The organism is Methylobacterium sp. Leaf102 (assembly GCF_001422425.1).
Taxonomy (GTDB): Bacteria; Pseudomonadota; Alphaproteobacteria; order Rhizobiales; family Beijerinckiaceae; genus Methylobacterium.
Genome location: NZ_LMMX01000041.1, coordinates 1 through 115,343 on the forward strand (window position 1 = coordinate 1; position 115,343 = coordinate 115,343).

The 115,343-nt window shown below is 66.3% G+C and carries 78 protein-coding genes, 1 tRNA gene and 7 pseudogenes (1 of these 86 running past the window's edge); 52 read left to right on the top strand and 34 right to left on the bottom strand.

From position 1 onward, the window contains the following. Window positions 1–107: 107 nt before the first annotated feature. Window positions 108–317, bottom strand: a pseudogene (locus tag ASF27_RS23325) (IS5/IS1182 family transposase); the annotation flags it as partial. Window positions 318–406: 89 nt separating this feature from the next. Between ASF27_RS23325 and ASF27_RS20735 the strand changes: the two are divergent. Then, window positions 407–568, top strand: a pseudogene (locus ASF27_RS20735) (IS110 family transposase); the annotation flags it as partial. A 219-nt stretch (window positions 569–787) separates the two neighbouring features. Here the strand turns inward: ASF27_RS20735 and ASF27_RS20740 are convergent. Continuing rightward, window positions 788–1,120 (bottom strand): annotated as a pseudogene (locus tag ASF27_RS20740) (transposase); the annotation flags it as partial. A 48-nt stretch (window positions 1,121–1,168) separates the two neighbouring features. Further along, a complete protein-coding gene (locus ASF27_RS20745) occupies window positions 1,169–2,035 on the bottom strand; it encodes an NAD(P)-dependent oxidoreductase (protein WP_056363174.1) in 867 nt (288 codons plus the stop codon). Between the two features lie 374 nt (window positions 2,036–2,409). On the opposite strand from ASF27_RS20745, the gene ASF27_RS20750 reads away from it, so the two are divergent. From ASF27_RS20750 to ASF27_RS20760, 3 genes are read left to right on the top strand one after another with little or no spacing between them, the layout of a single operon-like run. Beyond that, a complete protein-coding gene (locus ASF27_RS20750) occupies window positions 2,410–3,186 on the top strand; it encodes a hypothetical protein (protein WP_056363178.1) in 777 nt (258 codons plus the stop codon). Further along, entirely contained in the window at window positions 3,101–4,612 is a 1,512-nt protein-coding gene (locus ASF27_RS20755; RefSeq protein ID WP_200918896.1) for a DNA polymerase Y family protein, read from the top strand. The genes ASF27_RS20750 and ASF27_RS20755 overlap by 86 nt, the downstream gene beginning before the upstream one ends. A gap of 37 nt (window positions 4,613–4,649) precedes the next feature. Continuing rightward, window positions 4,650–7,931, top strand: a complete 3,282-nt coding sequence (locus ASF27_RS20760) for an error-prone DNA polymerase (protein ID WP_056363183.1) — start codon at window positions 4,650–4,652, stop codon at window positions 7,929–7,931. 185 nt (window positions 7,932–8,116) lie between these two features. Here ASF27_RS20760 and ASF27_RS20765 read toward each other — a convergent pair whose 3' ends face one another. Further along, on the bottom strand, window positions 8,117–9,451 hold the full coding sequence (locus ASF27_RS20765; protein ID WP_056363186.1) for a hypothetical protein: 1,335 nt from the start codon (window positions 9,449–9,451) through the stop codon (window positions 8,117–8,119). A gap of 469 nt (window positions 9,452–9,920) precedes the next feature. Here ASF27_RS20765 and ASF27_RS20770 point away from each other — a divergent pair, with 469 nt between their 5' ends. The 6 genes from ASF27_RS20770 to ASF27_RS20800 all read left to right on the top strand — a co-directional run bounded on the left by ASF27_RS20770 (window position 9,921) and on the right by ASF27_RS20800 (window position 20,184). Next, window positions 9,921–11,882 (top strand): hypothetical protein, encoded by a 1,962-nt coding sequence (locus ASF27_RS20770; RefSeq protein ID WP_056363189.1) that lies wholly within the window; start codon window positions 9,921–9,923, stop codon window positions 11,880–11,882. Between the two features lie 677 nt (window positions 11,883–12,559). Continuing rightward, window positions 12,560–13,459: an alpha/beta hydrolase gene (locus tag ASF27_RS20775; RefSeq protein WP_244481082.1), complete on the top strand. Its 900-nt coding sequence runs from the start codon at window positions 12,560–12,562 to the stop codon at window positions 13,457–13,459. A 227-nt stretch (window positions 13,460–13,686) separates the two neighbouring features. Next, entirely contained in the window at window positions 13,687–14,070 is a 384-nt protein-coding gene (locus ASF27_RS20780) for a helix-turn-helix transcriptional regulator (protein ID WP_056363193.1), read from the top strand. Window positions 14,071–14,502: 432 nt separating this feature from the next. Next, the gene (locus ASF27_RS21915) at window positions 14,503–15,372 is read left to right on the top strand and encodes a putative phage abortive infection protein (RefSeq protein WP_162238663.1); all 870 of its coding nucleotides are present in this window, start codon (window positions 14,503–14,505) and stop codon (window positions 15,370–15,372) included. A gap of 1,157 nt (window positions 15,373–16,529) precedes the next feature. Continuing rightward, window positions 16,530–18,218: a DUF262 domain-containing protein gene (locus ASF27_RS20795; protein ID WP_056363203.1), complete on the top strand. Its 1,689-nt coding sequence runs from the start codon at window positions 16,530–16,532 to the stop codon at window positions 18,216–18,218. 982 nt (window positions 18,219–19,200) lie between these two features. Continuing rightward, a complete protein-coding gene (locus tag ASF27_RS20800; RefSeq protein WP_156467598.1) occupies window positions 19,201–20,184 on the top strand; it encodes a hypothetical protein in 984 nt (327 codons plus the stop codon). Between the two features lie 184 nt (window positions 20,185–20,368). On the opposite strand, the gene ASF27_RS20805 is transcribed toward ASF27_RS20800, so the two are convergent. Next, window positions 20,369–20,782, bottom strand: coding sequence for a methyl-accepting chemotaxis protein (locus tag ASF27_RS20805; RefSeq protein ID WP_056363210.1), 414 nt, complete (start codon window positions 20,780–20,782; stop codon window positions 20,369–20,371). A 9-nt stretch (window positions 20,783–20,791) separates the two neighbouring features. Here ASF27_RS20805 and ASF27_RS23330 point away from each other — a divergent pair. The 6 genes and pseudogenes from ASF27_RS23330 to ASF27_RS22540 all read left to right on the top strand — a co-directional run. Next, a pseudogene (locus tag ASF27_RS23330) lies at window positions 20,792–20,920 on the top strand (methyltransferase); the annotation flags it as partial. Window positions 20,921–21,226: 306 nt separating this feature from the next. Further along, window positions 21,227–21,988, top strand: a complete 762-nt coding sequence (locus tag ASF27_RS20810; protein WP_244481083.1) for an alpha/beta hydrolase — start codon at window positions 21,227–21,229, stop codon at window positions 21,986–21,988. 28 nt (window positions 21,989–22,016) lie between these two features. Further along, complete coding sequence (locus ASF27_RS20815; protein WP_056363216.1) at window positions 22,017–22,388, top strand: helix-turn-helix transcriptional regulator; 372 nt, start codon at window positions 22,017–22,019, stop codon at window positions 22,386–22,388. A 134-nt stretch (window positions 22,389–22,522) separates the two neighbouring features. Continuing rightward, the gene (locus ASF27_RS20820) at window positions 22,523–26,704 is read left to right on the top strand and encodes a peptidoglycan-binding protein (RefSeq protein WP_156467599.1); all 4,182 of its coding nucleotides are present in this window, start codon (window positions 22,523–22,525) and stop codon (window positions 26,702–26,704) included. Then, window positions 26,701–32,685, top strand: coding sequence for a DUF3320 domain-containing protein (locus tag ASF27_RS20825; RefSeq protein WP_244481084.1), 5,985 nt, complete (start codon window positions 26,701–26,703; stop codon window positions 32,683–32,685). Before ASF27_RS20820 ends, ASF27_RS20825 begins: the two co-directional genes overlap by 4 nt. Window positions 32,686–33,190: 505 nt before the next feature. After that, the gene (locus tag ASF27_RS22540) at window positions 33,191–33,532 is read left to right on the top strand and encodes a hypothetical protein (RefSeq protein WP_156467600.1); all 342 of its coding nucleotides are present in this window, start codon (window positions 33,191–33,193) and stop codon (window positions 33,530–33,532) included. 520 nt (window positions 33,533–34,052) lie between these two features. On the opposite strand, the gene ASF27_RS20830 is transcribed toward ASF27_RS22540, so the two are convergent. From ASF27_RS20830 to ASF27_RS20840, 3 genes are all read right to left on the bottom strand, one after another. Then, window positions 34,053–35,231 (bottom strand): HPP family protein, encoded by a 1,179-nt coding sequence (locus ASF27_RS20830; RefSeq protein ID WP_056363222.1) that lies wholly within the window; start codon window positions 35,229–35,231, stop codon window positions 34,053–34,055. Window positions 35,232–35,392: 161 nt separating this feature from the next. Beyond that, window positions 35,393–36,643: a formyl-CoA transferase gene (gene frc, locus ASF27_RS20835; RefSeq protein WP_056174328.1), complete on the bottom strand. Its 1,251-nt coding sequence runs from the start codon at window positions 36,641–36,643 to the stop codon at window positions 35,393–35,395. A gap of 100 nt (window positions 36,644–36,743) precedes the next feature. Further along, a complete protein-coding gene (locus ASF27_RS20840; RefSeq protein ID WP_056304818.1) occupies window positions 36,744–37,217 on the bottom strand; it encodes a PAS domain S-box protein in 474 nt (157 codons plus the stop codon). A 368-nt stretch (window positions 37,218–37,585) separates the two neighbouring features. Here ASF27_RS20840 and ASF27_RS20845 point away from each other — a divergent pair, with 368 nt between their 5' ends. From ASF27_RS20845 to ASF27_RS20920, 16 genes and pseudogenes are all read left to right on the top strand, one after another. Further along, the gene (locus tag ASF27_RS20845; RefSeq protein WP_056304868.1) at window positions 37,586–38,011 is read left to right on the top strand and encodes an OsmC family protein; all 426 of its coding nucleotides are present in this window, start codon (window positions 37,586–37,588) and stop codon (window positions 38,009–38,011) included. A 37-nt stretch (window positions 38,012–38,048) separates the two neighbouring features. Next, a complete protein-coding gene (locus ASF27_RS20850) occupies window positions 38,049–38,426 on the top strand; it encodes a nuclear transport factor 2 family protein (protein ID WP_056262262.1) in 378 nt (125 codons plus the stop codon). Then, on the top strand, window positions 38,423–39,154 hold the full coding sequence (locus tag ASF27_RS20855; protein WP_056363225.1) for an esterase: 732 nt from the start codon (window positions 38,423–38,425) through the stop codon (window positions 39,152–39,154). Before ASF27_RS20850 ends, ASF27_RS20855 begins: the two co-directional genes overlap by 4 nt. 252 nt (window positions 39,155–39,406) lie before the next feature. Next, window positions 39,407–40,022 (top strand): annotated as a pseudogene (locus ASF27_RS20860) (DUF938 domain-containing protein). A 108-nt stretch (window positions 40,023–40,130) separates the two neighbouring features. After that, complete coding sequence (locus ASF27_RS20865) at window positions 40,131–40,394, top strand: hypothetical protein (RefSeq protein WP_156467601.1); 264 nt, start codon at window positions 40,131–40,133, stop codon at window positions 40,392–40,394. After that, entirely contained in the window at window positions 40,391–41,020 is a 630-nt protein-coding gene (locus ASF27_RS20870; protein ID WP_056174319.1) for a TetR/AcrR family transcriptional regulator, read from the top strand. The genes ASF27_RS20865 and ASF27_RS20870 overlap by 4 nt, the downstream gene beginning before the upstream one ends. Further along, window positions 41,020–42,246, top strand: a complete 1,227-nt coding sequence (locus tag ASF27_RS20875) for an efflux RND transporter periplasmic adaptor subunit (RefSeq protein ID WP_056363228.1) — start codon at window positions 41,020–41,022, stop codon at window positions 42,244–42,246. The genes ASF27_RS20870 and ASF27_RS20875 overlap by 1 nt, the downstream gene beginning before the upstream one ends. An 81-nt stretch (window positions 42,247–42,327) precedes the next feature. Beyond that, complete coding sequence (locus tag ASF27_RS20880; protein ID WP_056363232.1) at window positions 42,328–45,417, top strand: efflux RND transporter permease subunit; 3,090 nt, start codon at window positions 42,328–42,330, stop codon at window positions 45,415–45,417. Window positions 45,418–45,781: 364 nt separating this feature from the next. Further along, window positions 45,782–47,332 (top strand): ABC transporter substrate-binding protein, encoded by a 1,551-nt coding sequence (locus ASF27_RS20885; RefSeq protein ID WP_244473862.1) that lies wholly within the window; start codon window positions 45,782–45,784, stop codon window positions 47,330–47,332. 184 nt (window positions 47,333–47,516) lie between these two features. Further along, complete coding sequence (locus ASF27_RS20890) at window positions 47,517–48,470, top strand: ABC transporter permease (RefSeq protein WP_056304837.1); 954 nt, start codon at window positions 47,517–47,519, stop codon at window positions 48,468–48,470. Next, window positions 48,470–49,390 (top strand): ABC transporter permease, encoded by a 921-nt coding sequence (locus ASF27_RS20895; RefSeq protein ID WP_056174309.1) that lies wholly within the window; start codon window positions 48,470–48,472, stop codon window positions 49,388–49,390. Before ASF27_RS20890 ends, ASF27_RS20895 begins: the two co-directional genes overlap by 1 nt. After that, complete coding sequence (locus ASF27_RS20900; protein ID WP_056363236.1) at window positions 49,387–50,442, top strand: ABC transporter ATP-binding protein; 1,056 nt, start codon at window positions 49,387–49,389, stop codon at window positions 50,440–50,442. Before ASF27_RS20895 ends, ASF27_RS20900 begins: the two co-directional genes overlap by 4 nt. A 175-nt stretch (window positions 50,443–50,617) precedes the next feature. Next, window positions 50,618–51,646 (top strand): ABC transporter ATP-binding protein, encoded by a 1,029-nt coding sequence (locus ASF27_RS20905; protein WP_056363239.1) that lies wholly within the window; start codon window positions 50,618–50,620, stop codon window positions 51,644–51,646. Between the two features lie 93 nt (window positions 51,647–51,739). Next, window positions 51,740–52,996, top strand: a complete 1,257-nt coding sequence (locus ASF27_RS20910; RefSeq protein WP_056363243.1) for a Zn-dependent hydrolase — start codon at window positions 51,740–51,742, stop codon at window positions 52,994–52,996. A 384-nt stretch (window positions 52,997–53,380) separates the two neighbouring features. Continuing rightward, window positions 53,381–53,641, top strand: coding sequence for a hypothetical protein (locus tag ASF27_RS20915; protein ID WP_082479407.1), 261 nt, complete (start codon window positions 53,381–53,383; stop codon window positions 53,639–53,641). A 639-nt stretch (window positions 53,642–54,280) separates the two neighbouring features. After that, the gene (locus ASF27_RS20920) at window positions 54,281–55,015 is read left to right on the top strand and encodes a Crp/Fnr family transcriptional regulator (RefSeq protein WP_082479408.1); all 735 of its coding nucleotides are present in this window, start codon (window positions 54,281–54,283) and stop codon (window positions 55,013–55,015) included. 496 nt (window positions 55,016–55,511) lie between these two features. Here ASF27_RS20920 and ASF27_RS20925 read toward each other — a convergent pair whose 3' ends face one another. Both ASF27_RS20925 and ASF27_RS20930 read right to left on the bottom strand, forming a co-directional pair. Beyond that, complete coding sequence (locus ASF27_RS20925) at window positions 55,512–56,036, bottom strand: hypothetical protein (protein WP_056363248.1); 525 nt, start codon at window positions 56,034–56,036, stop codon at window positions 55,512–55,514. Between the two features lie 127 nt (window positions 56,037–56,163). Further along, complete coding sequence (locus ASF27_RS20930; protein ID WP_056363252.1) at window positions 56,164–57,198, bottom strand: cysteine synthase A; 1,035 nt, start codon at window positions 57,196–57,198, stop codon at window positions 56,164–56,166. Window positions 57,199–57,571: 373 nt separating this feature from the next. Between ASF27_RS20930 and ASF27_RS20935 the strand changes: the two genes are divergently transcribed. Beyond that, a complete protein-coding gene (locus ASF27_RS20935; protein WP_056304852.1) occupies window positions 57,572–58,918 on the top strand; it encodes an L-serine ammonia-lyase in 1,347 nt (448 codons plus the stop codon). Window positions 58,919–59,060: 142 nt separating this feature from the next. Continuing rightward, window positions 59,061–60,134, top strand: coding sequence for a DUF808 domain-containing protein (locus ASF27_RS20940; RefSeq protein ID WP_056174951.1), 1,074 nt, complete (start codon window positions 59,061–59,063; stop codon window positions 60,132–60,134). Between the two features lie 19 nt (window positions 60,135–60,153). Here ASF27_RS20940 and ASF27_RS20945 read toward each other — a convergent pair whose 3' ends face one another. Further along, window positions 60,154–66,063 (bottom strand): DUF3320 domain-containing protein, encoded by a 5,910-nt coding sequence (locus tag ASF27_RS20945; protein WP_056363255.1) that lies wholly within the window; start codon window positions 66,061–66,063, stop codon window positions 60,154–60,156. A 197-nt stretch (window positions 66,064–66,260) separates the two neighbouring features. On the opposite strand from ASF27_RS20945, the gene ASF27_RS20950 reads away from it, so the two are divergent. The 3 genes from ASF27_RS20950 to ASF27_RS20960 are packed head-to-tail and all read left to right on the top strand — an operon-like array spanning window position 66,261 to window position 68,940. Further along, complete coding sequence (locus ASF27_RS20950; protein ID WP_056174289.1) at window positions 66,261–66,806, top strand: TadE/TadG family type IV pilus assembly protein; 546 nt, start codon at window positions 66,261–66,263, stop codon at window positions 66,804–66,806. Next, entirely contained in the window at window positions 66,806–67,522 is a 717-nt protein-coding gene (locus ASF27_RS20955) for a TadE/TadG family type IV pilus assembly protein (protein ID WP_056363258.1), read from the top strand. The genes ASF27_RS20950 and ASF27_RS20955 overlap by 1 nt, the downstream gene beginning before the upstream one ends. Then, on the top strand, window positions 67,504–68,940 hold the full coding sequence (locus ASF27_RS20960) for a pilus assembly protein TadG-related protein (RefSeq protein ID WP_056174285.1): 1,437 nt from the start codon (window positions 67,504–67,506) through the stop codon (window positions 68,938–68,940). The genes ASF27_RS20955 and ASF27_RS20960 overlap by 19 nt, the downstream gene beginning before the upstream one ends. Before the next feature lie 520 nt (window positions 68,941–69,460). Here ASF27_RS20960 and ASF27_RS20965 read toward each other — a convergent pair. Continuing rightward, a pseudogene (locus ASF27_RS20965) lies at window positions 69,461–70,888 on the bottom strand (IS1182 family transposase); the annotation flags it as partial. 348 nt (window positions 70,889–71,236) lie between these two features. Here ASF27_RS20965 and ASF27_RS21930 point away from each other — a divergent pair. Beyond that, window positions 71,237–72,221 (top strand): IS630 family transposase gene (locus ASF27_RS21930; protein WP_156467602.1). Its coding sequence is split into 2 segments (ribosomal slippage): window positions 71,237–71,607 and window positions 71,606–72,221, totalling 987 coding nucleotides; the frame shifts between segments, so codons are not numbered across the junction. A gap of 378 nt (window positions 72,222–72,599) precedes the next feature. Further along, window positions 72,600–74,279, top strand: a complete 1,680-nt coding sequence (locus ASF27_RS20975; RefSeq protein ID WP_056363265.1) for a methyl-accepting chemotaxis protein — start codon at window positions 72,600–72,602, stop codon at window positions 74,277–74,279. Between the two features lie 19 nt (window positions 74,280–74,298). On the opposite strand, the gene ASF27_RS20980 is transcribed toward ASF27_RS20975, so the two are convergent. The 3 genes from ASF27_RS20980 to ASF27_RS20990 form a co-directional block, all read right to left on the bottom strand. Further along, window positions 74,299–76,548, bottom strand: a complete 2,250-nt coding sequence (locus ASF27_RS20980; RefSeq protein ID WP_056363269.1) for a molybdopterin cofactor-binding domain-containing protein — start codon at window positions 76,546–76,548, stop codon at window positions 74,299–74,301. 15 nt (window positions 76,549–76,563) lie between these two features. Beyond that, window positions 76,564–77,034 carry a (2Fe-2S)-binding protein gene (locus ASF27_RS20985; RefSeq protein WP_056363271.1) on the bottom strand — a complete coding sequence of 157 codons (471 nt, stop codon included), beginning with the start codon at window positions 77,032–77,034 and terminating at the stop codon, window positions 76,564–76,566. 90 nt (window positions 77,035–77,124) lie between these two features. Continuing rightward, window positions 77,125–78,093: a LysR family transcriptional regulator gene (locus ASF27_RS20990; protein WP_056363275.1), complete on the bottom strand. Its 969-nt coding sequence runs from the start codon at window positions 78,091–78,093 to the stop codon at window positions 77,125–77,127. A gap of 246 nt (window positions 78,094–78,339) precedes the next feature. On the opposite strand from ASF27_RS20990, the gene ASF27_RS20995 reads away from it, so the two are divergent. Continuing rightward, window positions 78,340–79,197: an alpha/beta hydrolase gene (locus tag ASF27_RS20995; RefSeq protein WP_056363278.1), complete on the top strand. Its 858-nt coding sequence runs from the start codon at window positions 78,340–78,342 to the stop codon at window positions 79,195–79,197. Window positions 79,198–79,312: 115 nt separating this feature from the next. On the opposite strand, the gene ASF27_RS21000 is transcribed toward ASF27_RS20995, so the two are convergent. Then, window positions 79,313–80,215 carry a LysR family transcriptional regulator gene (locus tag ASF27_RS21000; protein WP_056262331.1) on the bottom strand — a complete coding sequence of 301 codons (903 nt, stop codon included), beginning with the start codon at window positions 80,213–80,215 and terminating at the stop codon, window positions 79,313–79,315. A gap of 98 nt (window positions 80,216–80,313) precedes the next feature. Between ASF27_RS21000 and ASF27_RS21005 the strand changes: the two genes are divergently transcribed. Next, entirely contained in the window at window positions 80,314–81,447 is a 1,134-nt protein-coding gene (locus ASF27_RS21005; protein WP_056363290.1) for an aldo/keto reductase, read from the top strand. A gap of 21 nt (window positions 81,448–81,468) precedes the next feature. Here the strand turns inward: ASF27_RS21005 and ASF27_RS21010 are convergent. Next, a pseudogene (locus ASF27_RS21010) lies at window positions 81,469–81,708 on the bottom strand (helix-turn-helix domain-containing protein); the annotation flags it as partial. 792 nt (window positions 81,709–82,500) lie between these two features. Between ASF27_RS21010 and ASF27_RS21015 the strand changes: the two are divergent. The 3 genes from ASF27_RS21015 to ASF27_RS21025 are packed head-to-tail and all read left to right on the top strand — an operon-like array spanning window position 82,501 to window position 87,756. Beyond that, on the top strand, window positions 82,501–84,210 hold the full coding sequence (locus ASF27_RS21015) for an HlyD family efflux transporter periplasmic adaptor subunit (protein WP_056363394.1): 1,710 nt from the start codon (window positions 82,501–82,503) through the stop codon (window positions 84,208–84,210). Window positions 84,211–84,223: 13 nt separating this feature from the next. Beyond that, a complete protein-coding gene (locus ASF27_RS21020) occupies window positions 84,224–87,364 on the top strand; it encodes an efflux RND transporter permease subunit (protein WP_056363298.1) in 3,141 nt (1,046 codons plus the stop codon). A 32-nt stretch (window positions 87,365–87,396) separates the two neighbouring features. Further along, window positions 87,397–87,756 carry a hypothetical protein gene (locus ASF27_RS21025; protein WP_056363301.1) on the top strand — a complete coding sequence of 120 codons (360 nt, stop codon included), beginning with the start codon at window positions 87,397–87,399 and terminating at the stop codon, window positions 87,754–87,756. Window positions 87,757–88,066: 310 nt separating this feature from the next. Here ASF27_RS21025 and ASF27_RS21030 read toward each other — a convergent pair whose 3' ends face one another. From ASF27_RS21030 to ASF27_RS21065, 8 genes are all read right to left on the bottom strand, one after another. Then, window positions 88,067–88,291 carry a hypothetical protein gene (locus tag ASF27_RS21030; protein ID WP_056363397.1) on the bottom strand — a complete coding sequence of 75 codons (225 nt, stop codon included), beginning with the start codon at window positions 88,289–88,291 and terminating at the stop codon, window positions 88,067–88,069. A 183-nt stretch (window positions 88,292–88,474) separates the two neighbouring features. Further along, on the bottom strand, window positions 88,475–89,164 hold the full coding sequence (locus tag ASF27_RS21035) for a response regulator transcription factor (protein WP_056363304.1): 690 nt from the start codon (window positions 89,162–89,164) through the stop codon (window positions 88,475–88,477). Further along, window positions 89,161–91,890 (bottom strand): sensor histidine kinase KdpD, encoded by a 2,730-nt coding sequence (locus tag ASF27_RS21040; protein WP_056363308.1) that lies wholly within the window; start codon window positions 91,888–91,890, stop codon window positions 89,161–89,163. The genes ASF27_RS21035 and ASF27_RS21040 overlap by 4 nt, the downstream gene beginning before the upstream one ends. A 10-nt stretch (window positions 91,891–91,900) precedes the next feature. Next, entirely contained in the window at window positions 91,901–92,506 is a 606-nt protein-coding gene (locus tag ASF27_RS21045) for a K(+)-transporting ATPase subunit C (protein ID WP_056363310.1), read from the bottom strand. 34 nt (window positions 92,507–92,540) lie between these two features. Continuing rightward, complete coding sequence (kdpB, locus tag ASF27_RS21050) at window positions 92,541–94,634, bottom strand: potassium-transporting ATPase subunit KdpB (RefSeq protein ID WP_056363314.1); 2,094 nt, start codon at window positions 94,632–94,634, stop codon at window positions 92,541–92,543. A gap of 67 nt (window positions 94,635–94,701) precedes the next feature. After that, on the bottom strand, window positions 94,702–94,911 hold the full coding sequence (locus tag ASF27_RS21055; protein ID WP_056262353.1) for a hypothetical protein: 210 nt from the start codon (window positions 94,909–94,911) through the stop codon (window positions 94,702–94,704). A gap of 1 nt (window position 94,912) precedes the next feature. Further along, window positions 94,913–96,628, bottom strand: a complete 1,716-nt coding sequence (kdpA, locus tag ASF27_RS21060; RefSeq protein ID WP_056363318.1) for a potassium-transporting ATPase subunit KdpA — start codon at window positions 96,626–96,628, stop codon at window positions 94,913–94,915. 14 nt (window positions 96,629–96,642) lie between these two features. Then, the gene (locus tag ASF27_RS21065; RefSeq protein ID WP_056174250.1) at window positions 96,643–96,732 is read right to left on the bottom strand and encodes a K(+)-transporting ATPase subunit F; all 90 of its coding nucleotides are present in this window, start codon (window positions 96,730–96,732) and stop codon (window positions 96,643–96,645) included. 465 nt (window positions 96,733–97,197) lie between these two features. Between ASF27_RS21065 and ASF27_RS21070 the strand changes: the two genes are divergently transcribed. Further along, complete coding sequence (locus ASF27_RS21070) at window positions 97,198–97,443, top strand: hypothetical protein (RefSeq protein WP_156467603.1); 246 nt, start codon at window positions 97,198–97,200, stop codon at window positions 97,441–97,443. Between the two features lie 50 nt (window positions 97,444–97,493). On the opposite strand, the gene ASF27_RS21075 is transcribed toward ASF27_RS21070, so the two are convergent. Further along, window positions 97,494–98,660 (bottom strand): YncE family protein, encoded by a 1,167-nt coding sequence (locus ASF27_RS21075; RefSeq protein ID WP_056262358.1) that lies wholly within the window; start codon window positions 98,658–98,660, stop codon window positions 97,494–97,496. A 449-nt stretch (window positions 98,661–99,109) separates the two neighbouring features. Here ASF27_RS21075 and ASF27_RS23465 point away from each other — a divergent pair, with 449 nt between their 5' ends. Further along, window positions 99,110–99,667, top strand: coding sequence for an ATP-binding protein (locus ASF27_RS23465; protein WP_277996081.1), 558 nt, complete (start codon window positions 99,110–99,112; stop codon window positions 99,665–99,667). A 108-nt stretch (window positions 99,668–99,775) separates the two neighbouring features. After that, entirely contained in the window at window positions 99,776–100,480 is a 705-nt protein-coding gene (locus ASF27_RS21080; RefSeq protein ID WP_056363321.1) for a glutathione S-transferase N-terminal domain-containing protein, read from the top strand. Between the two features lie 3 nt (window positions 100,481–100,483). Here ASF27_RS21080 and ASF27_RS21085 read toward each other — a convergent pair whose 3' ends face one another. Next, the gene (locus ASF27_RS21085) at window positions 100,484–101,353 is read right to left on the bottom strand and encodes an MBL fold metallo-hydrolase (RefSeq protein WP_056363325.1); all 870 of its coding nucleotides are present in this window, start codon (window positions 101,351–101,353) and stop codon (window positions 100,484–100,486) included. 191 nt (window positions 101,354–101,544) lie between these two features. On the opposite strand from ASF27_RS21085, the gene ASF27_RS21090 reads away from it, so the two are divergent. The 5 genes from ASF27_RS21090 (at window position 101,545) to ASF27_RS21110 (ending at window position 108,269) form a co-directional block, all read left to right on the top strand. Then, on the top strand, window positions 101,545–102,849 hold the full coding sequence (locus ASF27_RS21090; protein WP_056363329.1) for a glycosyltransferase family 1 protein: 1,305 nt from the start codon (window positions 101,545–101,547) through the stop codon (window positions 102,847–102,849). Between the two features lie 29 nt (window positions 102,850–102,878). Continuing rightward, the gene (locus tag ASF27_RS21095) at window positions 102,879–103,202 is read left to right on the top strand and encodes a rhodanese-like domain-containing protein (protein ID WP_056174239.1); all 324 of its coding nucleotides are present in this window, start codon (window positions 102,879–102,881) and stop codon (window positions 103,200–103,202) included. Window positions 103,203–103,339: 137 nt separating this feature from the next. After that, window positions 103,340–104,494, top strand: coding sequence for an efflux RND transporter periplasmic adaptor subunit (locus tag ASF27_RS21100; protein ID WP_056174237.1), 1,155 nt, complete (start codon window positions 103,340–103,342; stop codon window positions 104,492–104,494). Window positions 104,495–104,786: 292 nt separating this feature from the next. Then, window positions 104,787–107,996 (top strand): multidrug efflux RND transporter permease subunit, encoded by a 3,210-nt coding sequence (locus tag ASF27_RS21105; protein ID WP_056363332.1) that lies wholly within the window; start codon window positions 104,787–104,789, stop codon window positions 107,994–107,996. Between the two features lie 196 nt (window positions 107,997–108,192). Then, a tRNA-Pro gene (locus tag ASF27_RS21110) sits at window positions 108,193–108,269 on the top strand. 136 nt (window positions 108,270–108,405) lie between these two features. Here ASF27_RS21110 and ASF27_RS21115 read toward each other — a convergent pair. The 7 genes from ASF27_RS21115 to ASF27_RS21145 form a co-directional block, all read right to left on the bottom strand. Further along, a complete protein-coding gene (locus ASF27_RS21115) occupies window positions 108,406–109,977 on the bottom strand; it encodes a SpoVR family protein (protein ID WP_056262371.1) in 1,572 nt (523 codons plus the stop codon). 73 nt (window positions 109,978–110,050) lie between these two features. Beyond that, a complete protein-coding gene (locus tag ASF27_RS21120; RefSeq protein WP_056304248.1) occupies window positions 110,051–111,352 on the bottom strand; it encodes a YeaH/YhbH family protein in 1,302 nt (433 codons plus the stop codon). 92 nt (window positions 111,353–111,444) lie between these two features. Continuing rightward, window positions 111,445–113,397, bottom strand: a complete 1,953-nt coding sequence (locus ASF27_RS21125) for a PrkA family serine protein kinase (protein WP_056174228.1) — start codon at window positions 113,395–113,397, stop codon at window positions 111,445–111,447. Between the two features lie 202 nt (window positions 113,398–113,599). Further along, a complete protein-coding gene (locus ASF27_RS21130; protein WP_244481085.1) occupies window positions 113,600–114,043 on the bottom strand; it encodes a 4-aminobutyrate aminotransferase in 444 nt (147 codons plus the stop codon). A gap of 143 nt (window positions 114,044–114,186) precedes the next feature. Continuing rightward, a complete protein-coding gene (locus ASF27_RS21135; RefSeq protein ID WP_056363338.1) occupies window positions 114,187–114,711 on the bottom strand; it encodes a MerR family transcriptional regulator in 525 nt (174 codons plus the stop codon). An 8-nt stretch (window positions 114,712–114,719) separates the two neighbouring features. Beyond that, window positions 114,720–115,043, bottom strand: a complete 324-nt coding sequence (locus ASF27_RS21140; protein ID WP_056174941.1) for an integration host factor subunit alpha — start codon at window positions 115,041–115,043, stop codon at window positions 114,720–114,722. Window positions 115,044–115,138: 95 nt separating this feature from the next. Next, window positions 115,139–115,343: the 3' end of a beta-ketoacyl-ACP synthase III gene (locus tag ASF27_RS21145; protein ID WP_056363341.1), read on the bottom strand. 773 nt of this gene lie beyond the right edge of the window; 205 of the gene's 978 nt are visible here — the last part of the coding sequence; its start codon lies beyond the right edge, outside the window; its stop codon occupies window positions 115,139–115,141.

Below are 115,343 nucleotides of genomic sequence, written 5' to 3' on the forward strand. Positions count from 1 at the left end.
CCACCTGCTCCGCACCCGTCTTCTGACCTCGCCGCATGTCCAGCTCCTTCGGTCCTGGCTGATCCTCTCAATCAGCCCGGTCCAAAGCCAGCCAGTCACGTCAAGGGCTTGTCGGCGTCCAGCCTGTTCTGACAGCGTGGCGGTCGTCCAGGCTGACCTTTGTGCAGGGACGAGATGGTATCGAGGGCCTCTGCCATCATCACGTTCTCGTGCCGGTTGGCCCCACGCAGGCAGAAGCCGAGCGGCGTGCCACGTGTGTCGGTGACGAGATGACGCTTGTTCCCTGGCTTGCCTCGGCTCGTTGGGTTCGGGCCGGTGACAGGCCCCCCTTTATGGATGGCCCGCCCCTCACCGGGCTGCACTGCTAGGCTTGCAGGGTAGCCGAGACGAGGGATGGAGCGGAACGATGACGATCGCGGTGCTGGGGATCGATCTGGGCAAGAACAGCTGCAGTCTCGTCGGGCTGGACGCGACCGGTCGGGTCGTGCTGCACCGCCGGATGCGGCGCGAGACGGTGATCGCCTTCGGCGCGACGCTGCCGGCCTGTGTGATGGCGATGGAGGCGTGCTTCCAATGTCTGCGTGTGGTGAGAGGAAGATGGCCTAACAGTCGGTCGGTGTTCTGGAAGCCTCTGGCGTAAAATGGCGCTCGACGCCGACCCCTTTATGAGGCCCAGGACGCGCGGATCTCCATCTTGGCCAACGGCTCGCCGGAAGGCCGGATACGTTTATGCAGACTGCTCAGTCCAGCGGATCATCAGCCACTTGCGGACGGGGCGGGCCATACATTTGGCTGGGACAGAGGCGCTGTCCAGGAAAGCCCGGCTCCAATCAATCGCACCTGCTGCGAGCAGGCGCTCCAGCCACATGTGATGCAGGTGGCTCCGCATACCCGCCGCCTGCCAATCCGGCAGCCGACGCCAGCAACTCATGACGGAACCGCAGCCCATCTCGGCCGGCAGCATTTCCCACGGCAGCTCTGAGCGCAGCGCGACCCGGATACCCGTGAATGTGGCCCGATTCTCGATCGGACGACACCCACCCATCGGACGCGGCCGGGGCGGCGGGAGCAGCGGAGCGATCTCATTCCAAGGTTCGTTGGGACGAAGCGCGCTGGCCAAGCCACAGCAACGCACATCGACGCTTACGGTGCCTTTCTGTTAAGCGCTCTAAGCCTTTCCTGCGGCTTGCCGAACTGCCAGGGCGATACCGGCCCAATCGACATCCGGCCCATGGCTTGCGATCGTCGAACGAAGATGATCCCGAACCACGCCGAGCACCGGCATCGGCACCTGGGATGCCGTCGCCGCCGCATCAACGAGGTTCATATCTTTCAGCCCCAGGGGCGCAGCGAAGCCGGCCGGCCGGAACCGGTCCTCGACGAGCAACTCGCCATAGAGGCCGTAGACGGGCGCGTTGAAGATAGTCCCGGTCAGAACTTCGAGCATGGCGCGGCGGTCGACGCCCCCGGCCTCCACCAGGGTCATCGCCTCCGCCATCGCCTCGACGGCGGCCATGATCATGAAGTTGCCGCCGAGCTTCACGAGGCTCGCCGCAGATGGCGACGTACCCACCCGGAACGTGCGCTGGCCGATGGCCTCGAACAGCGGCGCGCATCGATCAATGGCCTCGTTCTCTCCCGCGGCCACGACGAAGAGCTTCGCGGCCTGCGCCGCGGCCGGCCGGCCAAAGACCGGTGCGGACACGAACCCGGACCGCGCGGCGTGGTCTTTCGCCAAGCGTTCCACCAGCGGAATGCCGATCGTGCTGTGCGAGACGTGCAAGGCTGGCGCGCCGAGGATGCCGTTCTCCCCGTAGACAACGGCTTCGACGGCCGCGTCGTCGGAGAGCATGCTCATGACGACCTCGCCCTGAGCCGCCTCGGCGGGACTGGTGGCAAGGTGCGCGCCGGCCGCGACCAAATCCTTCGCCTTATCAGCGGACCGGTTCCAGACGGTCAGATCGTGCCCGGCCTTCAACAGGTTCGCTGCGATGGCACTGCCCATCTGCCCAAGGCCGATGAATCCTACTCTCATGTCCGTCTCCGTACGGTTGGCTGGTTGGGTCAGCCCTTTTCCGACCAACGCCCATCACCAACCGACGCCGGTGGAGCAAGGTTCGCGGATCGCCAGCCTCGAGTTCTCAACGTTTCCGTTGGCGCAGTGCCGGTCACCGGCGGCCTTGCGGATCGTCTCCAGGCCTAAAGCATTCCGCTGCGTTCATTCATCGGTTGCGTCGGTAGGCTGTCTCTTCACTCCGTCGTCATTGAGGCACGTTTTTGCATGGCTGCCGACCGGCAGGCGGCCTGTGGATAACGTGAACGAACGCGTGACCGACCTTGTGGCTTGTGGGCGTTCGCCGGACAGAACATAACATGAACAAACGTAGCTGGTCCGGTGTTGCAACGTGAATGACGACGTCCCATCACGGCCCGATCCTGGAACAGCTCCGCGGCGCGATCGCGGGCCTCGAGCGTGGGCCGCGATCTGCCTCGTCGATACTCCGGCCACTGCCGTTCGGTATCCCTACGATCGATCGGCATCTGCCCGGCGGCGGCCTCCGTCTCGGGGCTTTGCACGAGATCGTTCCGGGCGGACCGGCGCACGAACATACGGCGGCCTGCATCCTGTTCACCGCCGGCATCCTGGCGCGGCTCCCAGGCTCGGTCCTGTGGTGCCTGTCATCGCGCGACCTGTTCGCACCGGGTCTCGCCAGGGCGGGCCTGCATCCCGATCGCGTTCTCTATGCCGAGACCTATCGCGAAGCCGATCTGATGCCGCTGATCGAGGAGGGGGTGCGATTTCCCGGTCTCGCTGGGGTCGTCGGGGACATCGTGCATCTTTCGCTCACGGCGTCGCGGCGGCTGCAGCTCGCGGCCGAGGAAACCGCTGTGCCCGTCTTCCTGCTCCGGCGGTCGAGCCGAAAGGCCGAAGCCAGCGAGACGGCGAGTGCCGCCGCCACGCGCTGGCGGCTGAGCGCGCTGTCCTCGCGAGCGCTGGCATCGCCTGGGCTGGCGCGAGGACGCTGGCAGGTCGAACTCCTGCGCTGCCGCGGCGCGCCAGCCGGGACCGAAGCGTGTCGATGGCAACTCGAGGCCTGCGATGAGACGGGTCATCTCGCTCTGGCTGCCGACTTGGCCGACGGATCGCGTCCGCAAGCGGAGTTCGACCGCGCCGCCGCGGGATAGTCCGCTCGTGACCGTGAGGCGCGAGGGAGCCACACGCGTAATCGCGAGTGTCTGCCGGGCCGCGCGAGAGGCCGGCCTGCGCGCGGGCATGACGCTGACCCATGCCCAGGCGCTGGTCCCGGATCTCGCCGTCGTCGATGCCCGTCCCGACGAGGACGCCGAGGCGCTCGAGCGGCTGGCGCTATGGTGCCTGTGGTGCGCGCCGCTCGTCGCACCGGATCCCCCGGACGGCCTTTGGATCGATGTGGCTGGCTCATCCCACCTATTCGGCGGTGAGGCGGCCTTGCTGCGCTCGCTCGCCGCGAGACTGCGGGGCGGGGGCTGTGCCGTCCGCCTCGCAGTCGCTGATACGCCCGGCACGGCCTGGGCCGTGGCCCGCTTTGCTCCACGGGGTACTACACCGATCGTTGCCCCGGGGCAGATGTCGTCGGCCATCGCCAGCCTGCCGGTCCGCGCACTCCGGCTTCCCGTAGAGACCGTCGAGGCCCTGCACGAACTTGGGATCGAACGGATTGCCCAACTCGCGGCGCTGCCGCGCGGTGCCTTGAGCCTGCGTTTGGGACGAAACGTGATGCATCACTTCGATCAGGCCCTCGGACATGAGCCCGAGCCGCTGGTGTGGAGCGAGCGCCCCGACCTCGTCGCCACGACCCGAAAGTTCGCGGAGCCGATCTCGGCTCCCTCGACCTTGGAACGGGTGGCGACCGATCTCACCCTTGCGCTGATGCAGGACTTGGCTCGGCACGGCCTCGGCGTGCGCCGGCTCGATCTCGGGTTCCGGCGTGTCGACGGCGGGATCCAGGCGGTCTGCATCGGCACGGCGGCGGCGACACGCGATGGTATCCATCTCGCGCGCCTGCTCTGTGCCCGGCTCGCTGGGGTCGATCCCGGCTTCGGCATCGACGAAGCGACCCTGACGGCCGCGATCACCGAGACGCTCGACGCGGTTCAGGCCGAGGGGCTTGGTGGGGTCGGCAGGACGGAGCCGGATCTTGCGGTCCTCATCGATCGCCTCGCCTCGCGACGTGGCCTCCGGGAGCTGTTCAGGGTCGTCCCGGTCGAGAGCCGCATCCCGGAGCGCAGCGTCCGCCGGGCCCCGCCGCTGGCCCCAAAAACCGGTTTGACTTGGCCGAGCACGTTGGAGCGACCGGTCACGCTGTTCGACCCGCCGCAACGCATCACCGCGACTGCGCTCCTGCCCGACGCGCCCCCGGCCTTCTTTGTCTGGGGGCAGGTTCGGCACCGGGTGGTGCGGGCCGATGGGCCGGAACGAGTACGTGGCGAGTGGTGGATCTCGGAGGCCGAGGTCTCATCGATGCGCGATTACTACCGCGTCGAGACCGACGTCGGCGGCCGGTACTGGGTGTTCCGCGATGCGCCGATGACCGAGGGCCCACGCTGGTGGCTCCAAGGCATTTTCGGATGATTCGAACGCCTTCTCGGATGAGCGAAAGCCGGTTCGGATGAGCTACGCCGAGCTCCAGGTCACGACCCACTTCTCGTTCCTGCGCGGGGCGTCCTCGCCGGAAGAGCTGTTCGCGGCCGCCGCCCTCCTCGGAATGCCGGCGCTCGGCATCACCGATCGCGGTTCGCTCGCCGGGGTGGTGCGCGCCCATGCGGCGGCGCGGACCACGAGCACGCGGATGGTGGTCGGCTGTCGGCTCGATCCCGAGGATGGGCCGCCGCTACTGATCTATCCGACCGATCGCACCGCCTATGCCCGGCTTTGCCGCCTGCTCACCATCGGCAAACGCGCCGGCGGCAAGGGGGCCTGCCGTCTCGTCCTCGAAGACATCTTCGCCTGGAGCGGCGGCCTCGTCGCCATCGCCTTAATCGATGCGCCAGACCCCGCCAGCGTCGCACCCGACCTCAAACGGTTGCGAGCGGTCTTCGACGACCGGCTCTACTGCGCCCTGACCCGCCGGTTCGCCCAAAACGATCACCTTCGCCTCGACCGGATCGCCGAAATCGCCAGGGCCGCGAACATCCCGACCGTCGCCACCGGGGACGTACTCTACCATGTCGAGAGCCGCCGCCTGCTACAGGACGTCGTGACCTGCATCCGCGAGGGCTGCACCATCGACGCCGCTGGCCTTCGCCTCGAGCAGCATGCCGACCGCCATCTCAAGCCACCCGCCGAGACCCTCCGACTGTTCACCCGTCACCCCGGGGCCGTCGCACGAACCCTCGAGATCGTCGGGCGCTGCCGCTTCTCCCTCGACGAGCTCACCTACCAATACCCGGACGAGCGGGAAGACCCGTCGCGGACGGCCCAGGAAACCCTGGAGGATCTCACCTGGACCGGAGCCCGCAGCCGCTATGCCGACGGCATCCCCGACAGGGTCGCGCTGCAGCTGCGCCACGAACTCACGCTGATCGAGCGGTTCGCATATGCCCCGTACTTCCTCACCGTGAATGCCATCGTTCGGTTCGCCCGCTCCCGGGGTATCTTGTGCCAGGGCCGGGGCAGCGCCGCGAACTCCGCCGTCTGCTTCGTCCTCGGCATCACCAGCATCGACCCGGTCCGCCAGGGCCTTCTGTTCGAGCGCTTCATCTCCGAGGAGCGGCGCGAGCCCCCCGACATCGATGTCGATTTCGAGCATGAGCGCCGGGAGGAGGTGATCCAGTGGGTCTACGAGACCTACGGTCGCGACCGGGCGGCGCTGTGCGCCACCGTGATCCGCTACCGCGCCCGCGGTGCGGTGCGCGAGGTCGGCAAGGTGCTGGGCATCCCCGAGGACGTGACCGGGGCCCTGACTGGTCTTGTCTGGGGCTGGTCGCAGGACGGGGTCACCGACGAGCAGGCGGCGGCGCTCAACCTCAACCTTGCGGACCGCCGCCTGCGGATGACCCTCGACCTCGCCCGCGACCTGATGGGGACACCGCGCCACCTGTCGCAGCATCCCGGCGGCTTCGTCCTGACCCAGAACCGCCTCGACGAACTCGTGCCCATCGAACCGGCCTCGATGGCCGACCGCCAGGTGATCGAATGGGACAAGGACGATGTTGACGCCCTCAAGTTCATGAAGGTTGATGTCCTCGGCCTTGGCATGCTCGGCTGCATGCGCCGTGCCTTCGATCTCCTCGCCGAACACAAGGACGAGCGGCACGACCTTGCCAGCATCCCCGCCGAGGATCCGGTCACCTACGCGATGATCCGGCGGGCCGACACGGTCGGCGTCTTCCAGATCGAGAGCCGGGCGCAGATGGCGATGCTACCGCGCATGAAGCCGCGGACGTTCTACGATCTCGTCATCCAGGTCGCCATCGTCCGCCCCGGGCCGATCCAGGGCGACATGGTCCACCCCTACCTGCGCCGCCGCGAGGGGCGGGAGGCCGTCCGCTATCCGACGCCGGAACTCGAACGCGTGCTCGGCAAGACGTTGGGCGTGCCACTCTTCCAGGAGCAGGCGATGCAGGTGGCGATCGTCGCCGCCGGCTTCACGCCCTCAGAAGCCGACCAGCTTCGCCGGGCGATGGCGACCTTCAAGTTCACCGGCGGCGTCAACCGGTTTCGCGACAAGCTCATCGGCGGCATGATCGACCACGGCTACGCCCCGGAGTTTGCTGAGCACACGTTCCTGCAGCTCGAGGGCTTCGGCTCCTACGGCTTCCCCGAAAGCCACGCGGCCTCGTTCGCGCTCATCGCCTACGCCTCATCGTGGATGAAATGCCGGCACCCCGACGTCTTCTGCTGCGCCATCCTCAACGCCCAGCCGATGGGCTTTTATGCCGTCGCCCAACTCGTCCGTGACGCGCGCGACCATGGCGTCGAGATCCGACCGATCGACGTGAACCGCTCGGCCTGGGATTGCACCCTGGAGCCGACGCGCGGCGCATACTTCGCGGTCCGACTCGGGTTCCGCATGGTGCGCGGCCTGTCCAACCGTGACGGAGCCCGCATCGTCCTGGCCAGGCATCACGAGCCCTACGCCACCGTTGACGAGGTGTGGCGGCGCGCGGCGGTCCCAACGATGGCGCTACGCCGGCTCGCCGTTGCCGATGCATTCCAGCCCTCCCTCGGACTCGGGCGACGCGACGCCCTCTGGGCAATCCGGGCCCTGCGGGATGCGCCGCTCCCCCTGTTCGCCGCCGCCGACGCCCGCGAGGGCCTACTGAGGGCGGAATTCGAGGAGACCCCCGTGGCGCTGACCCCGATGACCGCCGGCCGTGAGGTCGCGGAGGACTATCGCAGCACGGCGCTGTCCCTGCGGGCGCATCCGCTCACCTTCCTGCGCGACGACCTCGGGAAGCGGGGGCACGTGCGCTGTGGCGATCTTTTCAGAATCCGTGATGGCCGCCGCATTGCGGTGGCGGGCCTAGTGCTCATCCGCCAGAAGCCCGGTTCGGCAAAAGGCGTGATGTTCATCACTCTGGAAGACGAGACCGGGATCGCCAATCTCATCGTCTGGCCGCAGGTGTTCGAGCGGCAGCGAACCCTCGTGCTTTCGTCGAGCCTGATGTCGGTCCGGGGCCGGATCCAGCGACAGGGGCAGGTTCTCCACGTCACTGCAGAGCAATTGACCGATCTCAGCCCCTGGCTACGCCGGACCGGCGAGATCGACATTGGTCAGCTGCCCACGGGGCGCGGTGATGAGGGCCGACACGGCGGCAGCCCCGATCAACGCGGTCGTGAGCCGACACCGGTGCGGGGTAGTCCAATCCTTGAAGATCGCCTGACTTCTCCGGATGAGCAGGAAGACCGCGCGCCCGTCATCAGGGTTCGATCCCGCAATTTCCGGTAGGCTGAACATCAGATCGGCTTACCCTTTCAAAGGTCTGGTGAGGCTGAAGAGAGGACACTTCGCACCCACGACCAACCCCGTCATTTAAAGACCCCAACTTTGTGCCGAGATTTATAAATTGATCGAGGTGTCTGATTGAAGCCAGCGCTGAGAAGTTGCGCTGGAAAAATCGCAAGTTTTTCTTGTTAATCGCGGAGATCCTTGTGCTTAGAAGCGGGTGGATGCGATCCTGTCCACGGCTCAAAGCCAAATACCTCACTCTCATGCGCCCTCGGGGACGGAACCGGTTCCGATGCCTGCCCGAGCACAGGCTGAAGCGCTGAGAATCGTCTTTCGATTATGGCAAGCCCGAGCCGTCCCGCCAGAAGGGACAAAGCGAAACCCCAAGCATGCATCGCGATCAGGATTTCAGCATGTTTGGCTCCGTCGGCAAGAGAGATCCTCAACCCGACGACAAGGAGCCCCACCGCCGCCCCCGCGGCGGCGAAAAGCACCGCCTGAAGCAGCATGGCCGGCGTGGCCGGAAGGCGACGCAGTGCGCGCGAGGCAGCGAAGGCCGTGAGGAAGGCGGCAAGGACGGCCGTCGCCAGCAGGGCCTTCACACCGATCAGGTGCCAGGCACCGATAGCCTCAGGTCTCGGAATGATGCTGCTGGAGCCAATGAGGAACACACCCAGCAGAACGCAGATCGCCGTCGTGGCGGCGAGAACCAGGATCCTGCCGGCCCGGTCCAGGCTGAGCGTGTGATCGCCGAAGGGGGGTGTGCCCCAGACGGCGAAGATTGTGACCGCTGGAAGCCAGCAGACGCCCAGCATGCCGGGATTGAATCCCCAGAACTCGGCACGTCCGCTCCCGCCGCGCACGGTGTCAACGAACGATGGGATCAGGGGCGGCTCCCGGAGGACGATCCCTTCGTTCAAGACCACATAGTAAAGCGAGCCAACGAGAGCGGCGAGGACGCAGGGAACGACCGCGTAGATCAGGAGCTCGAACGATGCCAGCGCTTGCTCCGCCGCCCACCGGCCCTGATCGCGCTCTCCCGAAAGGTCCGACCGGACCGAGCCCTTAATCAGAAAAAACGGAACCACGAAAACGAATAATAAGACGAGGAGTGTGAAGACCAAGCGCTCCGGATAACCTGTCTTTGTTGCGTAATCAAATAATTCTAGACCTGTGGCGAAAGCGGTCCCGAGTCCGATCAGTTTCGCGTCTGTTTTTACGTCCCCAGACTTCTTCAGCGCCTCTTTCAGGCCAAGGCGCGTGAACCAAAGTATGACGACGAAGTTCAGCAGCAGGAGAACACCCTGAAGGTCTGTGATGGCCACCGCGTTCGGGATGCACGTGGGTGGGATGGTGCCGTCCGGCATTTTGCAGAACAGCTTTCCCTCGCGGAGGCGTGTCAGGAGCTCCGCCGTGGAATTCCCAACCTTCACGAGAGCAAGCGTCGTGAGGATCGGAACCAGCTGCAGGCGGACGGCGGCTGGGATCGAATCCCAAAGCGATGCGCGTTTGCTCGGCATGGGAACGGTGAACTCCGGGAAAAGATGGGCAGGGCGGTATGATACCCGTCCGGTTCGCAAACCGGCGCTCGAGGATCGTATCGAATAGGATGACGCTCATTCCAAGCCCATGCGGGTGCGGATGACACGGTCTCGCGACGCGCGCCGTGCGCTCGCCAGAGAAGACATGGCCGGTGCAGCTTATGTTGCCATCACGCCCGAAGTCCGGCTGGTGCGGCCACGACATCCACCGATGGAAACGGTGGTCCGTACAAGCCAGTCCTTCTCAGGCGTCGCCTCGCCGATCCGCGGAGGCTCAAGGGGTCGCCTGGAACCGCTGAGGCAGACCTTGGCAGAGCGGACAGACCCAGGCCGGAACTTTCAACCGTGCGCCGAAGGGCACAACTGACTTGCGTGAATGCCGATCAGATGAATAAACTCGAAAATCAAGGCGGGCGTGCCGGTCTGCCTCCATTGAGTTGGGCTGCCTATGAAGCGCAAAAGGATCAGCCTATTCCAGGCATTGGCACTGTTGTTTGCCGCGGTGACATTGTCGGGATGCGGAGATCGCCTGGCCGAGCTCGTCAACAATCTTTTGCCACCTGTCGACGTCGGCCGCCAACGGGAGTTGGCGGTCCGGTCAGCAGCTGAATCGCTCGCTGCACTTAAAGCGGCAAACATCGCTTTCGGCGTGGACTTTCCGTCGTTGTCGGCTGTTCTGCTCGACGGGGCGGCGAAGGCCGTAGGCATAACCGAATTGGACTTGAAGGGGGAGGATCAGCTCGTCAGGATCGGCCTCAAATTTCATAAGGTTTTCCCGGCGACCGACCAGTTGCCGGAGGCTGATATCACCGGATCGGTGATCGTGTACGCTGGAGTGACGACGCAGGTCAGGGCGGAGCCATCGACGCCCGGTTCCATTCGGTTCACGCTGCTGCCCGCCTTCAAGACACTGTCGGTCGATTCGGTCAAACTTGGCAACCGCGTGGATGCCACGGCAGCTGCCAAAGCTCTCGCATCGATACTCAACACCTACGCGGACAATGTCTCAGGAATCATAGCGCGGCAACCGATCATGGAAGCCGATATTCCGAGCACCTATGGCGACAAGTACGATCCGTCGACCATCATCCATCTGAAAGACGACGTTCGGGGCGAGGTTGCCGTCAAGGCCAATGCTGTGACAGCTCCGCTAAAAATTGACCGCGTCTCCTGGTCGATCTACCCAGACCGTGTCGTCGGTCTTGCCCTGCTGCTCCCCGCGAACGCGGAGCCGCTCAAGCTGGATGGACCGGCGATCGAACCGCGAGCCGACGCGATATCAGCGGCGGTCCGTCAGATCTACGTCACGAATTTTGGCAGGGACGATTGGCCCTCGGGGGGCTGGGTCGCGGCGCGAAACGACATCCTCTCGTACGCGGTCAACGACGTTTTCCGTCAGGCTTCGCTGTGCGTGCGGGCCAACGCCGACTTCGGTAGAAAAGCGTTCTCCCAGACGATCAAATTTCCGGATGAGAACTCAGTGGACTGCACCCCAACCAGGGATTGCACGCCGACCCGCGAATGTTCGGTGAATGTCAGTCACGATGACCGCAACTGCTCCGCCTGCATTCTGTATAGGCCAAAGGTGAGCGTGTTTGGCCGCGTCATATCCTCAGGCGGCTGCATACAACACGGCAACGATCCGATCTGTGAAGCGTCCAAGGTAGCCCAGAATAAAACATATGAACTCGACGCCGCCCTGAGGAAGGCGGATTGTGAAAGATTGAAATCGCAGGAGAAATTTCAGTGCGAGACGGAGAAGTCCGGACAGAAGGCACTTTGCGAGACGGGAAAGGAGCTGCTCAAGCGTCTCGCCCGCTCGGGAAAATTCGCGAATATCGACGGCAGCTATGCCGGGAGCGGGCAGGTCCAGGCCTGCGTCAAGGATTTGGCACTTTCCAGTACGCTGCGTGATCTCCACGTCTCCATCGACAATTCCGGAGCTGGGGCGCTGGATGTCGGGCTCAAGTTCGTCCCGCTCGACATCGTTGGGCATCTCGCTTGCCAGGCTCCCTGGACCGAACGTCAGCGCGTCAACGTCAGCGTACCGTCCAATACCATCCCGCTGACTGCCAAAGCGAAGGTCGAGACGGTCAATGGCAACACGCGGCTCAGTGTGCATATTGATCCCATGAAGGTATCCTTTCGCGTATCTCCGTCGCCAACGGAGATCCTCTTGAAGAGCGTAAACGGAACAATTGCCTGCCAGGGCTTGAACCTCTTGAAGCCGCTTCTCATCTCTGCGGCACCGTTTGTCCCCGAACTCAAGGGCGACTTCACCGCAAGCCAGAAAGCCATGGATCTCGTTGTGCCGTTGACGATTCCCACGCAAAAGGTCGGCGGGCGTAGGATCCTCGGCAAAGCCGAGCTAGCGGAGAACGCGGTCTTCGTGTCGGGAACTGTCCAGTGACATTCGAGCAGCGCCGGAGCGAGACGTCGCTCGGCCAGCAAACCGAGTCATGAGGTTGACGGCCATCTGGCCCCGCTCTCGGGATTCCAAAATTCCGGGGGGGGCGGCACGAATGCAGGTGCCGGTTCAGCTCTCGTGAGATCGGGGCCTGCCGATCTTCAGCGCGAGGGGAGCACCGCTGTGGGACAGGTCCGCGGCCGCTCCCCCTGCGTGCGGCGGAGCATTTAACGGGTGTCCAGGGGATTGTGGAGAAAGGTGAAAGGGCCGGACCCGCTGAATGTACCTGACGCTGTCACCGAAGCGGTCCTTTGATCTGTCCCCTCGCGCTTTGAACCGTCATGCGTCGCGATCCGAGAGAAGATCCAAATTTTTGACTTTGCTTCCCGCAGACAGGCCGGCACCCACACAAGGCCGGCCTTTGGCCCATGCCCAGGAGCCCGGAAGCGGACCTGCAACGGACCGGGAGTGACAGTTTGCGGATCGAAGGACGATCGTCGGAATCTGGGAGCGAGGCAGGTGATCCGGAAACTCGACCGGGTCATGCTACTGCGATGCTGCAATAGGGCCTTCTCAACCGGCGGCGGTTGCCCCAGCCTATGCGCACAAGAGAGGGCGCTGGTGTACGAATTCCGACGTGAGCCCCTTCCACGGATGGAAAAACTAGCTTCAGCGAAGCAATGCGTGTGTTTCTGAAATGGGGCTTTGTGACGGCTTGCGGGACCCTGGCCAGCTTGGCCCTGATCAAGTCCCTGGCCCGGCAGCGCATTGTCTGCAAGCCCGGCATACGGCTGGGCCGGCTCGCGGCGGGGCGTATTCGCGTTGGCGGCAGAACGATGCACGCCCGGATCTCGGTCTCTGCCGTGCCCCACGCGCGCCTGACCGTGATCCTCGTTCACGGACTCGGGATGTCGAGCCGCTACATGGTCCCTCTCGCGAGGCATCTCGCCCCGCACTTCAGAGTCTATGCCCCCGACCTTCCTGGCTTCGGCTTGAGCGATAAGCCCGACCGGGCGCTGACGGTCCGCGAACTTGCCGATGCGCTGGCGGCCTGGACGCACGCAGTCGGCGTGCAGCGGGCAGCCTTTGTCGGCAATTCCCTTGGCTGCGAGGTGCTGGTCGAACTGGCTCTCCGGCATCCGGATCTCGTCGCCCGGCTTGTCCTGCAAGGACCTACGCCGGATCCGGAGCCACGCAACCTGATCCGGCAAATCCTCGGATTTTTTGCCATTGCGCCGTTCGAGCGCTGGTCGCTCGCCTGGGTGGCGCTCATCGACTATGCCCGTGGCGGAATCAGGCGCTACATTCTCACCCTGCGAAGCATGGTCGACAATCGCATCGGCAAGAAGGTTCTCCGGATTACCCAGCCGACGCTCGTGGTCTGGGGGACGCGAGACTACATCGTCCCCCACGCGTTCGCTGTGAGCCTCGCCGGCTCGCTGCCGGATGGCCGTCTGGCTGTCATTCCTGGGGCAGCCCACGGCATGAACTACTCGCATCCGGAGGCGTTCACCGCCGTCCTTCTGCCGTTTCTCCTCGCTGAGGCAGAACCATCCGTTGCATGGAGTCCCCGGGGATGACGTGAATCAGTGACGGGGCCCGCCTCGATGAATGCTGGCTCCCGCATGGGGCTGGACGCGTACCGGCATAATCGGACCTTCCGATCTCGACAGACCCGTCCACTATTCACCGGAGAAGCTGCTTAGAGAACGAAGCCGAGAGGACTGCGAGGCACGGAGAAGTAGGAACCCCGATAGGGCGGTGTAGTAGAGCCGACGCGGCCTGCCATACGCCTCGGAACGAAAGGATGAACCTGACCATGCCGAGGCAGCCGGAGAACGAGGATCGCGCCGTTGCTGAACGCATGGTGGTTTTGCGAAAAGCACGAGGTTTGAGTCAATCGGCGATTGCCCTCGTGCTCGGCGTTACGTTCCAGCAGGTCCAGAAATATGAAAACGGAACCAACCGGATCACCGCGGATCGCTTAGCCAAGCTCGCAGCCCAGTTCGAGGTCCCGATAACGGCTTTCTTCGGCGAGTCTGACCAATCTGAGCCTATCACGGCAGGGCTGAGTTCCCTGCTGAGTCTCGATGGCGCAGATGAGCTCGTTCGCGCATATGCTCAAATCGAAACTCCAGAGACGCGGCGTGTGGTTTTGAGTCTTGTCCGGGCCCTGGCTGGGTTACGCTGAAGTCGCAACCCTTCCCGACTGCCGAAGAGGCCGCATCGCGGACGGCGAGCTGCCCACCTGCCTACGTATGCACGCCCCGGCATCGTGGGCGAACTCCCGCTGTCGCGAACCACCCCTTCCGGCCAGCCCCCAGTTATGCTGATGCGCGCCTCCCGGCCGACCAGTGGCTCGGGTGACAGAACCGACGAACGCGGTTTCTCCGGACCATTGGGCAGGTCATCGGCACTGCCGGCTATCGATGACTGTAGGGCGTACTGCGATCATCGATAAGGGCATGGATGATGTCCCACTCCGCTGATCATTCAAGATAGGGACTCAAAAACACGCAGGGCTGGCACTGGAATTTCTCGAGTTGTTAATTTGCAGCTGTGTAGAGAGACTCGGCATCATTTCACTGCACCTGCAGAAGAATTGACAGAGAAGATGGATAAAATGATAAATCTCAAAAGGGTAAAAATGTTTTTGGACCGTTTTGTAATGGACCGACCCAGTCTTTCTAGATTTCTATCTGCCCTTACTGCCGCTTCTAGTTTGATAATCCTCCTTGTGCTTGTATTAACGATATGGTTTCTCTGGCCGCGCTATATTCAGCAGATTATCGAATTCATGTCTCCTTTGACACCTGGTGAGAAAGGGATCGATTTCCCCACTGCTGGTGCATTCGGGGATCAGTTCGGCGGGATCAATACTTTATTCACAGCACTGGCTCTCGTGGGTGTGATTTGGACGGCAGTTGCCCAAATAAAAGACCGTGCAGTTGTCGAAAAGCAGGCCTTCGAAAATACTTTCTTCAATATGCTGACGTTGCTGCGTCAAAGCTATGATGGAATTCAGGTCGAGCTGGGTATTAATCATCAGGGAGAAGTCCGAATACTTAGCGGTGACGCCGCAGTGGAACTCCTGATCCGTCGATTTAGGGATCATATTTCCAGCCGCAGCCTTCGGTCGGGATCGATGACTGAAGATGAAGTCAACAGCGCGTACGTCCAAAGCATTCACAACGAAAGCGAAGCTCTGATAGGTGTATATTTCCGAACAATGTACAATCTTTTGCGTCTGATCGACAGGAGTAAATCCTTGAACGGGCCTGATAGAGTTCTGTACGGGAATATCCTGCGGGCGCAGATTAGCAGCAATTCGCTTTCCATTATTGGCTTGAACGCGATGGACGCAGAAATTTCCGGGGATTTAAAGTCTTATGTCGAAAAATATCGACTCTTGAGGTATGTTCCGGATGGAGGCTTTAAGGATATGTTCAAGCGCTTCTACGACCTACAGACCTTTGAGCGGCGGCGTGACTGAACTGCTCCTTCATCGAATATAGCTTTCCAGAATTTTTATCTCCCAGGGCGGGGACGGTAAGGACAGATTGTATGAGCAGCCTTTAGAGCACCTATCTAAACCACCAACGCCCCTGTAATTTCAATCACTTAGCAGGAACGAAAGCGCGTTGTGTTAGGGGCTCTTAGCCTGGCTTGATGCTGCACTCTCTTATACCAACTCTCACCGTCCCCACTCTTGGTCGGGCTTAGTGAGGTCCGGCGGACGACCACCACCGTGCCGTCGCGTGGGCAGACCTCGATGAGTCGGGCTCATCGAGGTCTGGTATTAGCTTGGCGTGACGGACATAGGCGTGCGGATCGTAGATTCGGCACACTGGTGAGCAGCAGTTCATGTATGGCTGCTGCGCGTTCCGGGAGGGCCTACACCCGCACCGCCTAGCCAAAAACGGTGCAACTGTCATTTGCTCTGCGAGGTCTGGATCGCTGTCGATCTTGCTGTCAAGATCAACAGCGATCTTGTATTGAGTTCAGAAGGTCTAGACCAACCTCGATCTCGGTTGGCTCCGTTGTGCGCGCTGGACGGGAAGCAGATCATGGATCGGGCCGCAGCTCGGCTGCCGGGAGGGGGGGGGGCTGGAGCTGCCGGGCTATACAGGGGGAGGCCGGGTAAGGCACATCCGGACGGCATGCTGCTTTGACTGCAGCGGCCTTTTCGGCCTGAGAGCTGTACATGTCTTCGCCTGAGATAGGCGGCCTCTTCATGCACGGACGAAGACCACCTCCCGCGGCAGGAGACCTGCAGGCTTGGACAGTGCTTCGTTGCCGCGGTCATGTCCTGCCAGCCAGGATCCGCACGCCACCAGCTCTCCCCGCCCCAGAGCGGCCGTCTGCACCAGCGCCCCCTAAACCGCGTCGGGGATGGACCGCTCCAATCCCCTCTCCGGCGGCACATTCGTGTCCGAGTGGGCGACATGGCCCGCGGCCGGGCGCATCATATCCGCCATCCGCTGCCCCCCCCCCCCCCCCCCCCCCCCCCGGCGCGAACCTCGATGCCCTGCGGATCTTCGTCATCGCCACAGCCGGCCCTTGGGCGCGCAGCCCGACTAGGATCCCTGGCTAAATTATCGCTGTCGGATACAAGGTTTGGTCAACACTGTGACGTGAGAGGGAGAGCCGATGATCAAGAAAATCAGCGGTGCAGAATATCCACTGGCGAAAATCTTCAGCTCGGACTTCGAGTTTGTGATTCCGTCGTATCAGCGGCCCTACGCCTGGGGAACTGACCAGACATCAGAGCTATTCGACGATCTCAGAGATTTCCATCAGACCGAAAGCGAAGAGGGATATTTTCTTGGCAGCATCGTTCTGATCAAGAGCGAAGGCGTGCCGCACTCAGAGGTCATCGATGGTCAGCAACGCCTCACCACACTGACGATCCTTCTCGCAGCCCTGGCCTGCGCGCACGGCGGCGGCAACAAGGACGAGCTGAAATCCTACATTCTCGAAGCTGGAAAAAAAATGGAGGGTATTCAGGCCAAGCCTCGCCTGTCCCTCCGGGATCGCGATAGAGCTTTTTTCGAAAAATATATTCAGAACCTTAACCTTGAAAAACTTGCCGAACTCGACTCATTTTCTCTAGAGAATGAGTCCCAACGCAATATCAAAGCAAACGCGGCCCACCTTCAGAGCCGGATCGCCGAGCACTTTGGCACGCCCCAGGACGTCGAGGAGTTCGTAAAATTCCTCCTCACGCGGTGTTTTCTGGTTGCGGTCTCAACACCGACTCAGGCGTCGGCATTTCGTGTCTTCTCGGTGATGAACAGCCGCGGCCTCGATCTTCAGCCCACGGATATCATAAAGGCCGATATCATTGGAAAGATTTCCGGAAAGGCAGAGAAAGACAAGTACAATAGCAAATGGGAGGAAATTGAGGTTGGTTTAACCCGCGGTGGATTCAATGATCTGTTTAGTCACATCCGCATGATCTACGCCAAGGAAAAAGCGAAACGCTCGTTGCTGGAGGAGTTCCGAGCAGCCGTCCTTTTGCAGCAGTCCAGTCTAACCATTTTCATCGACGAGATTCTTGAGCCCTTCGCTGACGCGCTCATGGACATTCGGGGCGCATCGTATCAGGCGACGAGTCACGCAGCGGACGTGAATTACTTTATTAATTGGCTTCTCCGGATCGACAATGCCGATTGGGTCCCACCCGCGATGCTGTTTCTCAAAAAATATCGACACAAGCCGCCACGTGTCGCGCGGTTTTTTCAGCTCCTCGAGCGCCTGGCTGCGTTCATGCACATTGCAGGGTACAACGTGAATGATCGCATTCATGCCTATGGAGAGCTTATCACTGAAATCGAGCTGGATCTGGAGCCCGATGACATGTCACAGCTTCAGTTTGATAAATCATGGTGCAAATTATTCAAAGAACATCTCAATGGTGAAATTTATCTCATGACACCGCGCCGACGGAACTATCTTATCTTGCGCCTGGATTCATTTATCTCGGACGGCGCAGCGACCTATGATCCAAAAATTCTGACGATCGAACACGTCCTCCCACAAACGGTCGATGACGGGAGCGTTTGGGCTGAGTGGTGGCCAAACGAGATCGACCGGGACGCCTGGGTCCACCGCCTTGCCAATCTCGTTCCGCTCAACAAGAAGAAAAATTCCTCTGCTCAGAATTATGATTTCGCCAAAAAATGTGACGTGTATTTTGCAGGGACAAAAAGTGTTTCGTCCTATGCTCTGACCAGCCAGGTTATGGCGCAGAAGGATTGGGGTCCAAGAACACTTAAGGCTCGCCAGAAAGCACTTATCAGCACTCTCATGGAAAATTGGGAGCTCAATCCAATGTAATCGTGCGCGGCTCTATAGAACGTTCCCATGAGAGGCGGTCGGGTATGATCATCCATATGCTTGTCAGCTTGCCGCGTCACTGCGCGAGCCTCTCGCAACTCCCTCCTCCGCAGAGCAAGGAGGGGGCAGTCGCTGCAGTTTCTTTCACAGATTCCATCGAGGGAAGAGGACCCAATGGCGTTCATGGGAGGGCGTTCGCTCCGGAGTTCCGCCTTTCGCCATGCTACACATGCCACAAGAGAGCACTTCGCGGTTTGCTCTCTGGCGTTCAGGAAGCCCCTGGGAGGGACGGTGTCTGGATGCCCGTCCCGCCTCGGCCTTCGAAACGGACTTGGACAGCAGCTTCAAAGACCGGCCTGTCTCCGGTGCGAGCGTTGCCGGTAGCGTACCCGGCAGGACGACCGCGCCTAACCCCGAGACCTCCCGGAGATGGCCTGTGAGAGGGACGTCGGCCGCGCGGGGCTTTGCCCGGAGCGCCGCTCTCATGAACCCGGCGCTGGCGGTGCGATCCCAGAAACACTCTTTTCTCAGGCCGGAGTGGGGCCTTCCAATAAACGTGCTCCGCTCGAACGGGTGAATATTATCGAACATAACACAGTGTGATTTTTGAGAGACATATCTGTGGGCTGAAATTGTATTAGGTTTTTTCGGGCGGACGAATCACTGTCGAATCCGTGGGGGGCTGCAGACATGAGTGCAAAAACGGTATTCCTTGGACTGGCCTGCGGTCTTGCTATCTCCTGCGCTGCGAGTGCAAAAGATACCATCTGTAACGGCGTTCCATGTCGGGGCGCTTGTCTTGATTTTGGCGGCGGACACGAAGAGTGTGCTGTCGGGTATGTTCGGCAGCAGTCAGAGAGCCTGTCGAACCGCCAAGATTATACAATTACGATAAAAGACGCGACGCCGAAGACGAGGGCGAGGATCGAAAAAATTCTACGCACAACTCCTGTTAAGTGACAGCTGCACCGTGAGAGCCGGAATGAGGATTCTGAGCAAAGCGGTCAGCGTGACAGTGCTGGCAGGCTGGGTTGGCGGATGCGGCATAACAACCGCCTCCCTGCCGGAAGTCTGGGACCGTGCGACCGATCCCGAGGCGACGTATCATATGGAGATTCAGGTCAAGCACGCGATCTTCTGTGAGCTGAAGAGAGCCGTTGCCCGGACCAGGGAGCTTAAAGCCCCTAGGCGGCTCTACGGCCCCGGGCGGGAGGATATCACGACCGTTGAAGACATCTATCTTCCCGACTCGTGGGGCATCCTGATGCAGCTCACACTTCAGGTCGACGAAAAGATGGCCCTCACGCCCGGTGTCATCACCAAGGATCCCATCGACAATGCCTTGACTGGCTTTCGGATCGGTCTGGCATCAACCCCCCAGAGCTTCACCCTGGGCGTCGGCGGAAACTTGACTCTGCAAAATCAGAGAATTGACCGGTACAATACGTATTACGCAGTTCGCGATCTTGCCATACCGAATAACAATTCGAGCGGCTGTGTGCAGAATTCACCACGCATACTCGGCGAAAAGACAACGGGAAGCTCTCCCTTTATCGATGCGACCGGTCTCGGTATCGGCGAATGGCTGAGCTCGGCCGCCCGTGTCATCGCATACCATCCATCAAGCCGTGTCGCTGAAGATAGCAGCGGGCCTCCGATCGCGGCGGGGACCGGAGCAAATGCCTCGGACGCATCGACCTACACCAACAAGTTCATCATCACGACGGGGGCGAGCGTTACGCCAACCTGGAACCTGATCCGCATCGGCACCGCGACATCGTCACTCTACGACACGTCCCGCATCCGCACGCACGAACTCATTCTCACCGTCGGCCCCGGCGCGATCCAGCGCACCAAGACGCGGCTCGGCCAGTCTGTCTCTGTCGTCTCCCCGGCCGCCGGCGTCGCGAATGCGCAGCTCGCGGCTCAGATCGGAAGCGCCGTGGCAAGCGCTGTCGGTCGGTGACATCTCTGCGCCTGGGAAGGAGCCTGCCGCTTGACTACGCGGCCGGCTGGACCGCGGCGAGGAAGCTGCGAACGTCACGGGCGAACTGGTTCGAACGGGACGCAAGTTCCCGCGCGCGCTGAAGCACCGTGTCCGTCGAGCGGCCGGTCGCTTCGGCTTTGGCGGTGACATGCGCCATATTGCCCTACGCCCGCACCGTCGATGCGGCTGCGCGCTGGACGCTCTGGGCAATCTCCCGCGTCGCGAGGCCCTGTTCGTCCATGGCCCCCTTCATGTCCCCGGTTGCGTCGACGATCTGACCGATCGCCCCTTTAATCGCAGCGATCAGGCTGACAACCTCCCGCGTTGCGTCCTTCACATCGTTGATCTGCGCGTCGGTCTCCGTCGTGGCCCGGCTCGTCTGGTTCGCCAGCGCCTTGACCTCGCTGGCAACGACGGCAAAGCCCTTGCCGGCCTCACCGGCCCGGGCGGCCTCGATCGTCGCGTTCAGGGCCAGCAGATTGGTCTGCCCGGCGATCGTCGTGACCAGCTTGACCACGGTTCCGATCCGCTCAGCCGCTTCCGTCAGGGTGGCGACGGCAGCCTCCGTGACGATCACCTGCTGCGAGGCATCAGCGAACGCCTGCCGATCCTGACGCCTGAGGAAGAAGAAGGGATCCTGCGAGAGGCCGGGTTCGACGGGGTCAGCCTCTTCTACGCTGGGTTCGCCTTCCGGGGTTGGATTGCCTGGGCGTGATGGCGATGGCCGGGCCGCTAACTCCGCAGCTTGGCGGTGGGCTCAGCGGTCAGTGTCGTCCCAACCTGGGCGCACAAGATGATTTGCGCCGCGAGAATGCGGACGTAAGCCCGCTTCCTGCGGATGGAGGAAACCGGCTTGAACGGGAAGAAGCGTGTGGTCTCGAGGTTGAGCCTTGTGACGGCTGGCGGGATCCTGGCCGGTCTGGCTCTGGTCAAATTCTTGACGCGACGGCGCACCGGCCTCAGGCCCAGAACACGGCTGGGCCTACTCGCAGCGAGGCATATCTGCGTCGACGGTAGAACGATGCACACCCGGATCTCGGTCGCCGCCGTACCGGATGACCGCCTGCCCGTGATCCTCGTCCACGGCCTTGGGATGTCGAGCCGCTATATGGTCCCGCTCGCAAGGCATCTCGCCCCTCACTTCCGGGTCTATGCACCCGATCTTCCCGGCTTCGGCTTAAGCGATAAGCCCCGCCAGGCGCTCATGGTGCGCGAACTTGCCGATGCGCTGGCAGCCTGGACGAACGCAAACGGGGTGGGGCGAGCGGCCTTCGTCGGTAATTCGCTCGGCTGCGAGATCCTGGTCGAACTGGCCCTCCGACATCCGCAGCTCGTCGACCGACTCGTGCTGCAGGGGCCCACGCCTGACCCGGAGGTACGTAACCTGATCCGGCAAGCTGTCGGGTTCTTCGCCATTGCGCCGTTCGAGCGCTGGTCGCTCGCCTGGGTGGCGCTCACCGATTATGCCCGTGGCGGAATCAGGCGATACCTGCTGACCCTGCGAAGCATGGTCGACAATCGGATCGGGGAGAAGGTGCTTCGGGTGACGCAGCCGACGCTCGTGGTTTGGGGCACGCGTGACTACATCGTCCCCCACGCATTCGTCGTGAGCCTCGCCGGCTCCCTGCCTGATGGCCGTCTCGCCGTCATCGGGGGAGCAGCCCACGGGATCAACTACTCCCATCCGGAGGCGTTCACCGCCATCCTTCTTCCGTTCCTCCTTGCTGCTGAGCAGGATGAGAACGGTGAGAGGGCCGCGCTGAGGCGACGCCGTTTGCCATGAGGTTTCGAACGAGGGAACGAATTCGCTGATGCCCAAGCAGCCGGAAAACGAGGATCGCGCCGTTGCAGCGCGCATCGTTGCGCTTCGAAAATCGCGAGGCCTCAGCCAATCCGCGCTTGCCCGCACACTTGGTGTTACGTTTCAGCAGGTCCAGAAATATGAGAATGGGACCAATCGGATCACCGCGGATCGCTTGGCCAAGCTCGGGACCCTGTTCGAGATCCCGGTGTCGGCTTTCTTCGATGAGCCCGACGAACCTCAGCCGTTCGTAGCAGGACTGAGTTCCCTGCTCAGCCTCGACGGCGCAGATGAACTCATTCGCGCGTACGCGCAAATCGAGAATCCGGACACCCAGCGTGTGGTCTTGAATGTCATGCGCGCCCTGGCCGGGATACGCTGAAGTCCCAGATCCTTCAGCCGGCCGGCGACGGTTCGGCAACACCCTTGTATTCCGCTCAAATCTGTCCACGACAACCTTGAATAGGAGGCTCGAACCGGCGACACCTCTCTGATCGAGCGTGGCGGGAAAAGACCATGGCCTGGGGCGGATTGCGCGGTTTTTGTACTGCGATCGTGTTCACCGCGACGCTCGTTCCGGTTTCGGCTCAGGTTACGCCGCTCGATATCTTCGGCGGTCTCCTCGGAGCGGCTCAAGCTCAAGCCGCACGGGATGCCTGGGCGCGCCTGCCCAATGGGGATCGCTCCTGTCTCGATCGCGCCATGGCACGGCGGAACACCGATATCGCCGCGATGATCCAGCGGGGCATTGGCCCTGACGATGGTCGGCTGACCGGGTTCTTCACAGAATGCCGCCGTTTCACCGAGCCGAACCTGCGGCGCGGGTTCACTTGCACGATCCCGGACGAGAACGGTTGGTCGGTCGCGACCACCTGCAATCAGTCCTTTGCCTACCGCGATGGAAGCAACCGTGTTCAGCCCGTCGGGCCTCAGGAGGCCATCGATCTCCACTTCTCCGGAACCCGGATCGTTGTCGCCGACGTCGAGAGCGGTGAGGCTCGTGAAGCCCGACAGGCGCGCGTGGAGGCCCAAGGGCGGTCCGAGCAGCTCCAGGTTCACAAGGCTACTCTTGGAAACTTTCAGCGCGATGTCTCTCCCGTGGTCCGCTCCGAAGTCGCGCGGATCCAGAGCCGCCTCGAGCAGCAGCTGAACGCCCGCAACGGTCCGTCTGCGGCTGACACGGACGCGATCGCCCGCGAGGTCGCCAGCCTCGCGGCTCTGTCGCAGGCCGAAACCCTTCGCTTGGCAGCCCTTGATCGCATGAGCAGCCTGCGCGCCCAGGCTGAGGCGCGAACGAAGAACGATACGGCCGAGGGGCTGCGCAAGCGGCTCGCCGAGTTGCGGAAAGACGCCGTCGCCGTCTCCGAGCCGCCGCGTCCATCGCAAGCCGCCAAACCGGCCGCGGCGGTCGCACCGACAGGCGATCTCGGTCCGTCCTTCGATTGCGAACGAGCGAACACGCCTCTGCCGATCCTCATCTGCGAGGATGCCGGCCTGCGGCGCATCGACCTCGAGATGGCACGCGCGTTCTATGCGCTGCGCCACCTCAAGCCCGATGCTGGCGCGGAACTCAAGGCCGAGTCGAACGACCTCGTGAAGCGGACGCTCGACGTTTGCCGCATTCCTGAAACCGGCAAGGTCGCGGCGGGTCTGCGCACGAAGGCCGTCCCCTGCATCGCTGCGGCCTACCAGAAACAGAAGGCCGTCTGGGCGGCCCGCATCGGGCGGGATGGGCCGGTCTCCGCGCGGCAGGAAATCGACCGGCCGATCGACGAGCATGTATGGCTGCAGGCGGCCTTGCGTGACGCCGGCCATCTTCCTGCGGATGCCACCGCCGATGGCGTCTATGGCAGCATTACCCGCCGGGCCATCGTGGCCTACGCGGAGGCCGAAGGCTTGCCCGGTGACGGGTTTGTCGGAAACAACCTCGCCAGCCGACTCGGCCGCGGCAGTGCCCCAACAGCGGTGAGTGTCTCCTTCGTCACGGATCCGAGCCTGCCCGGGCGGATCGATGCCCTCACCCGGCGCTATGAGGTCTATCTGACGGATCTCGGGGTCGAGGAGCGGGATCGGACCTCACGCCAACAGGCCCAGCGCGATCTCGATGCGCAGCGCAAACGCGTTCAGCAGCTGCTCGACGGTCCGGTGCCAGACGACCTGCGACCGCAATTGGAGATCCTGCGGAAGCAGTCGGAAGGGGGAGCCCCGCAGGATCTGCCTCGCCTTGCTGAGACGCTTCAGCAGCGCTTTTCGCAGATTGAGCCGCGTGTGCGCGAAGCCGAGGCGGTCCAGCGCGCGGTCACGGACAAGAACCGCTTTCTCGTCGAGGGCGAGGCAGGCGATCTCCTGCTTCTCTACAACAGCTCCCCGCGTGCGGTCAGCGTGGTGCGCGGCCTCGACGGCAATCTCGTCTTCGATCCCGAGCGGACCGTCGCCTGCGTCGTACCGGACGTGCCGGCCGATCGCATCGCCCTGGAGCAGCTTGTCGCGAAGGCGCGCAATCTTGGCGCACCGGTCAAGGAAAAACTGGCTCCCTGTTCGAGCACCCAGCAGCAAAGCGCCGATCTCCTCGCTTTTGAGCGCGGTGCCTTGCGCGCGCAGGCAGGGCTGTTCGGCATGATCGCCTCCGCCGTCGATACCGGTGTCTATGCTCTCGGCGGAACGGTGCTGAAATCCGATATCGAGGCGGCGCGGCAGACGGAGGGGATCCGGGCTGCGGAGGCCGAAAGTGAGGTCGCCCGCGGTACCTCGAACGGTCTCGCCATCCTTGCATTCGGCAATGGGTCCCGCACGATCTGCCGGATCGCGACCGGCGACAAGGCACTCCATGATGGACTTCTGCAGCCCTACGACGCCTTGCTAAAGGCCGAGCTACGCGGCGCAACGACCACGGTGGCGTCGACCGCCGATGGGGCGTTCCTGTCGATCAAACGCGGTCAGTGCGGAGCCGTCTACGGCACGGCCAAGGACCAAGCTCTCCTAGCGAAGGGGCTTGCCCGTGACGGCATCACATACCGCTACCTGCCGATCTGGATCACCCCGGACGCGGTCGCCAAAGCGCAGAGCGCGCTGGCTGATCAGGATGCTGTCCAACGCCGCGCCCGCGAGCAGGACGAGCGTCAGCGTGAACGGGATCAGGCCGAGCGTAGCCGGAACGCGCTCGTCGAGCGCCTGCTGCGTGATCAGACCGAAGCCGAAGCCACCCTCAAGGGCGGCATCCCGCAGGATCTGCAGACGTTCCTCAGCGGATTCATCGCCGAGGTCACTTCGATCACGGCCGAAACGCCAGATGCCCGTTTGAAGGAACTCACCGAGGCATATGCTGGAAAGCGCGGTCGCATCGACGCGGCGGCAAAGCTTGCCCGAGCGATCACCGCCAAAAGCCGCTTCCTCATGGAGGGCGGACGCGGCGACCTGATCGTTCTGTACAATGACAGCGGTAAGGCCCCATCCGTCGTGCGCAACCTGCGCGGCGAACTCGTGTTCGAGGACGGGCGGGGGGCCGCGTGCCTGTACCATGCGGCCCTGTCGGACGTTTTTCTCAACCGTCAGATCCGCGACCGCAGTGCGGCTCTCGGAGCCAAGCTCGAACTGCCGCTCTCGACCTGCGGCGCGAACAGCCTCGCGCAGCAGGATCTGATCATCGCCGAGCGCGAACGTCTCCTGCGCGAGCCCGTGGACCGGGTGATCACCCTCGTCGAGGCCGTGAATGGCAACCTGTTTGCCAAGCTTGACGTCCTCGATGCCGGCGCGCTCGCCTCCGTCCGTCAGGCGGAGGCTGCCAAGGCCAACGAGATCGAGGCCCTGGTGCGCGAGCGCAAGGGCGACGGCTTCGGTGTGGTCGGCGTGCCCAACAGTTCAAGCGTGCTCTGCCGGGTCGCCCCCGAGAAGGCCGAGGCGCATGCGGCGATCCTCACCCGCCTCTCAGACCGGATCGGCGACGAGCTTCCCGGCCAGATCGTCGTCACACCGACTTCGGCCGATGGCGCGTTCATCGCGATCAAACGCGGCGAATGCGGCGCGGTCTACGCCGCATCGGCAGATCTTGCGACGATCACCGCCGCCATGACCCGGGACGGCATCGGCCACCGCTACCTGCCCCTGTGGATCGAACCGACCGAGGTCTCCCAAACGCAAAGCGACATCGATCAGGGCAAGACTCGCACCGCCCAGGAGCAGTTCAAGCGTCAGCGCGAACTGGACGAGCGGCGGCAACTCGACAGCGCCAAAGCCAACGAGGAGGGTGTCCGACGGGCTGCTCAGGAGCGTGCCCTGCGGGTCCAATACGGTGAGCGGGCACGCTTCTTCGAGCAGGCCCTTGGCGAGGAAGCGCAGGCCTTCGCAACCGGCGAGCGCCCCGTGGGATTCACGGGACGCTATCCCAAACTCGCGCAACATTATCAGGACCAGCGCGATGACCGCTGGGAGTTCATGTCGTCCGAGACGCGGATCCTCGATTACGGCACCGCCCTCTACAAGGACCGTCCCTTAGAGACCGCCCTGGCGACGACGCGCATCAAGATGCGAAACCGCATCAAAGGCGAGTACCAGGACGTCTGCTACGTGACCGGCTACGTCAACGATGCAGAGTTCGGCCTCATGCGGGACCCGTTCGGCGAGAGCTGCGACGAAGTCGGTCCTAAACTTGCCCGCTACAAACAGGGCGAACGCTTCTCGAGCCGGTGGATCGTACAGTGAACGGTGAGACGATCGAACCCGCCGTGGACATCGGTGTCGCGGACACCGTCCAGGTCGCTTGCTCAGCCACGGAGCATGTCAGCCTCGCGTACTACGAGAACGCGATTCCCGTAATCCGCGAGATCGTGATCACGAACGCGTCCGAAGAGGACCTCACTGATCTGCGGCTGCAGATCGAGAGCCGGCCTGCCGTAGTGCAGCCTCTGACCCTGCGCATCGATCGCATTCCGGCGGGCTCAAACCATCACATCGAGACCCCCGATATCCGCCTTGATGCAGCACTGCTCGCCGGCTTCACCGAGGCGAGCCGGCTCGAACTGACGACGATCCTGGAGGATGCGGCCGGCGAACGCGCGCGGAGCGTGGCTGAAATTCGCCTGCTTCCCCCCTCTCACTGGGGGGGCGGTCGCAGTGCGCCGGAACTGCTGGCGGCCTTTGTGCGGCCGAACGATCCGGCAGTGGACGTCGTCCTGCGCGATGCCGCCACGAAGCTCGGCGAAGCCGGCCGCGAATCTGGTCTGAACGGCTACACGACGCAGAAGAAGGCCCGTGCGTGGGAGCTCGCCGAGGCGATCTGGGCGGCCATCGCCGATCGTCGTATCGCCTATGTCCTGCCGCCGGCGAGCTTCGAGCAGGCCGGTCAGAAGGTGCGCGGTCCGAGCGATGTCCTGGAACGCAAGGTCGGCACCTGCCTCGATCTCTCCCTGCTCTACGCCGCCTGCCTCGAACAGGCAGGGCTGAACCCGGTGCTGGTGCTCACGACCGGCCATGCCTTCGTCGGCGTCTGGCTGCAGGATGACGACTTCGCGAACGCGACCGTCGATGACATGCAGCTGCTCCGCAAGCGGCGTGACCTCCAGGATCTGGTCTTCGTCGAGACGACGCTCCTTACTTCCGATCCACCGGCGACGTTCAAGATCGCTACGACGCGTGGGAGTGTTCAGGTCGAGGACGACGCACCGGCGGCGCTCGAGATTGCCATCGATGTCCGACGCTGCCGCCGGCGCGGGATCCGTCCAATGGATCTCGGCGGCGGGAAAACGACGGACCTCGCGCCCGCGCCGACGATCCCCCTGAACCAGACGCTGTCCGCGCCGCCGAGCTTCGAAGAGGAAGCGCGCGCCTCGGTCGACGAGGCCCCCGAGACCCCGGTCGGACGCGTGGAGCGCTGGAAGCGCAAGCTCCTCGACCTGACGCTGCGCAACAAATTGCTGAACTTCAAACTGGGCAAAGGCTCCGTCAGCCTTGAATGCGTCTCCCCGGGAGCGTTGGAAGATGGCCTTGCGGCGGGGACCGAGTATCGCCTGAAGCCACTCTCGGACGTGCTGACCGGATCCGACGAGCGCAGCGCCGATCTCTACGCCCGACGCCACCACGACGACGGCCGCCGCAGCTATCTTGAGGCAGCCCTCGCCCGAAAGGAGATCTACACGACCTCGACCGAGGCCGATCTCGATCGTCGCCTGCTCGACCTCTACCGGCTTGCCCGCAACGGCTTCGAGGAGGGCGGAGCCAATATCCTCTTCCTCGCTATCGGCTTCCTATCGTGGACCAAGAAAGAGGGCGAGGCCGCCTATCGCGCCCCGTTGCTCCTCGTCCCTGTCACCCTCAAGCGATCGAGTGTGCGCGCCGGTTTCAAGCTCGCTCTCCACGACGACGAGGTGCGAATCAACCCAACCCTGCTGGAGATGCTGCGCGAGGACTTCAAGCTGCGCATGCCGGAGTTGGAGGGGGATCTTCCCAGGGACGGGGCTGGGTACGACGTCGACGGCATCTTCCGAATTGTCCGCCAGCACGTGAAAGAGCTGCGTGGCTGGGAGGTCGTGCCGGAGGTTGTGCTCTCCGCCTTCTCCTTCACCAAGTACCTGATGTGGAAGGACTTGGTCGACCGGGCGGAGGTTCTGAAGCGCAACCCCGTCGTGCGCCACCTCATCGAGACGCCCAAGCATTCCTACGGCGACGGCACGCCGTTCCCCGAGCCGACCCGGCTCGACCGGGAGCATCCGCCGGAGACCGTCTTCGCTCCGCTCTCGGCCGATTCCTCGCAACTCTCGGCGGTCCTCGCGGCCGCCAGCGGCAAGGACTTCGTGCTGTTCGGGCCGCCCGGTACCGGCAAGAGCCAGACGATCGGCAACATGATCGCCCAGTGCCTCGCGCAGGGGCGTACCGTGTTGTTCGTCTCGCAGAAGACCGCTGCCTTGGAGGTCGTGCAGCGCCGCCTGCAGGAAATCGGCCTCGGCGACTACTGCCTGGAGGTCCATTCGACCAAGGCACAGAAATCGGCCGTGCTCGGACAGCTGCGCCGGGCCTGGCACGAGCGCTCGACCCCATCGCAGGGCACCTGGGACGCGGCGACGAGCGAACTCGCGAGCCTGCGCGAGGAACTTAACGCCCTCGTGAACGCCCTGCATCGGCGGCGCGAGAACGGGCTCTCTGCCTATGAGGCCTTCGGTCGTGTCATAGCGGCCGGAGGTGCCGAGACGCCGCTCGTCCTCACATGGCCGGATCACCTTGCCCACGACGACACGACGCTCGCCAACCTGCGCGCGGCTTGCCGAGAGCTTCGTCCCGTCCTCGCGTCCGTCGGGTCGCTGCTGGATCACCCGCTTCAGGGTGTCGAGGCCACCCAGTGGTCGCCGGTCTGGCGCGATGACATGGGCGTTGCGATCCGGGCCGTGGAGCAGACGCTCGGCGCGCTCCGGGTCAGCGGCCAGGCCTTCGCCGCGGCGATCGGGTTACCTTCCCTGCTCTCGACCTACGCCGGCACGCGCGGACTGGTGGTGCTCGGCAACTACCTCATGCGGTCGGAAGCGTGCTGCGGGGCCGCCTTCCTCGCCGACGGAGCCGGCGACCTGCGCCGGGCCGTCGCCGCGCGCGAGCGCTTCCAGGCCACGAAGGCCCAGCTGCTCGGCCGGCTCAACGGCCAATACGGTCCAGGCATCCTGGATCAGAATCTGAGCGCTCTGCTGGCCGAGTGGGTCGCCGCACAGGGGGCGAACTTCCTGGTCAAGGGCGGCAAGCTGAGGAGGGTGTCCGCCCAGCTTCAACCCTACGCGGAGGGGCCACTGCCAGCCGATCTCGGGCCGGATCTCACGGGTTTGATTGAAGTCGCCAAGCACGTGAAAGCCGGATGTCTGGAAGAATTGATCCTTTCCCGGCTCGGGTTGCCGTGGAGCAATCCGGACTGCCCGGCGTCCGAGTTCGCCTCGGCCATCATCTGGGCCGAGAAGGTCGAGCAGCTGCTCGATATTCTCGGGCCCCTGTCCCTTGGGATTGACGGCTTGCGCGATCATCTCGTTCAACTCGTCGAGCGCCAAGGCCGCGCCCTCGCCGAGGGCGGCCGCATCGCGCAGAGCTACAGCGCCTTCGCTCAGGATCGTGTGAGGGCGAACGACGCGATGAAGGCGCTCGGCCTCCTGGCCGGTCGCGCCGATCCCGAAGAGCCGTTGGCCGCCGAAGCCGATTGGATCGAACAGAGCCTCGCACGCGCCCTGCGTTGGGGCTCGGGATTGGCGGGGCGAGCCCAGGGGTGGTGCGCTTGGCAGGCCGCAGCCCAGAACGCCCGCCAGACCGGTCTCTCACCGCTGATCGATGCGCTGCAAGAGGGGCGTGTTGCCCCCGACCGCGCCGAGACCGCCTTCAAGACTATCTATGCGCGCTGGTGGATCGACCGTGTTGTCAGCCACGACCCGGTACTTCGGCGCTTCCTGCCAGAGCGGCACGAGGATGCCATCCAGCGCTTCCGCGCCGCCGATGCCCGCGTCACCGAGCTCTCGAAGCAGGTCGTCCGCTCGCGCCTTGGTGGCGGCATTCCAGGGGCGACCACCTTCGGAGCCGATCCGGAATGGGGCACGCTCTCGCACGAGCTGACCAAGAAGACGCAGCACATGCCGCTGCGCAAGCTGTTCGGCCGGATGCCGACGGCGCTGACCAAGCTCACCCCTTGCGTGATGATGAGCCCGCTCTCGATCGCGCAGTACCTGCCGCCCGACAAGGAGCCGTTCGACGTCGTCATCTTCGACGAGGCCTCCCAGATCTCGCCGTGGGACGCCATCGGCGCGCTCGCCCGGGCGAAGCAGGTCGTCATCGTCGGCGATCCCGAGCAGTTGCCGCCGACCAACGTCGGTGACCGTGGCGTCGACGACATCGAGGATGGGAGCGACGTCACGGATCAAGAATCGATCCTCGACGAATGCCTCGCCGCCAACATCCCTCGGCGGAACCTCGCTTGGCACTATCGCAGCCGCCACGAGAGCCTGATCGCCTTCTCGAACAGCCGCTACTACGGCGGCCGGCTGGTCACGTTCCCGTCGCCGGTAACCGACGACCGGGCTGTCCGGCTCACCCTCGTGCCGGATGGGGTCTACGAACGAGGAGCGGGCCGCGTGAACCGCCCCGAGGCCCGCGCCGTCGTTGCCGAGATCGTGCGTCGCCTGCGCGAGCCGAGCTTCGCCGAGGAGCGGCGCTCGCTCGGCGTGGTCACCTTCAACGGCGAGCAGCAGCGCCTGATCGAGAACCTCCTCGATGAGCAGCGGCGCTCATACCCCGAACTGGAGCCGTTCTTCGACAAGGACCGCTGGCACGAACCCGTGTTCGTGAAGAACCTCGAGAACGTGCAGGGCGACGAGCGCGACGCCATCATTTTCTCGGTCGCGGTCGGGCCGGACCCGAGTGGGCGTCCGGTCACCACGGTGTCGTCGCTCAACAGGGACGGCGGTCACCGCCGCCTGAACGTTGCGATCACCCGCGCCAGGCGCGAACTCGTGGTGTTTGCGTCGCTCCGCCCCGAGCAGATCGATCTCGGTCGCACCCGGGCGCAGGGCGTGCGCGACTTCAAGCACTTCCTCGAATTCGCCGATCGCGGCGCGCGGGCGCTGGCCGAAGCCTTCGCGCCGACCGGTGGCGATGTGGAATCACCGTTCGAAGCCGCCGTGATGGCGGGGCTCCAGGCAAGAGGCTGGACCGTCCACGCGCAGATCGGCGTATCCGGTTTTCGGATCGACCTCGGCATCGTCCACCCCGACGCCCCCGGACGATATCTCGCCGGCGTCGAGTGCGATGGCGCGACCTACCACAGCTCAGCCACGGCCCGGGACCGAGACCGCCTACGCGAGCACGTGCTGACCGATCTCGGGTGGCGCATCCGCCGAGTGTGGAGCACCGAGTGGTGGATGGACGCCAAGGGCGCGCTCGCCAAGCTCGATCAGCGCTTGGTCGAGGATCTCGAAGCCGATCGCGCCAAGGCCGCGGCGGCAGCGCTAATCGACGTCGCTGTCGAACCCGAAGTCGTCGAGCAAGACCGCGAGGAGCCGACGGCGGAGCCTGAAGTCGCTCCACCCGTCGTCGAGATGCCGAGCGAGCCCGCGAACGACCCGGCCCCTGTCACCGACGCCATTCCGCAGCGCCTTTACGCCGATCAGGCCCTGCCGGTCGCGTTGCCGGCCCCAAGGCTGGCAGTCGAGGATGACGTGCGGGACTACAGAATGGCGGATCTGAATGATCTCGGCCGACCGGTCGAACCGGGCCGGTTCTACGATGCGTCCTACCGACCGGCGCTTAGCGCCATGGTCGACCATGTCCTCTCTGTGGAAGGCCCAATCTACGAGGAACTGCTTATTCGCCGCGTCGCCCGCGCTCACGGCATTCAGCGGGTCGGCCCGCTTGTCCGTGACGCCATCGCCAGCCAAGTCGATGCATCCGTCGCGCGAACCGAGGATGATGGACGCCCCGTGCTCTGGCCGCGTGGTGAGGAGCCCCGCATGAGCTATCCTCACCGCCCGGCCGATGCGGCTGTCCGCAGTCACGCCGATACGCCGATGCCGGAACTCGTCGGGATCGCGATAACCCTACCGTCCAATGCCTCGGAAGCCGAGCGCGCCAGGATGATCGGCCAGCGCCTCGGGTTGTCACGTATCGAATCCGCCGCGCGGGCTCGGTTCGAGAAGGCAAGCGAACTCGCCCGCCAATCAGCCTCATCGTGAGATGGGGATGCGCGTTGGCATCGTCACCGCTCTGGTTCTGCTAAGCAGCTTTGAGCCTGCGCTTGCGCAAGGCGTGCAGGACGATCCGCGCCGAAGGCGGCTCGTCCTGCCTTCGGTTCGAGAGGCGACCGACTGCATCGCGCGTGAATCGCTGAACGAACCAGGCATCGAGGATGCAACACGACCTGGCCAGTTCCGAGCCGCCCTTGCTCCGCCTATGCGCCGCTGCGCCGACGACGTGGACGCGATGATCGCGGCTCACGATCAGGTCTACTATCCGGGCTACGGCGAAGCTTTTTTTTCAAGGTCCGTATCTGCAGGATCTCGTCCGGGCCATCCAAAAGCGTATCGGCCCCGAACTAGCGCGTCGTGCTTCCGAAGCTGCAGACCGTGCCGCAGCTGCGCAACAACCAAGCACGAGCCTTCAAACCACTCAGAACGTCCCTAAGCCTCTCTATCAGATGATGGAGCAGGCTACCTCGGCGTTCTCGTCGACGCGAGGGAGGTGAAGCGCCTGGTGCAGGGCGCGCCTCTCGACGGACTCACGGCGCGTGCCATTGAAAAGCGGCTTGGGACAAGCACGAAGGTTGTGGTCGGGCTTATTGAAAAAGGCTACCTTCCGACGCGGACCTGCATCAATCCCATCAACCGATGCCCAGTTCAAATCGTTGACAATGCGGTCTTCAACGCATTCGATAAGAAATACATTCTGTTATCGGAGATGGCAGAAATCTTTGAGACCATACCGGTTGTCATGATGCGAAAACTTGAAGATGCTGGCATCGCACCTGCCATCCAGAGAGATGAGGTCGGAGCGACGTTCTATTTCCGGGAACATCGGCAATAGACATAAATCTTATTCGAAATCCCAGAATACCGTTACAAGGCTCCGAGAAAATCGGGGCCTTTTCTTTTTAAAAAACAGAAATGATGCAGGTCGGATAGCCATTTTATGCTGCGATAATAGCAGGATTATCCTGTCATCGTAGCAGGTTTTTGCTGACAATTTTGGGTGCCAATAGCAATCAGAGCCAATTCCACATCAATGAAATCAACGACTTAGCAGGCTGTTTCGGAAATGATATGGTGCTCGTCACGTGACTGGTGCGGAAGGAATCGATGTTCGTCCGCGTTACCAGGAACGGTGTCAGCGACGGTGAGCGATGTGTGTCCGCTGCAACCATGACAAGGCAGGCCGTCCGGGTCGGACGGCCTGAATGGGAAACGTGTGAGTCCAAACACCGCCGAGACCAATATCGGAACAGTGCCCTCTCGGGTTCGATCGTTTGGGGTAGGCGGTGTGGTTCGGGTGTGATTCAGGGGATCGGCGTCTGAGGGAGGCGTGCGATGCCTTCAGCGCTCAGCTCTCACGTGAGGGCAGGTTCGGATGCGGTCGCAGCCCGGTCGCGTACGCCCACGGCCTCCGCCAGCAGTTCGGCCACGAGGTCGGCCTGGGAGACGATGCCGACGAGCCGATCGTCCGGACCGACGACCGGCAGGTGTGATAGGCCGTCATCGGACATCCACGGCACGAGGTCGGCGATAGGCGTGTCGGCGCGGACGGACCGGACGGGGCTGGTCATGATGTCCTCGACGCTGCCGTGCGGGGCGCGGCCACGGGCCAGGGTGAGGGCGAGGCGCCGCGCGACCCCGAGCCGCGGGCCGGGCCGCTCCCACACGGTCTTGTCGAGGAGGTCCGTCTGCGTGACGATCCCGAGGATGCGAGCGCCTTCGTCGGTCACCGGCAGCGCTTTGACGCGGTGGTGGCGCAGGAGGCCGAGGGCTTCGTGCAGGGGCGCTTGCGGCGCCACGGCGATGACGTTGCGGGACATGATGGCCGCGCAGGTGATCGGGCCGGCGGCACGCCTCCGATACCCTTCGAGCTGAACTCGCCCCAGGATCGCCGCGAGGTCGTCGCGTGCCACATCCAGGACGCCATCATACGCGGCGAGGACCGCGTCCAGATCTGCGTGGGTGACGCTCCGGGTGGACGGCGCTGGATCGGCGGTGCCGTGCCCGGGGGCGGCCCGGTGCGGATAGGCCCGTCCGGTGAGGTTGTTGAACACGATCGCGACGGCGAGGATCGCGACCGAATTGGCGCCCACGGGCCATAGGACGAAACCGTAGCCGAGGTCGTGGATGGCCGGGCCGCCGAGTACCGCCGTGAGGGCGACGGCGCCGCTCGGCGGGTGAAGGCAGCGCAGGGTCGTCATCAGGGCGATGGCAGTGCCGATCGCCACCGCCGCCGCCGCGAGGGGATCCGGGATCGCGGCCGCGGCCGTGACGCCGACGAGGGCCGCGACACCGTTGCCACCGAGGATCGACCAGGGTTGGGCGAGCGGGCTCGCCGGGACGGCGAAGAGCAGAACCGCCGAAGCGCCCATGGGGGCGATGAGCACCGGCAGCACCGCGTCGGCTCCGAGGGCGAGGCGGGCGATCAGCCCCGTGACCAGGATGCCGACGAGGGCACCTGCCGCCGCACGCAGGCGCTCGCGCCGGCTCGGCGGCGGAGTGTCCGGCAGGAGCTGACGCAGGAACTGTCGCATCGTCGGAGCGGGCCTCGGCGTTCTATTTAGGCGGAAGGCTGCCGACCGATTCGTAGCGGAAGAGCGTGGCGCGGCAATCGGGGCCGAGCGTGACCGGTGTGATCACGACGCGCACGGCGCGCCCCGGGGCGCGCCGATTGGTTGTCAGGCGAAGGCCGATCCTAGACGGCGCGAGCCTGATGCAGGTGCTCGATCTGCTGCTGGGTGTAGCCGAGGTCGAGCAGCACTTCGTCGGTGTGCTCGCCGAGCAGCGGCGAGGCCTTGATGTCGACGCTCATGTCCGAGAACTTGATCGGGCTGCCGACGGTCAGGTACGAGCCGAGCTTCGGGTGCTGCACCTCGACGACGGTGCCGCTGGCGCGGAGCGACGGATCGACGGACAGTTCCTTCATCGACAGGACCGGCGAGCACGGGATATCGAACTTGCGCAGGATGTCGACGGCCTCGAACTTGGTCTTGTCGGCGAGCCAGGCCTCGATGACCGCGAACACGTCGAAGATCTTGTCCTGACGGGCGCGGGCGGTGTTGTAGGCCGGATCATCGATCCACTCCTCCTTGCCGATGGCCTTGCAGATCGGCGCCCAGGCATGACCCTGGATGGTGAAGTAGATGTAGGCGTTGGGGTCGGTCTCCCAGCCCTTGCACTTGAGCACCCAGCCGGGCTGGCCGCCGCCGCCGGCGTTGCCGCCACGCGGCACCACGTCGGTGAATTCGCCGTGGGGATATTGCGGGTATTCCTCGAGGTAGCCCAGGGCATCGAGGCGCTGCTGGTCGCGCAGCTTCACCCGGCAGAGGTTGAGCACCGAATCCTGCATCGACACGGCGACCTTCTGGCCGGTGCCGGTCTTGTTCTTGTGGTGGAGCGCCGTGAGGATGCCGATGGCGAGATGCATGCCGGTGTTGGAATCGCCGAGCGCGGCGGCGCTGACGGTGGGCGGCCCATCCCAGAAGCCCGTGGTGGAGGCAGCACCCCCGGCGCACTGCGCCACGTTCTCGTAGACCTTGAGGTCTTCGTAATGGTGACCGTCCGAGAAGCCCTTCACCGAGGCGAGGATCATGCCCGGGTTCAGCTCCTGAATGCGCGCCCAGGAAAAGCCCATGCGATCGAGGGCACCGGGGCCGAAATTCTCGACCATCACGTCCGACTGCCGGATCAGCGTCTCGAGGACTTCCTTGCCCTCGGGCGTCTTGGTGTCGAGGGTGAGCGAACGCTTGTTCGAATTCAGCATGGTGAAGTAGAGGGCGTCGGCATCCTCGACGTGGCGCAACTGCGTGCGGGTCACGTCGCCGGAGCCCGGCCGCTCGACCTTGATCACGTCGGCGCCGAACCAGGCGAGCAATTGCGTGCAGGCGGGTCCGGCCTGGACGTGGGTGAAGTCGATGATCTTGATACCCTCGAGCGGCTTGCTCATGGTGGCGTTCTCCCTGATCGGTCGGTGACGGACACGCTGGTCTGTTGAAAGGCCCGCTTTGCTGCGGGTCTGGTGTTGGCCTTGGCGGCTTGTGGCCCGGTCAGGCCGTCTCCACCGCGCCCTGGGGCAGGACACGGGATTCCAGTTCGGCGACGCGGCGGCGCAGGTCGCGCTCCTCGGTCCAGCGCCGCGTCTCGTCGCGGATGATGGCGGCGATGCCCGTCACCGCGCCGTCGGGGCGGTGCAACAGCCCCACCGTGAAGGCGATGGAGAGGGCATGGCCGTCCTTGTGGATCGCCGGAACCCGTAGAACGTCGGCGCCGTACTTGGTGATGCCGGTCCGCATGGTCTCGAAGTAGCCGTCCCAGTGGCGCCGGCGCTGGCGCTCCGGGGTGATGAGATCGAGGGACTGGCCCATCGCCTCCGCGGCCGTGTGGCCGAAGATACGCGTGGCGGCGGCGTTCCAGACCACGATGGCGCCCGACGGATCGGACACCACCACGGCATCGCCGATGGCTTCCACCAGACCGAGGACGTCGAACGCCTGTGCGGGGGCTCCGCCGGGATCGGCCATCGTTCAGCGCGTGCTCAGGGTGTCTTCGCTGCGCAGCACCACAGACGTTCGCAAGTGCAGCAAGGACGGAACGAAGTGGCGTCGAGGGATCGTCACGCGCATGATCGGTTCCTCCGGGCTTTGATTCGACATCGACGGCAACGAGAGCCGCAACGACAGTCTCCTGGGCGTGACGAGGACTTGCTTTTTCTGTCCGCCCGTTGTTGGTATTTGGTATGCCAAGCATTTCGGACTGTCAACCGACCATCCTGCCCGCCTCGGAGGAGCTGTCCTGCTCTCCTGCACTCGCGGGCGCCAAAGCGCCGCTCGGTCCGGCAGCGTCAGCGGGTTCGGCCGCCGTCGACGCGGCGGCCGGCCGTGGTCCAGGCATTCGGATCACCCAGGACGCGGCCTATCGCTTCACCGTGGATTTCGGTGGCCTCGCCGCGGTCCTGTCCGTCGACGAGGCGCCCCCCGCCGGTGAGGGGTTCGGTCCTTGCCCGGAACAGCTCCTCGTGGCGGCGGTCTCGAACTGCCTGTGCGCCTCCATGGTGTTCGCCCTCGGCAAGTTCCGCCAGGAGGCGGGCGGCGTGGCGGCGGATGCCCATTGCCGGATCGTGCGAAACGCCGAAGGGCGCCTGCGGATCGGCGGAATCGAGGTCGCCATCGCGCTGGGCGCATCGGCCGAGGCTATGCCGCGCCTCGACCGGGTGCTGGAGCAGTTCGAGCGCTTCTGCACCGTGTCGCAGAGCGTCGAGGCCGGAATTCCCGTGGCGGTGACCGTCGCGGACGGCACCGGGCGGCGCCTGCGCTGACACCGAATCGAGATTACAGCGAAGGGAAACATCAGCGATGCCCGAGACCGACCGCTCACGCGCCGAGGCACCCGAAGACCTTGCCCGCCTCTTCCATGCCCGCGCCAATGCGGGTGATGTCGAGGGTCTGGTCGCCCTCTACGAACCCGAGGCCGTCGTGGCGGCCGGCGCCGTCGTGGCCACGGGCCATGCCGAGATCCGGACGTTCTACGCCGACCTGCTTGCGCGCAAATCGAACTTTCCGGCCGTCGAGGCCCTGCCGGCTCTCCGCAACGGCGACCTCGCCATGACCTTCGCGCGCCTGCCCAATGGGCAGATCTCCGTGGAGACGGCGCGCTTGCAGGCCGATGGCGGCTGGCTCTGGGTGATCGACCAGCTCAAGATCAAACCCCTCACCCCGGCGGACGCCGCATGACCCGGACTCTCGCCGGTCCGACGGAACCCGACGCCGTCGTCCTCGCGCCGGAGCTCACAGGGCGACTCGGCTTCGCCCATCGCCTGGCGACGACGACGCCCCTGCCGCCCGGCCGGCATGCCCTCGGCCTGTTCGACAATCGTGACGCTGTTCTAGTGGTGCCCGAGGGGTTGGCGCCCGGCCGACCCGTGCCGTTGGTGGTGCTGTTCCACGGCGGCGGCGGCAGCGCGGAGCGGATCCTGCCGATGCTCGAGGCCCATGCTGCGGCGGAGGGGTTCCTGCTGCTGGCGCCCCAATCGCTGTTCCCGACCTGGGATCTCGTGATCGGCGGCCACGGCCCGGATCGGGAGCGCCTGTCCGTGGCCCTGGCGGCGGTGGCGGCGCGGTTTCCCCTCGATCCGGCGCGGCTCGTCTTCGCGGGGCATTCCGACGGCGGCAGCTACGCCCTGTCCCTCGGCCTCGCCAACGGCGACGTGGTCACCCACGTCGTCGCATCCTCGGCCGGGTTCCTGTCCGTACACCTGCAGGTCGGTGCGCCCCGGATCTTCGTCTCCCACGGCACACGCGACGAACAGATCCCCATCGACCGCAGCGCCCGCGTCCACGTCGCACGCCTGCGTGCCGCCGGCTACGCCGTGACGGCGGTCGAGTATGACGGCCCGCACGCCCACCAGCCGGAGATCGTCGCCCAGGCGGTGGCTTTCCTTCGCGCAACGGTGGAAACTTGAGCTGCTAGGCTCGTCAGGACCGCAACCGTGAAACGGCCTCCTCCGCCCGTAGGCCGGCGAGGTCGGCTGGTGCGACGGCATCGAGCGGCTCGGGGAAGGGAGCCGGGTCGGGACGGCAGAACGCCAACGTATAACATACGACTTCTAGCTCGACTGTTATATCATTTCAACTAGGAGATTCATTTCAGCAGCGGTGTCAGGCGATGCTGAGACCAGACGCGCATGATCGGCGGCGTCATGGGAGGTTTGGCGATGTCGGATGACGAAGCACTGTATGCGCCAGCGGTCCCACGCAACCGGGAGCCCATCGGCGCGGCTTTGGCTAGCGTTCTGCCGCGCTTCGGCACCGTGCTGGAAGTGGCGAGCGGCACGGGTGAGCACCCTCCACTGGGCGGCGACGTTTCCCCATCTGATCTGGCAGCCGAGCGATCCGGACCCGGTGGCACGGCGCAGCATCGTCGCCCACACCCGCGCGACGGCATGCGCCAATCTCCGTCCCCCGCTGGACCTCGACGTGTCCATGCCGCATTGGCCGATACCCCGCGCCGATGCCATCGTGTGCATCAACATGATTCACATCGCACCCTGGGCCGCGACGCCAGGGTTGATGGCCGGCGCCGTCCGCTTGCTGCCGCCGGGCGGGGTACTGGTCCTGTACGGTCCGTTCCGAGAGCACGGAGTACGGCTCGCGGACAGCAACGCCGCCTTCGACGCAGACCTGCGCGCCCGCGATCCGGCCTGGGGGCTGCGCGACCTTTCGGCCGTGACCCGTGCTGCCGAAGCCCACGGCCTCGCCCTCTCCCAGCATGTCGCCATGCCGGCCAACAACCTGTTCGTGGTGTTTCGCAAGGCTGATCCGGCTCGATGAAGCGCCTGGATGCGTGCCGGATCGCACCCTCGCCCTCGAAGGAGAATGAACGTTCATTGACGTGAGAATGAACGTTCATTATACAGATGGGACAAGTAGGAGTTGGTGATGGTCCTTCCCCATCGTGGCCGCTGGCCGGAATTCGACGCCTTGGAGACCGAGGCCCCGTCCGCCGGGCGCCCCGTGGCGCTCCTCCGCGCGGTCTTCACCCCGGCGAACCTCGTGGTGATGGGCACCCTGGCCTTTGGCTGGCTCGCCCTCATCGGCTGGACCGGCGCCGGGCCGGACAGCTGGCAGGCCCGTGTCTGCGCCGACCTCGACCTTCAGCCCCGCGCCTGCGCCATGGTTCAGTCCTCCGGGACGGCCTCGTGAGCGCGGCCCTCGGCACCGTCATCGACGCGAGGAGCGGTCAGGCGGCGCGGCGCGAGCACATCCTCGACGCGGCGGAAGCCTGCTTCGTGCGCAATGGCTTCCACCGCACCACCATGCAGGACTTGGCCCGCGAGGCGGCCATGAGCCCAGGCAACTTCTACCGCTACTTCGAATCCAAGGAGGCGTTGATCCTCGGGTGGGCCGAGCGCGAGCGCGAGCGCGGCGTCGTCCTGGTCGAGAACCTGGAGCGGGCGGGCGACCGGCGCGCGGCCTTCCTGGGCGTCATCACGCAGTATTTCCAGCGGATCACGCGCGAAGCGGCGGTGCTGCGCCTCGACATCTGGTCGGAAGCAACGCGCAACCCGGCCATCGCCGCCATGACGAAGAGCGCCGACGCCGAGGCCCGCGACTGGTTCATCGAAACCCTTGCGGCGCTGGCCACCGACCCGGCCTTCGATCCGCACGCGGTCTACGCAATCCTCGATCCCCTGATGAAGGGGCTCGTCGTCAGCCGGGCCCTGATCCCGGGCTTCGATACGGCCGCTGCGGCGGCGCATCTCCGGGCCACCATCGAGGCCGGTCTTGCCGGCCGCCTCCCTGCCCCATCCCCCTCGGAGCCGACCTGATGATCCCGTTGCGCGCACGGACCCTCGGCGCCGTCCTCCTGTCGTTGTCCGCTGCCGGCCCGGCATCCGCCGACGTGGCCCCCGTGAAGGCCCCGCCCCTCCCCGCCGTCAGTGTGGTCGAGGCCCAGCGTCGCGAGATCGTCGAGACCGTGACGGTCACCGGAACTCTGGTCCCGCGCGACGAAATCCTGGTGACGCCGGAGATCGACGGCACCCGCATCACCGAAGTGCTCGCGGAGGAAGGCATGCGGGTCGAGCGCGGCCAGGTCCTGGCACGCCTGTCCCGCGACCTCATCGACCGGCAACTCGCCCAGCAGAAGGCGCTCATCGACAAGGCGGCGGCCTCCGTGCCCCAGGCCCAGAGCACCATCGAGCAGGCCGAGGCCGCCGAGACGGAGGCCCGCCTGTCCCACGACCGCGCTCGCCAATTGCTCCAGACGGGCAACGGCACCGCCGTGATCCTGGAAGGCCGCACCTCCGTGCTGCGCCAGGCGGAGGGCAAGCTCGCGTTCGCCCGCAACGGCCTCATCATCGCCAAGGCCGAACTCGCCCAGGCGCAGGCCGTGCGCGACGAGCTCGAGCTGCGCCTTGCCCGAACGGAAATCCGTGCCCCGGAGGCCGGCATCGTCAGCCGTCGTACGGCCCGCGTCGGCATGGCGGCCTCCGGGACGGCCGAGCCCCTGTTCCGCCTCATCGCCCGCGGCGAGATCGAGCTCGAGGGCGAGGTCATCGAGACCAGGCTGCCGCAGATCCGGGAGGGCAAGCCCGCCTGGATCGTACTCGGCGACGGCGAGCGGGTGGAGGGCAGCGTGCGCGCCATCTACCCGGAGGTCGACAAGGCGAGCCGGCTCGGCAAGGTTCGGGTGCGCCTCGACGCCGACTCGCGCCTGCGCATCGGCACCTTCGCGCGCGGCGGCGTCGAACTCGCCCGCACCCGCGACGTCACCGTGCCCCAGGCCTCCATCCTTTACGGCGCCGATCGGCGCAGTACCGTGCTGGTCGTGACGGGCGACCGGGTCGAGTCCCGCGTGGTCCGCACCGGCCTGTCCGACGACGACAGCATCGAGGTCCGCCAGGGCCTCGCAGAGGGCGAGCAGGTGGTCGCCCGCGCCGGCTCCTTCCTGCGAGACGGCGACCGCGTGCGCCCCATCGCGGTCGCCGGCCCGGCCGCCCTCGTGGCGGCGACGCCTTCGCCGCTGGCCACCGCCGAGGCCGGCGTTCCGTAGGGTCGCAATACCTCGATCCGGCCTGCGACCACGAACCTGCCTGAACGCATGCCGTATTCTCTCGCAGAAGCACCCTGACCGATGCGCCTGAACATCTCGGCTTACGCGATCCGCAAGCCCATCGGCCCCCTTGTCCTGTTCCTCGTGCTCATCGTCCTCGGCCTCGTCAGCTTCCGAGGCCTCGCCGTCACGCGCATGCCCAACGTCGACGTGCCGATCGTCTCCGTGGCGATCACGCAGGCCGGCGCGGCGCCCTCCGAGCTGCAGACCCAGGTGACGAAGTGGGTCGAGGATTCCATCGCGGGCGTGCGCGGGGTCAAACACATCACCTCCTCGATCACCGAGGGCTCATCCGTCACCACCGTCGAGTTCCGCCTCGAGGTGAACACCGACCGGGCCGTCAACGACGTCAAGGACGCGATCTCCAAGATCCGCATCAACCTGCCGCGCACCATCGACGAGCCGGTGATCAGCCGCGTCGAGATCGCCGGTCTGCCGATCCTGGTCTACGGCGTCACCGCCCCCGCCATGCTGCCGGCCGACCTGTCCTGGCTGGTGGAGGACAAGATCGCCCGCACCCTCCAGGGGGTGAAGGGGGTCGGCGGCGTCGAGCGCGTCGGTGGCGTCGCCCGCGAGATGCGCGTGGTGCTCCAGCCCGACCGGCTCTTGGCGTTGGGCATCACGGCGGCGGACGTGAATCGGCAGCTGCGCATCACCTCCGCCGACATGGCGGGCGGGCGCGGCGAGGTCGGCGGACGTGAGCAATCGATCCGGACGCTTGCCGCCTCCCGCACCCTGCGAGACCTCAAGGCGACCTCCATCGTGTTGCCGGGCGGCCGCAAGGTGCGCCTCGACGACCTCGCCACCGTGGAGGATTCCATCGAGGAGCCGCGTACCTTCGCGCGCTTCAACCGCAATCCCGTGGTGGCGTTCACGGTCTCGCGCGGTTCGGGCGCCAGCGACGCCGAGGTGGCGGCGGCGGTGGAGAAAAAGATTGCCGAATTCGCCACCACCTACCCCGACCTCGTGTTCGAGCAGATCGATTCCTCGGTCTCGGCCACCATCGGCTCCTACGATTCGGCCATGCACACCCTCATCGAGGGCGCGGTGCTCGCCGTCATCGTGGTGTTCCTGTTCCTGCGCGACTGGCGCGCGACGCTCATCGCGGCCGTTGCCCTGCCGCTCTCGGTGTTCCCGACCTTCTGGGCCATGGACGCCATGGGGTTCACCCTCAACGGCATCTCCCTGCTGGCCATCACCCTGGTCACCGGCATCCTCGTCGACGATGCCATCGTGGAGATCGAGAACATCGTCCGGCACATGCGGCTCGGTAAATCGCCCTACCGCGCCGCCATCGACGGCGCCGACGAGATCGGCCTCGCGGTCATCGCCATCACGGCGACCCTCATCGCGGTGTTCGCGCCGGTCTCGTTCATGGGCGGCATCGCCGGACGCTACTTCATCCAGTTCGGCCTCACCATCGCGGTGTCGGTGTTCATGTCGCTTTTGGTGGCACGCCTGATCACGCCGATGTTGGCTGCCTATCTTTTGCGCGATCATGGCCATGCGGAGGAAGCGGAGGGCCCGGTGATGCGGGCCTACGGCCGCCTCGTCGGCTGGTCCGTGCGCCACCGCTTCATCACCCTGATCGTCGGTCTGGCCCTGTTCGCCGGCTCCCTCGCCTCCACGGGCCTGCTGCCCTCCGGGTTCGTGCCGAAGCAGGACATGGCCCGCACCCTGCTCATGGTCGAACTCGCCCCCGGCGCGCGCCTCGCCGACACCATCGCGGCCTCCGACCGGGTGGCGGCGCGCATCCGCGCCCTGCCGGAGGTGGTCTCGGTCTTCGTCGACGGCGGGCGGCAGGTCGGCGGTAAGAAGGAGACGCGCCTCGCGACCTTCATCGTCAACCTGACGCCGAAGAACCAGCGCACGAAGAAGCAGGGCGCCGTGGAGGCCGAGATCTCGGCCCTCATCGCCGAGGAGCCGGACATCCGCTCGTGGGTGCTTCGCGATTCGGGCCAGCGCGATCTCGCCCTCGTGGTCGGCGGCCCCGACACGGCGGTGGTCTCGGAGGTCGCCGCCCGGCTGCAGCGCGACATGGCGGCGATCCCCCACCTCGTCTCGGTGATGTCGACGGCGCCCCTCAACCGCACAGAGGTCCGCATCCGCCCGAAGGAGGGCTCTGCCGCCGATCTCGGCGTCTCCACCGATGCCATAGCGGAGACCGTGCGGGTGGGAACCATCGGGGACATCGGCCTGAACCTCGCGAAGTTCAACGCCGCCGACCGGCAGGTGCCGATCCGGGTGCAACTGCCCGAGAGCGCGCGCGGCACCGTCGCGCGCCTGGAGACCCTCAAGGTTCCGGCCAAGAACAACGCCGCCGTGCCCCTGGCGGCCGTCGCCGACATCGAACTCGGCCAGGGGCCGGGCGCCATCGACCGCTACGACCGCGTGGTCCGCGTCGCCGTGGAGGCCAACATGGAGGGGTCGGATGCGCTGGGCTCCCTCATCGCCCAGGCTCTCGATACCCCGACGGCGAAGAACCTCCCGCCCGGCGTGACCATCCGCCAGACGGGCGACGCCGAGATCATGGGCGAGGTGTTCTCGGGGTTTCTCATGGCCATGGGCGCCGGAATCATGATGGTCTACGCCGTCCTCGTGCTGCTGTTCGGCTCGTTCCTGCAGCCCCTCACCATCCTGTTCTCCCTGCCGCTCTCCATCGGGGGCGCCATCCTGGGCCTGCTCCTGCTCAACATGCCCATCTCCATGCCGGTGGTCATCGGCATCCTGATGCTCATGGGTCTGGTGACGAAGAACGCCATCATGCTCGTGGACTTCGCCGTCGAGGAGATGGCCCGGGGCGTCGACCGGGTCACCGCCATCGTCGATGCCGGCCGCAAGCGCGCCCGCCCAATCATCATGACGACCCTCGCCATGGCGGCCGGCATGGTGCCCTCCGCCATGGCCCTCGGCGTCGGCGGCGAGTTCCGCGCGCCCATGGCGGTAGCGGTGATCTCGGGGCTGATCGTCTCGACCCTGCTGTCCCTGGTGTTCGTGCCGGCGGTGTTCCTGCTCATGGACAGCCTCGGCAACGTCCTCGGCCGCCTCCTTGGCCGTATCGTCGGGGCCCGCGACGAGGCCCCGGACAGCTCCGTCTCCCACGGGGTGTGAGGAGACGGACGACGCGTCTCGAACGAACAACGCGCCTTCGCGGGGTTCCTCGCCCCGCTCGCCTTCGGCATGAACCCTCGCACGAGTGGCGCGGGTTCCTCCCGCTGTCAGGAGCGGGAGCGCGGCGGTTCACCACGCCGGTGGTTGCGATTCTCGGAAAGAGACCGTTCGGATAGGTCAGCGGCGACCGGGGGGATTCCTTTCTCCAGTCCGGTCGGGCTGGCCGACAGTTTGCATACAGTTTCTCGTCCGGGCTCGGCCCACCGAAGGAACCTGTGTGCGCATGATCGATTCAACGACGCGTCGGACCACGCCCGCCCACGCCAAAGGACGCCTTCTCGCGATCACCCTGCTGTCGGGTCTGATGATGCCGGCGGCCCTCGCGCAGGGCGTCCTCAAGATCGGGATGACCGCCTCCGACATTCCGCTGACCACCGGTCAGGCCGACAATGGCGGCGAGGGTATGCGGTTCACCGGCTATACGGTCTATGACGGCCTCATCAACTGGGACCTGTCCTCGGCGACGAAGCCCTCGGTGCTGGCGCCGGGCCTCGCCACGAGCTGGACCGTGGACCCGGTCGACAAGACCAAGTGGACGTTCAAGCTGCGGGAGGGCGTGACCTTCCACGACGGCTCGCCCTTCACCGCCGAATCGGTGGTGTGGAACCTCGACAAGCTCCTCAAGACAGACGCGCCGCACTTCGATCCGCGCCAATCCGCGCAGGGGCGCTCCCGCATCCCGGCGGTGGCAGGCTACCGCGCCGTCGATCCGACCACCCTCGAGGTGATCACCAAGAATCCCGATGCCACCCTGCCCTACCAGATCGCCTGGATCATGATCTCCTCGCCGGCCCAGTGGGAGAAGCTGGGCAAGAGCTGGGATGCCTTCGCCAAGGCCCCATCTGGAACCGGTCCGTGGAAAATGACGTTGTTCGCGCCGCGCGAGCGCGCCGAGATGGTGCCGAACAAGGCGTACTGGGACACGGCGCGGGTACCCAAGCTCGACAAGCTCGTGCTGGTGCCCCTGCCGGAAGCCAACGCCCGCGTGGCCGCGCTCCGCTCGGGCCAGGTCGATTGGATCGAGGCGCCGCCGCCCGACGCCGTGGCGTCGCTGAAAGGCGCCGGCTTTTCCATCGTCACCAACGCCTATCCGCACAACTGGACCTGGCATCTGTCGCGCGTCGAGGGCTCGCCGTGGAACGACATCCGCGTGCGCAAGGCCGCCAACCTCGCCGTCGACCGCGAAGGCATGAAGGAGATGCTCAACGGCCTGATGATCCCGGCGCAGGGCTTCATGCCGCCGGGCTCGGCCTGGTTCGGCAAGCCGACCTTCAAACCGGGCTATGATCCGGAAGCCGCCAAGAAGCTCCTGGCGGAGGCCGGCTACGGGCCGAAGAAGCCCATCGTCACGAAGATCCTCATCGCGCCGTCCGGATCGGGCCAGATGCAGCCCCTGCCGATGAACGAACTCATCCAGCAGAATCTCGCCGACATCGGCATCAAGGTCGAGTTCGAGGTGGTGGAGTGGAACACCCTCATCAACCTGTGGCGCGGCGGCGCGAAGGCGGACATGTCCCGCAACGCCACGGGTATGAATTTTTCGTACTTCATCCAGGACCCCTTCACGGGGTTCATCCGCCATCTCCAATGTAATCTTGCTGCGCCCAACGGCACCAACTGGGGCCATTACTGCGACCCCGAGATGGACAAGCTGTTCGACGCGGTGCGCACCACCTTCGATCCGGCAGAGCAGACCAAGGTTCTGGAGAAGGTCCACGAGAAGTACGTCGACGAGGCCCTGTTCCTGATGGTGGCGCACGACACCAATCCCCGGGCCATGAGTCCGAAGGTGAAGGGCTTCGTCCAGGCGCAGAACTGGTTCCAGGATTTCTCGCCGATCTCCATGGGCAAGTGACCGGAGGCGCATCCATGTCGCCCCCACCCGATCACCTCATCCTGAGGCGCCGGAGCGAAGCGGAGGCCTCGAAGGAGGCCTCCAGCCTCTGTCGAGGCCGTTGGAACCATCCTTCGAGGCCCGCTTCGCGGTCACCTCAGGATGAGGGCTGCGGGCGGGACGGCCCACTCATTGAGGTGTCCCCATGCTGAGATTCATCCTCCAGCGCCTCCTCACCGTCACGCCCGTGGCGCTGGGCGTCAGCGTGGTGTGCTTCCTCCTCGTCCACCTCGCCCCCGGCGATCCGTTGAGCGCCGTGCTTCCGGTGGACGCCACGCAGGAGACCATCGACGCCATGCGGGCGGCCTACGGCTACGACAAGCCGCTGCCCGTCCAGTACGTGATCTGGCTCTGGCACGTGCTCCAGGGAGATCTCGGCATCTCCATCGCCACCGGGCGGCCCGTGGCACAGGAGGTCGGTCGCGCCGTGGTCAACAGCCTGATCCTCGCCTCCGTTGCGACGCTCATCGGCTTCACCTTCGGCATGGTCTTCGGTTTCGTCGCCGGATACTTCCGCAACTCGATCCTCGACCGCCTCGCCTCCGCCGTATCGGTATTCGGGGTCAGCGTGCCGCATTACTGGCTCGGCATGGTGCTGGTGATCGTGTTCTCGGCCCAGCTCGGCTGGCTGCCGCCCACCGGCGCCGGGCCGGACGGCTCGGGCAACTGGCGGCCCGATTTCGAGCATCTGCGCTACATCATCCTGCCGGCCCTCACCATGTCGGTGATCCCCATGGGGGTCATCGCCCGCACGGTCCGGGCCCTGGTGGGCGACATCCTGGCCCAGGATTTCGTCGGGGCGCTGCGGGCCAAAGGCATGAGCGAGTTCGGCGTGTTCCGGCACGTCGTCAAGAACGCGGCCCCCACGGCGCTGGCCATCATGGGCCTGCAGCTCGGCTACCTGCTCGGCGGTTCGATCCTCATCGAGACGGTGTTCGCCTGGCCGGGCACGGGCTTCCTCCTCAACGCCGCGATCTTCCAGCGCGACCTGCCCCTGCTGCAGGGCTCGATCCTCGTCCTGGCGATGTTCTTCGTCGCCCTCAACCTCATCGTCGACGTCGTGCAGACGGCGCTCGACCCGCGCATCGAGAGGGGCTGATGGCACACACGATCGCACCGGCCATCGACATCGCAGGCGGGGCTTCTCCCGCCTCGTCCACCCCCGACGCCTTCGTGGCCTCGCGGGGTTTCTGGGGGCAGGTCGGCCACAAGCTCGTCCGCGATCCCGTGGCGATGGTGGCGGCCTGCATCATCCTCGCCATCGTGGCCGTGGCGATCCTGTCGCCGTGGATCACCCCCATGGATCCGTATCGCGGCTCGATGCTGCGCCGGCTCAAGCCCATCGGCGACGCCACCTACATCCTCGGTTCGGACGAGCTCGGCCGCGACATGCTGAGCCGCCTGATGATGGGCGGGCGCCTGTCGCTGTTCATCGGCGTCACCCCGGTCATCTTGGCCTTCGTCATCGGCTCGGGGATCGGGATCCTCGCCGGCTACGTCGGCGGCTGGGTCAATACCGTGTTGATGCGGACCGTCGACGTGTTCTTCGCGTTCCCGTCCGTGCTCCTCGCCATCGCGCTCTCGGGCGCGCTGGGGGCCGGTGTGTTCAACTCCATCGTCTCGCTGACCTGCGTGTTCGTGCCCCAGATCGCCCGCGTGGCCGAGAGCGTGACCACGCAGATCCGCTCGCGCGACTACGTCGACGCCGCCCGGCTGTCGGGTGCCTCGACGTTCACGATCCTCCGGGTGCAGGTGCTCGGCAACGTGCTGGGGCCGATCTTCGTCTACGCCACCAGCCTCATCAGCGTGTCGATGATCCTCGCCTCCGGCCTGTCGTTCCTCGGCCTCGGGGTGAAGCCGCCGGAGCCCGAATGGGGCCTGATGCTGAACACCCTGCGCACGGCGATCTACGTGAACCCCCTGGTCGCGGCCCTTCCCGGCCTCGCCATCTTCATCGTGTCGATCTCGTTCAACCTGTTCTCGGACGGGCTCCGGTCCGCCATGGAGGTGAAGTCTTGAGCATCCTCACCGGCACCGTTCCGCACGACCGCGACCGGGGCGGCCCGGCCCAGCCCCTGCTCTCCATCGACGGGCTGGTGAAACACTTTCCCGTCAAGAAGGGGATCGGCGGCAAGAAGGCCGTGGTGCGTGCCGTCGACGGCGTCGATTTCAACATCCTGAAAGGGGAGACCCTCGGGATCGTCGGCGAATCCGGCTGCGGCAAGTCCACGACGGCGCGGCTCATCATGGGGCTGATGCCGCACGATGCCGGCGAGTTGCTGTTCGACGGCGAGCGCATCGGCGGGCGCGCCCTCCCCTGGCGGGAGTTCCGCGCCCAGACCCAGATGGTGTTCCAGGACAGCTACGCCTCCCTCAACCCGCGCATGACCATCGAGGGCTCCGTGGCGTTCGGGCCGCGGGTGCACGGCGTGCCGAAACGCCAGGCCATCGAGCGGGCGCGCTCGCTCCTCGCCCGCGTCGGCCTGGAGCCCTCGCGCTTCGCCGCGCGCTATCCGCACGAACTTTCCGGAGGGCAGCGCCAGCGCGTGAACATCGCCCGCGCGCTGGCCCTGGAGCCGCGCATCGTGGTCCTCGACGAGGCGGTCTCGGCCCTCGACAAGTCCGTGGAGGCGCAGGTGCTGAACCTGCTCATGGATCTCAAGCAGGAATTCGCCCTCACCTACCTGTTCATCTCCCACGACCTCAACGTCGTGCGCTTCATCTGCGACCGGGTGGCGGTGATGTATCTCGGTCAGGTGGTGGAGATCGGCCCCGCCGACACCGTTCTGGCCGACCCGGCCCATCCCTACACGGCGGCCCTCCTGTCCTCGATGCCCTCCATGGACCCGGACGCGCGCACCGAGGTGGCACCGCTGGCTGGCGACCCGCCCAACCCCATCGATCCGCCGCCGGGCTGCCGCTTCCACCCGCGCTGCACCCTGGTGGAGGAGGTGTGCCGGACGCGACCACCGTCCCTCGCCCCCGTCGATCCCCAGCACCGCGTTGCCTGCCTCGCCCGCCAGCCGGGCTCCGGCCACTCCGCCGCCCCCACCCTGTCGGTGGCCGCATGAGCCGGCCTCCTCATCACCGAAGGCTGACCGGATCGAGCGCGGCTCCCCTCTCCTGCAAGGAGAGGGACAGGGTGAGGTGTGTGACCTCTTCGGAGATGGATCACACCGCATCCCAATCCTCTCCTTCCAGGAGAGGGAGCCGGTTGCACCCCACGATAGCCCGGAGGGCTCGCCCATGAGCAGCGGACTCGCAAAGGAGCCCGCCGTCGCCATCAGGGGCCTCCGCGTGGTGTTCGGCGGCGTGGTCGAGGCCGTGGACGGGGTCGATCTCACCCTGGAGCGCGGCCGGGCCGTGGCGCTGATCGGCGAATCGGGCTCCGGCAAGAGCGTGACCCTGCGTGCCATCATGCGGCTCAACCCCGAACGCAAGACGCGGATCGAAGGGGAGATCCTGGTCTCCGGCCAGGATGTCATGAGGCTGTCCCCGAAAGCGCTCCGCGCCCTGCGGGGACGCGAAGTTGCGATGATCTTCCAGGAGCCGCTCCTCGCCCTCGATCCGGTCTACACGGTGGGGAAGCAGATCACCGAGGCGATCCGCCAGCACGAGACCATCGGTGCCGAGGCCGCACGCCGGCGGGCCCTCGAGCTGTTCGAACGCGTCCGCATTCCGTCCCCGGAACGGCGCCTCGACGCCTATCCGCACGAGATGTCGGGCGGCATGCGCCAGCGCGCTATGATCGCCCTCGCGCTCGCCTGCCGGCCGCAGGTGCTGCTCGCCGACGAGCCGACCACGGCGCTGGACGCCACGGTGCAGATCCAGATCCTGCTGCTCCTGCGCGAGCTGCAGGCCGAACTCGGCCTCTCGACGCTCTTCGTCACCCACGACCTCGGCGCCGCCGTGGAGGTCGCCGACCGCATCGCCGTGATGTATGCCGGCCGGATCGTCGAGGAGGGCTCCGCCCGCGACGTGGTGCTCCACCCCCACCACCCCTACACCATCGGCCTCCTGCGCAGCCGCGCCGACGGGGCGCTCGCCAAGGGCTCGCGTCTGAAGACGATCCCGGGCTCGCCCCCGGACCTCGCCAACCGCCCGCCTGGCTGCCCCTTCGCCCCGCGCTGCTTCCTCGCGGAGGAAAGATGCCACGTCGACGCCCCCCCGGACGTCGCCGTCGCGCCGGGACACCGGGCGGCGTGCTGGCGTACGGACACGGCGCAGGCCGCGTTCCAGGGCGACCGGGCACGGGTCCTCGAAGCGGCTCACTAGACCGGCCGGTCCTTGGCCTTCGGACGGGGGCCACGGGTGCGCGCGTCTCCCTTCGTGGGGGAGCCCTCATCGATCAGCGAACAAGGAGCCCGCATGAGCACGGCACGGCACAACCTGCGCGTGGACGGCGCGCGCCTCTGGTCCACCCTCATGGAGACGGCGGCGTTCGGCGGAACCCCGGCGGGCGGCATCAACCGCCTCACCCTGTCGCTGGAGGACGGGCAGGTCCGCGACTGGTTCCGCAACGCCTGCGAGGCCGCCGGGCTGACCGTCGGCACCGACGAACTCGGCACCCAGTTCGCCCTCAGGCCGGGCCGGGATATGAGCCGGCGGCCCATCGCCACGGGCTCGCACCTCGACACCCAGCCGACGGGCGGGCGCTTCGACGGCATCCTCGGCACCCTGGCGGGGCTGGAGATGGTCCGCACCCTCAACGATGCGGGTATCGAGACGGAGGCGCCGATCCTGCTCGTCAACTGGACCAACGAGGAGGGCTCCCGCTACGCCCCCGCCACCATGGCGTCGGCCGCCCATGTGGGCACCTTCACGGTGGCCGACATCCTCGCCCGGGCGGATGCGGATGGGATCAGCGTGGCGGAGGCCCTGGCCCGCCTCGGCATCGTCGCCACGGAACCTACGGGGTCACGGGCCATCGGCGCTTTCGTCGAGCTTCACATCGAACAGGGGCCGATCCTGGAGGCGGAGCAGAAGACCATCGGGGTGGTGGAGGGCGGCCAGGGCATCATCTGGTTCGACGGCACGGTGACGGGATTCGAGAGCCATGCGGGCACCACGCCGATGCCACGCCGACGCGACGCGCTCACCGGCCTCGCCGAAGTGGCCTTGGCCGTCGAGCGCATCGCCCACGCGCACGGCCCGAGCGCTGTCGCGACCATGGGCGAAGCGGTGATCGGCGCGCCGTCCCGCAACGTGATCCCCGGCCGGGTCCGCTTCACCCTCGATGTGCGTGATCCCCATGCCGCGACCCTCGACGCCATCGACACGGATCTGCGCGCGGCGCTCGCCGAGATCGCCGCACGCCGCAACCTCGCCATCACCCTCGACGCCGTGTGGCGCCAGGAGCCGGTGCCGTTCGATCCCCGCCTCGTCGCCCTCGTGGAGCGGGGCGCCGAGAGCCTCGGCCTGCCCCACCGCCGCATGGTCTCGGGCGCCTCGCACGACGCCTGCAACCTCGCCCTCCGGGTGCCCACCGCGATGATCTTCGTGCCGTGCAGGGATGGCATCAGTCACAACGAGTCCGAGTCGGCGACGCAGGCCGACTGTACCGCCGGGGCCGACCTCCTGCTCCAGACGGTTCTGACCCTCGCGAGGTCACCGGCGGCGCCTTGACGCCTCGGAGGACCGACGAACCGGCGGCGCGCTTTCCCTCCGCCGCCCCCTGCCGCGTGCCGAAGCTCCAAGGTGCCGACCGACAAGCGCCCGCTTCCAACCCCGGCAGTTCGTGCCGTCGCTCCCCCGGGCCGCTCCGGCGGAATTGCGTTAGGGGGCGATCGCGCTGACAGCGATTACTGTCGCGGATCACTGGGGTCGGTAGCGATCCGACTACGGTCGTGGCATCGTAGCCGCGACAGCATTGCCTGCCTTCCTCGGGCTAGATCCGGAAATGCAATCGGTCCGTGTGTGGTGTCACACGGAAACGCGCATATGCTCTTGAACCGGCCGGCGCCGTACCCGTTGGAAGGGAGCAGCTCCACCTCGCCAAGGACCACGCCCGTGACACCGAAACTCCTCGTCGGCGCCCTCATCCTCTCCTTCGGAACCGTCAGCGCCGCCGTGTCACAATCTCCGGCCGAAACTGGTACTGGCGGGGATGTCACGACCACATCGCGCGCCGCCAACACCACCTCGGTCGGCCAGACCAAGCCTCCCGGCGCCGCAGCGGGCGGAGAAGTCGACCGGAATGCCGATCGGCTCACGAATCAGCAGAAGAAAGACAACGAGATCACCAAGGGCATCTGCATCGGCTGCAATTGACCGCACGCAGGAGTTTACGGGCTTCAGAGAGGCTAACCAGTATCCGGAAGTCCAGTCACTGGCGAAGTAAGCCTGTGGAGGAGGCATCGATGAAGCCGGGCCATGTGGCCGGCGGGGTTTCCATCGAATCGGTGTCGCCTCATTGGATTGGAGCGTCGCCTCTGCGGGTGCTCATCCCTGCCCTGCACCCGCATCGTCGGTTTAACGAAAGCTGTGCGGCTTCGATGGTGCGGATCGCATTCCATGCGACGGAGCGGCGCCGGTGGCCTCGCGGCTCGGACCGCTCCGATCGACTGAATTCGCCCGCGATAGCATCTTTCCGCGTGACTGGCTGAACGCCCGCGTCCAATCGCCGAACGACATTTGTACGGTTCGGATCACTCACACACGCAGCGCGGCAAGTAGCGTCAAGATTTCGCGCAGGAAGTTCAGCAAGCGCGTAAAACGTGGACAATTTCCATTGCAAGGCTGCGGGACCGAGCCCTTCAATAAGAAATAATTACTATGAAATTCCTCCTACTTTCTAACTTGAATTAGTTTTCTGAATGGTATCTAAGTAAGGATACCGAATCTGGCTCAAACGATCAAACCCAGTACCCGACAGGCAAATGAAACAGTCCTTTCGATACAGGCCCCGCCATGCCCCCGCATCTCGATCAAACCGGTTTACAGAATAGACTTCTGGCCAATCTGCGGCCGGATCTATTTGAGGCGCTCGCTCCACATCTCACGTCCGTATCGCTGGACCAGCATCATGTCGTCGAAACGTCCCTCGAGACGATCTCGCATGTGTGTTTTCCTGGCCCGGGTATCATTTCTATTGTCGCTCGAACGCCAGGCGATATCGGAATGGAAACGGGTTTGGTTGGCCCGGAGGGTATGACGGGCCTTCCGCTTCTCTACGGGGTCGAGCAGGCGCCGTACGATGCTTTCGTGCAGATCCCATGCCGGGTTCTACGTATCCCGGCCTCAGACTTTCAGGAGGCTTTGGCCGCGAACCGCATCCTGCATCTGCATCTGCTGCGCTACGCCTATGCCTTTTCGATCCAAGTGGCGCAGACGGCTCTGTGCAACGGGCGCTTTCCCATCGAACAGCGCCTGGCCCGTTGGTTGCTCATGAGCCACGACCGCCTCGGTCGCGAGGACATCACACTGACGCACGAGTTCCTGTCCCTGATCCTCGGCGTGCGGCGCGCCGGCGTGACGATGGCTCTGCACGGCCTCGTAGCCCGGGGCGCCGTCGCGATCCATCGCGGCATGATCGTGATCCGCGATCGCGCCCTACTGCTCGGCACGGCAGCGGGTGCGTACGGGCTACCCGAATCCGTGTACGCCGACGTCATGCCGGGCGTGTCGGAGGCGCGCGCCGCTTGAGGGTTCGCGCCGGAGCCTCGACACAACACGACTTGTGCAACAATTCGAACCCGTGGGTTCCGCTTTCGGCGAAGAACTCGACAGCCGCTTCCCACGCGGCGAACATGGGAAAGGCCGATCCCAACATCAGGCCGGCGACCACACCGAGGGCACGGGCCAAGTCTCGGGAGGTCGGAGCGGCGAGCCCGACCAGTCGTGGCCGCGCATGCGTCCCCCTTTTTCGCCGTCACCGGTTGGGAATGGTGGTGTCGTGGTCAACACTCGGCGCTCCGGGGCAAGGGATGCGCCGGTTCGCAGGTGTGTTCCATCCTCCGTATTCGTGTGGCCGCCTCGGGCGAGGTTGTGACGGCGTGAATGCAAACCTGTCGGCGGACGTTTCGAGGTCGGGCGTCCGAGGTCGGCGCGTCACGATCGGATTGATCGCGCTGGCCCATTGATGTCCGCCACGCTTAGAATGCCTGACAGAACGACATCGCTGTGGCCCCGTCGGCGGCTCCTACCGGTTTGGCAATCCCCGCTGCTGCCGCTCGCGGCGGATGCTGTCGGCCTGGGCGATGATCTGCTCTCGAAGGCCTTCGAGACCGTTTCGCGTCTTTTCGTGCCCAGCGCCAGCCAGCGACGGATCGGGGTAGCGCCGATCCCATTCCAAAACCATCGAGATCGTACTTGCCAGCTTCGTGACGTCGCCGAAGGCATACTCGTTCACCGGCCGCCCAATCGTCTCGATAAGCGCGGCGAAAAGAGCCGGGTGCCCCGTCGGATCAAGATCGCGATGCGCTGCCAGGTAGCTACGATAGCGCAACTGTCCAGCATAGAACCAGAATGCCGCCTCGTATCCGCGACCCAACTTGAGAAGGGTCTGCGCCTTCGCCATCACGTCGCCCGGAGGAAGCCTTGCCGCGGCCTCGGCGCCGTCGGGCAGGCTGATCCCCTGTGCCGTCGCTGGGAAGGCCGGCAAGGAGGTCCATAGCGCAACGATCGACAACGCGCCGGCCCGGAGCCACGATCTGCGATCCACCATGCTACACCTCTTTCTTTCTACCGACGGTCCGGCATCACGGCTCGCCTTCGGTAGCTCCCCTCAGCTCCGGCTTAGAGCAGACGGTTCTGTTCGGCGCTCTTGAAGGGACGACGCGCTCGAAGAATTCCTACGCCCGCCAATTCGGCAGCGCTTCGGGCGTCCCTTCGAGCCAGCCCGGGATCGGCAGGCCGCGCTCTCTCAGGAAGCCTGGGTTGAACAGCTTCGAGGCGTACCGGGCGGCACCGTCGCACAGGATCGTCACGATGGTGTGGCCCGGACCGAGTTCCCGCGCCAGCCGGATCGCTCCCGCGACGTTGATCCCCGATGAGCCCCCGAGACTGAGGCCCTCCTCGCGCATGAGGCCGAAGACGTGGTCGAGGGCCTCGCGGTCTGGGATGCGGAATGAATGGTCCGGCCGAAAATTTTCGAGGTTGCGGGTCACCCGGCCCTGGCCGATGCCCTCTGTGATGGAGGAGCCCTCGGCCTTCAGGGTGCCGTCGGTGTAGTAGGCGTGCAGCGCCGAGCCCTCCGGGTCCGCGAGCGCGATGCGGATGCTGGGCTTCAGGGCGCGCAGGGCCTGCGCCGTGCCGGCCAGGGTCCCGCCGGTGCCGGCCGCGCAGACGAATCCGTCGACGGCGCCGTCCGTGGCGGCGAAGATTTCCGGGCCGGTGGTCTCTACATGGGCCTGCCGGTTGGCGACGTTGTCGAACTGGTCGGCGAAGAACGCGCCTGCCGGCTCGGTGGCACTGAGCGCCTCGGCGAGGCGGCGCGCGGCGTGGACGTAGTTGTTCGGGTTCGAGAACGGCACCGCCGGCACCTCGACGAGACGGGCGCCCGCGAGCCGCAGGGTTTCCTTCTTCTCGGCCGATTGCGTCTCGGGAATCACGATCACCGTGCGGTAGCCGCGCACGGATGCGACGAGGGCGAGGCCGATGCCGGTGTTGCCGGCGGTGCCCTCCACGATGGTGCCGCCGGGGCGGATGAGCCCGCGCGCCTCCGCGTCCCGCACGATGGAGAGGGCGGCGCGGTCCTTCACCGACAGGCCTGGATTCAGGAACTCGGCCTTGCCGAGGATCGTGCACCCGGTCTCCTCGGAAGCGCGCGCCAGCCGGATCAGCGGCGTGCCGCCGATGGCCGAGAGGATGTCTTGATGCCGCGTCATGGGGCGTGCCGTTCCGTAGGAGATCCGTCGCGCGTCGACTCGCCGCCATCCGCCCTCGCCCACGACAGCCGGCCGGCGCGACGCGCGCATGGGAAGGAATCGAGGATTCCCGCCCCGATCTCAAGCGCCGGGGCGGTCTTTCCCGGGCGGCATTTCATCTTTGGAGGAATGACCGTCCCGGCGCCGCGGCGGGAGGCGGCCGTTCTCCGATCCCGGCCGCCCGGGGAAGATACGTTCCGTGCCCACGATCCGCGCCGGGCGTGCGAGCGGCCCGTTTCCTGCTCCCCGCCTCGCCGTCTCGCTTTGTGAGGGTCCGCGAAACGGCGTAGGACGCGCGCATCGGCCCCCGTCACCCACCCGGATTCCCACGCCGATGATCAGTGCCTTCGACCTTTTCAAGATCGGCATCGGCCCGTCGAGCTCGCACACGGTCGGCCCCATGGTGGCGGCCCTGCGGTTCCGCGAGCGCGTCCGGGGCATGACGAACGTCGCGCGCATCCGGGCCGAACTGTTCGGGTCCCTGGCCTGGACCGGGCGCGGCCATGGCACCGACGTGGCCGTGGCCCTCGGCCTCCTCGGGCATGCGCCGGACCGGATCGATCCCGACGCCGTTGCGGGTCTCGTGGCGGATCTGGCCCGGGACAAGCGCCTGTGGCTCGGCGGCCCGGCCTTCGATCCCGCCCACGACCTCGTGTTCAATTTCACCGAAGTGCTTCCGCTCCACACCAACGGGATGCGGTTCACGGCCCTCGATGCGGCGGACGATTCCCGCCTCGCCCAGGTGTTCTATTCTGTGGGCGGCGGCTTCGTGGTGTCCGAAGCCGGGCCCGAGCCGGGACCGGAGGCGGCCTTTCCCCTGCCCTACGCCAGTGCGGCGGAACTCCTGGCGGTCTGTTCCCGCACCGGCCTGTCCATCGCCGCCGTGCAGCGGGCCAACGAGGGCGCGACCCGCTCGCCCGAAGCCGTGGATCAGGGCCTGGATGCCATCGCGGAGGCCATGTTCGCCTGCATCGAGCGCGGCCTGCGCCAGGGCGGTGAACTGCCCGGCGGCCTCAAGGTCCGGCGCCGGGCGCGACGCCTGCACGAGGACCTGACGGCCGGGCGCCTGCGCAACCTGCGCCCGGCCCATGAGATCGTCGACTGGATCAGCCTGTTCGCCCTCGCGGTGAACGAGGAGAACGCCTCGGGCGGTCGCGTGGTCACGGCACCCACCAACGGGGCGGCCGGCATCGTGCCGGCCGTCCTTCGCTACGCCCGCGATTTCTGCCCCGACTGGTCGGAGGCACGGGGGCGCGACTATCTGCTGACGGCCGCGGCTGTCGGCGGGCTGATCAAGACCCGTGCGTCGATCTCCGGCGCGGAGGTCGGGTGCCAAGGCGAGGTCGGCTCCGCCGCCGCCATGGCGGCCGCCGGGTTCGCAGCTTTCCTCGGCGGGTCGCCGGAGCAGGTCGAGAACGCCGCCGAGATCGCCATGGAACACCATCTCGGCATGACCTGCGATCCCATCGGCGGTCTGGTCCAGATCCCCTGCATCGAGCGCAACGCCTTCGGGGCCAACAAGGCCGTGGTGGCCGCCTCCCTGGCCCTACGGGGCGACGGTATCCACCGCGTCTCCCTCGACGAGGTCATCGAGACCATGCGCCAGACCGGTGCCGACATGCAGGACAAGTACAAGGAGACGTCCCTGGGGGGCCTCGCGGTGAACGTCTCGGCCTGCTGAGGTCGGGCCACCCGCCGGTTGCGGAAGGATACAGTGCTTTGTCGGTTGCGATCGGCACGCTTCGGCTTGCGGATGCGACGATCCGTGTCATGCCTCTGTCCGGGGCGCGACGCGGATGGCGCCGGACCGGGGATGGACGATTGTGAGCTTCGGACTTCTGGCATTACTCGACGACGTTGCGGCCCTGGCCCGGGTGGCGGCGGCCTCCCTCGACGACGTGGTCGCCCAGGCCGGCAAGGCCGGCACCAAGGCGCTCGGCATCGTCATCGACGATGCCGCCGTGACGCCGCGCTACGTCGTGGGCTTCGCTGCCGCGCGCGAGTTGCCCATCGTCTGGCGCATCGCCGTGGGGTCACTCAAGAACAAGCTCCTGTTCCTGCTGCCGGGCGCCCTGCTGCTCAGCTACCTCGTGCCGTGGGTGATCACGCCCCTGCTCATGCTGGGTGGACTCTACCTCTGCTACGAGGGCGCCGAGAAGATCCTCCATGCCTTCGTGCCGGCCTCCGATCATGCCCCCGCGGCGGCGGTCGCCACCGGCCCGCAGGATGCTCAGGCGCAGGAAGACCAGCGAGTGCGCGGCGCGATCCAGACCGACTTCATCCTCTCGGCCGAGGTGATGGCCCTCACGCTGGCCTCCCTCACCACGGAATCGACGGTGACCCAGGCGGCGATCCTCGCCGTGGTGGGCATCGGCGTGACCCTCCTCGTCTACGGCGCCGTCGCCCTCATCGTGAAGGCGGACGATGCGGGCGTGGCGCTGGCCGCCAACGACCGCCCGGCCTCGACGCTGCTGGGCCTGCGCGACGCGGGACCGGGGGCCGCCTCCGGCCCGGACCGCGCCCTGCGACCGGTGACACGCGGGTTCGGACGCGCCCTCGTGGTCGGGATGCCGTACTTCCTCAGCGGCCTTGCCATCCTCGGTACCGCCGCGATGCTGTGGGTCGGCGGCGGCATCCTGCTACACGGCCTGGAGCATTTCGGCGTCACCGCCCCCGCCCACCTCGTCCACGATGCGGCGAAGTGGATGGCCACAGCGGTTCCGAGCGTTGCCGCCGCCGCAGAATGGCTCACCACCGCAACCCTGTCGGGCCTGATCGGTCTCGTTGCCGGGGGCCTGACGATTCCCGTGGCGCAGTTCGTCCTGGCACCCCTCGTCCGGTGGGTCCGCGCTCTGTTCGGGTCGGGCAAGACGGAGCCGGCGTCGGCTGGGCATTGAGGCGAGGCTCCGACCGGCCTCAGTCGGGCGTAGGGCGTTCGATGAACGCGATGGCCCGCTCGAAGCGGGCGCGCGTCGTGGCCTCGACCCGGGAGATGCCGAGGCTGCGCGCCATGAGGCGGACTCGGTCGGTGTCCGGGGTCCCGACGGGCACGGCTTCGGCGAGGGCGACGAGCTCGGGCATCGGCGTCTCGGAATGGCCGCGCACGGCCGGATCGGCCGAACGATGGGGCCGGCTCCGGCTTGGCGCCTCGCCCGGCGGCCACAGCAGGGCGCGGCCCTCGTCGTCCGTGCGGGCGATGGCTCGGTCGATGCCATCGAGGATTGCGTCGCGGACGGGCGGGCTGACGCGGGCGATCCCATGGGCGCGACTGACGCGGCGCACGAGGACATCCTCGTAGATCGGTGCTTCGACGGCGAGGACGTGCGCGATCGCCGCTGCCAGGACCGGCCGGTAGGCAAGTTCGTAGAATCGGGCCGGTTCGATGGGCACGCCGATAGCGGCCGGATCGGCGAGGCGATAGCTCACTTGGGTCGATGGCGCCGGGTCGGGCGAAGTCGCGCGGTCGGCATAGAGCCGCGCCGGTGGAGCATCGTCGGATTCGGGCAGCGAGGCATCGGCGGAGCCACCGGTCGGCGCCTCGGCCGGCGAAGGACTCGAGGGTTCGGAAACCGTGGGCACGGGCGGTTCGGCGGCCGCCGAAACCTCGGCGGCCTGCCGGCAGTCGGCACTGAGATCGTCCGTCAGGCGTGCGTGGAGCTTTTCGAGGGCGCCGCCCGCATCCATCCACCAATCCGTGCTCCAGACCCGGCGGATGCGCCAGCCGAGGTCGACGAGCACCTGTTCGCGCAGACGGTCTCGGTCGCGGGCCGTGGCCGAGCGGTGATAGGTGGCGCCGTCGCACTCGATGCCGGCGAGATAGCGGCCCGGCGCGTCGGGGTGGACGACGCCGAGGTCGATCCGGAAGCCCGAGACTCCGATCTGGGTGTGGACGGTCCAGCCCCTGGCCGCCAGCGCCGCCATCACGGCGGCCTCGAAGGGCGATTCCACGTCGCCGCCGGTCGGGGCGAACGCCTCGGCGAGCGCCCTTGGGCCCCGCTCGGCGAACTCGAGGAAATGCTTGAAGTCGCGCACCCCGCGCGCACCGCTGCGGCCGAGATCGATCTGCTCGGGACGAAGGGATGCGAAGACCACGAGTTCGCGGCGCGCCCGGGTGATCGCGACGTTGAGGCGCCGGTGCCCGCCCTCCCGGTTGAGGGAGGAAACGGTACTGCCGACCCGGCCGGTCGCATCGGGTCCCACGGCCAAGGAGAACAGGATCGCGTCGCGCTCGTCGCCCTGCACATTCTCGAGGTTCTTCACGAAGACCGGCTCGTGCCAGTGGTCACGGTCGAAGTACGGTTCGAGGTCGGGGTGCGCCCGGCGCTGCTCGTCCAGCAGGTTCTCGATGAGGCGCTGCTGCTCGCCGTTGAAGGTGACGATGCCGAGCGACCGGCGCTCGACGGCGAAGGCCGGCTCGCGCAAGCGCCGGACGATCTCGGCGACGACGGCCCGCGCCTCGGGCCGGTTCACGCGAGCTCCGCCGCGCTCGTAGAGGCCATCCGGCACCAGGGTGAGGCGAACCGCACGATCGTCGGTGACGGGCGATGGGAAGGTGACGAGCCGCCCGCTGTAATAGCGGGCGTTGGAGAACGCGATGAGGCTCTCGTGACGGCTGCGGTAGTGCCAGTCGAGGTTACGCCGCGGGATGTTGGCGGCGAGGCACTCGTCGAGGATCGATTCCTGGTCGGCGACGTCGGACCCGTCCTCGATGGTGTCGACGCCCCGGTCGCCGACGTTGGTCGGCGGCAATTGCTCGGGATCGCCGACGATCACCGCCTGCCGGCCGCGCGCGATGGCCCCGATGGCGTCCCAGGGTGCGATCTGCGAGGCCTCGTCGAAGATCACCACGTCGAACGGCGTCGAATCCGGGGGCCAGTACTGGGCGATGGAGAGCGGGCTCATCATCACGCAGGGAGTCAGCCGGGTCAGCGCCCTGGGCATCTTCGCGAACAGCTTGCGCAGGGGCATGTGCTGCGCCTTCTTCGTCAGCTCGCGCGAGAGGGTGCCCCATTCGGGATCCGCGCCGAAGGCGGTGGGGGCCGGGACGCCGTCGGCGAGCCGGGCGCGGACCACGCGCTTGGCGAGATCGGCCACCCGGATGTCGGCGGCGCGGAAGCGTGCGATGGCATCCTCGTGGCGCTCGGGTAGGAAACGGGCGAGGACGGGATCATGGGAGACCACCCGGTCGATCCACCAGCGCGCGTAGGCGGCCTCGAACGCAGGCTCGGCCGCGTCGGGCGTGAGCCGGCCGGTTTCCAGTCCATCGACGAGCGGGGCGAGGCCGGCGGCACGGGCGGTCGCGGAGGCGGCCTGCCACGCGCACCACGCCTGCGCTCGGCCGAGCCCACCGGCCCAATTCGAGATCCGCCTCAGGGTGGCGTCGATCCAGTCCGGCCCCGGCTCGATGGGCTCCTGGGGGTCGTTGCGGCCGGCGAGGCGTGCCAGTGCGGCTCCGGTCCGCGTGACGGCAGCCCGGTCGCGGCCGAACGCCCGGTAGGCCCGGGCGATGCCGCCCCCCTCGGCAAGCCCCCGCCCCTCGCCCCGAACGAACCGCACAAGGTGGTCGCGCAGGGCATCGCGCCCGGCGGTCTGTGGTCCGAGAGTCTGCGGACCGAGAACCGCCACGAGCTTCTCGATCTTCTCCGCCCAATCGAGGGGCGCCTGAAACGCGTCCGCGTTGGTCTCGGGCCGGTTCCAGGGAGGCTCGAGGCTGGCGAGCGGAGCGTCCTCCGGGCACCCGGCCCGGAGATGGCGGGCGACGGCGATGAGCCCGGCGAGGTCGGCGCCGAGATCGGTCGGCATCGGACCATCCACGTACGGCTTCACCCGCGCCTCGACGCGCCTGAGCCGGCCGCCGCGCATGAGGAAGTTGGCGCCCTCTGCCGCTACCCAATCGTCGAGGAGCGCCGGCAGGTCTGCGTCGAGGAGGCCCGTGCGGTAGTGGGCCGTGAGCCGCGCCAGCCCCGCGTCCCGTGCGGCTTGGAACCGTGCGCGCGCGGCGACGGCCCGGCGCAGGTCGCCCGTGGCATCGGCCAGGAAGGCGACGCCGCACGCCGCCTCCGGGCGAACGAGATAAGCGCCGAGGACGACGAGACCCCGCGTTCCGGCTACCGTAGACAGCAGCTCCGACAGGCCGAGGTCTCGCGCGAAGGTTTGGCCACTGGCCCGTAGGGCGGTCAGGGCATCCGTATGCGCTGTGATCGCCGCCGCGGTGGCATCCCGCCAGGCCGGCGACCAGTCCTTAGCCGCGAGGCCCAGCAGGGGATGGCCGACGGGCGAACCGAGGGCGGCCAAGACGGGCCGCAGGTCGCGGCAGGCGGTCCGAAGCTGCGCGAGGGTGGTGGCGTCGTGAGCACGGTGCTCGGGCCACGCAAGGGTGACGGGCGGGGCGGTGCTTCCCATGGAGACGACCCGGCCGAAGGCCTCGTAGGCGCTCATTCCGTTCTCGCGCCGACGATGTAGCGCAGTGACGAGGCGGTTGAGTTCGGTACGCAGGATGCCGAGTTCGCCCGTGGCGGCGCCCCACTCGGCCCGGGACGGCGCCGCGCGCTCGTGCCAGGCCTTCCGCAACTGCGCGAGCACGCTGGATTTCTGCGCCTTGGTCGAATGAACTTCGAGGCAGTGATCGCCGAGCCCGATCTCCTGCAGACGGCGGCGCACCACCTCCAGGGCGGCGGTCTTCTGCGAGACGAACAACACCGTGCGCCCCTGTGCCAGACAATGGGCGATCATGTTGCCGATGGTCTGGCTTTTGCCGGTGCCGGGCGGGCCGAACAGCACGAAATCCTTGCCCTGGCCCGCCGCGATCACGGCGGACAGCTGCGAGGAATCCGCCGAGAGCGGCGCGAACACCGTCTCGGGCGGGTGCTCGGCGTCGAGGCGACCCGGCTCTGGGAACGGTGTACCGTCGCCATAGGCGTGCTTCGGTGTCTCGAGGAGGTGGCGCACGACTGGGTTGCGTTTGAGGAGGTCGGCTCGGTCGACGAGATCCTTCCACATCAGGAATTTGGTGAACGAGAAGGTCGACAGGACGACGTCCGGCACGACCTCCCAGCCCTTGAGGTCACGGACGTGGCCGCGCACGGTTCGGATGATCGCGGCGACATCGATGCCGGCGCCGTCGCGCGGCAGGTCGTCCTCAAGTTCGGGCAGCGACAGACGGAAATCCTGGCGCAGCAATTCGATCAGCGTTGGATTGATGCGAATCTCGTCGTCATGCAGTGTGAGGCGGAACCCTGCCCGCGCGCTCGACCGCTGGAGGGCGACGGGGATGAGAAGCAGGGGCGCGCGGTGAGCCGCCTCGCCGGGTTTGCGCGTCCAGGACAGGAAGCCCGCGGCGAGGAACAGAATATTGGCCCCGCCTTCCTCGAAGCCGTTGCGGGCAAGGCGATAGAGATCGAGGAGACGCCGATCGAGTTCGTCCGCCGTTAACGTCGTGTGGACATCGTCGCCGGCGAGGGCCGTGGCAACCTCTTGGCGCTGGGCGTCGTCCGACCGAAACCTCGGCGCTGCATTCGTGCTTTGACCCTCGGGGGCCTCGGGCGCGGGCATGAACCGAAGGGCGTGCCCGGCGGCGAGGCGATCTTCCAGTGTGTCCGCATCCGGGCATGCGAGGGTGACGGAAGCCTTGCCGGGTCTGAAGTTCAGGAGCTTGTTGCGCAGGGTGAGGTCGAGGAGCCGGCGCTTCCAGAGTTCGAGGCGGTCGACGGGCCCGGCGGGCGTAGGTTCGACCCGGCGGATCTCCTCGTCCCGGAACGGCGGCGGATCGGACAGCCCCCTGTCCAGGGACGCGAATTCGACGGGCGGCGGATCGATCGGCCGGGCGCCGCCGAGATCGAGGGGACGGATGCCGTGTCGGCGGCAGCGCCTGATGTCGAGAGCGACATCGAGGTCGGCGGGCGCGCCCTCCTCCGCCTGGCCAGCGCCATGCTTCACGGCCGCCTCGAACCGAGCCGGCGGCGTTCGGGTCAGCAGGGTGAGCTCCACGAGGATCATGTCCTCGAGATCCCGCCGTTTGCGCAAGGTCTGCATGTCGTCGAGGACGGCGCCCGGCAGCGCCGTATCCGTCAGCCACAGGCCCACCAGGGCGTGCCCCGTCGTCAGGACGACGAGGGGGCCGAGGCCGGCTTGTTCCAGGCACGCCGCGTAGAGGAGCGACAGGTCGAGACAGGTGCCGACCCGGCGCTCCAGAATGTCGGATGGCCCCCGAACCTTCTGCCCGGTCTGCTCGAAACTCGCCGGCGGCAGCACGTAGGCGAGGCGCCGGTCGGCCAGCGCCGCCCAGATCGACTCCGCCATTTCCCAGACCCGCGCCTTCGTGCCATCCGCGTAACCGTTCAGCGCAGGGTCGCGGCCGGCCGCCCGGAGCTTCGTCGCGGCGTCCCGTAAGATGCCGTCGACGGCCGGGTCGTTGGGACGGACGAAGGCGGCGAGGAGCTCCGGGGCGCTGGCCGCGCCGCCCCAATGGGTCGGCGGCAGTAAACGCAGGGTCCGCACGATCTCGGCCACGGCGCCGCCGGCCTCCGTCAGGCTCACGACGAGGTCGAAGTGGCTCGCCTCGGTGAAGCCGGCGAGGGCGGCCGCGTCGAGACGCATGTCGGATGTCGAAACAGTGTGGCTGGCGCCAGCCGCGACCCGGTCGATTCTCAGGATCAGGGGTCGCACAACTGGCGGCCGACTCTCGATCCGCAGCGCGATCTCGCTCAGATCCGCCGCAAGGCCGTTGCGGACGACGATCTCCCGCAGCACGGGGATCGCGTTCGCATGAGCGGCAAGGCTGACGTGCTCTACGCCCTCGCATCCGATCTCGATGAACCCGTCAGACACCGTCCGCTCCCTCCTCGGAAACGTCTTTTGGGGCTCATCCTGAGGTTGTGCAAGCGGTGCCTTACACCGTTCTCGGTGAAGGGGCGGTTTCGAAGATCACGCGGCTTCGCTGCGTTTCAAAAGCAGATTGGGCACGATGCGGGGCGGATGCCGACGGTTTTCACCAGATCTTCACATATGTAAGTCCAGAGTCTCGCATGCGGACGGTGAAGCAATATCTGTATGATGAACGTGGCGCGACGGCAGTCGAGTTCGCCATCGTATCGCTTATCGCAATTCTGGTGATCGTCTTCATCCTGAGTGCGGCCCTGGTGCTTTATCTCAACCAAGTCCTCGACTACGCGACGGCTCAGGCGAGCCGGCAGATCATAACCGGTTCTGCGCAGGCCCAATCGATGGGCAGTTCGGCATTCCGGACCAGCTTGTGCAGCTATCTCCCGAAGCCGATTCCTTGCGAGAACATCGTCATCAATCTGTATGTGGTTCCGAAGGCCGGCGGCCCAGCGGGCTATTATACCTTCGTGAAGCCGGACAAGAGCGGTTTGCTGATCCCCGATTTGTCCAGCGGTTCTGGTAATTACACCCTCGGTGTTCGGGGCGACTTTCAGTATCTTCAGGTTATCTATCCGATCACGCTCCCCACCGTCGCGGTCATCTCCTGGCTGAGCGGGGGGACGGTCTACAGGGGCGCGCCGGCCTATCTCGCCGTCTCATCGGCGGCGTTCCGCAACGAGCAATTCTGATGAGCCGCGGGCCACTCCACGCCACGCGGCGCTTCCTGGGTGACCGGCGCGCTGTCTCGGCCATCGAATTCGCACTCATCCTGCCGGTTTTCCTGGCCATCATGGCCGGCGGCATCCAGCTGATCACCTATGTGAACGCATCACGAAAGATCGACCTGATCGCGAGTTCGATCAGCCAGATGATCGCTCAGACCGCCCCACCCCAAGGGTCGACGATCGCCACCGTGAACAGCCTCGACCTGCACTTCAGCTTCGACGCGGCACTGGTCCTGTTTCCCTATCTCATGACGGATGCACCTCAGCAAAATCTGGAATGGTGGCAGGATATCTCGATCAACTTCGCCAGCATCGTCTTTACGCCGAAAATCCTGACGTGCCTGACGAATTCCGATCCGACCGTCTGCTATCAGGCCAATGTCGCCTGGACGAGCATGGGGACCGCCGGCGGGAATTATCGCCCCTGCGCGATTCCGCAGAGTCCCGCCGCCGATGCCGCAGCGCCCTCGAGGACTTCGCTTCCGCGATCCGTCTTCGGACCCGATTCCATCATCGCCGTCGACGTCGTGTTTCTATTCCGCCCGACGTTCGGCGCCACGTTCATCGCGCCCGTGCGCATTGCACGCTCCATTTATCTGCAGCCGCGCTACGCCACGCAGATCAAGTACGACATCACGAACGACGATGGGATCGCTGTGAAATGTCCTGGCTTCCTGTGAACAGGCTTCGCGGTCACGGAGCGGCCCTCGTTGCTTCGCGTCGAGGCAGTATCCCGGTTCTGTTCGGCCTCAGCCTGATCCCCATCATCGGCATGATCGGTCTTGGAGTCGATTATGGGATCGCAACCAGCAACAAGACCAAGCTCGACATGGCCGCCGACGCCGCCGCAATCGCGGCGGTCGTCACGGCCAAGGCCTACATTTCCAGCAATGCCGGCCAGACCAATGTCTCGGCCAACGCACTCGCAGCCGGCACCACCAAAGCGGTCAACGCATTCAACGCCAACATGGGCAATATCACCTTCGGTCAAGTCACACTTGCAACACCTCAGGTAAGCCGCAATGCGCAAACCCTGACCGCAGTGGTGAGCTATTCGGCCACCGTCAAGAATACCATCGGGCCGATTTTTGGGACGCCTACGACGCTGATTTCAAACACGGTGACGGCCTCGGCGGATATCGCGAGCTATCTCGATTTCTACCTGCTCCTTGATGTGTCCGGCTCGATGGGGTTGCCGACCTCGGACGAGGGAATGGAAAAGCTAGCCCTCAAAAACAACGACCTGAAGGAAGACAACTACAGGCAGGGCTGCCAATTCGCCTGCCACTTTCCTGGCCGTGTCGGATGGGATCTTGCCGCGGGCAAGATTCAGCTGCGCTCTGACGCGGTCAACGATGCCGTTTGTTCACTCATCAGGAGAGCCGCCCTACCCCTCGTTCCCAACCAGTACCGGGTCGGCCTGTATCCGTTCATCAATCAAATGGCGACGTTGGCAGGGGTTACGAGCGACCTTGCGACCCTCAGCACAACCGCTCAATGCAGTAAACCCTGGCCTCTCGCTCTGACGAACCTTCTCGACACTGGCAGCACGCAACTGTTCATTAACGGAGATCCGAGCACGGGGACTGGGAGCGGGGGAACGCATTTCGAAACGGTGTTGCCCCAAATGAAATCCACGATCGCGACATTCGGCGACGGCACGGCAGCGACCTCTCGCAAACCGTTTGTGTTCCTGATCACGGATGGAATGCAGAATGATCAGAACCACTCCCTGCTGCTTGGAATCAAGCGTTATTACCCTGGCGATCCGTCAAAATTTCTCCTGTATCCCAATGCACGTTGGGATGGATCGAAGCCGAAGCAGATCGACCCATCGAAGTGCACCGACTTGAAGAATGCCGGCGCGACCGTGTCGGTGCTCTATATTCCGTACAATATCATCAAGTTCCAGGACTTCGGAGGAGATGTCGCCAGAGAAAACAATCTAGTGAACGGATTCAGCCCTGGTCTCGCGACACCATTGCGGAGCTGCGCGTCTCCCGGATTCTTCTACACGGCGAACACCCCCGCTGACATCACGGCGTCGCTCAACGCCATGTTCGATCAAGCTCTCCAGGTCGCCCGCCTGACCCGTTGATTATTGAGCGACCGCCGTTCGATCTCGATGACGGCCTCGGTATGACGCCGACGGGCCTCCCCCGGATAGTGTGTCCCGAGGCTAACCTTTTCGCGTGACTTGCCCACGAGGCCACGCAGCCGGGCCGGTACAGCCTTCCGGACGTAGTAGACACCGCTGCCCGGATTCTTCCAGGGACGAACCATTGATAGAGGCACATGTACCAGCCGGGGCGTACGAAGCCGTTGCGTGTCAGCAACCTACCGTGATTACTGACCTTTTATCGAGACCGACGGAAAGAGTGGGTAATCCACCACATTTCTCGAAAACAGGCCGTACGCCCTCTTGCGAACGTTTCACACGCCATTACTGACTAAGTTCATATGTAAAATACCAATCAGGGCGCCGTCTTCAAGGCGGGGTGGTGCCTCAGTTCGTATGTTGTCAAGAACGTCCATTCAGGCTGGAGGCTGTGTGAGAACGCATCGGAGGTCTGGAAGGAGACCTGACAGCGCGTTCCGCAAAGAAGCCGGGCTTTCCCCCGGATGGTCGCGATGAGCGGACCGGCACCGAGGATCGCGATCACTCGCGTCATGTTGTAGGCGAGAACCTGCAGGCTCATCTCACCGCCACGTTCTTCAGCCCCCGGGTCAGGAAGCGGGTCGCTCCCATCCAGGCTTTGAGGGTGCCGAAGACGCGCTCGACCGTCTGGCGCCGGTCACGCATCGCGTTCGGGTTCTCGTCGAGCCGGCGCTGGAAGGCTTCCAGCACGTGCTCATGGTCCCAACGTGTGACGCGCCGCTGCTCGGCGGATGTACAAAGGTTTTCGATCGGGCAAGCAGGACAGGCCGACATCCAGTAGCGCCGCAGGGTCATCCCGTTCTCGACCCCCTCGAAGTGGCAGGTCAGCGTCTGGTCTGCTGGAGAGCGGTATGTGTCGTCGCTCGCCCGGTAGACGAAGTCCTGCTTGCTGAAGCGGCCCTCGGCCTTCGCACGCATGTCATCGGCTTTGGCCGCGTGACCGCGATCCCCGCTCGGTCGCAGGCCAGGATCTCCTCGCCGGAGAAGTACCGGCGATCCGCCAGGACCTGGACGGTTTCCTGGTCGATGGCGCTCTGCGCCTGGCCTGCCATGTTGGCGAGTTGGATGCGGTCGTGGCCGACATTCGTCACCTCATGGGCGACGATGAGATGATGCTTCGTGTGCACCGCGGCCTGAACGTTGTAGCCGACGAGCCCGGTGCCCTTGCCGTTCGTCGCCATGGCCCGCGCATCGGGGTCGGTCAGCGGGATCTGACGGTCCGGCGCGACCTCCAAGAACGTCTCCATCGCCTGCAGCGCGCGCAGCCAATCCCGGAGTGCGGAGAGCCGCTCCTTCAGGCCTGGGGTTCGAAGCTGCGCCGCATCGGCCTCCTGACGGTCGGTGGTATCGAGGGCCGCAAGGTTGCGCACGATGCTCGGCTCGACCTGCTCGATGGGCCTTCAGACCGCGACCGGGGTGAAGTTTCGGTCGCGCCTGTTCACGGCCTTGAACCGACTGCCGTCAACGGCCACGGTGCCTCCGGCCAGAAGGCCGACCTGCCGGCAGAACATCACGAAGTGCCGACAGGTGGCGCGAAGCGCGTCCCCGTTCTCGCGCCGGAAGTCCGCGATCGCATCGAAGTCGGGTGCAAGGCGGCCGATCAGCCACATCAGCTCGACATTGCGGCCGGCCTCCCTCTCCAAGCGCCGGCTCGACGGGATCTGGTCCAGGTACCGTACAGGTCGAGCTTCGACAGCGTCGCGGGATGATAGCCCGGTCGGCCGGTCGCGGCGGGCCTCACGCCGGCAAAGCCGAGGGCTGCGAGATCCAATTCGTCGACAAACGCATCGATGACGCGGGTCGGGTTATCGTGCGTGACGTAATCGTCCAGGCAATCAGGAAGTCGGTCAACTTTGTGACGATCTGCAGCTTCGATAAAGCGTGTTATCCCAAGTCTCCGTTGGAGAAGAAGCCTAAGACGAAGCGCATCAGATCGAATTTATATAGCTAGAAATCGCTGATCATCGTTCGATGTTTGAGCGTAAGAGGTCGAACGAGCAACGACGCAGGTTTCATTGAGCTTCCTTGCGATCTTGCAACGACCAGGATGGAGGTGGTCAAAAAAGCCTGTCCGCCGCTCTCCGAAACGGCCGGACAGCCGCAGCGTGGCGTCCGCTTTTCACACAGCCTCGTTCGGTCAACGAACCCGCTTTCGCGGGATGGGTGGCAGCTTCTAGAGCGGTGTCCGATCGGCTTGGATCGACCGGGGTTTCGAGGGCGGCGCAGATGTAATTCGATGCGCGGCTTTCCAAGGAGGAGAGCTGGATGCCCTCAGGCCCTATTAGCCGATCTGCGTGAACGCGTCGTGGTGGCGATCGAGGCAGGCGCCTCACGCCGGGAAGCCGCCAGACGGTTCAAGGTCAGCCTTGCCAGCGCCGTGCGCCGGTACGAGGCCTTCGTGCGGGAAGGACGCACATGGGCCAAGCCGATGGGCAGCGATCAGCATTCACACCTCAGCGAGGCCCAGGCCGACCTGATCCGTCAGACCGACGAGGCCAGGCCCGAACTGTTCCTGCACGAGTTGCGCGCCCAACTCGCCGAATACGGCCTGAAGGTCGGGGTCAGCCGCCTGTCCCGCTTCTTCAAGCGCCACGGCATCACGCGTAAAAAACACCAGGCACGCCGCCGAGCAGGATCGGGAGGATGTAAAGGCGGCGCGCCTGGCCTGGTTCGAGCGCCAGCCCGACCGCGATCCGGACAGGCTCGTGTTCCTGGACGAGACCGCGACCAACACGAAGATTGCGCGTCGCTACGGATGGGCGCCGCATAGCGAACGCTGCCGGGTGGTCGTGCCGTTCGGGCACTGGAAGACCATCACGGTCACGGCGGGACTGCAGGCCAGCGGCCTGACGGCGACCGCGCTCTTCGACGGCCCCATGACTGGGATCCGCTTCCGCCGCTATGTCGAGGAGACCCTGGTGCCGACCCTGAAGCAGGGTGACGCGGTCGTGCTCGACAACCTGCCCGCTCACAAGGTCAGCGGCATCCGCGAGCGCATCGAGGCGGCCGGCGCCCGCCTGCTCTACCTGCCGGCCTACTCGCCCGACTTCAATCCGATCGAACTTGCCTCTGCCAAGCTCAAGGTCCGTCTGCGAGCCCAGGGCGCCCGCACGCTTGTGGACGTCTACGACACGCTCAAACAGGCCTTCGGGCGCTTCACACCGAATGAGTGCCGCAACTACCTCGTGGCCGCAGGCTACGAAACCTTCGATCCGATCTGATCGGATGCCGCTCAAGGCGGAAGCGAAAGGGCGATTCGCATAGGCATTCCTGTACGATCATGCCGGCATGCTCGAGCCAGAGTAGCTTGGGCGGTTGCACCCCTTCACGCGGGGTGGCCTTCGACCGGCCTTCCTGGGGTTCGGATCGACCCGCGCAGATGGTGCGTATCCTGACCAGTAACCGGACGTCCGCGCTCGGTATTGGTGGCGATCGCGAGTTAGGAAGCTGGATCAAACACAACCGAAAGGTGTAAATTCAGTCTGCTCCTGCCCCAATCGGCCGCAGCGGCGGCGTACACTGACACAGCAGTCGGGATCGCTTAACGAATTTGAGCTTAAGTCTCTCTCGAATAATATTACTATGTCGGAGAGATCAAGTTGATCGCCAATCTATCGATTCGAACCCGCCTGATCAGCTCTCTCCTGCTGCTGCTTGCTCTCAATCTCGGGTTGGGTGCCTTCTGTTACGGGCGCTTGTCTGCCTTGACGGCAGCGACGGATACGCTCGGCGGCAATGCCCTCCCGTCGACACGGATCATCGGACGCCTGGCCACGAACTTCGAGACCCTCCGGAGCCGGCAACTCGCCTATCTCGTCTCCCGCGAGGAACGCCGTCCGCAATCCCTTCCCCGCCTGCGGGCCAGCATGGCCGACATCGAGGCCGATCTGAAGGATTACGTCGCCTATGTGAGCAACGGCGAGGAGGCGCTTTGGGAGGCGATCAAGAAGACCGTCCCGGCGTACTCGGCCATGGGCGAAGAGTTCCTGCAGCGCATGCAGGCCGGCGACATGAAGGCCGCCACCGATTATCTTCTCGATGGGATGCTGCCGGCGCTCAACGCCGCCCGCACGGCCCTCAAGGCCGATCTCGACTTCAACGACATCCATGGCAAGGAGAGCGTCCAGATCGCGAGTGCGCTCGGCGACAGTGCTCGGCTGGGGATCGCCGCGGTGCTCGCGGTCGTCGTCCTGACCACGCTGGCGATCGGCTGGATGTCCGTGTTCACGATTTCGGCGCCCGTCCAGCGCATGGCCGGAGTGATGAAGCGCGTGGCAGACAACGACACCGCGATCGCCGTGCCCAACGCGGGCGAGCGCAGCGAGATCGGTGCGATGGCTGCCGCCGTCCAGGTGTTCAAGGACAACCTCATCCGCACCCGTCGGCTCGAAGAGGAGACCGCACTCGCGCGGGCCTCCGCCGAGGAACAGCGCAAGCGCACGATGCGCGAACTGGCGGATGGGTTCGAGGCGGCCGTCGGCGGCGTCATCGGCATGGTCTCGTCGTCCGCGACCGAGTTGCAGGCGACGGCGGGTGCGATGAGCGGCACGGCGGCGGAGACCGCCCTGCAATCCTCCGCCGTGGCAGCCGCGGCCGAGGAGGCCGCCACGAACGTCAACACCGTCGCGGCGGCGGCCGAGGAGCTCGGCTCGTCGGTGCAGGAGATCGGCCGGCAGGTCGACGGCTCGGCGGACCTCGCGCGCCACGCCGTCGCCGAAGCCGATCAGGCCGGTGCCCTGGTGCAGGAGCTCAGCGCCGCCGTCGCCCGGATCGGCGATGTCGTCGGTCTGATCTCGAACATCGCCGGACAGACGAACCTTCTCGCCCTCAATGCCACCATCGAGGCAGCCCGTGCGGGTACGGCCGGCAAGGGCTTCGCCGTCGTCGCTGCCGAAGTGAAGGCCCTGGCCGAACAGACTGCCAAGGCGACGAACGAGATCTCGGGCCAGATCCTGCGGATCCAGGCCTCGACGGGCCAGGCGGTCGACTCGATCGGCGGCATCACCGGACGCATCCGCGAGATCAGCACCGTCGCCACCTCCATCGCCGCGGCGGTGGAGCAGCAGGGGGCGGCAACGCAGGAGATCGTCCGCAACGTCGCTCAGGCGGCAGCGGGCACGGGCGAAGTCACCGGCAACATCGCGGGCGTGGCCGGGGCCGCCGAGGAGACCGGCGCCGCAGCGAGTCAGGTGCTCGGGGCAGCCTCCGAGCTGTCGCGCCAATCCGAACACCTGAGTGCCGAGGTCGCCCACTTCCTCGCGACCGTGCGGGCGGCCTGACCGGCCCGCACGGTTTGTCTCAGGTCGCCTGCAGGCCGGCCTGCATCTTCACCGGTGAAAACGGCACCGAGCGCATCCGCACACCGGTGGCGTCGAAGACCGCATTCGAGATCGCGGACGGCACGATGGCCGCGGAGGGCTCGCCAGCGCCCCAGGGCTTCTCGGTGGGTCGGTCGATCAACTCCATCACCACCTCGGGGATTTCGGGAAAGGTGAGGATCGGATAGCTCGCCCAGTCCAGGCTCGTCACCGCGCTGCGGTCGAAGGTCACCTCTTCCTTGAGCACGCGGCTGACCGTCTGAATCACGTTGCCCTCGATCTGGCTGCGCACCCCGTCCGGGTTGATGATCTGCCCGCAATCCTGGACCACGAAGAAGCGGGAGACCCGGATCGCTCCCGTTCTGCGCTCGACCTCCACCTCGGCGATACCGGCAACATAGGTCCGGTAGAGTTCGTAGCGCACGTAGGAAATTCCGCGCCCGCGCAGGACGTCGCCGTCCCGCTCGGCCTTGGGGGACGGGCGGTTCTCCCACTTCGCCAGCGCCATCACACGCTCGATCACCTCCGTCCCGCGCGGATCCTTGAGCGCCCGCAGGCGATACGCCGCCGGATCCACGCCGGCCGCGGCGGCGAGTTCGTCGAGGAAGGCCTCGTTGGCGTAGGTGTTCTGCATCCGGCCCGGCGTTCTGATCCAAGACGGCCGGAGGGGCGTGTCGGCCAGGCGGTGGCAGACCGTCCGCACGTTGGCGATCGTGTAGGGAATCGCCGAATTCTGAATGATGTTGCCGGGCGCGAGCGCCGTCTCGTGCGGCAGGTTGGCGAGATCGGCGGCCACCAGCGGCACGTTGCCGGCACCCCCTTCGGGGACGAAGAACTGCGACGACCAGGCCACCAAGGCGCCGTCCGCATCGAGGCCGGCTTCGAGGTCGATGAGAGTCGGCGGCCCCTTGGGGTCCCAGCCGTGCTCGTCGGCGCGCGACCATTGCACCCGGACCGGCCGGCCCACGGCGCGGGCGAGCAGCGTCGCGTCCGCCGCCGCATCCTCGTGCCCGTTTCGGCCGTAGCAGCCCGAGCCTTCGAGATAGACGCAACGCACGTCCTCCGTGGACATCCGGGTCATCGCCGCGAGCTGCCGCCGGAGGGCGTGGGTCATCTGCGAGGCGGTCCAGCAGGTGAGCGCCCCATCCTTGAACTCCGCCACGGAACAGGAGGGACCGATGGAGCCGTGGGTGTGGATCGCGAAATCGTAGGTCGCCGCGAGCACCCGGGCCGCTCCCTTCAGGGACGCGGCGGCATCGCCGACGTTGCTCGTGACGTCGTCCTTGCTGACCTTCGAGCCGCGCACGTGCTGCCAGAGCCGGGCCTGGTCCGGCAGGGTCGCTGAGGCCGACCAGCGCGGCTTCAGGGCCGCGGCGGCCTTGACGGCGCCCCACTCGGTCTCCGCCACCACGGCGAGGAAGTTGCCCTCCCGGACCACCTTGATCACGCCGGGCAGCGAAAGGGCATCGGCATCGTCCACCCCCTCCAGGGTCGCCCCGATGGCGGGCGGGCGAACCACCCGTCCGTGCACCATTCCGGGAACCCGGAAATCCTGCATGTAGGTGAAGGTCCCGGTGATCTTGCCCGGCAGGTCGAGGCGCGCCACCGATGTCCCGACGAGGGTGTAGAGGGCCGGATCCTTGGGCTTGGCGTCCTTGTCGACCTTGAGGGCGAAACGCTTCTCCCTGAGGAGGTCGCCGAAGGCGATGCCCGGACCGCCCGTCTTCGGCTGGATGGTGCCGTTCTTGACCAGAAGCGATCCCGGGGTCACCCCGAGGCGCTCGGCCGCGAGTCCGATCAGGGCTTGGCGGGCGGTGGCCGCGGCCTGGCGGATCTGGGCACCGCCGTTCTGGATCGACAGGCTGCCGTAGGTCGGGCCCTGGTCCGGCGTCACGCCGGTATCGCCCTGGATCACCGTGACGGACTCGAGGGGCAGGTCGAGTTCCTCGGCCGCCATCTGCGTCAGCGCCGTGCGCACCCCGGTGCCGAGATCGACCTTGCCGGAGTACACCGTCACACGGCCGTCCGCGCCGATGGCGAGAAACCCGTCGACCTCGTCGCCGGCCACGGACTTGGCGAATCCCTTGGTTGGGAGCGCGGGCGGAATCGGCGGCGGTGTCTGCGCCGAGGCGTCTCGCGGCGGAAGCGCGAAGCTCACCACCAGGGCACCGCCACCCTGGAGCAGCGCGCGGCGGGACAGCGTCGTATCGGGCGTCGTGATGCGGGACATGGGCAGCCTCCCGGGTCAGATCGCGGACGCGGCGCGCTTCACGGCACGTACGATCCGGGCATGGGTGCCGCAGCGGCACAGGTTGGCGCTGAGTTCCTGCTTGATCTCGGCGTCGCTCGGTTTCGCGTTCCGGCTCAGGAGTGCCGCCGATTGCATCACCATGCCGTTGATGCAGTAACCGCATTGCGCCGCCTGCTCGGCGATGAAGGCCGCCTGCACCGGGTGCGGCCCCTCCGGCGAGCCGAGCCCTTCCAGGGTGACGATGGCCTGGCCGGGTTTCAGGCTGGAGAGTGGGGTGATGCAGGAGCGGACGGCCGCCCCGTCGATGTGCACCGTACAGGCGCCGCATTGTCCGAGCCCGCAGCCGAAGCGTGGCCCGTGCAGTTCCAGATCGTTGCGCAGCACGTAGAGCAGCGGCGTCTCGGGATCGTCGACTCGCACACTCACCGTGCGCCCGTTGACGTGGAGGGAGACCGGTTGCGCCATGGCGTGCCTCGAATTGTATTTTTTGGAACCGTTCTAGTGCAGGGGTATCAACCTTTCGCCGAGCCGGTCAACCGGACACGGGGTCCCGCATCAGGATCGTGCCTCGGTCGCGGATGATGGGTGGAGCGCGGCATGCACCGACTCCATGGCGATTGAAACGGCCGCGACCGCAGCCCTCAGCCTCGGCACCGCGTGATCGACGAAGGCCCGCAGCGCCGCGTTCCGGCGGGGGATGGGATGAAATACGAGGTGAACCGGATTCGGCGGTGGCTCGAAGGCTGCAAGTACCGGAACGAGGCGCCCGTGCGCCAAATGTTCGACCACCTGATAGGCCATGGCTCGGCAGACGCCGTGACCGCGGACCGCGGCATCGATGGAGGCCCTGGCGCTGTTCAGGACCAGACGTGGCTCCAGCGCCACCGTGATGGGACGGGACCGCGCGGGATTCCGCTCGGTGAAGTGCCAGAGTTCGTGCTCCGTCCCCTCCGCGCCGAGACAGCGGTGCGTCCGAAGATCCTCGGGACGGGCGGGTTGGCCTAGCGCAGCCAGGTAGGCGGGCGCTGCACAGACGAGCCGGCGCATGGCGCCGAGACCTACCGCTGTAAGGCCCGAATCGGGCAGGTCCGCGAGGCGCAGGGCCGCGTCGATCCCCTCCTCGGTCAGGTTGACCACGCGATTGACCAGGAGCACACGCGTCGCCACGCCCGGATGCATGGCGAGGAAGTCTTCGACGACGGGCATCAGCTTTTCACGGCCGAAGAGCTCCGGCGCGGTGAGGGTGATCCTGCCTTCCAACCGGTCCGCTATCCTGGCCGTCCCCTCAGCTTCCGCCAGCTCTGCCAGCACGCTCCGGTACACGACGGCCTGACGCTCGCCGACCTCCGTGAGGCGAAGTCCCCGGGTCGAGCGGTGCAGGAGGCGATCGCCGAGGCGCTCCTCCAGCATCGCGACCGCGCGCGTCACGCTGGCCGGTGAGACGCCCGAATGGCGGGCCGCGCGCGCGAACGAGCCGGCGTCGACGACGCCGAGGAACAGCGCCATGGCATCGAGGCGATCCATCGTTGCAGATCCTGAAACACAGCTTTGCAGAGATCCGATATTATTGCGGCAGGCAATGGACGCTACCTCTTCGACAGGAAAAGCGCGGATGCCAAGCGGAGCTGTCGAGGCCGCGGACGGGCACGGAACCGATGCAGCATGGTCAAGCGGTTCGGATCGGGGCTCGTCATGGGCGCCGTAGCGGGCCGCCCCTGCCCTCTCGGCCGCATTCGGGCTTTTCCTGAACTCGGCAGGCAGGAGGATCGAATGTCGGTACGCTACGGTAAGCAACAAGTCGGGGACGTCGAGGTGTTCTACCGGGAAGCCGGCCCTGGGGACGCACCCGTGCTGCTCCTGCTTCACGGTTTCCCAACCGCGAGTCACATGTTCCGCGATCTCATCCCGCTCCTGTCCGATCGCTATCGGATCGTCGCCCCAGACCTGCCCGGCTTCGGCAACACGGTCGCCCCGTCCCGCGCCACATTCGCCTACACGTTCGATCACCTGGCCGAGATCATGGAGGGGTTCGTCACTGCGTTGGGGCTGACCCGCTATGCTCTCTACATCTTCGACTATGGGGCGCCGACCGGTCTGCGTCTGGCGATAGATCACCCGGAACGGATCAGCGCCATCATTACCCAAAACGGCAACGCCTATGCGGAGGGTCTGAGCGCGGCGTGGGAACCTTGGCAGGCCTATTGGCGGGATCCGAGCCCGGCGAACCGCATCGCGTGCCGCGCCGCCCTCACGGAAGCAGCGATCCATATGCAGTACGAGCACGGTGCGCCGGCCGGTCGCATCGGTCCCGACGGTCTGACCCTCGATCTGCACAACATGCGACGCCCCGGTGCGGAAGATATCCAGCTCGATCTGATTCTGGATTACCGCACGAACGTCGCGCTCTACCCGGCGTTCCAGGCGTATTTTCGCACCCACAGGCCGCCGCTCCTGGCGGTTTGGGGCCGCAACGACCCGTTCTTCCAGGCCGCCGGCGCGGAGGCTTACCGACGCGACCTGCCCGATGCCGAGATCCACCTGCTCGACACGGGGCATTTTGCATTGGAGACGCACCACCGCGAAGTCGCATCCCTGATGCTGGATTTCCTCGCGCGCCGGGTGATTTGACGCCCGGGTTACCGTTTGCCGAAACGTACCGTGGTTCGGCGGAGACGATCGTCTGATCCCGTCTTGCCGGGGCGAACCGACGCGCAGGCGCCAGTCGCCCGCCCCGCGGTCTCGCTCAAGCGGATGTTTCGCCCGTCCAGCGGAGCGTCTCGACCAGAGCACGCAGGGCAGGCGTCACTTGCCGGTTCGGGTAGTAGAGATGGCAGCCGGGAAACGGCGGGCAGTAATCGTCCAGCACCTGCACGAGGTCGCCGGAGGCGAGATCGGCGGCCACGTCGCATTCCAGCATGTAGCCGAGGCCCGCGCCCGCCCGCACCACAGCGCCGGCCAGCGCACCGTCGTTCCCGACGAACTGTCCGCCGGCGCGCACGCGGACCTCGCGTCCGCCTTGGGTGAACTCCCACGGCAAGAGGCCGCCGCCGCCGACGAGCCGGTAGTTGACGCAACGATGCGCCTCGAGGTCGGACGGGACCGCAGGGCGGGCGTGACCCGCAAAGTAGGCAGGTGTTCCGACCACGACCGTGCGCAGGTCCGGGCCGACGCGGACCGCGACCATGTCGCGCTCCACCGAATCCCCAAAACGAATTCCGGCGTCGAAGCCCGTCGCGACGAGATCCGCGAGACGATCATCGACGACCACTTCGACGGAGACCGCCGGATAGGCGAGGAGAAAGCCGGGAAGGGACGGTTCGAGCACCGTTCGGGCGCCGAAGGCGAACGTGGTCAATCGGAGAGTGCCGGACGGCTCACCACGCCAGTCGGCCAGGGCCGCGAGGCCGCGCGCAACCTCCTCCAATGCCGGCCCGAGGGAGCGCAGCAATCGTTCGCCCGCGGGCGTCGGAGCGACGCTGCGTGTCGTCCGTGCGAGCAAGCGTAGGCCGAGACGCGTTTCCAGTCCGCGCATCGCATGACTGAGGGCGGAGGGCGACAGCCCGATCTCGGCCGCCGCCCGGGTGAAACTGCGGGTGCGCGCCACTGCCGCGAAGGCCGCGAGATCATCGAGTTCACCGCGTCGCATTGCTGCATCCCGTTCACAGACCCATGCCGTCCGATCCGGCTTATCGCCCCCCACGACGTGGCGCTAATGCTCGGTGACTTCATCGGGGGAGCATAAAAATGGATCTGACGCATTACCGGGCACTCGGTCGGTCGGGGCTGGCAGTGAGCCCGCTGGCGCTGGGCACCATGACCTTCGGAACCGCGCGATGGGGCCTCGACGAGAACAGCAGCCGCGCCGTGTTCGATGCCTATGTCGAGGCGGGCGGCAATTTCGTGGATACGGCCGACGTCTACGCGAACGGCACCAGCGAGGCGATGGTCGGTCGCTTCGTCAAGGAGCGCCGCCTGCGCGACCGAATCGTCGTTGCGACCAAGTTCGGATTCGCTGCGGGAAACGGACCGCATGCGGGGGGTTGCGGGGCCAAACACATCCACACGGCGATCGATGGGTCCCTACGACGTCTCGAGACGGATTTCATCGACCTGTACTGGGTCCACGTGTGGGATGGGATCACGCCGGCCGAGGAACTGCTGGAGACGATGAGTGGCCTCATTCGGGTGGGCAAGATCCGCCACTGGGGCGTGTCGAACACCCCCGCCTGGTACGCAGCCAAGCTCGCGACACTCGCTTCCGTGCGTGGCCTCCCCGGGCCGATCGGGCTCCAGTACTTCTATTCCCTGGTGAACCGGGACGTCGAGGACGAGCATATTCCCCTCGCGGCCGAGTTCGGCATGGGCATGGTGCCCTGGTCGCCCCTCGCCTACGGGCTCCTGACGGGCAAATACGATCGCGCAACCGTCGCTGCGGCGTCATCGCGTGGGTCTGGCCTGCCCAGGGACGCGGCGAAGGCGGGAGAAGTCCGTCCGGCCGACGACAGGCGCCTCGATGGTGCCAACCCGTTCGGCGACAGCCTGTTCACGCCTCGCAACTGGGAGATCGTCGAGGCGGTGCGCCGGGTGGCGGACGAGATCGGACAATCACCCGCGCGGGTCGCCCTGGCCTGGGTCGTGGGCCGGCCCGGCGTCGCTTCGACCCTGATGGGCGTCGGCCGGGCGGCTCAGGTCGCCGACAATATAGCGGCCCTCGAACTCGCGCTGTCCTCAGAGCATCGCGCCGGTCTCGATGCCGTGAGTGCGCCTGCCGAGCCGCGCCTGATCTATCGCTTGGCACGGCCCCCGCTCCGGCAGCAGGTGATCTTCGGCGGCAGCCGCGTCGAGGGATCGACCGAAGCGACGTTGCGACGGGACTGACGAAATCGCGCACGTTCCCGGTCACGCGCCGGTCAGGCTTGGTCCCCCCTCGGCGGCGTAGGCGTTGATGAGGGCGGCGAGCAATCCGGGAAATCGCGCCTCGACTTCGCGCCAACGCGAGTGATTCCGCATCTCGACGCCGTGACGCTCGCTGCGAATCACGCCGGCCTCGCGGAGCACCTTGAAGTGATTGGACAGCGATGAGCGCGGAATGACGCGATTTCCCACCGCGGAGACGGCGGAGCAGGCCTCCACGCACCCGGGGCCGACCGAAGATGTCCGGCCACCCGCCGCGACGCATATCCCCCGATCGAAGACGATGACGGAACTCGGATGCCGGCATCACCGCAACGGGCCCTGGTAAATGGAGGCCGCCAAGGCCGCCCCGATGCGCTAGGCCAGCCCATATGCCGGGCGTCGGCCGCGGGTCCGCGAAAATTCGGTCTCGCGGGCGCCGATCCGATCATCGGCTTTCGCATTCCAACCCGCATCACGCGAATTTCTGAAGAGGCGTCTGCCGACCGTCGCGTGATCCGTCGACACGGGAGCTGTGTCCAAGAACGCGATGTGCTAGCCTCCTCCCGCCATGCACCTTCCTTCACTCCCCTCGCGGCTGCTCACCACGATCCTTCGGGTCGCGGTTCTCGCCGTCATGGTGATGGGTATGGTCCTTGGCCATGCCGGACACACCCATCCGCTGGGCGGAGCAAGTGCGGCGGCATCCGCCGTAGGCTTAGGACGAGCTGATTCGGATCACCCGACCCGGCACCACGCCTCGTCCGAAATGCCGGCGGCCGGGCACGAAGGCAAAGCCGCGGCGCCGGAGACCTGCCCGGGCTGCTGTTCCTGCCCGGTCCTGGCTGTTCAAGCCTCCGGCACGGTGGATGGCGTCTGGGAAAAGTCAGGGCGCGTGATGCCGGCAACGGATCGGGCGCATCCGAGCGCAGTGCTGGAGGCTCTGGCGGAACCACCTCGATCCTTCGTGTGAGACGCGCCTGACGCCGCCTCCCTTTGGGGTGCGGCGACCGTCCCATCCTGCAAGGTTTCGACACGATGACAATTCGGCTTCCGGCTGCCCTCGGGGCGGCGGTTCTGACGTTCGGCCTCTGGTCGGCGACGCCCCGGGCACATGAGGGGCACGACCACGGCGATGCGGGAAAGTCCGCGCCCGCCGCCCAGGCGCCTCGCGGCACCTCATCGACGGATGGCCTCGAGCTGGTCGCGGTTGCCCGAAACGGCACCGTGACCGTGTTCGTCGACCGGGTGTCGACCAACGAGCCGGTGACGGACGCTTCGGTGACGGCGGAGACTCCGGAGGGAACCGCGACGGTGACGGCCGCTGCCGATGGGAGCTACCGCCTCGACGCGCATTGGAGCGAGAAGCCGGGCGAGTACGATGTCCCGTTCACCGTCACGACGAACGGTGCCTCGGACACCTTCCCCGTCACCCTGACCGTTCCCGTACCGCCGGTCGCCCCGGCCGGTGCAGGCACCCCGGCCTGGGCGGCGGGGCTCGCCGTGGCTCACGATTTTCGCCAGCACCTTGGGCAGGCCGACCCGCTCGCCATGATCATCGGCGGCGCCGGGTTCCTCCTCGGCGTGGTGGTGACTCTCTTGGTCCGAGGCCGGCGGCTCGCTCCGGCCCTCGGCATCCTCGTGCTGGCCGCCGGTCTGCTGTTCGGTCCGCCGGCCTTCGCGCATGAGGAGCACGACCATGGCGAGAGCGCCGCGACCGGGATGCCCATGGCGTCGGCCGGCGCCCAGGATCTGGCCCAGCGCATGCCCGACGGCTCGGTGTTCGTGCCCAAACCCACCCAGCGCATCCTGACCGTCCGGACCATCGTCACGGCCTCCGACCTCCTGGCCCGGACGACCGAGCTGCCCGGTCGGATCATCGCCGATCCGAACGGCAGCGGCGTCGTCCAGTCGTCCGTCGGAGGCCGCCTGTCGCCGCCGGCCTCGGAGGCCTTTCCGCGTCTCGGCACGCGGGTGAAGAAGGGCGAGGTGCTGGCGACCGTGACCCCGCCGGTCCAGGCGGTCGACGTCTCCGACATGCGCCAGCGTCAGGGCGAACTCGATCAGCAGATCACCATCATGGAACGGCGGGTCGATCGCTTCCGCAAGCTGGCGCCGGGCGGCTCGGTCTCACAGGTTCAGCTCGACGACGCGCAGGCCGAACTGAAGGGATTGACGGACCGCCGCGTCGCCCTCGACGGCGTCCGTCAGCAGCCCGAGGCGCTGGTGGCGCCGGTCTCCGGCGTCGTCGCGGAAGCCAATGCCGTCGCCGGGCAGATGGCGAGCCCGGGCGCGATGGTGTTCCATATCGTCGATCCCGCGCGGCTCTGGGTCGAAGCGCTGAGCTTCGACGCCCTCGCGAGCACCCAGGACGCCACGGCCCGCCTCGCGGACGGCCGGGTTCTGACGCTGAAATACATGGGCGCAGGACTTGCCGACCGCAGTCAGGCGGTGCCCATGCACTTCGCCGTTCAGGATGCGCCGGCCGAACTGCGCACGGGCCAGTTCGTGACGGTGCTGGCGGCGACGGATACGCAGCAGAAGGGCTTGGCGCTGCCCCGCGCCAGCGTCGTCCGTGGCTCGAACGGGCAGAACATCGTCTACGAGCACACGCAGCCCGAGCGATTCGAGCCGCGTGAGGTCCAGGTCGAGCCCCTCGACGCCACCCGCCTGCTGGTGGTGTCGGGGGTGAGTCCAGGCAAGCGGATCGTGACCCAGGGCGCCGAACTCCTCAATCAGGTTCGTTGAAGGAGCCGGCGCCATGTTCACCTTCCTCGTCACGCAATCCCTGCGAAACCGCCTGGTCGTTCTGGCCGTCGCCGCCGTGCTGGTCGTCTACGGCGCGTTCACCGCGATCCGGCTTCCCGTCGACGTCTTCCCGGACCTCAACCGTCCGACCGTCACCATCATGACCGAGGCGGAAGGCCTCGCCCCGCAGGAAGTCGAGCAACTCGTCACCTTCCCGCTGGAGACGCAGATGAACGGGCTTCCGGGCGTCGCCCGCGTCCGCTCCGTCTCCGGGGTCGGCCTGTCGGTCATCTACGTCGAGTTCGACTGGAACACGGACATCTATCGCAATCGCCAGCAGGTCTCGGAACGCCTCGCGATGGCGCGGACCCAGCTGCCGCCCACGGTCAATCCGATGATGGGTCCGATCTCGTCCATCATGGGGCAGATCGTGATGGTGGCGGTGACGGGCGACACCGTGTCGGCCATGCAGCTGCGCGAGATCGCCGACTTCACGATCCGGCCGCGCATCCTGTCCATTCCGGGTGTCGCTCAAGTCATCCCGATGGGCGGCGAGGTACGTCAGTTCCGGGTCGCACCCCAGCCAACGGCCCTGCGAGCGCTCGGAGTCACCCACGGCCAGCTCGAGACGGCGCTCGCTCAGTTCGGAATCAACACAGGCGGTGGCTTCACCGACCAGTACGCCCGCGAATATCTCATCCGCAACCTCAGCCGGACGATGAACCTCGACGACCTGCGCAACATGGTCGTGGCGACGGTCGAGAAGAAGCCGGTCTTCCTCCGCCAGGTCGCCGACGTGTCGTTCGCCGCCAAGGTGAAGCGCGGGGACGCCGGCTACATGGGTGCCCCCGCCGTCGTGGTCTCCGTCGAGAAGCAGCCCGGTGTCGACACCGTGCAGCTGACGGCTTCCGTGGAGAGCGCATTGAAGGATATCACCGCCTCCCTGCCCAAGGGCGTACGGGCCGACCGGCTCATCTTCCGGCAGGCGAACTTCATCGAGACCTCGATCCGCAACGTCGAAACGGTCCTGATGGAGGCCATCGTCGTGGTGGCTCTGGTGCTGTTCGCCTTCCTGCTCAACGTCCGGACCACGGCGATCTCTCTCACGGCGATCCCGGTCTCGATTCTCGCCACCGCAGTGATCTTTCACTTCGCCGGGCTGTCCATCAACACGATGACGCTGGGCGGACTCGCCATCGCCATCGGCGAACTCGTCGACGACGCCGTGGTCGATGTCGAGAACATCTTCCGGCGCCTTCGGGAGAACCGGGCCGAGGGCAACCCGCGCTCGGTGTTCGACGTGGTGGTCTCGGCCTCGCAGGAGGTGCGCTCGGGCATCGTCTACGCGACGATGGTCATCGTGCTGGTGTTCGTGCCCCTGTTCGCCCTGTCGGGCATCGAGGGGCGTCTGTTCGCGCCGCTGGGCCAAGCCTACATCATCTCGATTCTCGCGAGCCTCGTCGTCTCCATCACCCTGACGCCCGTGATGGCCTATTACCTGCTCCCGGGGCTGAAGCGCCTCGACGAACACGAGAGCGGCCTGATCCGGGGTCTCAAGCGCGGCGTCGCCGCTTTGCTCCGCCCGGCCTTGGGCAACGGCCGCCCGATCATGGTCCTCGCGGCCCTCGCCGTGGCGTTGTCCGGAATCGCCGCGACGTTCCTGCCCCGGGCCTTCCTGCCTCCGTTCAACGAAGGCTCGTTCACCGTCAACATGACCTTCAACCCGGGCATCTCGCTCACCGAGAGCAACCGGGTCGGGCTCCTGGCCGAACGCATGCTCCTGGGCATTCCGGACGTGCTCTCCGTTGGCCGGCGCACCGGCCGGGCCGAGCTCGACGAACATGCCGAGGGCGTCCATTCGTCTGATCTCGAGATCGACCTGAAGCCCGGTGCCCGTTCGAAGTCGGAGCTCGTCGCCGATATCCGCAACCGGCTCGCGGTCCTGCCGGTCAACGTCAATGTCGGTCAACCGATCTCGCATCGCCTCGACCACATGCTCTCCGGGGTACGGGCGGAGATCGCCCTCAAGGTGTTCGGAGAGGACCTCGACACCCTTCGCACGGTTGCCGAAGACCTGCGCCGGCGCATGTCCGGTATCCCCGGCATTGCCGACCTGCAGGTCGAGAAGCAGGTGCTGATCCCGCAGCTGGAAATCCGCGTCGACTACGCCCGGGCCGCCCTCTACGGGGTGCAGCCCGCGGCCCTGGTGGAGCAGCTGAGCCGCCTGTCGAACGGCCAGGTCGTCTCGCGGGTCGTCGACGGCTATCGCCGCTTCGACGTGGTGATGCGCCTGTCCGACACGCAGCGCACCACCCAGCGCCTCGGCGATCTCCTCATCGAGACCCCATCCGGCTGGGTCCCGGCGCGGCAGATCGCCGATATCCGCGAGACGGACGGACCGAACCAGATCCTGCGCGAGAATGCCCGCCGCCGCATCGTCGTGCAGGCCAACACGGCGGCCGGCGCCAACATGGGCAAGGTCGTTGCCGGCATCCGGGAGCAGATCGGTGCCGCCAACTTGCCCGACGGCTACGTCACCCATCTCGAAGGCTCGTTCCAGGCCCAGGCGGAGGCGAGCCGCACCATCGGCCTGCTCTCGCTGCTCTCGCTGGCGCTGGTCTTCACGCTCCTCTTCAGCCGCTATCGCTCCGTCGTCCTTACGCTGATCATCCTGGGCAGCATTCCGCTCGCCCTGATCGGTTCGGTGGCCGCCCTCTGGATCGCCGGGCAGCCCCTGTCGGTCGCCTCGATGATCGGGTTCATCACCCTCACGGGTATCGCGACGCGCAACGGCATCCTGAAGATCAGCCACTGGCTCAACCTGGCGATCCAGGAGGGACTGCCCTTCGGGCCGGACCTCGTCATCCGCGGCAGCCTCGAGCGGCTCACGCCGGTGCTCATGACCGCGCTCTCCGCAGGGGTCGCGCTGGCGCCGCTCCTCATCGGTGCGGATGCGCCGGGCAAGGAAATCCTGCATCCGGTCGCCGTCACGATCTTCGGCGGCCTGATCAGCGCTACCCTGCTCGACACGATCTTGACCCCGATCCTGTTCCTGACCTTCGGCCGTAAGCCGCTGGAACGCCTGCGTGCCGAAGCCCATGCCGCACGGAGTTCCACGGTCGCCCCCCGGGGTACGCCGGCCGAGGCCTTCTGAATCCGCCACCTCCACGAGACAGCGAGAATTTCATGCGCCCCCTCATCGCCACGACCTTTGCCGCGCTCCTGGCCGTCTCTCTTCCCGCACGGGCCGCCGGTCCGAACGGGGGACCCACCACCGTCGTGGACGGCCACCCCATCGAGTTCGTCAGTTCCGACACGGATCTGACCTTCTTCATCTCGGACGAAGACGGCAGGCCCGTGGACACGGCGGGCCTGACGGCCAAGGCTTTCGTGCTGCGGAGCGGCAAGACCGAGACCGTGACGCTGAAGGGAGCCGCGCCGAACAAACTCATAGGCCCCCTGACGGTCCCCCTGGCGGCCGGCGCGAAGGTCACCCTGTCGGCAAAGCTGCATGGCCACAACCTGCAGGCGCGCTTCGAGAAATAGCGGCGCGATCGCATCGACGGCGTTCGATCCTGCGGATGAGGAGGCTTCAGGGGGGCCGAAGCTCGTCGCTCCGCCACCGACGACGCGTCTCACCGACACAAGCACCCCATCGACGAAGCGACGCATGGCGGGCGGGCGTTGGGCCCTCTTTCGGAACGATGTGCTGTTGGGGGCCGCCCTGTATCGATTTAACCGTCACGACCGCGCCATCGGGTATGGCGAGTTCGCGCGACACGATGGTTTGAGGCGCCCCATTGTTGCGACTGCCATGACCACCGGAAGGCCAGACGAGATCCGGCCACTCGCCGCGCTACTCCTTGCCGAGCACCGTATCGCCCCTGGCATAGACCCGCCTATGGTCGGCGGCCGAGAGGTTGCCGCGCTCGTCCTGCTGGGCCTCACGAGCCTTGGCGTTCCGCGCGTGGGCCTTGTCCTCGATCGGATACCTGTCCTCAATCGGATACTTGCGCTCGCCCGGCAGAGCGAATTTCCTTTCGGGCAACGTCTCCCGATCCTCGCTTTCGAGCTTGGACATCGCAGTCGTCCTCATGCCTCCTTCAGCCGACGCCGAAGAAGCACCGATGTGCCGGGCGGCCGTGTCGAGGCGAGGATCGCTGCGTCTGCGATAGCGCGAACCGGCACCGGCCCTTCACCGCCGACACCCACCCGCCACGGACCGAGGCGATGCGGACAGGGAGGGGGACGCGCATCGGAATCGTCAGGCGGAATCATCGGGGGCCCGCAGGCGGTAGCCGACGCCGGTCTCGGTCAGAAGGATGCGTGGCCGCTCGGGATCGGCCTCCAGCTTCTGGCGAAGCTGGCGGATGTAGACGCGCAGGTATTGCGGGTCGGATGAGGTCGAGACCGCGTTCATGAGCTGGGCGTGGGTCAGTGCCTTGCCGGCATGCTGAACCAGGACCCGCAGGAAATCGTACTCGCGCGGCGTCAGCTTCACCTCCGCGCCCCCCACGCGGACGATGCGGCGCACGAGGTCGACGCTGAGACCATCGACTTCGAACACGGCCCGCTCGCCCTGGACGGCGAGCTGGTGGCGCAGGGCCGCACGGATGCGTGCGAGCAACTCGCCCATGCCGAAGGGCTTCGTCACGTAATCGTCGGCGCCGAGATCGAGGGCTTCGACCTTGCCACCCTCGTCGTCGCGGCTCGAAAGAACCACGACGGGCAGATCGCGGTGATCCTTGCGAATGGTCCGGAGCAGATCGTGCCCCCGCATGTCGGGCAGGCCGAGGTCGAGGATGATCAGGTCCACCTTCTCGCGGGCCAGGATGTCGAGGGCGGTACGGGCGTTCGGCGCTTCGCAGATGGCGTACCCTTGCGTCGCCAAGCCCATGCGCAGGAGCTTCCGGATCGGCGGTTCGTCGTCGATGACCAGGATGTTCACGCTCATGCCGGGTGGTCGTCCTTCGCGCGGTCCGACGGTAGAACGGGCAGTAGGATGGTGAAGGCGGCGCCGAGCCGGTCGCGCCGGTTGGCGGCCGTCAGCGTCCCGCCCATCGCTTCGACGAAGCCGCGTGCGATGGCGAGTCCGAGCCCCGTTCCGGCCCGGACACTGTCGGATTTCCGAACCCTGTAGAATTTGTCGAAGACCCGTTCGACCTCGGCCTCGGGCATGCCGTCGCCTTCGTCGAGGATTTGGAGGCGCACCCGTTCCCCTTCGACCGAACCCGCGACCGTGATCGCGGACCCTTCCGGTGCGTATTTGGCGGCATTGTCGAGGAGGTTGACCATCACCTGCTCGAACAGGACGGGATCGAGCCGGAGGGCAGGCAGGGCGGCTGGCACATCGAGCATCACGCGGTGTCCGGCAAGGGTCAGCCCGAGCCTGCGCAGGGCGGTGTCGACGAGTTCGCCGAGGTCCTGCTGCGTCAGGCTCGCGGCCACCGCCCCGGCTTCCAGGCGGGTCATGTCGAGCAGGTTGACGATGAAGCGGTTCAGTCGCTCCGCTTCGGCGATGATGGTTTCGAGAAGGTCCGCCTTGGCGTCGCGCGGGAGCGCATCGTCGAGGTCGCGCAGGGTCGTGGCCGCTCCGAGCACCGAGGCGAGCGGCGTGCGGAGGTCGTGCGAGATGGAGGTCAGCAGGGCTTGGCGCAGCCGGTCGGTCTCCGCGGCGCGCTCGGCCCGGTCGAGGCTCTCCACAAGCCGGACGCGCTCGATGGCGAGGGCCGCCATGTCGGCGAGGGCATCGAACAGTCGCCGTCCCTCGGGCGAAAGGATCGGCCCGCCGCCGTCGGCGTCGAGCCCGATCACCCCGATGCCGCCGCGGCCGGTGCGCATGGGCAGGAACAGCCGTCGCGCGCCCGGCAAAGTATCAGCGCCCCGGCCCGCCGGGCGTTCGTTGTCGAAGGCCCAGGTCGCGGCGCCGAGATCGGCCGCATCGAGGGTGTCCTCGGGCGGAAAGCCGGCCCGGACCGTGACCGCCCCGTCCTGAGGCAGCAGGATGACGACCCGGACCTTCAGCATCGCCGCCACCTGGGCCGACGTCGCCCACAGCACGTCGTCGAGGGTGCCGCAGCCCGCGAGCGTGCGGCTGAAGCCGTAGAGGCGCTCCGTGGCGCGGGCCCGCCCCTGCGAGACCAGGGCGTCCCGCCGCGAACGGGAGGCGAGGTTCGAGACCACCACGGCGACTGCAGTGAACAGCAGGAACGCGGCGATGTTGGTCGGGTCCGCGATGGTGAGGGTGTAGACCGGCGGCAGGAAGAAGAAGTTGTACGACAGCGAGGCGGCGACGACGGCGGCGAGGGAGGGCCCGAGGCCGAAGCGTACGGCGACGGCGACGATGGCGGTGAGCAGGATCAGGTCGGCGTTCTCAACGCCGAGATACGGCTCAACCAAGAGGGCGAGGGCGAGGGACGCGGCGGTCGCGAGAAGGCCGACTCCGTAGGGCACGAACTCGAACGTGCGCTTCGTCGGTTCAGTGGCGACGGTCGTGACCGGAACCGGAGCGGCAGCTTCGCCCGCGATGACGTGGATGCTGATGGTCCCGGAGCGTCGGACGAGGTCGTGCACCACCGAGCCGTTGAGGAGTTCGAACAGTGGCGAGCGGTCGGACTTGCCGAGGATGATGTGATTGACGTTGGCGGAGCGCGCATGGGCGAGGATGCTGTCGGCGATCCGGCGTCCGCCCGGTAGGGTCACGGTCTCGCCCCCGAGGCGGTCGGCCAGCCGCAGGGTGTCGGCGATGCGGTCGCGCGCCGCTTCGTCGAGGGCGAGGCTCCGCGGACCTTCCACCGTGAGGGCGGTCCAGGGGGCGTGCAGCCGGTCGGCCAGGCGCTTGGCGTGGCGCACGAGGCCGGCGGAGCGCGGATCCTCGCTGACGCAGACGAGCACCCGTTCGCCGGCCCCCCACGGACCCGCGATGGCGTTGGCCCGCATGTGGTTGAGAAGCTCGTCGTCGACCCGGTCGGCGGTGCGGCGCAGCGCCAGCTCGCGCAGGGCCGTGAGGTTGCCGCGGGAGAAGTAGTGGCGCAGGGCGCGCTCGGCGTTGGCCTTCACGTAGACCTTGCCGTCCTTCAGACGCTGAATGAGGTCGTCCGGATTGAGATCGATGACCTCGATGTCGTTGGCGCGGTCGAGAATGCCGTCGGGCACCGTCTCTCGGACGCGGATGCGGGTGATCTGAGCGACGACGTCGTTCAGGCTTTCGACGTGCTGGATGTTGAGGGTGGTGTAGACGTCGATCCCGGCATCGAGGAGTTCCTCCACGTCCTGGTAGCGCTTCGGGTGACGCGAATCCGGCGCGTTGGTGTGGGCGAGCTCGTCCACGAGGGCGAGGCCCGGCCGGCGCGCGAGGAGTGCGTCGAGATCCAGCTCGTCCAGGACCGTGCGGTGATACGGGACCGCCCGGCGCGCCACCACCTCGAAGCCCGCCACGAGGGCTTCGGTCTCGGCCCGTCCATGTGCCTCGACGAGGCCGACGACGACGTCGGTACCGGCCCTGAGCCGGGCGCGACCGACGGTGAGCATCTCGTAGGTCTTGCCGACGCCGGGCGCCGCTCCGAGGAAGATCTTGAGGCGGCCGCGGCGGCCCTCCTCCCGGCGCGCGGCTTCCAGCAGTGCGTCGGGCAAGGGCCGGTCGGGGTCGCGCGGGGGGACCTTCTTCGGGGGGCGGCTCATCCGGCTCTGGTCACTCCGGCCGCAGGTCGTCGAGGGCGAGGTTGAGGGCGAGCACGTTCACCCGCGGCTCGCCCAAGATTCCGAGCAGGCGCCCCTGGACGCGGGCCTGCACGAGATACCGAACCCGGTCCTCGGGCAGGCGGCGCGCCCGCGCGACGCGCGGCACCTGGAACAGGGCAGCGTCCGGGGAAAGGTCCGGATCGAGGCCGGAACCGCTCGCAGTGACGAGGTCGACGGGCACGCTCCTTCCCGGGTTCTCGGCCCGGCGCGCCGCAAGGTCGGCGCGCACGCGCTCGGCCAGCGCGGCGCTGGTCGGGCCGAGGTTCGAGCCCGAGGAGTTCGCCGCATTGTAGGGCGACGGGACGGTCTTGCCCGCATCGGCCGGGTCGGCGGCGCTGGTCGCAGACGGACGGCCCTGGAAGTAGCGCTCGGTGGTGAAGGCTTGCCCGATCAGGTGGGAGCCGACGATCCGTCCGTCGCGCTCGATCAGGCTCCCGGCGGCCTGCGCCGGGAAGAGGGCGCCCGCGAGGCCGGTCATCGCCAGGGGATAGGCGAGCCCGGTGATCACCCCGAGGGCGATGAGGAGCACGAGGGCGGGGCGAAGTTGATTCAACATGACGGAGCTCTCGACGGTAGCAGGGAGGCGCGGCTCAGACGAGGTGCAGGGCGGTGATCGTCAGATCGATGGCCTTGATGCCCACGAACGGCACAAGGATGCCGCCGACCCCATAGACGGCGAGGTTCCGGCCGAGCAGAGCGCCCGCCCCGACCGCCCGGTAGGACACGCCGCGCAGGGCCAGGGGGATCAGCGCGACGATGATCAGGGCGTTGAAGACGATGGCCGATAGGATCGCGCTTTCGGGAGAGGCGAGCCCCATGACGTTGAGGCCTTGGAGCTGAGGATAGAGCCCGAGGAACATCGCCGGGATGATGGCGAAGTATTTGGCGACATCGTTGGCGATGGAGAATGTGGTCAGGGCGCCCCGCGTCATGAGAAGCTGTTTGCCGATGCCGACGATCTCGATGAGCTTGGTCGGATCGCTGTCGAGGTCGACCATGTTGCCGGCCTCGCGGGCCGCCACGGTGCCGGTGTTCATGGCGACGCCCACATCGGCCTGGGCCAGGGCCGGGGCGTCGTTGGTGCCGTCGCCGCACATGGCGACGAGCTTGCCCTGAGCTTGCTCCCGGCGGATCAGCGCGAGCTTGTCCTCCGGGGTCGCCTGGGCGAGGAAGTCGTCGACACCGGCCTCGGCGGCGATGGCGGCCGCGGTCATGGGATTGTCGCCGGTGATCATCACCGTGCGGATGCCCATCCGGCGCAGCTCGGCGAAACGCTCGCGGATGCCACCCTTCACGATGTCCTTGAGATAGATCACGCCGAGCAGTCGGCCGTCGCGGGAGACGGCGAGGGGCGTGCCGCCGGCCTTGGCGACGTCCTCGGCGATGGCTTGGATCTCTCGGATCGTCTCCGGGGCCGCGCCCGGGCCGTAGTCCAGGGCGACGCTCGAGCCGTGGGTCGCCATGGGCTGCCGGTTCACCGACTCGATGATCGATTCCACGGCACCCTTGCGGATGGAGGATCCGTCGAGGTCGACGCCGCTCATTCGGGCCTGCGCCGTGAACGGCACGAAGGTCGCGCTCAGGCTCGCCATGTCGCGGGCCCGGATGCCGTAGCGGTCCTTGGCCAGGATGACGATGGACCGGCCCTCGGGGGTCTCGTCGGCCAAGGATGCCAACTGGGCGGCGTCGGCCAGATCCCGCTCCGACACGCCGCGCACGGGGCGGAACTCCGTCGCCTGCCGGTTGCCGAGCGTGATGGTGCCGGTCTTGTCGAGAAGGAGCGTATCGATGTCGCCGGCGGCTTCCACGGCGCGGCCCGACATGGCGAGGACATTGAAGCGCACCAGCCTGTCCATGCCGGCGATGCCGATGGCGGAGAGGAGCGCCCCGATGGTGGTCGGGATCAGGGTCACGAACAGGGCAACGAGGACGATGACGGGAATCGTGCCGCCCGCATAGGCGGCAAAGCTCGGAATCGAGGCGACGGCGAAGACGAAGACGAGGGTGAGCCCCGCGAGCAGGATGTTGAGGGCGATCTCGTTCGGGGTCTTCTGCCGCGCCGCGCCCTCCACGAGGGCGATCATCCGATCGACGAAGGTCGAGCCGGCGGCGGCCGTGATTCGCACCCGGATCTCGTCGGACAGCACCTGGGTGCCGCCGGTGACGGCCGAGCGGTCGCCGCCGGATTCGCGGATGACGGGGGCGGATTCGCCGGTGATGGCGGCCTCGTTCACGGAGGCCACGCCGAGGATGACCTCTCCGTCGGAAGGGATGATGTCGCCCGCCTCGACCAGCACCACGTCGCCGACAGTAAGGCTGTTCCCCGGCACCATCTCGTGATCCCGTCCGGGTCCGGTGAGGCGCTTCGCCATGGTCTCGGTGCGGGAGCGCCGGAGACTGTCGGCCTGGGCCTTGCCGCGTCCCTCGGCGATGGCCTCGGCGAAGTTGGCGAACAGAAGGGTGAACCAGAGCCACAGGACGATCTGGGCCGAGAAGGCGAGGTTGGCGCCGCCCGTGACGACGTCCCGGACGAACAGGATCGTGGTCAGGACGGCGACCACCTCGACCACGAACATGACCGGGTTCCGGACCATCGTCCGGGGGTCGAGCTTGGTCAGGGCGCCGACGAGGGCCGGCCCGACGAGGGCGGCCTGAAACAGGCTTGAGGCGTTTGGGCGAGTCATGGCGTCTATCCGGAGCGGGGGATTCTGAGGAGGCCGAAGCGCCGGAGCGCCGCGCGGATCGGGACGGTCAGGGTGCGAGCGCTCGCCCGAGCAGAGTCACCGCTGCCCCGAGGCAGAGGGCGCCGAGCAGGGCCAGCCCCAGGAGGACGAGGACGACGTCCGAGATGCGAAGGGCGGATCGGTGCCGGTCGACCCGACTCCACGTCCGCGGGCGGGGCCGGTGCTTGGCGAGGGCGCGCCGGGTCGGCGTGCGGCGGGGCAGCGTGATGTGACGCATCTCAGCCGCCCGCCGGGAAGGTCTGGCCCAGGCCGCCGGCGAGGTGCTCGACGATGGGTCCCAACGCCAGTGCCGGAAAGAACGTCAGGCCGCCGACGATGAGGATCACGCCGACGAGGAGCCCGACGAACAGGCCGCTGTCCGTCGGGAAAGTCCCGGCCGAGGCCGGCACGGTCTTCTTCGCCGCGAGCGAGCCCGCGATGGCGAGCGCCGGGACAATGACGAAGAAGCGGCCGAACAGCATTCCGAGGCCCAGCGTGGTGTTGTAGAAGGCCGTGTTCGCCGTCAGGCCCCCGAAGGCCGACCCGTTGTTCGCCGCCGCCGAGGTGAAGGCGTAGAGGATTTCCGAGAAGCCGTGCGGGCCGGCATTGGCGGGTCCGGCGAGGCCGGCCGCGACCACCGTCGCCAGGGCCGTGAAGCCGAGCATCATCAGTGGCAGGCACAGGATCGCGAGCATCGCCATCTTGACCTCGCGGCCCTCGATCTTCTTGCCGAGGTATTCGGGGGTGCGTCCGACCATCAGGCCGGCGACGAAGATCGTCACGATGACGAAGACCAGGATGCCGTAGAGGCCCGCCCCGACGCCGCCGACGATGATCTCGCCGAGCTGCATGTTGATGAGCGGAACCATGCCGCCCAGCGCTGTGAAGCTGTCGTGCATGGCGTTGACCGCGCCGCAGGACGCCGCCGTGGTGATGGTGGCGAACAACGCAGAGGCCAGGATCCCGAACCGGACCTCCTTGCCTTCCATATTGCCGCCGGTCAGCCCGAGTTCGTTGAGGACGGGGCTGCCCGCGCTCTCGGCTCCGTAGACGATGGCGGTACCGGCGAGGAACAGAACGGCCATGGCGGCGAGGATGGCCCAGCCCTGGCGCTCGTCGCCGACCATCCGGCCGAACACGTTGGTCATCGCCGCGCCAAGGGCGAAGATCGAGACCATCTGGACGAAGTTCGCGAGGGCCGTCGGGTTCTCGAACGGATGCGCGGCGTTGGCGTTGAAGAACCCGCCGCCGTTGGTGCCGAGCATCTTGATGGCGACTTGGCTCGCCACGGGGCCGACCGCGAGGGTCTGCTTGGCGCCCTCCAGGGTCGTCGCCTCCACGGCCGCCCCGAGGGTCTGGGGAATCCCCTGTGACACCAGGAACAGCGTGTAGACGATGCAGAGCGGCAGCAGCACGTAGAGGGTGGTGCGTGTGAGATCGACCCAGAACGAGCCGATCGTGCGGCTCGAAGCCCGGCTGAACCCGCGCACCAGCCCCACCGCCAGGGCGATGCCGGTGGCCGCCGAGAGGAAGTTCTGGTGGGTCAGGCCCAGCATCTGCGTGAGGTACGACAACGTCGTCTCGCCGCCATAGGATTGCCAGTTCGTGTTCGTGACGAAGCTCGCGGCGGTGTTGAAGGCGAGGTCCGGCGCGACCGCCGTCTGGCCGTCCGGATTCAGCGGCAGCGCGGCCTGGATGCGCAGGAGCGCATAGAGGGCGAGGAAGCCGAGGACGTGGAAGGTCAGCATCGATAGCCCATAGGCCAGCCAGTGCTGTTCCTGCCGCGCATCGATGCCGGCAGCGCGGTAGAGGCCGCGCTCGATGGGGCCGAGCGCAGGCGACAGGAGGGTGTGCTTCCCCGCGAAGACGCGGGTCATGTAGCCACCGAGGGGGCGGGCAAGCGCCACCACGACCGCGCAGAACAACGCGATCTGAATCCAGCCATTGAGGGTCATGGGGAGGGTTTCCGTCAGAACCGCTCGGGGCGGACGAGGGCGTAGGTGAGATATCCGAACAGCCCCAGGGCCGTGAGGGCGCCGAGTGTCAGGTCGAGGGTCATGGCGCGGGGCTCAGAGGCGTTCGCAGAGCGCGGCGTAGCCGGCGGCCAGGCCGAAGAAACCGAGCCCGAGGGCGATGAACGTGATGTCCGGCATGGTGCGTCCGTTGCGGTTCGGCGAGCCGGTGTCGGGACTGGCCGTGCTCGTTGACCCTTGTGGACGCGTTCCGCATGAGGGTTCGAGATGGAAGCGCGGGCGATTTCATAAGGATCCCATCAGGATCGCCAGACTGTGTGTCGTGCTCGTTCGAGGGGAAGCCCCCTGAGGATTACGCGCCGAGAGCCGTCCGCAGCGCGAAGGGCCGAACCCAACGGGCACCGGCCGCCCGGAGACCGATCCGGGTGCACGAGACACCTTTTTACAGCCAATTGATCCAAGTTAATTACGCCGTCGATCCACACGCCGAGAAAGGACGCCGACCTCGCGCGAGCGGTCGGGTTGCGCCGCGGTGACGGCTGCCTTCTTCCATGCCGGAGCCCTACATCCCTATGGCGAAGAATAGCTCGGGAAGCCGCGGCAAGACGAACCCGGAGATCGAGCCCGCTTACCGCGCTCTGGTTCTCGGGAAGGATGGCTCGCTCGTCGGGTCGGTCCGCCTCGACTCGCGGAACGACGAGGAGGCCTGCGCACGTGCGAAAGCGCTCGTCGATGGCCACGCCATCGAGCTCTGGCAGGGCGTGCGCTTCATCGAGCACTTCCCGATGGGCGATTGAGGCGGACCCGCCGCCGACGGGCGTCGCCCCAAAAGTAGCTGGAGGGCCGCCTATCGCCCGCCGAGGGAGGCCGGTTGTCCCGGAAGGGTCACCCGGTGGCCGGTGTCCGTGAGGGTATCCCCCACGACTCGGTAGACGCCGAGCGTCCGGTCGACGTAGTTGCCGACGTAGACGTAATCACCGGACGGACTGAAGACGATGCCCTGCGTCACAGCCCCGGCTGGGGCTTCGGCGACGCGCCGGACCTGGCCGTCGGGCGCGATGGAAAGCAGCGCCACGGCCCCGTTCGGCGTGTAGCCCGGACTGCCGTGCGGTGCGCTCGCCCCGCGTACGACCGAGACGGCGGCGTGGCGTCCGTCGGGGGCGATGGCCAGGGCTTCGGGCGTGTCGCCGATGCCGAGATGATCGATCACGACGGGACGAGTCCCATCGGCACGGATCACGCTCACGGTGTCGGCATGGCCGTCGCTCGGCTCGGGCCCGGTATTGCCCGTGAGGGCGACGGCCCCGTCCGGCGTGACGGCGAGACCGTAGACGCCGGGGCCGACGGGCAGATCGAGTCCGGTTTCGGAGCGCACCTGCGTTCCGTCGATGGACAGGACACCGAGCTTGGCGGCCTTGTTCTTCGCGACGAAGGCCCGGCGCCCGTCCGGCGCGAAGGCCACCGCCGCCGCTTCGTCGCCGACATCGATGGTGGCGACCGTGCGCACCGTGGTCCCGGCAATGGTCAGGACGGTGACGCTGCGACCCTCGCGGTTGGCGACCAATGCCAGGCCGCCGGACCTGTCGATGGCGATCCCGGATGGCTGACGACCGACCTTGACCGTCTCGACAAGACGGGGCGGCACGGCAGCGAGATCGATGACATGGAGCCGGTCGTCGGGCTGCGCGTACCAGGCGGTCCCCTCCTGCCGCATCAGGACGGAACTCGCGACGAGGCCGAGCCGACCGTTCGGGGTGATTCCGAGGTTGGTCGGTGGTCCGTAGACGGAATTGTCGAGGGGCAGGGTATGAACGAGGCGAGGTCTTGCCTCGTCGCTGACATCGAGGATGCCGACGGAATCGTGGCCATTCGGGCCGTTGCGGCCGCCTGCGGGATCGAAGAAGGTCTTACCGTCGAGGCCGACAAGGATGAAGGGTGGCGCCCCGGCCGCGGATGCGCTGGTGACGACGAGAAGCGCGATCGCCCGGACGGCGTTTGTGAGGGTTCGTCTCATGACCCCGACATAGGGGACATCAGCCGGAAAGCCCGTCCGTTGCAACGCCGCTTTGCGGCCGGCCCCGTCCTGCGACGCCTGGCCGTTTCCGTCGTTGCCCCTCGGGCATAGGGCCGAGGAAGCCACCCTCATGTATTTGAAAATAATTCAGTGTTGCATCACGACCGAATTCCAACTTCAAGCAAAGCATCTATGTTGATTTTATCATGTAATTAGACTATTTCTCAGGTCTGTTTGGCATCAAGAGCTAACGTAGGTTACGACTTTGGCCTCCTGATCGTCACCGCTCGATCACTTGCTCGGTCTCAGGCCCGAGGGCTTCCGCTATGGCCCCGACCACGTCTTTGAATTCGACAAGTCACCTTCGGTCATGTCGCCGACAGCGAGGACGCGGTGCGGGCCATGGCCGAGCGCCTCGTGCGTGAGGCCGAAGCGCGAAGCTGCACCCCGTGCGGCGAGCGGCCGGGCCGCGAGCGGACACGCCAGCTCAATTCCCCTTGGCCGGACGGCGAGGCATCCGGCTGCGGCCGGTCCTGATCGCGTGTGACAGCGCAGTCCGTCATGCGAACGACCAGCGCTTTCGGGGGGCTCTGCTTGGCCAACGCAGACAGGCTGTCGAGGGCGACGGTACCGGACGGTCGCGTTGGGCGACAGACGATGTTCAACCCGATCGTTCGTTTGCCGGTCTCGGGGACCATTCTGTTGACCATCGTCGATCATCCCGCTCCGACAACGGCGCCGGTATCCCGTCTGAGAACCTCGGGACGGTGTTCGATCCGTTCTTTACGACGGGGCGCGACCAAGGCGGCCTCGGCCTACACATTGTCTTCAGCCTCGTCGCAACGAGCGTACAGGGGCAGATCGAGATTGCCAGGACCGCCGGTGGGAGCCGTCATCACCCTCGATCTTCCCATGACGCTGACGCGCGCCGATCTGTACCCGCAAGAGATCCCGGCCAAATCGGTTGGGCATCGAAGCCGAATCCCGGCGAACCGCAAACCCATTGATCGCCGGCATGTCCTGGGATCAATGGGGCCTGCGTGAACCGTTCGACGGTCGGCGCGCGTACCCGTGCGTTGCGCCCATCGCCTTCGCGCACGAATCAAGGATGCTCCATGATCGACCTGTATTACTGGCCAACGCCGAACGCCCACAAGGTGACGCTGTTCCTCGAAGAGACCGGTCTGCCTTACACGATCAAGCCCGTGAACATCGGCACCGGCGAGCAGTTCAAGCCCGACTTCCTTGCCATCTCCCCCAACAATCGCATGCCGGCCATCGTCGATCACGCGCCCGAGGGCGGTGGCGAACCGGTGTCGCTTTTCGAGTCCGGCGCGATCCTGCTGTACCTCGCCGAGAAGACCGGTCGCTTCATCGCGCAAGACCTGGGTGGCCGCGCCGAGGTGCTGCAATGGCTATTCTGGCAGATGGGCGGCCTCGGGCCCATGCTCGGCCAGAACCATCATTTCACCCAGTACGCCCCAGAAAAGGTCCCGTACGCCATCACCCGCTACGTCAACGAGACCAATCGGCTCTACGGCGTCCTCGACCGGCGCCTCGCCGACCGCGCGTTCGTGGCCGGTGCGGATTATTCCATCGCCGACATGGCCGCCTATCCGTGGATCGTGCCCTACGAAAAGCAGGGCCAGACCCTTTCGGATTTCCCGAACCTCGCGCGATGGTTCACGACCATCGCGGAGCGCCCGGCCACAAAGGCGGCCTATGCCCGTGCACCGGAGGTCAACCCGGATTTCGGCAAGACCATGAGCGAGGACGCCAAGAAGGTGATGTTCGGTCAGACCGCCAAGGGGCGTGCCTGATCCTCAACCGCGGAGCGTATCGAGGGCGACCGGGGCGGCATGCGGGCGGGTCGCCAGCATGCCGTCGAGGAGCGCCAGAACCTCGGCCCGGCCGCAATTGGCGGCCGGCTCGAACGGCGTCCAGGTCTGGGTGAAGTCGAGCTGGGCGAACACGTCGCGGTAGCGCCGCAACTCGTTCGTGGTGAGCGGCACCCCGCGCACGAACGCCTTGTGAGCCGAGATCGTGACGGCCCGGCGGAAATCCTTCGGGTCGAGCTCGAACTTCAGGGCGTCGCCGCAGAACAGGATTTTTCGCGATCTGTCGAACAGCACGGCGTGGCCGTCGAAATGTCCGGCGGTGCGGTGGAGTTCGAGTCCCGGCAGGGGCTCGAGAAAATCGTCGTAGGGCCACGACACCTGAAGCGCTGCGCTCCACACGAAGTCGGCGGCCGGCAGGCACAATTCCGGGTCGAACCGGTCCTGCAGTTGCACCAGAGCACCGTAGGCGTGCGGGTGGGACGACGACAGCACCTGCATGCCGCCGAGGTTCGCGATGTGCTTGAGCGCCGCTTCGCTGAAGACCGGGCAGGCCTCGAAGCCCATGTTGCCGTGTGGCGTCTGAATCAGATACGCGCTCGGCCCGATTCCCGAGACCGGGTCGTTCCAGAACCGCCAGACACCCGGCTCCAGCTCCTCCCAGTGGCAGGGAAAGCGCGCCTGCGCCTCCGCCTCCGTCCAGAACTGCCATCCGTTCTGCGGCACCACGTGGCGCGCGTCGAGGCACATTGGGCAACCGGCCGGAGCGGTGAAGTGGCGCTGCCAGAACCCGCAATTGTCGCAGGTGTAGGCGGGCAGATCGAGGGCGCCCGCGAAGGGCAGGTAACCGGGAGACACGGGGGCGTTGCTCGGGTTGGCCAGACGGCGTTGCGGGTGGCGTTTATCGATCCCTTTAACTAAGGGATCGGCGCGGGGCTGTGGCACGCATATAGGGCATCGGCCCGAAAGGTGGTTGCCGGCTTTCGGAAAAGTCGATGCCGAGACAAGCGCCTCGATACGGCGCCGCGCCTGAACGCAACCGGAGGATCATGCCCGTCTCCTCGATCGCCTTCGACCTCACCCGCCTCATCACCCGGCTTCGTCACGCCTCGCCGAGCGGAATCGACCGGGTCGACCTCGCCTACGCCCGCCATGTCCTGGGGCAGACCGGTGCGCGCTTCGGCCTCGTCTCGACGGCCCTCGGCCCGAAGGTGCTGGAACGGGCCGAGGCCGCCGCGATCGTCGAGGCTGTGGCGGCGGGCTGGGTCGAAGATCGCGCGGCGGAGGACGATCCGGTCTATCGCCGCCTTGCCGGAGCCCTCGGCTCACCCGTGCGCGAGACATCGAGCCCGCCGCGGCGCCCGGACACCGCCGCACGCCGACGCCTCCAGGCCCGCACGGCCTGGACGGTGCTGCGCGCACGCGGCCCCGACCGGCTGCCGAAGGGGACGGTCTATCTCCACACCTCGCACCTGCGCCTCGACAGGCCGGAGCGGTTCGACTGGCTCTACGACCGCCGCGACATCCGCCCGGTCTTCTTCGTGCACGACCTCATCCCCATCGCCTATCCGGAATACGGCCGACCCGGCGAAGCCGAGCGCCACGCCACCCGAATGGGGACCATCGCGGCCCATGCGGCCCATATCCTCGTGAACTCGGCCGACGTCGCGGCGCATCTCTCGGGGTATCTCGCGGCCCGTGGCCTTCCCCAACGCCCGACGACTGTGGCCTGGCTCGGCGTCGAACCGGTCTTCCAGCCGGCCTCAGGCGCCCCGAACTTGGTGCCCGACCGTCCGACTTTCGTGGCCTGCGGCACCATCGAGCCGCGCAAAAACCATCTCGGCCTGCTCAACCTCTGGCGCGACCTCGCCCAGCGCCACGGCCCGGCGACGCCGCGCCTCGTCCTCGTCGGACGCCGGGGCTGGGAGGCGGAGAACATCATCGACATGTTGGAGCGCTGCCCGGCCATGCGGGCGCACGTGATCGAGGTCGGCGGTCTATCGAGCCACGGCCTCGCCCGCCTGCTTCAGGAGGCCACCGCACTCCTGATGCCCTCCTTCGCGGAGGGGTACGGCCTGCCGGTGGTGGAAGCCGCAGCCTGCGGCCTGCCCGTCGTCGCCTCGGATCTTGCGGTGCATCGCGAGATCGGAAGCGGCTTCGCCCACCTCCTCGACCCCCTCGACGGTCCGGGCTGGCGCGAAGCCATCGAGGCGCTGAGCGCTCCCGCCTCCCCCCTGCGGGCGGACCTGAAGTCGCGCCTCGACGGCTACGCACCGCCCGACTGGACAGGGCATTTCGCCGGCGTCGACGCGGTTCTGGCCGAGCGCGTTGCGGCCACCTCCCCACGCGCTTAAAACAACAGCGGACGAACGAGGATGGATCAATGAACGTGGTCGATCTCGACCGGGATACGGTCAAGACGGGGCTCGCCGACGGGACGATCCTGCTTATCGACGTGCGCGAGCCGCATGAATATGCCAGCGGCCACATCCCGGGCTCGGTCACGCACCCGCTCTCGACCTTCGATCCGGACGCCATCGCCGCCCTGGTGTCGGAGGATGGCAGGCGTCCGGTGTTCTCCTGCGCTGCCGGCGTCCGCTCCGTGCACGCCCTGGCGGCCGCACAGCGGGCGGGGCTCGCCATCGACGCCCATTACATCGGCGGCTTCAAGGATTGGTACGGCGCCGGCGAGCCGATCACGCGATAGCCTCGCGGCTCGACCACCGGATCAGGCCGTATTCGCGAACACCGCGTTCGGTTTCAGGCGGACGAGCGACCATGTGCGGCAGCGCACTCCATGGGCGGCACCGTACCTCTAGCTCGAAGGGCATAGGGATTATCGATATGCGCAGGCGTCCGCTCTTCCGTTTTCTTCCGGCCCTCGGTCTCGCCCTGGCTGGGCTTCCAGTTGGGGCGGGACTTCCGGTCCTGGCCCAGGCGCCGGGCGGTCCACCGCCGAAGGTGACCACGGCCAAGCCCGTGGTTCGCGAGATCGTCGAGACCGACATGTACACGGGCCGGTTCGATCCCGTGGAGATCGTCGATGTCCGTGCCCGGGTCACGGGCTACCTGGAGAAGCTCAACTTCCAGGACGGCGCCAACGTGAAGAAGGGCGACCTGCTCTTCGTCATCGACCGGCGCCCCTACAAGGCCGCCCTCGATCAGGCCCAGGCCGCCCTGGTCTCCGCCAAGGCGCGGCTGAACTTCTCGCAGACCGACCTCGATCGCGCCCAGACCTTGAGCCGCTCGGGCAACATCTCCGAGCAGGTCACGGACCAGCGCCGCCAAGCTTCGCAGACCGCGCAGGCCGATGTCGACAGCGCCGACGCGCAGCTGCGCCAGGCCCAGCTCAACTACGACTTCACCGAGGTGAAGGCCCCGATCTCGGGCCGCATCAGCAGGCGCCTCGTCACCGAGGGCAACATCGTCATCACCGACCAGACCCTGCTGACCACCATCGTGTCCCTCGACCCGATCTTCTTCGGCTTCACAGTCGATGAGCGCTCGTTCCTGAAGTACCAGGGATCCCTCGGGATCGGCATGGGTCAGACCCAGCGGGGCAAGGGCGTTCCGATCCTCATTGCGCTCACGGGCGAAGAGAAGCCGACCCGCAAGGGCGTCCTCGACTTCGTCGACAACCGCGTCGATAACGCCACCGGAACCGTGCTCCTGCGCGCCACCGTCGAGAACCCCGACGGTTTCATCAAGCCGGGCCTGTTCGGTATCGTGTCGCTGCCCGCGACAAAGCCGTACCAGGGCATTCTGTTGCCGGACGACGCGGTCTCGGCCAACCAGGACAAGCGTGTGGTCTACCTCGTGGCGGACGACGGCTCGGTCGCCTCGCGCGAAGTCAAACTCGGTCCGAAGGTCGACGGCTACCGGGTGATCCGCGACGGGCTGAAGGGCGACGAGAACGTCGTGGTCAACGGCCTGTCCCGCGTGCGCCCCGGCGCCAAGGTCACGGCCGAATCGTCGACGCTGCCGCCCCGCAAGAGCTGACGGACAGCGATTCCCCGTTCCCGTGTCCGTAGACCGGTCCGCTTGCGCAGGATCGACGGGCACCGGCAAGATCACGTGTCGTGCCGCGGCCCCCGGGTCGTCGCACGACACGCCCGTTTCGCGGCGCGCCGGGTGGGGGCAAGGTGCCTCGCGAGACGAACGTCCGGCCCATCGCCGGTAAGACCTGAGGAGAGCGTGCACCCGGATCGTCCGTGATCCGTGCGCCCGTCCGCTGACGACAAGACGGTCCCGTCCGGGGTGAACCACCCTGGAGCGGCGAGAGGTTCACCCCATGCGTTTTGCCCACTTCTTCGTCGATCGACCGATCTTCGCGTCCGTGACGTCGATCCTGTTCCTGATCATCGGCTACGTCTCGTACGCCTCCCTGCCGGTCTCGCAGTACCCTGAGATCGTACCGCCCACCGTGGTGGTGCGCGCCTCCTATCCGGGCGCCAATGCCGAGACGGTCGCCGCCACCATCGCCACCCCCATCGAGCAGGAGGTGAACGGCGTCGACAACATGCTCTACATGACGTCGCTGTCGACCAACGACGGCAACATGCAGCTCACCGTCACCTTCAAGGTCGGCACCAACCTCGATATCGCCAACGTGCTGGTGCAGAATCGCCTCTCGGTGGCCCAGCCGCGCCTGCCGCCGGACGTACGCAACCTCGGCGTCACCGTCCGCAAGGCCTCGCCCGACCTGATGCTCGTCGTGCACGTGCTCTCGCCCGACAACACCTACGACCAGAACTACCTCTCGAACTACATCTACCTGCGGATACGCGACGAGTTGCTGCGCCTCGACGGCGTCGGCGACATCACGGTCTTCGGCGGCAGCGAGTACGCCCTGCGCATCTGGCTCGACCCCAACAAGCTCGCCGCCTACGGCCTCTCGACCACCGACGTGCTGACCTCGCTGCAGGAGCAGAACGTGCAGGTCGCTTCCGGCGCCCTCGGCGCGCCCCCAGCTCCGGCGTCGAACGCGTTCCAGCTCGTGGTCCAGTCCCAGGGACGGTTCCAGACCCCTGAGGAGTTCACGGAGGTCATCGTCAAGGCCGCCGACGGCCGCCTCGTGCGTATCAAGGACATCGGCCGCACGGAAATGGGCCAGAAGGACTACACCACCCAGTCCTTCCTCAACGCGACTCCGGCGGTGGGCGTCGGCGTGTTCCAGCGGCCCGGGACCAACGCCCTCGAGGCGGCGAGCCAGGTGCGCCAGACCATGGACGTCATCGCCAAGAACTTCCCCCCCGGCGTCGAGTACAAGATCGCCTACAACCCGACGGAGTTCATCGAGGAATCCGTCCACGAGGTCTACAAGACCCTGTTCGAGGCCGTCCTCCTCGTGGTCATCGTGGTGCTGGTGTTCCTCCAGAGCTGGCGCACGGCGCTGATCCCGGTGATCGCGATTCCCGTGTCGCTCATCGGTACCTTCGCGGCCATGGCGGCCTTCGGCTTCTCGGTGAACAACCTCACCCTGTTCGGCCTCGTGCTCGCCATCGGCATCGTGGTCGACGACGCCATCGTTGTGGTGGAGAACGTCGAGCGCAACATGGCCGAGGGGCTCTCGCCCGGCGACGCCGCTCACAAGACCATGGACGAGGTCGGCGGCGCCGTGGTCGCCATTGCCCTCGTGCTGTCGGCGGTGTTCATCCCCACCGCGTTCATCCCGGGCATCTCGGGGCAGTTCTACAAGCAGTTCGCCCTCACCATCGCGGCGTCGACCATCATCTCGATGTTCAACTCGCTCACCTTGTCGCCGGCGCTCTGCAAGCTGCTCCTCAAGCCCCACCACGAGCACAAGCCGCCGAAGTTCTTTCTCGCGCGCTTCATCGCGTGGTGCGCCAACACCTTCAACCGCGGCTTCGACGCTCTATCGAACGGCTACGCCCGGATCATCAAGTTCCTGACCGGGCGGGTGATCGGCCTTATCGGCATGCTGATCGTCTACGGCTGCGTGCTCGCCGGTACGCTTCACCTCGTCACCACCGTGCCGACGGGCTTCATCCCGCAGCAGGACCAGGGCTACCTCATCGGCGTCGTTCAGCTTCCCGCCGGCTCCGCCCTCGAGCGGACGACGGCAGTGGTGCGGCATGCCGCCGAACTCGCTCGCAAGGTCGATGGCGTCGCCAACGCCGTCATCATCTCGGGCTTCGATGGCGCGACCTTCACCAACACCACCAACGGCGCGGTGATGTTCCTCACCCTGAAGGGGGCCAAGGAGCGGGCCGCGACGGGCCGCACCGCCGCCGTCATCACCGGCGACGTGTTCAAGGCCACGGCCGGGATCCAGGAAGCCCGCGTCCTGTTCATCCCGCCCCCCCCCGTACGCGGCCTCGGCAACGGCGGCGGGTTCAAGATGCAGATCGAGAGCCGGCAGAGCTCGGCCATCGGCCCGCTGCTGGCGGCCGCCAACGAGGTTCTGGCCCAGGCCAACCAGAGCAAGGAGGTGCAGCGCGTCTTCACCACCTTCGGCAACGACACGCCGCAGCTCTTCATCGACATCGACCGCACCATGGCGCGGATGTTGAACGTACCCCTGGCGTCGGTGTTCGCGACCCTGCAATCCAATCTCGGCGGTGCCTACGTCAACGACTTCAACGCCTTCGGCCGTATCTACCAGGTCCGGATGCAGGCCGACGCGGCGTTCCGCCTGGAGAAGCGAGACATCGAGCAGCTGAAGGTCCGCTCGTCCACGGGCGCCCTGGTGCCCATGGGAACGCTGGCCTCCATCCGCGAGATCAGCGGGCCGCAGATCGTCCAGCGCTTCAACCTGTTCTACTCGGTGCCGATCCAGGGCGACGCCAAGCCGGGGATCTCCACCGGACAGGCTCTGGAGGCCATGGAGAAGATCGCCCAGACCATGCCGGAGGGGTATTCCTACGACTGGACCGAGATCGCGTTCCAGCAGAAGGCCACGGGCAACACGGCCGTCTATGTCTTCGCGCTCGGCGTGCTCCTCGTGTTCCTCGTGCTGGCCGCCCAGTACGAATCCTGGGCGTTGCCGCTCGCCATCATCCTGGTGGTGCCGACAGGCGTGCTCGCCGCCCTCGCGGCGGTGCAGTTCCGCGGCCAGGACAACAACATCCTGACGCAGATCGGGCTGATCGTTCTCGTCGGCTTGGCGGCCAAGAACGCCATCCTGATCGTCGAGTTCGCCCATCAGCTCGAGGAGACGGAGCACAAGGGGCCGGTGGCGGCCGCCGTCGAGGCCTGCCGCCTGCGCCTACGCCCGATTCTGATGACGGCCTTCGCCTTCATCCTCGGCACCGTGCCCCTGGTGATCGCCACGGGTCCGGGCGCCGAGATGCGCCAGGCCCTCGGAACCGCCGTGTGCTTCGGCATGATCGGCGCGACTCTGTTCGGCCTGTTCCTCACCCCGGTGTTCTATGTCGTGATCCGCAACCTGTTGATCTGGATCGCGAAGAAGCGTGGCAAGAACCCGGACAACACCACGCCCGATAAGCACGATCCCCACGCGACCCCGTCGCACGCCTGAGAAACCTATGGCTTCGAACGCCCTCATCCGATGTTCGAAGCCACCTTAGGGGTTGCGTCCCGGAGGGCGGAAAGCTAAGACGCCTCCACCCCGCAAGGGGCGTCGCACTCGCCACCGGCCCGGTCGATCGCACCTCCCCCAGAGATGCGTGTTATGGGTTCGGGAGAGGGGAACGGCGGATTTCGGAGCGATCTGACGGAGTATAGCGCAGCCCGGTAGCGCACCTGTCTGGGGGACAGGGGGTCGCAGGTTCAAGTCCTGCTACTCCGACCAATCAAAGCACGGAAACAGCCGGAGGCTGGATCCGCCGCTCCGAGAAAAGGCCGAGGTGCATCGCACCTCGGCCTTTTTCATGTCCCGTCTCTCGTTTCACCGCCGCCCGCCGCCAGTGCGCGCGGCAACGGGTCGATCAGAAGAAGATCGGCCGGGCGCTTGCGTGGTGCTCGGCCAGAACGTCGTCCGTCGCCGGATCGATCTCCCTGAGGATGGCGTCATAGCCCCACAGGTCGGCAAGGTGCTGGAGTACCCGTCGTGCATCGTCCTTCTGCAGGGTGATGCGGTTGAGCGCCTTGTGGTGCACGATGAGGCGGCGATCGCCTTCGAGATCCACATCCATCACCTCGATATCCGGATCGAGCCAGGCGACGTCGTACTGGCGGGCGAAGGAGCGACGCATCTTGCGGTAGCCGCGCTCATCGTGGATCGCCTCGACGCGCAGTTCCGCCTCGTCCGGATCGTCGACCACATGGAACAGCCGCATCTCGCGCATGAGCCTCGGAGACAGGAACTGCGCGATGAAGCTCTCGTCGCGGTAGTTCGCCCAGATGTCGCGCAGGGTCGCCATGGCGTCGCCCGTGCCGGCGATGTCGGGGAACCAGGCCCGGTCCTCCTCGGTGGGCTGCTCCACGATGCGGGCGATGTCCTGCATCATGGCGAACCCGATGGCGTAGGGGTTGTGGCCGCCGTAGCCGCGCTCGTTGTAGTTCGGCTGGCGGATGACGTTGGTGTGCGAGGTCAAGAATTCGAGGTACGCCGCCTCCCCGATGAGGCCCCTCTGCGAGAGGGAATTCATGATCCGATAGTGGCAGTAGGTGGCGCAGCCCTCGTTCATCACCTTGGTCTGGCGCTGCGGGTAGAAGTACTGCGCCACCAGGCGCACGATGCGCAGGATCTCGCGCTGCCACGGCCTGAGGCGTGGGGCGGCCTTCTCGAGGAAGTAGAGCAGATTCTCCTGGGGCAGTTCGAGGAGCGCCTTGCGGCGCTCGACGGCGAGGTCGGGGCGCACGCCGGCGATCTTCTGTGGCAGCGTGCGCCAGAGGTCGTTGTAGACCTGCTCGCCGTGCTCGGCCCGTTCCCGTTCGCGCCGCTGCTCGGACGCCAGATCGGGCCGCTTCTTACGCGGGTAGCGGTGGACACCCTGGTTCATGAGGGCGTGGGCGGCATCGAGAACCGATTCCACCGCCCCGTGGCCGTAGCGCTCCTCGCATCGGGTGATGAAGCCCTTAGCGAAATCGAGGTAGTCGAGGATGCCGTCGGCGTCGGTCCATTGCTTGAACAGGTAGTTGTTCTTGAAGAAGTGATTATGGCCGAACGCCGCGTGGGCGATCACCAGGGTCTGCATCGTCGCCGTATTCTCCTCCATCACGTAGGAGATGCACGGGTTGGAATTGATGACGATCTCGTAGGCGAGCCCCATCATGCCGCGGCGGTAGCTGGCCTCGTGCTGGGCGAAGTGCTTGCCGAACGACCAGTGCTTGTAGAACAGCGGCATGCCGATGGAGGCATAGGCATCGAGCATCTGCTCGGCGGTGATGATCTCGATCTGGTTCGGGTACCACGAGAGGCCGAGTTCCCGCGCCTCGGCCTCGCAGGCGTCGTGGATTCGTTTGATCGTGTCGAAGTCCCAGTCGTTGCCGGTGAAAAGGGGCGTCCGGGCGCCCGGCACCGGATCGAACGTGGGGCGGGTGATGCTGCCGACCATGGTCGTCCTCTGATCCCAAGCGGTTCGTCTCGCCTCCCCTCCCCGCGACGGGGAGGAGAAAGCCGTCGTCGCCTCAGGCTTCCGCTTCCGCCCGCGCGTCCTTGCGCCCGAACAGCTCGCGGAACACCGGATAGATGTCGCGCCGGTGGTTGACCTTGCGCATGGCGATGGCGCCGCCGGATTTGGCCAAGCCCTCGTAGGTGCGCCACAGGGTGGTGCGGTGCTCGACGAAGCCGGCGCGGGGACCGTTCTCGTCGCCGACCTCGAGATAGGCGAAGTGCTGGCAGGCGGGCAGGATATGGGCACGGAGCAACTCCGTGGCGGTCGGCCCGTCCGACGAGACGTTGTCGCCGTCCGAGGCCTGCGCCGCGTAGATGTTCCAGTCGTTGGGGTCGTAGCGCTCGGTGATGACCCGCTTCATCTCCACCAGCGCCGACGAGACCAGGGTGCCCCCGGTCTCGCGCGAGCCGAAGAACGTCTCCTCGTCCACTTCCGTCGCCTTGTCGGTATGGCGGATGAAGACGATCTCGACGTGGCGGTAGCGCCGGGTCAGGAAGATGTGCAGCAGGATGTAGAAGCGCTTGGCCAGATCCTTCATGTGCTCCGTCATGGAGCCGGACACATCCATGAGGCAGAACATCACCGCCTGCGCCACGGGGCGCGGATAGGCCTCGAAGCGGCGGTAGCGCAGATCGAGCGGGTCGACGTAGGGAATGCGCTTGGTGCGCTCGCGCATGGCCGCCAGGGCCAGGAGCAGGTCGGGCAGGTCGGGATGGCTCGACGGCGTCTCGGCGATGCGGGCTTCCAACGCCGCCAGTTCATCGGGCTTCGGGCGCTTGAGGGCGATGCGCCGGGACATGGAATTGCGCAGCGTGCGGGTGAGCGCGAGGTTCGCGGGCGAGCCCGACACGGTGTAGCCGGCCCTCCGCAACCCTTCCGTCTCGACCACCGAGAGGCGGCGCTTGGCCAGATCCGGCAGTTCGAGGTCTTCGAGGAAAAGTTCGAGGAATTCGTCGCGGGTGAGGACGAAGCGGAACGCGTCCTCGCTGTTCTCCTGGCCCTCCCCGCCCTCGCCGGAGCCCCTGCCGCCCCCGCCGCCGGGCGGGCGCTCGATGCGGTCTCCCTCCACGTAGGTCTTGTTGCCGGGCAGGATGTGGTCGTGCAGTCCCGTGCCGGCCTGGCGGGCAAAGCGCGGCTCCCGCACCCCGTCCAGGGGCACCGACACGCGCCCGTCCTTGCCGAGATCCTTGATGTCCTTCTCGCGGGCGGATTCCCGCACGGCGCGCTGGGCCATGTCCTTTACGCGGCGCAGGAAGCGCTGGCGATTGGCGAGGCTCTTGCCCCCGGGATTCAAACGACGATCGACGATGTGCATCCGGTGTGTTTGCCTTCGCCCTCAAGAGTCTCGCGGGTTTCGACGGGCCGGAAGCGGCCGCCTGACGGCGGACGCCTTCGTCGTGGGACGTCCTATCCGGCCTGCTTCACCCGCATGTACCATTCGACCAGTCGGCGAACCTGCCGCTCGGTGTAGCCGCGCGCCACCATCCGATCGACGAACTCACCGTGCTTCTTCTCGGTGTCGCCATCCTTCTTCGAACCGAAGGAGATGACCGGCAGCAGCTCCTCGACCTGGGAGAACATCCGCCGCTCAATGACTTCCCGCAGTTTTTCGTAAGACGTCCACGACGGGTTGCGACCACCATGCTGCGCCCGGGACCGGAGGGCGAACTTCACCACCTCGTTGCGGAAGTCCTTCGGATTGGCGATGCCGGCGGGTTTTTCGATCTTGGTCAGCTCCTGGTTCAGCAATTCGCGGTTGAGGAGCTGGCCCGTCTCGGAATCCTTGAAGTCCTGATCCTCGATCCACGCATCCGCATAGTCGATGTAGCGGTCGAACAGGTTCTGACCGTAATCGTGATACGATTCGAGGTAGGCTTTCTGGATCTCGTGGCCGATGAACTCGGCGTAGCGCGGCGCCAGCTCGGTCTTGATGAATTCGAGGTAGCGCTTCTCGGTCTCGGGCGGGAGTTGCTCGCGGCGCAGGGCCTGCTCCAGCACGTACATGAGGTGCACGGGGTCGGCGGAGACTTCCGTGGTGTCGTGGTTGAAAGTCGCGGCCATCACCTTGAAGGCGAAGCGGGTCGAGATCCCGTCCATGCCCTCGTCGACGCCGGCCGAATCCTTGTACTCCTGCATGGAGCGGGCTCTGGGATCGACCTCGCGCAAGCTCTCGCCGTCGTAGACCCGCATCTTCGAGAAGGCGTTGGAGTTGGCGTGCTCGCGCAGGCGCGAGAGCACCGAGAAGCGAGCAAGCATCTCCAGGGTGCCGGGCGCGCAGGCGGCCTGCGACAGCTCGGAGCCGGAGACGAGCTTCTCGTAGATCCGCTGTTCTTCCGTTACCCGCAGGCAGTACGGCACCTTGATGACGTAGATGCGGTCGATGAAGGCTTCGTTGTTCTTGTTGCCCTTGAAGGTCTGCCACTCGGATTCGTTCGAGTGGGCCAGAATAATGCCCGTGAACGGGATTGCGCCGATATTCTCGGTGCCGACGTAGTTGCCCTCCTGCGTCGCCGTCAGCAACGGGTGCAGCATCTTGATCGGCGCCTTGAACATCTCGACGAATTCGAGGACGCCCTGGTTGGCGCGGTTGAGGCCGCCGGAATACGAGTAGGCATCGGGATCGGCCTGGCTCAGGGTCTCCAGGCGCCGGATATCGACCTTGCCGACGAGGCTGGAGATGTCCTGGTTGTTCTCGTCGCCTGGTTCGGTCTTGGCGATACCGATCTGGCGCAGGCGCGAGGGCCGAACCTTGATCACCTTGAACTGCGAGATGTCGCCGTTGAACTCGTCCAGGCGCTTCAGCGCCCAGGGGCTCATGAGCCCGGTGAGACGACGGCGCGGGATGCCGTAGCGTTCCTGGATCTCGGCCCCCATCACCTCGGGGTCGAACAGCCCCAGCGGGCTCTCGAACACCGGCGACACCTCATTGCCGGCCTTCAGCACATAGATGGGGTGAACCTCCATCAGGGCTTTCAGACGCTCGGCGAGGGAGGATTTGCCGCCACCCACGGGGCCGAGGAGGTAGAGGATCTGCTTGCGCTCCTCCAAGCCCTGTGCGGCGTGCCGGAAGAACGAGACAATCCGCTCGATGGTCTCCTCCATGCCGTAGAACTCGGAGAAGGCCGGGTAGACCCGGATCGTGCGGTTCATGAACACCCGGCCGAGGCGCGGGTCCTTGGCGGTGTCCACGAATTCCGGCTTGCCGATCGCATCGAGGATGCGCTCGGCCGCCGTAGCGTACATCAGCGGTTCGTCGCGGCACGCTTCGAGAAATTCGGAGAGGCTCATCTCCGTATCGCGGCGCGCCTCGTAACCACGGGCGAAGCTCTGGAACAGGTCGTTCGTCGACGGCATAGGCATTCCGATCCCCTCACGACAGCGACAGCTTCATCCTGTCTCGGCTGAGATGCAACTGACAGGCCCAGTTTTGTCGCAGTGCGATCATCGCATGGGGCCAGCCTGTGTCGCGTGTCACGCCGCTCGTTCCAGGGGATCGTCGAGCGCCCGGCGATCCCGAGCCAGACCATGCGCGACGGCGCGGCTCGTGGGCGTTCCGTCCGCCTCAGAGGTCGGTGCCGGCCTTCGTCGCATCCTTGGCGGGCGCATCCTTCTTCGACCCGTCGACGGTGATGCGGATGTTCTGGGTCTGCACGTTTCCGTCGGAATCCTTGACGTCCACGGTCACCTCGTCGGTGCCGGTGTAGCCGTCCTTGCTCTGGTAGAAGAGCGCCTGCACGGCCGCTTCCTTGCCGGGGCAGCGGTACTTGGCCGGGGTCTTCATCTTGCCGACCTTGGTGATGAGAGACCCGTTCTTCGGCGCACCACTGACGCGGATCTCCGGCATCGGCCCGGCCGTGCAGTCCTTCTTCAGGTTCGGAACGATGGCGAGACGCACGGACTTGCCGGGCGCGGCCGTCTCGCTGCGGGTCACGGTCGTCTGCGCGAAGGCGGGTGCGGTGAGAAACAGACCGGCGACGAGGGCGGCGGTCGAACGGGCAAGCGGCATCGAGAACACTCCGGCGCGGACCGCGTCCCCGTGCGAGGGCATCGGGCGGGCGAACGCGTCCATGCGATGTGGGGATGCAGAGGCGACGCGTCGAGGGTCCCGATCGGACTTGGCAGTGTCCGTCCCGGGACCGTCGCGGGCCGTCAGGGGTGGGGCCCCGGCTCGTCGGTCGACGCGTCCATGTCGGATAGGCGTTGCAGATCGTTCAGGATCGACCGGCAGGCATAGAGGTCGTCGAGGACGGCTTCGAGAACCGGACGGGCATCATCGGGCAATCCGTCGATCCCAGGCGCATCCAGCTCCTCGGGTCCGTCGTTCTCGGGTGGGGACGCCGCAGCGATTTCGGCCTCGCCACGCCCGACGCTCTGGACGAAGCGGAGCCCCTTCTCGCGTAGGATCGCCTGAGCCCCCTTGATGGTGTAGCCCTGCCCGTGGAGCAGGCTGCGGATGCCTTTCAGGAGGTCGATGTCGTCGGGTCGGTAGTAGCGCCGTCCGCCGGCCCGCTTGACCGGGCGGACCTGCGCGAACCGCGTCTCCCAGAAGCGTAGAACGTGCTGAGGAACTTCGAGCTCGTCGGCCGCTTCCTTGATCGTGCGGAAGGCGGTCGCACTCTTCTCCTGAGCGGCCCGGTCCAGCGTGTCGCGGGGGTCGGCGGCGGCCAACGACATCGGAGTCCTCATTCGTCGTCGTCGTGATCACCGGCGCCATTCAGCCCGTTGATGCGGGCTTTGAGCACGTTCGACGGCTTGAACACCATGACCTGACGCGGCTCGATGGCCACCTCGACACCGGTTTTCGGATTGCGGCCGACACGCCGCCCTTTGCTGCGAACCACAAAGGACCCGAACGACGACAGCTTCACCGTCTCGCCACTGGCAAGACACGTGCAGATTTCAGACAGCACCGTCTCGACCAAAGCCGAGGATTCCGTGCGCGAGAGGCCGACCTGCTGATAGACGGCCTCGCTCAAATCGGCGCGTGTGACCGTCTTTCCCGACATGCGCATACCCCCGGCATCGATTCGTGTTTTATTGCTTATCTGTCTGAGAGGGCACGCTAATCGGCGTTGGTGCCGGGGTCAACCGTGCGGGTGATTCACCAGCGGATCAGGGCCGCACCCCAGGTGAAGCCGCCGCCGATGGCCTCGATCATCACGAGGTCGCCATCCTTGATCCGCCCATCCTTGCGGGCGACGTCGAGGGCGAGGGGTATCGAGGCTGCCGAGGTGTTGCCGTGCCGGTCGACGGTGAGCACGACCTTGTCGCGGGCGATACCGAGCTTGTCGGCCGACGCTTCGATG

Bases quoted from the DNA above. Each gene is read 5' to 3' on its own strand.
- ASF27_RS20905 (WP_056363239.1), top strand. From the start codon at position 50,618: ATGAGCAGCGGACTCGCAAAGGAGCCCGCCGTCGCCATCAGGGGCCTC.
- ASF27_RS20985 (WP_056363271.1), bottom strand. From the start codon at position 77,034: ATGGCGCAACCGGTCTCCCTCCACGTCAACGGGCGCACGGTGAGTGTG.
- ASF27_RS21115 (WP_056262371.1), bottom strand. From the start codon at position 109,977: ATGGTCGGCAGCATCACCCGCCCCACGTTCGATCCGGTGCCGGGCGCC.
- ASF27_RS21045 (WP_056363310.1), bottom strand. From the start codon at position 92,506: ATGTTGAATCAACTTCGCCCCGCCCTCGTGCTCCTCATCGCCCTCGGG.
- ASF27_RS20855 (WP_056363225.1), top strand. From the start codon at position 38,423: ATGACCCGGACTCTCGCCGGTCCGACGGAACCCGACGCCGTCGTCCTC.
- ASF27_RS21915 (WP_162238663.1), top strand. From the start codon at position 14,503: ATGATAAATCTCAAAAGGGTAAAAATGTTTTTGGACCGTTTTGTAATG.
- ASF27_RS21140 (WP_056174941.1), bottom strand. From the start codon at position 115,043: ATGTCGGGAAAGACGGTCACACGCGCCGATTTGAGCGAGGCCGTCTAT.
- ASF27_RS20840 (WP_056304818.1), bottom strand. From the start codon at position 37,217: ATGGCCGATCCCGGCGGAGCCCCCGCACAGGCGTTCGACGTCCTCGGT.
- ASF27_RS20920 (WP_082479408.1), top strand. From the start codon at position 54,281: ATGCCCCCGCATCTCGATCAAACCGGTTTACAGAATAGACTTCTGGCC.
- ASF27_RS20815 (WP_056363216.1), top strand. From the start codon at position 22,017: ATGCCCAAGCAGCCGGAAAACGAGGATCGCGCCGTTGCAGCGCGCATC.
- ASF27_RS20850 (WP_056262262.1), top strand. From the start codon at position 38,049: ATGCCCGAGACCGACCGCTCACGCGCCGAGGCACCCGAAGACCTTGCC.
- ASF27_RS20780 (WP_056363193.1), top strand. From the start codon at position 13,687: ATGAACCTGACCATGCCGAGGCAGCCGGAGAACGAGGATCGCGCCGTT.
- ASF27_RS20955 (WP_056363258.1), top strand. From the start codon at position 66,806: ATGAGCCGCGGGCCACTCCACGCCACGCGGCGCTTCCTGGGTGACCGG.
- ASF27_RS21025 (WP_056363301.1), top strand. From the start codon at position 87,397: ATGCGCCCCCTCATCGCCACGACCTTTGCCGCGCTCCTGGCCGTCTCT.
- ASF27_RS21070 (WP_156467603.1), top strand. From the start codon at position 97,198: ATGCCGGAGCCCTACATCCCTATGGCGAAGAATAGCTCGGGAAGCCGC.
- ASF27_RS20760 (WP_056363183.1), top strand. From the start codon at position 4,650: ATGAGCTACGCCGAGCTCCAGGTCACGACCCACTTCTCGTTCCTGCGC.
- ASF27_RS21035 (WP_056363304.1), bottom strand. From the start codon at position 89,164: ATGAGCGTGAACATCCTGGTCATCGACGACGAACCGCCGATCCGGAAG.
- ASF27_RS20745 (WP_056363174.1), bottom strand. From the start codon at position 2,035: ATGAGAGTAGGATTCATCGGCCTTGGGCAGATGGGCAGTGCCATCGCA.
- ASF27_RS20930 (WP_056363252.1), bottom strand. From the start codon at position 57,198: ATGACGCGGCATCAAGACATCCTCTCGGCCATCGGCGGCACGCCGCTG.
- ASF27_RS20890 (WP_056304837.1), top strand. From the start codon at position 47,517: ATGCTGAGATTCATCCTCCAGCGCCTCCTCACCGTCACGCCCGTGGCG.
- ASF27_RS21125 (WP_056174228.1), bottom strand. From the start codon at position 113,397: ATGCCTATGCCGTCGACGAACGACCTGTTCCAGAGCTTCGCCCGTGGT.
- ASF27_RS20935 (WP_056304852.1), top strand. From the start codon at position 57,572: ATGATCAGTGCCTTCGACCTTTTCAAGATCGGCATCGGCCCGTCGAGC.
- ASF27_RS21005 (WP_056363290.1), top strand. From the start codon at position 80,314: ATGGATCTGACGCATTACCGGGCACTCGGTCGGTCGGGGCTGGCAGTG.
- ASF27_RS21090 (WP_056363329.1), top strand. From the start codon at position 101,545: ATGCCCGTCTCCTCGATCGCCTTCGACCTCACCCGCCTCATCACCCGG.
- ASF27_RS20750 (WP_056363178.1), top strand. From the start codon at position 2,410: ATGACGACGTCCCATCACGGCCCGATCCTGGAACAGCTCCGCGGCGCG.
- ASF27_RS20950 (WP_056174289.1), top strand. From the start codon at position 66,261: ATGCGGACGGTGAAGCAATATCTGTATGATGAACGTGGCGCGACGGCA.
- ASF27_RS21055 (WP_056262353.1), bottom strand. From the start codon at position 94,911: ATGCGTCACATCACGCTGCCCCGCCGCACGCCGACCCGGCGCGCCCTC.
- ASF27_RS20880 (WP_056363232.1), top strand. From the start codon at position 42,328: ATGCGCCTGAACATCTCGGCTTACGCGATCCGCAAGCCCATCGGCCCC.
- ASF27_RS20795 (WP_056363203.1), top strand. From the start codon at position 16,530: ATGATCAAGAAAATCAGCGGTGCAGAATATCCACTGGCGAAAATCTTC.
- ASF27_RS20755 (WP_200918896.1), top strand. From the start codon at position 3,101: ATGAGACGGGTCATCTCGCTCTGGCTGCCGACTTGGCCGACGGATCGC.
- ASF27_RS20980 (WP_056363269.1), bottom strand. From the start codon at position 76,548: ATGTCCCGCATCACGACGCCCGATACGACGCTGTCCCGCCGCGCGCTG.
- ASF27_RS20810 (WP_244481083.1), top strand. From the start codon at position 21,227: ATGCACACCCGGATCTCGGTCGCCGCCGTACCGGATGACCGCCTGCCC.
- ASF27_RS21105 (WP_056363332.1), top strand. From the start codon at position 104,787: ATGCGTTTTGCCCACTTCTTCGTCGATCGACCGATCTTCGCGTCCGTG.
- ASF27_RS21135 (WP_056363338.1), bottom strand. From the start codon at position 114,711: ATGTCGTTGGCCGCCGCCGACCCCCGCGACACGCTGGACCGGGCCGCT.
- ASF27_RS21020 (WP_056363298.1), top strand. From the start codon at position 84,224: ATGTTCACCTTCCTCGTCACGCAATCCCTGCGAAACCGCCTGGTCGTT.
- ASF27_RS20830 (WP_056363222.1), bottom strand. From the start codon at position 35,231: ATGCGACAGTTCCTGCGTCAGCTCCTGCCGGACACTCCGCCGCCGAGC.
- ASF27_RS20865 (WP_156467601.1), top strand. From the start codon at position 40,131: ATGGTCCTTCCCCATCGTGGCCGCTGGCCGGAATTCGACGCCTTGGAG.
- kdpB (WP_056363314.1), bottom strand. From the start codon at position 94,634: ATGACTCGCCCAAACGCCTCAAGCCTGTTTCAGGCCGCCCTCGTCGGG.
- ASF27_RS21130 (WP_244481085.1), bottom strand. From the start codon at position 114,043: ATGCCGCTTGCCCGTTCGACCGCCGCCCTCGTCGCCGGTCTGTTTCTC.
- ASF27_RS20885 (WP_244473862.1), top strand. From the start codon at position 45,782: ATGATGCCGGCGGCCCTCGCGCAGGGCGTCCTCAAGATCGGGATGACC.
- ASF27_RS20910 (WP_056363243.1), top strand. From the start codon at position 51,740: ATGAGCACGGCACGGCACAACCTGCGCGTGGACGGCGCGCGCCTCTGG.
- ASF27_RS20990 (WP_056363275.1), bottom strand. From the start codon at position 78,093: ATGGATCGCCTCGATGCCATGGCGCTGTTCCTCGGCGTCGTCGACGCC.
- ASF27_RS20995 (WP_056363278.1), top strand. From the start codon at position 78,340: ATGTCGGTACGCTACGGTAAGCAACAAGTCGGGGACGTCGAGGTGTTC.
- ASF27_RS20775 (WP_244481082.1), top strand. From the start codon at position 12,560: ATGCGTGTGTTTCTGAAATGGGGCTTTGTGACGGCTTGCGGGACCCTG.
- ASF27_RS20765 (WP_056363186.1), bottom strand. From the start codon at position 9,451: ATGCCGAGCAAACGCGCATCGCTTTGGGATTCGATCCCAGCCGCCGTC.
- ASF27_RS20895 (WP_056174309.1), top strand. From the start codon at position 48,470: ATGGCACACACGATCGCACCGGCCATCGACATCGCAGGCGGGGCTTCT.
- ASF27_RS21095 (WP_056174239.1), top strand. From the start codon at position 102,879: ATGAACGTGGTCGATCTCGACCGGGATACGGTCAAGACGGGGCTCGCC.
- ASF27_RS20960 (WP_056174285.1), top strand. From the start codon at position 67,504: ATGTCCTGGCTTCCTGTGAACAGGCTTCGCGGTCACGGAGCGGCCCTC.
- ASF27_RS20770 (WP_056363189.1), top strand. From the start codon at position 9,921: ATGAAGCGCAAAAGGATCAGCCTATTCCAGGCATTGGCACTGTTGTTT.
- ASF27_RS20820 (WP_156467599.1), top strand. From the start codon at position 22,523: ATGGCCTGGGGCGGATTGCGCGGTTTTTGTACTGCGATCGTGTTCACC.
- ASF27_RS21015 (WP_056363394.1), top strand. From the start codon at position 82,501: ATGACAATTCGGCTTCCGGCTGCCCTCGGGGCGGCGGTTCTGACGTTC.
- ASF27_RS21000 (WP_056262331.1), bottom strand. From the start codon at position 80,215: ATGCGACGCGGTGAACTCGATGATCTCGCGGCCTTCGCGGCAGTGGCG.
- kdpA (WP_056363318.1), bottom strand. From the start codon at position 96,628: ATGACCCTCAATGGCTGGATTCAGATCGCGTTGTTCTGCGCGGTCGTG.
- ASF27_RS21065 (WP_056174250.1), bottom strand. From the start codon at position 96,732: ATGACCCTCGACCTGACACTCGGCGCCCTCACGGCCCTGGGGCTGTTC.
- ASF27_RS20925 (WP_056363248.1), bottom strand. From the start codon at position 56,036: ATGGTGGATCGCAGATCGTGGCTCCGGGCCGGCGCGTTGTCGATCGTT.
- frc (WP_056174328.1), bottom strand. From the start codon at position 36,643: ATGAGCAAGCCGCTCGAGGGTATCAAGATCATCGACTTCACCCACGTC.
- ASF27_RS21080 (WP_056363321.1), top strand. From the start codon at position 99,776: ATGATCGACCTGTATTACTGGCCAACGCCGAACGCCCACAAGGTGACG.
- ASF27_RS20875 (WP_056363228.1), top strand. From the start codon at position 41,020: ATGATCCCGTTGCGCGCACGGACCCTCGGCGCCGTCCTCCTGTCGTTG.
- ASF27_RS21100 (WP_056174237.1), top strand. From the start codon at position 103,340: ATGCGCAGGCGTCCGCTCTTCCGTTTTCTTCCGGCCCTCGGTCTCGCC.
- ASF27_RS21030 (WP_056363397.1), bottom strand. From the start codon at position 88,291: ATGTCCAAGCTCGAAAGCGAGGATCGGGAGACGTTGCCCGAAAGGAAA.
- ASF27_RS20800 (WP_156467598.1), top strand. From the start codon at position 19,201: ATGAGGATTCTGAGCAAAGCGGTCAGCGTGACAGTGCTGGCAGGCTGG.
- ASF27_RS21075 (WP_056262358.1), bottom strand. From the start codon at position 98,660: ATGAGACGAACCCTCACAAACGCCGTCCGGGCGATCGCGCTTCTCGTC.
- ASF27_RS21120 (WP_056304248.1), bottom strand. From the start codon at position 111,352: ATGCACATCGTCGATCGTCGTTTGAATCCCGGGGGCAAGAGCCTCGCC.
- ASF27_RS21040 (WP_056363308.1), bottom strand. From the start codon at position 91,890: ATGAGCCGCCCCCCGAAGAAGGTCCCCCCGCGCGACCCCGACCGGCCC.